107 protein-coding genes, 3 tRNA genes and 1 pseudogene (1 of these 111 running past the window's edge) are annotated in these 112,509 nt (G+C 57.6%); 60 read left to right on the top strand and 51 right to left on the bottom strand.

Features of this window, described 5'->3' with window-relative positions; translation table 11 throughout:
* Positions 1-19 precede the first annotated feature (19 nt).
* Positions 20-96: transfer RNA gene (locus CFBP6623_RS07900), tRNA-Pro, on the top strand.
* A gap of 53 nt (positions 97-149) precedes the next feature.
* Here the strand turns inward: CFBP6623_RS07900 and CFBP6623_RS07895 are convergent.
* On the bottom strand, positions 150-1,292 hold the full coding sequence (locus CFBP6623_RS07895) for a ceramide glucosyltransferase (RefSeq protein WP_046798450.1): 1,143 nt from the start codon (positions 1,290-1,292) through the stop codon (positions 150-152).
* A 217-nt stretch (positions 1,293-1,509) separates the two neighbouring features.
* Positions 1,510-1,779: a DUF982 domain-containing protein gene (locus CFBP6623_RS07890; RefSeq protein WP_035224285.1), complete on the bottom strand. Its 270-nt coding sequence runs from the start codon at positions 1,777-1,779 to the stop codon at positions 1,510-1,512.
* 211 nt (positions 1,780-1,990) lie between these two features.
* On the opposite strand from CFBP6623_RS07890, the gene CFBP6623_RS07885 reads away from it, so the two are divergent.
* Positions 1,991-2,239 (top strand): BON domain-containing protein, encoded by a 249-nt coding sequence (locus CFBP6623_RS07885; protein WP_046798257.1) that lies wholly within the window; start codon positions 1,991-1,993, stop codon positions 2,237-2,239.
* Between the two features lie 61 nt (positions 2,240-2,300).
* Here CFBP6623_RS07885 and CFBP6623_RS07880 read toward each other — a convergent pair whose 3' ends face one another.
* Together CFBP6623_RS07880 and CFBP6623_RS07875 are read right to left on the bottom strand one after the other, a co-directional pair.
* Positions 2,301-2,783 carry a DUF192 domain-containing protein gene (locus CFBP6623_RS07880; protein ID WP_046798258.1) on the bottom strand — a complete coding sequence of 161 codons (483 nt, stop codon included), beginning with the start codon at positions 2,781-2,783 and terminating at the stop codon, positions 2,301-2,303.
* Complete coding sequence (locus CFBP6623_RS07875) at positions 2,783-3,361, bottom strand: cold-shock protein (protein WP_046798259.1); 579 nt, start codon at positions 3,359-3,361, stop codon at positions 2,783-2,785. The genes CFBP6623_RS07880 and CFBP6623_RS07875 overlap by 1 nt, the downstream gene beginning before the upstream one ends.
* Before the next feature lie 192 nt (positions 3,362-3,553).
* Between CFBP6623_RS07875 and CFBP6623_RS07870 the strand changes: the two genes are divergently transcribed.
* The 3 genes from CFBP6623_RS07870 (at position 3,554) to CFBP6623_RS07860 (ending at position 6,313) form a co-directional block, all read left to right on the top strand.
* Positions 3,554-3,994: a VOC family protein gene (locus CFBP6623_RS07870; RefSeq protein ID WP_046798260.1), complete on the top strand. Its 441-nt coding sequence runs from the start codon at positions 3,554-3,556 to the stop codon at positions 3,992-3,994.
* 158 nt (positions 3,995-4,152) lie between these two features.
* Positions 4,153-5,409 (top strand): YcbK family protein, encoded by a 1,257-nt coding sequence (locus CFBP6623_RS07865; RefSeq protein ID WP_046798261.1) that lies wholly within the window; start codon positions 4,153-4,155, stop codon positions 5,407-5,409.
* A gap of 160 nt (positions 5,410-5,569) precedes the next feature.
* A complete protein-coding gene (locus tag CFBP6623_RS07860) occupies positions 5,570-6,313 on the top strand; it encodes a glycosyltransferase family 25 protein (protein WP_046798262.1) in 744 nt (247 codons plus the stop codon).
* A 195-nt stretch (positions 6,314-6,508) separates the two neighbouring features.
* On the opposite strand, the gene CFBP6623_RS07855 is transcribed toward CFBP6623_RS07860, so the two are convergent.
* Positions 6,509-6,584 (bottom strand) — tRNA-Lys (locus CFBP6623_RS07855).
* Between the two features lie 281 nt (positions 6,585-6,865).
* Between CFBP6623_RS07855 and CFBP6623_RS07850 the strand changes: the two genes are divergently transcribed.
* Together CFBP6623_RS07850 and CFBP6623_RS07845 are read left to right on the top strand one after the other, a co-directional pair.
* Positions 6,866-7,612: a cytochrome c biogenesis CcdA family protein gene (locus CFBP6623_RS07850; protein ID WP_062653921.1), complete on the top strand. Its 747-nt coding sequence runs from the start codon at positions 6,866-6,868 to the stop codon at positions 7,610-7,612.
* A gap of 34 nt (positions 7,613-7,646) precedes the next feature.
* On the top strand, positions 7,647-8,585 hold the full coding sequence (locus tag CFBP6623_RS07845; protein WP_046798263.1) for an AEC family transporter: 939 nt from the start codon (positions 7,647-7,649) through the stop codon (positions 8,583-8,585).
* On the opposite strand, the gene CFBP6623_RS07840 is transcribed toward CFBP6623_RS07845, so the two are convergent.
* Positions 8,569-9,777, bottom strand: coding sequence for a UbiH/UbiF family hydroxylase (locus tag CFBP6623_RS07840; RefSeq protein WP_046798264.1), 1,209 nt, complete (start codon positions 9,775-9,777; stop codon positions 8,569-8,571). The two genes, CFBP6623_RS07845 and CFBP6623_RS07840, sit on opposite strands and share 17 nt — an antisense overlap.
* Before the next feature lie 209 nt (positions 9,778-9,986).
* On the opposite strand from CFBP6623_RS07840, the gene pcsA reads away from it, so the two are divergent.
* The 12 genes and pseudogenes from pcsA to CFBP6623_RS07780 all read left to right on the top strand — a co-directional run bounded on the left by pcsA (position 9,987) and on the right by CFBP6623_RS07780 (position 22,030).
* Positions 9,987-10,712, top strand: coding sequence for a phosphatidylcholine synthase (pcsA, locus tag CFBP6623_RS07835; protein ID WP_046798452.1), 726 nt, complete (start codon positions 9,987-9,989; stop codon positions 10,710-10,712).
* Between the two features lie 211 nt (positions 10,713-10,923).
* On the top strand, positions 10,924-12,483 hold the full coding sequence (locus CFBP6623_RS07830) for an ABC transporter ATP-binding protein (protein WP_046798453.1): 1,560 nt from the start codon (positions 10,924-10,926) through the stop codon (positions 12,481-12,483).
* Positions 12,473-13,564, top strand: coding sequence for an ABC transporter permease (locus tag CFBP6623_RS07825; protein WP_046798265.1), 1,092 nt, complete (start codon positions 12,473-12,475; stop codon positions 13,562-13,564). The genes CFBP6623_RS07830 and CFBP6623_RS07825 overlap by 11 nt, the downstream gene beginning before the upstream one ends.
* Positions 13,564-14,484: an ABC transporter permease gene (locus tag CFBP6623_RS07820; RefSeq protein WP_052819852.1), complete on the top strand. Its 921-nt coding sequence runs from the start codon at positions 13,564-13,566 to the stop codon at positions 14,482-14,484. The genes CFBP6623_RS07825 and CFBP6623_RS07820 overlap by 1 nt, the downstream gene beginning before the upstream one ends.
* An 89-nt stretch (positions 14,485-14,573) precedes the next feature.
* Complete coding sequence (locus tag CFBP6623_RS07815) at positions 14,574-15,647, top strand: BMP family ABC transporter substrate-binding protein (protein WP_046798267.1); 1,074 nt, start codon at positions 14,574-14,576, stop codon at positions 15,645-15,647.
* Positions 15,648-15,958: 311 nt separating this feature from the next.
* Positions 15,959-16,693: a FadR/GntR family transcriptional regulator gene (locus CFBP6623_RS07810; protein WP_046798268.1), complete on the top strand. Its 735-nt coding sequence runs from the start codon at positions 15,959-15,961 to the stop codon at positions 16,691-16,693.
* Between the two features lie 212 nt (positions 16,694-16,905).
* A complete protein-coding gene (gene glmU / locus CFBP6623_RS07805; protein ID WP_046798269.1) occupies positions 16,906-18,267 on the top strand; it encodes a bifunctional UDP-N-acetylglucosamine diphosphorylase/glucosamine-1-phosphate N-acetyltransferase GlmU in 1,362 nt (453 codons plus the stop codon).
* Positions 18,268-18,369: 102 nt separating this feature from the next.
* Complete coding sequence (gene glmS / locus CFBP6623_RS07800; RefSeq protein WP_046798270.1) at positions 18,370-20,196, top strand: glutamine--fructose-6-phosphate transaminase (isomerizing); 1,827 nt, start codon at positions 18,370-18,372, stop codon at positions 20,194-20,196.
* On the top strand, positions 20,193-20,696 hold the full coding sequence (locus tag CFBP6623_RS07795) for a GNAT family N-acetyltransferase (RefSeq protein ID WP_046798271.1): 504 nt from the start codon (positions 20,193-20,195) through the stop codon (positions 20,694-20,696). The genes glmS and CFBP6623_RS07795 overlap by 4 nt, the downstream gene beginning before the upstream one ends.
* Before the next feature lie 13 nt (positions 20,697-20,709).
* Positions 20,710-21,378, top strand: coding sequence for a DUF502 domain-containing protein (locus tag CFBP6623_RS07790; protein WP_046798272.1), 669 nt, complete (start codon positions 20,710-20,712; stop codon positions 21,376-21,378).
* Between the two features lie 117 nt (positions 21,379-21,495).
* Positions 21,496-21,741 (top strand): CopG family ribbon-helix-helix protein, encoded by a 246-nt coding sequence (locus CFBP6623_RS07785; protein WP_046798273.1) that lies wholly within the window; start codon positions 21,496-21,498, stop codon positions 21,739-21,741.
* A pseudogene (locus CFBP6623_RS07780) lies at positions 21,738-22,030 on the top strand (type II toxin-antitoxin system RelE/ParE family toxin). The gene CFBP6623_RS07785 and the pseudogene CFBP6623_RS07780 overlap by 4 nt, the downstream one beginning before the upstream one ends.
* A gap of 25 nt (positions 22,031-22,055) precedes the next feature.
* Here CFBP6623_RS07780 and CFBP6623_RS07775 read toward each other — a convergent pair.
* Positions 22,056-22,328 (bottom strand): hypothetical protein, encoded by a 273-nt coding sequence (locus CFBP6623_RS07775; protein WP_046798274.1) that lies wholly within the window; start codon positions 22,326-22,328, stop codon positions 22,056-22,058.
* Between the two features lie 12 nt (positions 22,329-22,340).
* Positions 22,341-24,446, bottom strand: a complete 2,106-nt coding sequence (gene recG / locus CFBP6623_RS07770; RefSeq protein WP_062653905.1) for an ATP-dependent DNA helicase RecG — start codon at positions 24,444-24,446, stop codon at positions 22,341-22,343.
* Positions 24,447-24,635: 189 nt separating this feature from the next.
* Here recG and CFBP6623_RS07765 point away from each other — a divergent pair, with 189 nt between their 5' ends.
* The 3 genes from CFBP6623_RS07765 (at position 24,636) to CFBP6623_RS07755 (ending at position 29,180) form a co-directional block, all read left to right on the top strand.
* Entirely contained in the window at positions 24,636-24,947 is a 312-nt protein-coding gene (locus CFBP6623_RS07765) for a succinate dehydrogenase assembly factor 2 (protein WP_046798276.1), read from the top strand.
* Positions 24,948-24,950: 3 nt separating this feature from the next.
* A complete protein-coding gene (mfd, locus tag CFBP6623_RS07760) occupies positions 24,951-28,448 on the top strand; it encodes a transcription-repair coupling factor (RefSeq protein ID WP_046798277.1) in 3,498 nt (1,165 codons plus the stop codon).
* A gap of 393 nt (positions 28,449-28,841) precedes the next feature.
* Complete coding sequence (locus tag CFBP6623_RS07755) at positions 28,842-29,180, top strand: hypothetical protein (RefSeq protein ID WP_046798278.1); 339 nt, start codon at positions 28,842-28,844, stop codon at positions 29,178-29,180.
* Between the two features lie 44 nt (positions 29,181-29,224).
* Here CFBP6623_RS07755 and CFBP6623_RS07750 read toward each other — a convergent pair whose 3' ends face one another.
* Genes CFBP6623_RS07750 through CFBP6623_RS07740 form a run of 3 tightly spaced genes read right to left on the bottom strand, consistent with a single transcriptional unit; the run spans position 29,225 to position 32,762 of the window.
* Complete coding sequence (locus CFBP6623_RS07750) at positions 29,225-30,166, bottom strand: DMT family transporter (RefSeq protein ID WP_046798279.1); 942 nt, start codon at positions 30,164-30,166, stop codon at positions 29,225-29,227.
* 52 nt (positions 30,167-30,218) lie between these two features.
* Positions 30,219-30,887 carry a DsbA family oxidoreductase gene (locus CFBP6623_RS07745; RefSeq protein ID WP_046798280.1) on the bottom strand — a complete coding sequence of 223 codons (669 nt, stop codon included), beginning with the start codon at positions 30,885-30,887 and terminating at the stop codon, positions 30,219-30,221.
* A 27-nt stretch (positions 30,888-30,914) separates the two neighbouring features.
* Entirely contained in the window at positions 30,915-32,762 is a 1,848-nt protein-coding gene (locus tag CFBP6623_RS07740) for an extracellular solute-binding protein (RefSeq protein WP_046798281.1), read from the bottom strand.
* A 56-nt stretch (positions 32,763-32,818) separates the two neighbouring features.
* Between CFBP6623_RS07740 and CFBP6623_RS26755 the strand changes: the two genes are divergently transcribed.
* Together CFBP6623_RS26755 and CFBP6623_RS07735 are read left to right on the top strand one after the other, a co-directional pair.
* A complete protein-coding gene (locus CFBP6623_RS26755) occupies positions 32,819-32,971 on the top strand; it encodes a hypothetical protein (RefSeq protein WP_156316070.1) in 153 nt (50 codons plus the stop codon).
* 133 nt (positions 32,972-33,104) lie between these two features.
* The gene (locus CFBP6623_RS07735; protein WP_046798282.1) at positions 33,105-33,761 is read left to right on the top strand and encodes an invasion associated locus B family protein; all 657 of its coding nucleotides are present in this window, start codon (positions 33,105-33,107) and stop codon (positions 33,759-33,761) included.
* A 91-nt stretch (positions 33,762-33,852) separates the two neighbouring features.
* Here the strand turns inward: CFBP6623_RS07735 and hspQ are convergent, their stop codons facing one another.
* From hspQ to CFBP6623_RS07715, 4 genes are all read right to left on the bottom strand, one after another.
* On the bottom strand, positions 33,853-34,182 hold the full coding sequence (gene hspQ, locus CFBP6623_RS07730) for a heat shock protein HspQ (protein WP_046798283.1): 330 nt from the start codon (positions 34,180-34,182) through the stop codon (positions 33,853-33,855).
* Positions 34,183-34,271: 89 nt separating this feature from the next.
* Positions 34,272-35,192 (bottom strand): DMT family transporter, encoded by a 921-nt coding sequence (locus CFBP6623_RS07725; RefSeq protein ID WP_062653903.1) that lies wholly within the window; start codon positions 35,190-35,192, stop codon positions 34,272-34,274.
* Between the two features lie 97 nt (positions 35,193-35,289).
* A complete protein-coding gene (glnA, locus tag CFBP6623_RS07720; RefSeq protein ID WP_046798285.1) occupies positions 35,290-36,699 on the bottom strand; it encodes a type I glutamate--ammonia ligase in 1,410 nt (469 codons plus the stop codon).
* 72 nt (positions 36,700-36,771) lie between these two features.
* Positions 36,772-37,110, bottom strand: coding sequence for a P-II family nitrogen regulator (locus CFBP6623_RS07715; RefSeq protein WP_003508042.1), 339 nt, complete (start codon positions 37,108-37,110; stop codon positions 36,772-36,774).
* 358 nt (positions 37,111-37,468) lie between these two features.
* On the opposite strand from CFBP6623_RS07715, the gene CFBP6623_RS07705 reads away from it, so the two are divergent.
* Positions 37,469-38,944: an NAD(P)H-hydrate dehydratase gene (locus tag CFBP6623_RS07705; protein ID WP_046798286.1), complete on the top strand. Its 1,476-nt coding sequence runs from the start codon at positions 37,469-37,471 to the stop codon at positions 38,942-38,944.
* A gap of 274 nt (positions 38,945-39,218) precedes the next feature.
* On the opposite strand, the gene CFBP6623_RS07700 is transcribed toward CFBP6623_RS07705, so the two are convergent.
* Positions 39,219-40,259 (bottom strand): GlxA family transcriptional regulator, encoded by a 1,041-nt coding sequence (locus CFBP6623_RS07700; protein ID WP_046798287.1) that lies wholly within the window; start codon positions 40,257-40,259, stop codon positions 39,219-39,221.
* A 271-nt stretch (positions 40,260-40,530) separates the two neighbouring features.
* Positions 40,531-40,749, bottom strand: a complete 219-nt coding sequence (locus CFBP6623_RS07695; RefSeq protein WP_046798454.1) for a DUF1127 domain-containing protein — start codon at positions 40,747-40,749, stop codon at positions 40,531-40,533.
* A 242-nt stretch (positions 40,750-40,991) separates the two neighbouring features.
* On the opposite strand from CFBP6623_RS07695, the gene CFBP6623_RS07690 reads away from it, so the two are divergent.
* Positions 40,992-41,930, top strand: coding sequence for a LysR family transcriptional regulator (locus CFBP6623_RS07690; RefSeq protein WP_170979853.1), 939 nt, complete (start codon positions 40,992-40,994; stop codon positions 41,928-41,930).
* Between the two features lie 49 nt (positions 41,931-41,979).
* On the opposite strand, the gene CFBP6623_RS07685 is transcribed toward CFBP6623_RS07690, so the two are convergent.
* Together CFBP6623_RS07685 and CFBP6623_RS07680 are read right to left on the bottom strand one after the other, a co-directional pair.
* A complete protein-coding gene (locus CFBP6623_RS07685; RefSeq protein ID WP_046798288.1) occupies positions 41,980-42,900 on the bottom strand; it encodes a methylenetetrahydrofolate reductase in 921 nt (306 codons plus the stop codon).
* A gap of 88 nt (positions 42,901-42,988) precedes the next feature.
* Complete coding sequence (locus CFBP6623_RS07680) at positions 42,989-43,765, bottom strand: formyl transferase (protein ID WP_046798456.1); 777 nt, start codon at positions 43,763-43,765, stop codon at positions 42,989-42,991.
* 190 nt (positions 43,766-43,955) lie between these two features.
* Here CFBP6623_RS07680 and CFBP6623_RS07675 point away from each other — a divergent pair, with 190 nt between their 5' ends.
* Together CFBP6623_RS07675 and CFBP6623_RS07670 are read left to right on the top strand one after the other, a co-directional pair.
* Positions 43,956-44,117, top strand: a complete 162-nt coding sequence (locus CFBP6623_RS07675) for an entericidin A/B family lipoprotein (protein ID WP_003495552.1) — start codon at positions 43,956-43,958, stop codon at positions 44,115-44,117.
* A 107-nt stretch (positions 44,118-44,224) separates the two neighbouring features.
* Positions 44,225-44,989, top strand: coding sequence for a phosphodiester glycosidase family protein (locus tag CFBP6623_RS07670; protein ID WP_046798289.1), 765 nt, complete (start codon positions 44,225-44,227; stop codon positions 44,987-44,989).
* Positions 44,990-45,310: 321 nt separating this feature from the next.
* Here CFBP6623_RS07670 and CFBP6623_RS07660 read toward each other — a convergent pair whose 3' ends face one another.
* Complete coding sequence (locus CFBP6623_RS07660) at positions 45,311-45,661, bottom strand: hypothetical protein (protein ID WP_046798290.1); 351 nt, start codon at positions 45,659-45,661, stop codon at positions 45,311-45,313.
* A 265-nt stretch (positions 45,662-45,926) separates the two neighbouring features.
* A complete protein-coding gene (locus CFBP6623_RS07655; RefSeq protein ID WP_162249004.1) occupies positions 45,927-46,373 on the bottom strand; it encodes a hypothetical protein in 447 nt (148 codons plus the stop codon).
* Between CFBP6623_RS07655 and CFBP6623_RS07650 the strand changes: the two genes are divergently transcribed.
* Positions 46,372-47,775: an L-serine ammonia-lyase gene (locus CFBP6623_RS07650; protein WP_046798291.1), complete on the top strand. Its 1,404-nt coding sequence runs from the start codon at positions 46,372-46,374 to the stop codon at positions 47,773-47,775. The genes CFBP6623_RS07655 and CFBP6623_RS07650 overlap by 2 nt on opposite strands.
* Positions 47,776-47,840: 65 nt before the next feature.
* A complete protein-coding gene (locus CFBP6623_RS07645) occupies positions 47,841-48,278 on the top strand; it encodes a DUF1489 family protein (protein ID WP_080842030.1) in 438 nt (145 codons plus the stop codon).
* 89 nt (positions 48,279-48,367) lie between these two features.
* Here the strand turns inward: CFBP6623_RS07645 and CFBP6623_RS07640 are convergent, their stop codons facing one another.
* The 3 genes from CFBP6623_RS07640 to CFBP6623_RS07630 all read right to left on the bottom strand — a co-directional run bounded on the left by CFBP6623_RS07640 (position 48,368) and on the right by CFBP6623_RS07630 (position 51,107).
* Positions 48,368-48,973 (bottom strand): transglutaminase-like cysteine peptidase, encoded by a 606-nt coding sequence (locus tag CFBP6623_RS07640; protein WP_046798293.1) that lies wholly within the window; start codon positions 48,971-48,973, stop codon positions 48,368-48,370.
* A gap of 774 nt (positions 48,974-49,747) precedes the next feature.
* A complete protein-coding gene (locus tag CFBP6623_RS07635) occupies positions 49,748-50,365 on the bottom strand; it encodes a PilZ domain-containing protein (RefSeq protein ID WP_046798294.1) in 618 nt (205 codons plus the stop codon).
* Positions 50,366-50,549: 184 nt separating this feature from the next.
* The gene (locus CFBP6623_RS07630; protein WP_080842031.1) at positions 50,550-51,107 is read right to left on the bottom strand and encodes a PAS domain-containing protein; all 558 of its coding nucleotides are present in this window, start codon (positions 51,105-51,107) and stop codon (positions 50,550-50,552) included.
* Positions 51,108-51,464: 357 nt separating this feature from the next.
* On the opposite strand from CFBP6623_RS07630, the gene CFBP6623_RS07625 reads away from it, so the two are divergent.
* Positions 51,465-52,202, top strand: a complete 738-nt coding sequence (locus CFBP6623_RS07625; RefSeq protein ID WP_046798296.1) for a rhomboid family intramembrane serine protease — start codon at positions 51,465-51,467, stop codon at positions 52,200-52,202.
* Between the two features lie 196 nt (positions 52,203-52,398).
* The gene (locus CFBP6623_RS07620) at positions 52,399-52,833 is read left to right on the top strand and encodes a CBS domain-containing protein (protein ID WP_046798297.1); all 435 of its coding nucleotides are present in this window, start codon (positions 52,399-52,401) and stop codon (positions 52,831-52,833) included.
* A 98-nt stretch (positions 52,834-52,931) separates the two neighbouring features.
* Here CFBP6623_RS07620 and CFBP6623_RS07615 read toward each other — a convergent pair whose 3' ends face one another.
* The 4 genes from CFBP6623_RS07615 to folE all read right to left on the bottom strand — a co-directional run bounded on the left by CFBP6623_RS07615 (position 52,932) and on the right by folE (position 55,576).
* Positions 52,932-53,261, bottom strand: coding sequence for a hypothetical protein (locus CFBP6623_RS07615; RefSeq protein WP_046798298.1), 330 nt, complete (start codon positions 53,259-53,261; stop codon positions 52,932-52,934).
* A gap of 79 nt (positions 53,262-53,340) precedes the next feature.
* A complete protein-coding gene (locus CFBP6623_RS07610) occupies positions 53,341-54,276 on the bottom strand; it encodes a patatin-like phospholipase family protein (protein ID WP_046798299.1) in 936 nt (311 codons plus the stop codon).
* A 94-nt stretch (positions 54,277-54,370) separates the two neighbouring features.
* Positions 54,371-54,823, bottom strand: a complete 453-nt coding sequence (hisI, locus tag CFBP6623_RS07605) for a phosphoribosyl-AMP cyclohydrolase (protein ID WP_046798457.1) — start codon at positions 54,821-54,823, stop codon at positions 54,371-54,373.
* A 126-nt stretch (positions 54,824-54,949) separates the two neighbouring features.
* The gene (gene folE, locus CFBP6623_RS07600) at positions 54,950-55,576 is read right to left on the bottom strand and encodes a GTP cyclohydrolase I FolE (protein ID WP_046798300.1); all 627 of its coding nucleotides are present in this window, start codon (positions 55,574-55,576) and stop codon (positions 54,950-54,952) included.
* A gap of 281 nt (positions 55,577-55,857) precedes the next feature.
* Here folE and CFBP6623_RS07595 point away from each other — a divergent pair, with 281 nt between their 5' ends.
* From CFBP6623_RS07595 to thrS, 4 genes are all read left to right on the top strand, one after another.
* On the top strand, positions 55,858-56,304 hold the full coding sequence (locus CFBP6623_RS07595) for an iron-sulfur cluster assembly scaffold protein (RefSeq protein ID WP_046798458.1): 447 nt from the start codon (positions 55,858-55,860) through the stop codon (positions 56,302-56,304).
* Between the two features lie 3 nt (positions 56,305-56,307).
* Entirely contained in the window at positions 56,308-56,667 is a 360-nt protein-coding gene (gene yidD / locus CFBP6623_RS07590) for a membrane protein insertion efficiency factor YidD (RefSeq protein ID WP_046798301.1), read from the top strand.
* On the top strand, positions 56,664-57,188 hold the full coding sequence (locus CFBP6623_RS07585; RefSeq protein ID WP_046798302.1) for a DUF1697 domain-containing protein: 525 nt from the start codon (positions 56,664-56,666) through the stop codon (positions 57,186-57,188). Before yidD ends, CFBP6623_RS07585 begins: the two co-directional genes overlap by 4 nt.
* Positions 57,189-57,314: 126 nt before the next feature.
* The gene (gene thrS, locus CFBP6623_RS07580) at positions 57,315-59,318 is read left to right on the top strand and encodes a threonine--tRNA ligase (protein ID WP_046798303.1); all 2,004 of its coding nucleotides are present in this window, start codon (positions 57,315-57,317) and stop codon (positions 59,316-59,318) included.
* A 194-nt stretch (positions 59,319-59,512) separates the two neighbouring features.
* Here the strand turns inward: thrS and CFBP6623_RS07575 are convergent, their stop codons facing one another.
* Positions 59,513-60,505, bottom strand: coding sequence for a hypothetical protein (locus CFBP6623_RS07575; protein ID WP_046798304.1), 993 nt, complete (start codon positions 60,503-60,505; stop codon positions 59,513-59,515).
* Between the two features lie 109 nt (positions 60,506-60,614).
* Here CFBP6623_RS07575 and CFBP6623_RS07570 point away from each other — a divergent pair, with 109 nt between their 5' ends.
* The 3 genes from CFBP6623_RS07570 to CFBP6623_RS07560 all read left to right on the top strand — a co-directional run bounded on the left by CFBP6623_RS07570 (position 60,615) and on the right by CFBP6623_RS07560 (position 63,074).
* A complete protein-coding gene (locus CFBP6623_RS07570; RefSeq protein ID WP_046798305.1) occupies positions 60,615-61,196 on the top strand; it encodes a nitroreductase family protein in 582 nt (193 codons plus the stop codon).
* On the top strand, positions 61,196-61,807 hold the full coding sequence (locus CFBP6623_RS07565; protein WP_046798306.1) for a flavin reductase family protein: 612 nt from the start codon (positions 61,196-61,198) through the stop codon (positions 61,805-61,807). Before CFBP6623_RS07570 ends, CFBP6623_RS07565 begins: the two co-directional genes overlap by 1 nt.
* 112 nt (positions 61,808-61,919) lie before the next feature.
* The gene (locus CFBP6623_RS07560; protein WP_080842032.1) at positions 61,920-63,074 is read left to right on the top strand and encodes a DUF2336 domain-containing protein; all 1,155 of its coding nucleotides are present in this window, start codon (positions 61,920-61,922) and stop codon (positions 63,072-63,074) included.
* Positions 63,075-63,077: 3 nt separating this feature from the next.
* On the opposite strand, the gene CFBP6623_RS07555 is transcribed toward CFBP6623_RS07560, so the two are convergent.
* Positions 63,078-63,503, bottom strand: coding sequence for a hypothetical protein (locus CFBP6623_RS07555; protein ID WP_046798308.1), 426 nt, complete (start codon positions 63,501-63,503; stop codon positions 63,078-63,080).
* Between the two features lie 106 nt (positions 63,504-63,609).
* On the opposite strand from CFBP6623_RS07555, the gene CFBP6623_RS07550 reads away from it, so the two are divergent.
* Positions 63,610-64,065, top strand: coding sequence for a GNAT family N-acetyltransferase (locus tag CFBP6623_RS07550; protein WP_046798309.1), 456 nt, complete (start codon positions 63,610-63,612; stop codon positions 64,063-64,065).
* 255 nt (positions 64,066-64,320) lie between these two features.
* On the opposite strand, the gene CFBP6623_RS07545 is transcribed toward CFBP6623_RS07550, so the two are convergent.
* On the bottom strand, positions 64,321-65,559 hold the full coding sequence (locus CFBP6623_RS07545; RefSeq protein WP_046798310.1) for an AI-2E family transporter: 1,239 nt from the start codon (positions 65,557-65,559) through the stop codon (positions 64,321-64,323).
* A 231-nt stretch (positions 65,560-65,790) separates the two neighbouring features.
* On the opposite strand from CFBP6623_RS07545, the gene CFBP6623_RS07540 reads away from it, so the two are divergent.
* Positions 65,791-67,524: an ABC transporter ATP-binding protein gene (locus tag CFBP6623_RS07540; protein ID WP_046798311.1), complete on the top strand. Its 1,734-nt coding sequence runs from the start codon at positions 65,791-65,793 to the stop codon at positions 67,522-67,524.
* A 28-nt stretch (positions 67,525-67,552) separates the two neighbouring features.
* Here the strand turns inward: CFBP6623_RS07540 and CFBP6623_RS07535 are convergent, their stop codons facing one another.
* Together CFBP6623_RS07535 and CFBP6623_RS07530 are read right to left on the bottom strand one after the other, a co-directional pair.
* Positions 67,553-67,780 (bottom strand): hypothetical protein, encoded by a 228-nt coding sequence (locus tag CFBP6623_RS07535; protein ID WP_046798312.1) that lies wholly within the window; start codon positions 67,778-67,780, stop codon positions 67,553-67,555.
* Between the two features lie 198 nt (positions 67,781-67,978).
* Complete coding sequence (locus tag CFBP6623_RS07530; protein WP_046798459.1) at positions 67,979-68,344, bottom strand: VOC family protein; 366 nt, start codon at positions 68,342-68,344, stop codon at positions 67,979-67,981.
* Between the two features lie 324 nt (positions 68,345-68,668).
* Between CFBP6623_RS07530 and CFBP6623_RS07525 the strand changes: the two genes are divergently transcribed.
* Positions 68,669-69,994, top strand: a complete 1,326-nt coding sequence (locus CFBP6623_RS07525) for an Nramp family divalent metal transporter (RefSeq protein ID WP_046798313.1) — start codon at positions 68,669-68,671, stop codon at positions 69,992-69,994.
* Positions 69,995-70,054: 60 nt separating this feature from the next.
* Here CFBP6623_RS07525 and CFBP6623_RS07520 read toward each other — a convergent pair whose 3' ends face one another.
* The 4 genes from CFBP6623_RS07520 to CFBP6623_RS07505 all read right to left on the bottom strand — a co-directional run bounded on the left by CFBP6623_RS07520 (position 70,055) and on the right by CFBP6623_RS07505 (position 73,262).
* On the bottom strand, positions 70,055-70,672 hold the full coding sequence (locus tag CFBP6623_RS07520) for a hypothetical protein (protein ID WP_046798314.1): 618 nt from the start codon (positions 70,670-70,672) through the stop codon (positions 70,055-70,057).
* Positions 70,669-71,592 (bottom strand): hypothetical protein, encoded by a 924-nt coding sequence (locus CFBP6623_RS07515; protein WP_080842035.1) that lies wholly within the window; start codon positions 71,590-71,592, stop codon positions 70,669-70,671. The genes CFBP6623_RS07520 and CFBP6623_RS07515 overlap by 4 nt, the downstream gene beginning before the upstream one ends.
* 266 nt (positions 71,593-71,858) lie before the next feature.
* On the bottom strand, positions 71,859-72,635 hold the full coding sequence (locus CFBP6623_RS07510; protein WP_080842036.1) for a hypothetical protein: 777 nt from the start codon (positions 72,633-72,635) through the stop codon (positions 71,859-71,861).
* Between the two features lie 45 nt (positions 72,636-72,680).
* Positions 72,681-73,262: a type II toxin-antitoxin system VapC family toxin gene (locus CFBP6623_RS07505; protein ID WP_167379144.1), complete on the bottom strand. Its 582-nt coding sequence runs from the start codon at positions 73,260-73,262 to the stop codon at positions 72,681-72,683.
* A 93-nt stretch (positions 73,263-73,355) separates the two neighbouring features.
* Here CFBP6623_RS07505 and CFBP6623_RS07500 point away from each other — a divergent pair, with 93 nt between their 5' ends.
* From CFBP6623_RS07500 to CFBP6623_RS07460, 9 genes are all read left to right on the top strand, one after another.
* Positions 73,356-73,559 carry a hypothetical protein gene (locus tag CFBP6623_RS07500; RefSeq protein WP_080842037.1) on the top strand — a complete coding sequence of 68 codons (204 nt, stop codon included), beginning with the start codon at positions 73,356-73,358 and terminating at the stop codon, positions 73,557-73,559.
* A 741-nt stretch (positions 73,560-74,300) separates the two neighbouring features.
* Positions 74,301-74,927, top strand: a complete 627-nt coding sequence (locus CFBP6623_RS07495; protein ID WP_080842038.1) for a hypothetical protein — start codon at positions 74,301-74,303, stop codon at positions 74,925-74,927.
* A 10-nt stretch (positions 74,928-74,937) separates the two neighbouring features.
* Positions 74,938-76,815 (top strand): AAA family ATPase, encoded by a 1,878-nt coding sequence (locus tag CFBP6623_RS07490; RefSeq protein WP_080842039.1) that lies wholly within the window; start codon positions 74,938-74,940, stop codon positions 76,813-76,815.
* 339 nt (positions 76,816-77,154) lie between these two features.
* Positions 77,155-77,526, top strand: coding sequence for a hypothetical protein (locus CFBP6623_RS07485; protein ID WP_080842040.1), 372 nt, complete (start codon positions 77,155-77,157; stop codon positions 77,524-77,526).
* A 393-nt stretch (positions 77,527-77,919) separates the two neighbouring features.
* Positions 77,920-79,425, top strand: coding sequence for an AAA family ATPase (locus CFBP6623_RS07480; RefSeq protein WP_080842041.1), 1,506 nt, complete (start codon positions 77,920-77,922; stop codon positions 79,423-79,425).
* Entirely contained in the window at positions 79,422-80,258 is an 837-nt protein-coding gene (locus tag CFBP6623_RS07475) for an HNH endonuclease (protein WP_080842042.1), read from the top strand. The genes CFBP6623_RS07480 and CFBP6623_RS07475 overlap by 4 nt, the downstream gene beginning before the upstream one ends.
* Positions 80,259-80,954: 696 nt before the next feature.
* On the top strand, positions 80,955-82,712 hold the full coding sequence (locus CFBP6623_RS07470; protein ID WP_080842043.1) for an ATP-binding protein: 1,758 nt from the start codon (positions 80,955-80,957) through the stop codon (positions 82,710-82,712).
* Between the two features lie 8 nt (positions 82,713-82,720).
* Positions 82,721-83,746 (top strand): SIR2 family protein, encoded by a 1,026-nt coding sequence (locus CFBP6623_RS07465; RefSeq protein ID WP_080842044.1) that lies wholly within the window; start codon positions 82,721-82,723, stop codon positions 83,744-83,746.
* Between the two features lie 12 nt (positions 83,747-83,758).
* Complete coding sequence (locus CFBP6623_RS07460; RefSeq protein ID WP_080842045.1) at positions 83,759-85,504, top strand: ATP-binding protein; 1,746 nt, start codon at positions 83,759-83,761, stop codon at positions 85,502-85,504.
* Positions 85,505-86,187: 683 nt separating this feature from the next.
* Here CFBP6623_RS07460 and CFBP6623_RS07455 read toward each other — a convergent pair.
* From CFBP6623_RS07455 to CFBP6623_RS07400, 11 genes are all read right to left on the bottom strand, one after another.
* Complete coding sequence (locus CFBP6623_RS07455; RefSeq protein ID WP_080842046.1) at positions 86,188-87,816, bottom strand: hypothetical protein; 1,629 nt, start codon at positions 87,814-87,816, stop codon at positions 86,188-86,190.
* Positions 87,817-87,952: 136 nt separating this feature from the next.
* Positions 87,953-88,870, bottom strand: coding sequence for a TIR domain-containing protein (locus CFBP6623_RS07450; RefSeq protein WP_080842047.1), 918 nt, complete (start codon positions 88,868-88,870; stop codon positions 87,953-87,955).
* A gap of 68 nt (positions 88,871-88,938) precedes the next feature.
* Positions 88,939-89,652, bottom strand: coding sequence for an adenylate/guanylate cyclase domain-containing protein (locus CFBP6623_RS07445; protein ID WP_080842048.1), 714 nt, complete (start codon positions 89,650-89,652; stop codon positions 88,939-88,941).
* A 54-nt stretch (positions 89,653-89,706) separates the two neighbouring features.
* Positions 89,707-90,405 (bottom strand): adenylate/guanylate cyclase domain-containing protein, encoded by a 699-nt coding sequence (locus tag CFBP6623_RS07440; RefSeq protein WP_080842049.1) that lies wholly within the window; start codon positions 90,403-90,405, stop codon positions 89,707-89,709.
* Positions 90,406-90,407: 2 nt separating this feature from the next.
* Positions 90,408-90,941, bottom strand: coding sequence for a Pycsar system effector family protein (locus tag CFBP6623_RS07435; protein ID WP_137002516.1), 534 nt, complete (start codon positions 90,939-90,941; stop codon positions 90,408-90,410).
* A gap of 42 nt (positions 90,942-90,983) precedes the next feature.
* Positions 90,984-91,742 (bottom strand): E2 domain-containing protein, encoded by a 759-nt coding sequence (locus CFBP6623_RS07430; RefSeq protein ID WP_080842051.1) that lies wholly within the window; start codon positions 91,740-91,742, stop codon positions 90,984-90,986.
* Positions 91,743-93,158, bottom strand: a complete 1,416-nt coding sequence (locus CFBP6623_RS07425) for an adenylate/guanylate cyclase domain-containing protein (RefSeq protein ID WP_233282615.1) — start codon at positions 93,156-93,158, stop codon at positions 91,743-91,745. It abuts the gene before it with no gap.
* Positions 93,159-93,567: 409 nt separating this feature from the next.
* Positions 93,568-97,386 (bottom strand): vitamin B12-dependent ribonucleotide reductase, encoded by a 3,819-nt coding sequence (locus CFBP6623_RS07420; RefSeq protein WP_046798316.1) that lies wholly within the window; start codon positions 97,384-97,386, stop codon positions 93,568-93,570.
* A 677-nt stretch (positions 97,387-98,063) separates the two neighbouring features.
* A complete protein-coding gene (gene gpt, locus CFBP6623_RS07410; RefSeq protein ID WP_046798460.1) occupies positions 98,064-98,561 on the bottom strand; it encodes a xanthine phosphoribosyltransferase in 498 nt (165 codons plus the stop codon).
* 298 nt (positions 98,562-98,859) lie between these two features.
* Complete coding sequence (locus CFBP6623_RS07405) at positions 98,860-99,705, bottom strand: universal stress protein (RefSeq protein WP_046798317.1); 846 nt, start codon at positions 99,703-99,705, stop codon at positions 98,860-98,862.
* Between the two features lie 204 nt (positions 99,706-99,909).
* On the bottom strand, positions 99,910-100,701 hold the full coding sequence (locus tag CFBP6623_RS07400) for a competence/damage-inducible protein A (protein ID WP_046798318.1): 792 nt from the start codon (positions 100,699-100,701) through the stop codon (positions 99,910-99,912).
* 276 nt (positions 100,702-100,977) lie between these two features.
* Between CFBP6623_RS07400 and wrbA the strand changes: the two genes are divergently transcribed.
* Positions 100,978-101,577 carry an NAD(P)H:quinone oxidoreductase type IV gene (gene wrbA, locus CFBP6623_RS07395; RefSeq protein WP_046798461.1) on the top strand — a complete coding sequence of 200 codons (600 nt, stop codon included), beginning with the start codon at positions 100,978-100,980 and terminating at the stop codon, positions 101,575-101,577.
* A gap of 515 nt (positions 101,578-102,092) precedes the next feature.
* On the opposite strand, the gene CFBP6623_RS07385 is transcribed toward wrbA, so the two are convergent.
* Together CFBP6623_RS07385 and CFBP6623_RS07380 are read right to left on the bottom strand one after the other, a co-directional pair.
* Positions 102,093-102,338 carry a DUF982 domain-containing protein gene (locus tag CFBP6623_RS07385; RefSeq protein WP_046798319.1) on the bottom strand — a complete coding sequence of 82 codons (246 nt, stop codon included), beginning with the start codon at positions 102,336-102,338 and terminating at the stop codon, positions 102,093-102,095.
* 83 nt (positions 102,339-102,421) lie between these two features.
* On the bottom strand, positions 102,422-102,727 hold the full coding sequence (locus tag CFBP6623_RS07380; RefSeq protein ID WP_046798320.1) for a membrane protein: 306 nt from the start codon (positions 102,725-102,727) through the stop codon (positions 102,422-102,424).
* A 718-nt stretch (positions 102,728-103,445) separates the two neighbouring features.
* On the opposite strand from CFBP6623_RS07380, the gene CFBP6623_RS07375 reads away from it, so the two are divergent.
* From CFBP6623_RS07375 to exoR, 8 genes are all read left to right on the top strand, one after another.
* The gene (locus CFBP6623_RS07375) at positions 103,446-103,598 is read left to right on the top strand and encodes a DUF3309 family protein (RefSeq protein WP_003495626.1); all 153 of its coding nucleotides are present in this window, start codon (positions 103,446-103,448) and stop codon (positions 103,596-103,598) included.
* A gap of 240 nt (positions 103,599-103,838) precedes the next feature.
* Positions 103,839-103,912, top strand: a tRNA-Cys gene (locus CFBP6623_RS07370).
* Between the two features lie 244 nt (positions 103,913-104,156).
* The gene (locus tag CFBP6623_RS07365) at positions 104,157-104,828 is read left to right on the top strand and encodes a protein-L-isoaspartate O-methyltransferase family protein (protein ID WP_046798321.1); all 672 of its coding nucleotides are present in this window, start codon (positions 104,157-104,159) and stop codon (positions 104,826-104,828) included.
* Positions 104,829-105,239: 411 nt separating this feature from the next.
* Positions 105,240-106,205, top strand: coding sequence for a cell division protein PopZ (gene popZ / locus CFBP6623_RS07360; RefSeq protein ID WP_046798322.1), 966 nt, complete (start codon positions 105,240-105,242; stop codon positions 106,203-106,205).
* Positions 106,206-106,426: 221 nt separating this feature from the next.
* Positions 106,427-109,270: a valine--tRNA ligase gene (locus CFBP6623_RS07355; protein ID WP_046798323.1), complete on the top strand. Its 2,844-nt coding sequence runs from the start codon at positions 106,427-106,429 to the stop codon at positions 109,268-109,270.
* 453 nt (positions 109,271-109,723) lie between these two features.
* On the top strand, positions 109,724-111,007 hold the full coding sequence (locus tag CFBP6623_RS07350) for an outer membrane protein transport protein (RefSeq protein WP_080842056.1): 1,284 nt from the start codon (positions 109,724-109,726) through the stop codon (positions 111,005-111,007).
* Between the two features lie 273 nt (positions 111,008-111,280).
* Positions 111,281-111,577, top strand: a complete 297-nt coding sequence (locus tag CFBP6623_RS07345) for a hypothetical protein (RefSeq protein WP_225339757.1) — start codon at positions 111,281-111,283, stop codon at positions 111,575-111,577.
* Positions 111,571-112,365 carry an exopolysaccharide production regulator ExoR gene (gene exoR, locus CFBP6623_RS07340; protein ID WP_046798325.1) on the top strand — a complete coding sequence of 265 codons (795 nt, stop codon included), beginning with the start codon at positions 111,571-111,573 and terminating at the stop codon, positions 112,363-112,365. Before CFBP6623_RS07345 ends, exoR begins: the two co-directional genes overlap by 7 nt.
* Positions 112,366-112,409: 44 nt before the next feature.
* On the opposite strand, the gene xth is transcribed toward exoR, so the two are convergent.
* Positions 112,410-112,509: the end of an exodeoxyribonuclease III gene (gene xth, locus CFBP6623_RS07335; protein WP_046798326.1), read on the bottom strand. 698 nt of this gene lie beyond the right edge of the window; only the last 100 of its 798 coding nucleotides appear in the window; its start codon lies off the right edge, out of view; its stop codon occupies positions 112,410-112,412.

Here is a 112,509-nt window from a genome sequence, read left to right as displayed (position 1 = left end):
TCCCCAGCCATCGCCTCGGCGGAGTGTAGCGCAGTCTGGTAGCGCATCTGGTTTGGGACCAGAGGGTCGGGAGTTCGAATCTCTCCACTCCGACCATTTTAAAGCAAAACATCAGCTTTACGGCGTAACCCCTTCAAATAAGCGTCTGTTCATTCTGTGGATGGCCCGGCCAATGTGCTTTCGGCCGTGCCGATTGTCATGACATTGCCGCGCCAGGCCACTGCGCTGCCGATCCAGCTGCGGGCCCAGACGACGGGCATGATCATATCCCGGGCGATCATGGCAGGCAGCGTATGGAGGGATAGCGGCCAGCGGTTGAGGGCTGCGAGCAGCAGTTCCGGGACATACATGATGGCAAGCACGGCAAAAGCGGTGATGGCGAGGTTCATGTCCATCATCGCAGCGGCAGCGAGCGCAAGGAGGAGCGGGGGAAGCGCGCCGGTCAGGATTTCCGGTGCGAAATATTGCGGGAAGGTCACACGCCTCAGTCGCGCCCAGCGGGTCTGGCGCGACCAGATTTCACTGGGGTGGCGCTGGCCGAGCGGCTGTTCGAAAGGCGGCGAGACCAGATGCACCTTGCGGCCGGCGTTTCGGACCAGTTTGGTCGAGGCGGCGTCTTCGGCGATTTCGGCGGCGAGTGCCCGGATGCCGCCGTGGTCTTCCAGGAAGGGCTTGTTCCACAACATCGACTTGCCCTGTGCGAAACCGATGCCGATCGCTTCCGCGGCATATTGCCAACGGCCCTGCGAACCGTTGAGGAAGGCGCATTCCACATGCGCCCAGAAGCCCGCCGGACGTGAGCCGAGGGGCGGCGAGCAGACCAGCCCGCTATCCGGCCGCCAGGCCGACATCATGGTCGCAATATAGGATTTCGGCATCAGCACGTTCGAATCGGCAAGGATGACCCATTCATGCCGGGCGGCGCGCCAGCCCTTGACGCAATTGTTCAGCTTCGGATTGGCGCTGATACGGTCGTCGCCGAGGAGCACCTGCGCCGGGATCGCCGGGAAGGCGGCGCTCGTCCGGCGCACCTCGTCAATCACCGGATCGAATTCATCGGCAACGCAGAACAGCAATTCATAATCCGGCCAGTCGAGTTCAAATGCCCGCGACAGCGTCAGCGACGTGAAGTTTTCCACGCCGCGCAGGGGCACCACGATCGAGACAGGCGGCTTTTGTCGCACAAGCGCGTTTTCCGTGTCGCGCCGCCTCAGGCGCCAGCCGGCGAGAACAATGCCGAGAAGATTGAAGGCAAGCAGCAGAATTGCGCAAAGGGCAAAGACAGTTTCCATGCTGGCCAGTTCCACTCCCTAGCTTCCGGCGGTTCACCCCGCCAACCGATTCCATGGAATTCGTCTTTGCCGATTATAACGTTTAGGTGACAGTTACATGTCATCATCGGCAGTGCGGGCAGGCTATGTGGTGCGGGAAACGGCGCTCAAGCATCTGGCGTGCCGCAAAGAAAAGCCCTTCGCGGAGAAGGGCCCAATCGTCACCATGGCATGAACTTTAGTGGATGTTCAGAATATGTGCGTGACTGCTTGCGACGAGAAACGATTCCCGGGCTTTTTCGATGTCGCACCTGCCGGCGATCGCATCGAGGCAGTTTCTGCGGGCTTCTTCATATTCCGGCCCATGTTCTTCCGGCCAGCGGTACATCAGCATGTCCAGCGCCACCAGCGGGCTGTAGATTTCCACGGCTACGCACAGCGGCAGGTGGATGGCAACGGGCTTCATCCACGAGGCATGGTGACACGGCTCCGTTCTGTTAATCAGCATGTCATTCCTCCCTGTTTTCCGCGCCTTCATGGCGGTTTTCATTCCCATGCGCGTAATGCCCGCCTCACGAAATGGTTCCCGATCACCTAAAATGTGATCGATTGGGGGGTTCCAATTTTCCAAGATGAATGGAAGATGAATGGAATGATGAACCGGAGATGAACAAAACCGCTACTGGCGCGTTGTAATGTCCATAAGAAGGAGAACCCACATGTTCAATTTGTCAGGCATTCAGGAAAGCTTCTTCGGAGACCGCATGGCGGGTGTTTGCCAGGCGATCACCTCGGCTCTGGCCTTCGAATCAGGTCTCGAAAAGTCGCGTATTTCGGCAAGCGTTGAAAACGACGTGATCTATCTGGAAGGCACGGCTGATTCGGTCGAAGCGATCGATATTGCCATCAACCTTGCCGCTTCGATCTCCAATTGCCGGATTCTGAGCCATATCGAGCCGGTTTACTGAGCATTGCACCAGCCGGGCGAAACATCGTCCGGCACTATTCAGATGCAATAACGCGGCAACATTATTTCCGGTTGCCGATTTGCCCACTGCGGACAACATCGCCCGGCTTGATGCCATAACGTTTTGCGGTGCCGCCATTCAGTTCAAGCACAAATTTAACCGGACCACGGGAGCTGATGATCGCTTCCGAATGCGGAACTGCGTTTTCGTGAATATGGGTGATACGCCCGTCGCGGGCGATGAACAGCATGTCGAGCGGGATGAGCGTGTTGCGCATCCACATGGCCACGTCGCGTTCCTGGCCGAAATCGAACAACATGCCGCTTTCAAGCGGCATGGCTTTGCGGAACATCAGCCCCTGTTCGCGCTGGGCATTGCTAAGGGCCAGCTCCGCCGTGAAATCGTGGTTTTTTCCTGAGGCGGTTTCGATCGTCAGTGGCTCGGACGTGAAGGTCTGTTGCTGAGCCTGAACAATGCCTGCGAGCGAGAAAAAAAGAAGCGCCATAACGGCGCTCTTCATTATTTTAGGCAACAGGCCGGCCATCAGTGCGACATCCCGACTGAGACCGGGTTGTCGGGGTGAATTTCAGCCGCCATCAAACCCTTGTCGCCATCGCCGAAACGCACCAGCACCACCTGGCCCGGGCGCAGTTCCGTCAGGCCGAAACGACGCAGCGTTTCCATATGCACAAAAATGTCTTCCGTTCCTTCGCCACGCGTCAGGAAGCCGAAACCCTTGGTGCGGTTGAACCACTTGACGATGGCGCGCTCCAGCCCGCTTGAGGGTGTGACCTGCACATGGGTGCGCACCGGCGGCAGCTGCGAGGGGTGAACGGCGGTCGATTGATCCATCGACAGGATGCGAAAAGCCTGGAAGCCGCGGTCACGACGCTGGATGAGGGCGACGATGCGGGTGCCTTCGAGAATGGTCTGGTATCCGTCCCGGCGCAGGCAGGAGACGTGCAGCAGCACATCCTGCGTGCCGTTATCGGGCACGATGAAGCCGAAACCCTTGGCGACGTCGAACCATTTCACGACGCCGGTAATTTCGGTCAGGTCCACGGCATCGCCCGAAAGGTCCTCGACATCGACTATCGTTTTCGATGACATCCTATCAGCCATATCCTGCCAACCCCTCGATTACGCGCCATACACCGGTCAACTGATTCCTGTGTACCAGATTAACATCTTGGTAACGGTTCCACGCAAGCCCTAGTTTTTGATTTGCGCAGCTGCTTTTATGTCGCCGTCCTTGTCCGGGGCTTGCGATCATGCGTTTAACGGCTCCGGACCCGTGTATTGGAGAGGAAGAAAATGCGGTATCTGCACACAATGGTTCGTGTCAAAGACCTTGGCGAATCAATGAAATTCTATTGCGACCTCATGGGTCTCGAGGAAATACGCCGAATCGAAAACGAAAAAGGCCGATTCACTCTGGTTTTTCTTGCTGCGCGTGATGACATTGCTGTGGCCAGGGAAAAAAAGGCGCCGAGCCTCGAACTCACGTATAATTGGGATACCGAGGATTACACCGGCGGCCGCAATTTCGGCCATCTGGCTTACGAGGTCGACAATATCTACGACTTCTGCGCCAGGCTCCAGCAGAATGGCATCGTGATCAACCGGCCGCCGCGTGATGGGCACATGGCCTTCGTCCGTTCGCCTGACGGTATTTCTTTCGAGATTCTGCAGAAGGGCGAAAGCCTCGCACCAGCCGAACCGTGGATATCTATGCAGAATACCGGTTCCTGGTAAGGGATTTTCCCGGCCAACAGCGGCGTTTTCGGGCGCTCTTGCCTTATCCTGATGGGATGAGGCATATTCCGCGAATCAAAACGGCCCGTTCCGTTTTGGGAAAGCACACGATTCCGTTCCCGTGCTGCTGTTGGAAATGCAAGATACGGAGGCCACTCATGAAAACTGTCGAGGGCGCGAAAGGACGCGTTTCCTGTCAGCGTCTCGTTATTGCGGTTTCGTTGCTCGGGCTTTCCGGCTGTGTTTCGGCGGTGACGGATGATGAGATGGCCGCCAATACCAAGAAGCCGGAAATTGCCGCGCAACAACCGTCGCAGACGGCCGCAGCGGCCGTCGCCGCGACTGCGGCTGGCGCTCGGCCGGGGCATTATGTGGACCCTGCCGTTGCATCGGCGTCCGGTGGCGCCGTGCCGGCTCAGCCGCAGGCGCCGGGTGGCCCGGCGCAGGGTTATGGTGCCGCCGCCGATATTGGCGGGCTGACGACGCAGCCAACAGCAATTTCCGCCGGCACATCCAGCATCTATTCCACCGCCCGTGCGGCAACCCCTTCCGTAGCGGCAGACGGTTCCGTCGCCGCCCCATCGCAGAAGATCATTCCCGCCGTCAGCAGCGTTTATTCAGCGCCGGCGCAGCCGCAACTCCAGCCGCAGCCTGTTTCCGCGCCAGTTCCGGTGCCGGAACAGCACAGCGAAAACCGCCAGCCTGTTCCCACACCCGCGCCGCAACAGCTTGCAGCCGCCGCCGCTGCGCAACCCGCGACAAACGTGGTGCCCGCAGGTGAGAAACAGGAAGCAGGTGAGAAACAGGAAAGCGAAGGCACAGGCGTAACGCTTGCGGCATTTTTCGCCGGAGCCGCCAAAAAACGGCTGCCGAAAATGATCGAGAATGGTACCGCTGCAAATACCGAGGTTGCGGCGCTATCGGGCGCAACGGACCGAACGATGGGTATTGCGCTTTCGGGTCGCTCGATGATGTCTGAGGAATTCGACGATGCGCATCTCGAAGATGAGGATGACGAACCGACCGGCCTCATGAAGCTGGCGTCGCTTTCCGGCCTGACCCGTGTTTCCCCGAACGGTCTTTTCCTGCAGACGGATCGCGTCGAGGTTGGCTGCTTCAAGCCGGAACTGGTCCGCATGATCAAGGACATCGAGCGGCATTATAACAGCCCGGCGATCGTCACTTCGGGCTATCGTCCGCCAAAGGGCGTGAGGCAGGGTTCCAAGCACTATACCTGCGATGCCGCCGATATTCAGATCAAGGGCGTCTCCAAATGGGAGCTTGCCACCTATCTGCGTTCCCTGCCTGAACGCGGTGGCGTCGGCACCTATTGCCACACCGAATCGGTTCATTTGGACACGGGCGAGCCGAGAGACTGGAACTGGCGCTGCCGTCGCACAGCCGCGCGCAAGTAAAAACCAGCGGCCCCATGTGTTTCGGGTCTGAAACCGCCTGCTGCCGCAAATCCCTGTATTCCACCTGACGAGATCGCGCCTTCTGGGTGTCCGAATGGACGTCGCACGCGCCTTGCTGTAGGAGACGGTCTCCCGTCTTCATGCGCATGGTGTGTTCTGAATGCTGCCGATTTCCACTTTCCCCATCTACATCATTTCCATTGCCCGGGCGCGTGCGCGGCTTGAGAAGATGCTGGAGGGCGCTGCCGGCCTCGGGCTGGATCTGCGCCCGGTGGAAGGCGTCGACGGCAAGACTGTTCCACCCGCCAAATGGACGGATTTCGACCGGCGCGGTTTCGAGCAACGCAACGGCCGCCATGCGCTCGCCGGTGAATATGGCTGCTATGCCAGCCATATAAAGGCACTGGAGATATTCCTTGCCACCGATGCGCCGGTGGCGGTGATCGTTGAGGACGACGTCGCCTTCACCCCCGAGTTTTTGGAACGGGTCAAGGCAACGGTTGCGGTAATGCCGGAAAATGCAATCGTCAAACTGACCAACCACCGCCGCAGCGGTTTCAAGGGCCGGAAAACCAGCGCGCTTGGCGATACACTTGGGCGCTGCATCTACGGTCCGCAGGGATCATCCGCCTGCTACATCATCTCGCGGGGCGGGGCGGCGCGTTTTCTCAAAACGGCAAGGGTGATGACGCTGCCTTTCGACCGCGCCCTGGAATGCGGCTGGGGCTACGGCACTGAGGTTTATGTAACCGATAAGGATTTCCTGCCGTTCGGCGACCCGGACACGCTGGTCGGCACCCGGGCCGAATATCGCGGCAGCAAGTTCGCCCGTATTAAACGGATTCCGGCCTATCTCTCCAGCTTCTATGACAATGTTGCGCGGTATGTGTATGCGTATCGCTAGCGCGGTTGTCATGGCTGTTTGCGCGCAGGCTGCATGATCGGGTTTTGCCGCAGAGGCTGAATTGGAAACGAACGGTGGGGCGAGCGCGGTTACTTCTGCGCCGTGAAACGGCTGGCGGAGATTTCCAAGTCACGACGGCGCTTGGCTATCGGTATCGACAAACTCTTGTAAATTATTGGGAAAATAAATCTGAGGTGGTGAGAGCGCAGGGATTCGAACCCTGGACCTACTGATTAAAAGTCAGTTGCTCTACCGGCTGAGCTACGCTCTCCCATGTCGGGGCTGATTTGCCCTTCGGAAGTGCGCGGAACATATGTAGAGCGATCCGTTCGGTCAACCCAAAAAAAGCGCTTTCGACAATCAATCTGGTTTTTTTTGTCGCACCCCCAAAAAGGTGATTGGAGAGAGGGGGCGGCTGGGGATAAAACCGGCTTCAGGCGTGTCGCGCAAACGGGTGAAATCGTTTTGCAGCAATGACATGCGCGAAAATGAAGCGTGAAGTGCCCGCGAATCTTCAAAATCGTGGCGGCTTTGCGGGATGCGGAGTTCTTCTTGTCGATTGCCGATATTTCCCTGTTCACCGCGCTCCTGGCCGGCGCTCTTTCGTTTCTGTCGCCCTGTGTGCTGCCGCTGGTGCCGCCCTATCTCTGTTATATGGCGGGTGTTTCCGTCGAGCAGTTCAAGACGGAGGAGACCGCGCCGCGGCCGGAGATTCGCAGAGCCGTGATGTTTTCGGCTTTCTTCTTCACCCTCGGTTTCGCCACTGTTTTCGTGGCGCTGGGGGCAGGCGCCTCGACGATCGGCACGTTGCTGCGGCAGAATATCGATATTCTCGCCAAGATCGGCGGTTTCATCATTATCCTCATGGGCCTGAATTTTCTCGGCGTTTTCCGTATCGGCCTGTTTTCGCGTGAGGCGCGGTTTCAGGGGGCGGGCAAACCCGCCACGCTTTCCGGGGCTTATGTCATGGGCCTTGCCTTCGCTTTTGGCTGGACGCCCTGCATCGGCCCGGTTCTGGGCGCCATTCTCGGCGTTGCCGCCGCGCGTGACACGGTGGGTGACGGTGCAATGCTGCTTGCCGTCTATTCACTCGGTCTTGCGGTGCCGTTCTGGATTGCGGCAGCTTTTTCCGGCTCCTTCATGCGTTTCCTTGCGCGTTTCCGCCGCCATCTCGGTCTTGTAGAAAAGGTGATGGGTGTGCTTCTGGTGCTGACCGGTATCGCTTTCATGTCCGGTTTTATCACCAATGTGGCGATCTGGTTCCAGGAGACCTTTCCGATCCTGATGAAAATCGGTTAAGCCTCCCGCGGAGATTATAGGCGGGGGAAAGATCGTGGCCGATATCGTGGGATTGCTGTTGCCGTTTTTCGGCCTGATCTTCATCGGTTACGGCGCGGCGCGCATCACGAAGCAGCCGGTCGAGGCGATGGGCTGGCTGAACACCTTCATTATCTATGCGGCGCTGCCGGCGCTGTTTTTCAAGCTGGTGTCGAAAACCCCGGTGGAGGAACTGGCGCGGATGGATTTTGTCGCCGCCAGCCTTGCCTGCACCTATGGCATTTTTCTGCTGGTGTTCCTGATTGGCCGGTTCATACGCAAGAACAGCTTCGCCGAAACCACGATCCAGAGTTTCGCGGCAAGCTACGGCAATATCGGTTACATGGGGCCGGGGCTTGCGCTGCTGGCGCTTGGCGAAAAGGCGGCAGTGCCGGTGGCGCTGATCGTCTGCCTTGAAAACGCTGCCCATTTCATCGTCGCACCGGCGATGATGGCGGTGGCTGGGGGCGACAAGCGATCGACTGCGAGGCTTGCGCTGGATGTGGCGCGCAAGGTCATCACTCATCCATTCATCGTCTCGGTAATTGCCGGATTTCTTGCCGCTTCGCTGTCATGGCAGCCGCCGGAGGCGGTGCAGCGGCTGGTGGATTATCTGGCGCAATCGGCCGCCCCCTGCGCGCTGTTTGCCATGGGCGTGACGCTGGCGCTTAGGCCAATGAAACGGGTGCCGGTGGAAATCAGCTACATCGTGCCGGCAAAGCTGATCCTGCATCCTCTTGCCGCCTATCTGGTCCTGTCGTCGTTCGGGCGGTTCGAGCCGGTGTGGATCTATTCCGCCGTTCTGCTCGCTGCGCTACCGACCGCAACGAATGTCTTCGTCATCGGTCAGCAATATCATGTCTGGCAGGAGCGGGCGTCGGCGACGATCCTGATCTCCACGGTGCTGTCGGTCTTCACGCTGACCGGCGTGGTGTATTTCATCCAGCCTTTTTGAAGCTGCCGAACAGCAGCGAGGGCAGGGCCTTCAGCCCGCGCCCCGGCTCGATGCCTTCGCGCATGACCATGCTTCTGAGCGTGCCGATGCCGGAGAGCACATGCAGGCCCGCCGCGCGCGCCATCTGCACCGGCAGGAAATCCGAAAGCAGCGAGCGGTTCAGGAGATCGACGCTCAGGGTGCGGCTATAAACATCCGCCCGCCGTTTGCGGTCGAAGCTGCTGCCGGCGTCCGCGGCAATCGGCCGGTCGGAGATGGCGCCCAGCAGTTCCGTCAGCACGATGATGTCGCGCAGGCTGAGGTTCAGTCCCTGCGCGCCGATGGGTGGAAAACCATGCGCCGCCTCGCCGATCAGCGCCACGCGGCCCTTGCCGAAGCGGTGCGCCGTCATGGAAGACAGCGGCCATGCCTGGACGCTGTTTTCGACGGTAACCGCGCCGAGCATGGATTGCATGCGTTCCTCGACCTTCAGGCTCAGGGCTTCCAGCGGCAGCGCCGTCAGTTCCTCGGCCTGCTGTGGCGTGACGACCCAGACGAGGCTGGAACGGTTGCCGGGCAGGGGAACCTGGGTGAAAGGCCCGGTGGGCGTGTGGAATTCCGTCGAGACGTTGCCGTGCGGCCGGCTGTGGCCGAAATTCAGGACGACGGCTGTCTGCGGGTAGGACCAGGATTTGACACCGATACCGGCCGCATCCCGCACCATCGATTTCCTGCCATCCGCGCCGATCAGAAAATCGGCCGATAGTGTTTCGCCATTCGCCAGCGTCACCGTTATGCGGTCGTTACCGATGTCGATCGTTTCCGCCGAGGTATCGAGGCGAGTAATATTGTGTTCCTGCTCGACCGCCTCTGCGAGAACGCCTAGCAGCGCCTCATTGGGAATATTCCAGCCGAAAGCATCAAGCCCGATTTCGGAGGAGCGGAACTGCACCGTCGGCGCGCGCAGCAGGCGGTCGGTGCCGTCGATGATCTGCATGGTGGAAAGGCGCGCGGCGGCAGGCGCGATGCGTGACCAAAGGCCGAGGCGGTCCATGAACCGGATGGACTGATCCATCAGCGCGGTGGTGCGCTGATCCTTCCTGTCGCTTGAAGGAGCAACAAGCGCCACGTGGCGGCCGGCCCGGGCGAGCGCAATAGCGGCAATCTGGCCCGCAAGTCCCGCACCTGTTATGGCGATATCGAAGTGTCTCATGGTCCTGATCCGTTGTTATTTCCACAGCATCATAGAGGCTTTGCGCAGGTAAATCCACTTGGACGCCGGAACATCCGGGCGCAAACATTCGTTGGTTGCGCCACTATATTAGTCTTAGGATAAGCGGATTGAGCCGGTTGCAAAGCGTGGTGAATGGCCGCATACCGGAATGAACAGGGCGGATGAAAAGCGGGGCGCAGACGCTGACCATGAAAATTTTCAACTACAAGCGTGTTCCCTACGCGGAAATCCGCGCCTTTTCCGTGCATATGCTCACGGCATCCGGTTCGTTTCTGGCTTTTCTCGGCGTCGTCGCCGCTGCCGAGCATCGTTTTGTCGATATGTTCTGGTGGCTGGGGCTTGCGCTTCTGGTCGATGGTATCGATGGACCCATCGCCCGCAAGGTGCGGGTGAAGGAAGTTCTGCCCAACTGGTCCGGCGATACGCTCGACAATATCATCGACTACGTCACCTATGTGCTTCTGCCAGCCTTTGCGCTTTACCAGAGCGGCATGATCGGCGAGCCGTTATCCTTCGTGGCGGCTGGCATGATCGTGGTCTCGAGTGCCATCTATTATGCCGATATGGGCATGAAGACGGACGAATATTTCTTCTCGGGATTCCCGGTGGTGTGGAACATGGTTGTTTTCACGCTGTTCGTCATGGATGCAAGCGCAACCACGGCCATGACAGTCGTCACCGTCTCGGTGTTCCTGACATTCCTGCCGATCAACTTCCTGCATCCGGTGCGGGTTAAGAGGTTGCGGCCGCTCAATCTGGCCGTCGTGTTCGTCTGGTGTGCGCTTGGCGGTTATGCGCTGCTGATGCATTTTGAAACGCCGACATGGGCAGTGATCGCATTCGTGGCGAGCGGCATCTATCTTTATTGCATCGGTGGAATCTTGCAGTTCTTCCCCTCGCTCGGCGCGAAGTAAGAAAAATCTAAAGCCGTTTATTGCTTGTGCAAATTGCATTTAAGCAGTTTCTTTTTCGGTTGTGCGCAGCAGCAAAACGGTTATCAATAAATCATGGTCCCGTAGCATTGCATACGCATTGCCACCGGATTGGGAACAATGACCACGGTTGTTGAAATGCTTCAAAGAAAGCATGGACAGCCGGTGAAAGAGGGGATCCGTGACTGGAAATCTGGCGCCAGAGGCCATGCCTCTTCTGTCCGTTCGCAAGCTGACAAAGCTGTTCGGCAATTTCGCCGCCTGCAACGGCATCGATCTCGATATTGCGCCGGGCGAAATCCATGCGCTTCTGGGTGAAAACGGCGCCGGCAAGTCCACGCTCGTCAAGATGCTGTTCGGCGTCCTTGCGCCGACGGAAGGCGACATCATCTGGCAGGGCCAGCCAGTTTCCGTAGGTTCGCCAAGCGAAGCCCGCAGGCTCGGTATCGGCATGGTGTTCCAGCATTTCTCGCTGTTCGAGGCGCTGACGGTTGCTGAAAACATCGCCCTGTCGCTTGACCCGAAAATCTCTCTGAAGGAAATCGCCAAGGAAGCCGAAACGCTGTCGCGCGCCTATGGCCTGCCGCTCGATCCCAATGCGCATGTGGCCGATCTTTCGGTTGGCGAGCGTCAGCGGATCGAGATCGTGCGCGCGCTGTTGCAGAACCCGCGCCTCATCATTCTCGACGAACCGACCTCGGTGCTGACGCCGCAGGAGGCCGACAAGCTGTTCGAGACGCTGGAAAAGCTGAAGGCCGAAGGCCGTTCGGTGCTTTATATCAGCCACCGTCTGGAAGAGGTGCAGCGCATCTGTGATCGCGCCACCGTCCTGCGTCACGGCAAGGTGACGGGTGCGTGCGATCCGCGCAAGGAAACGCCGGCATCTCTGGCGCGCATGATGGTCGGCAGCGATGTCGCAAGCGTTTCGCGGTCAACGGGCGAAGCGCTCGGCGTGCCGCAGATAGAGGTCATGGCGCTTTCGGTCGCGCCGCGCACGCCTTTTGCCGTGGCCTTGAAATCGATTTCCATGAATGTGCGTGCAGGCGAGGTGCTGGCGATTGCCGGTGTGGCCGGCAACGGGCAGGGCGAACTGTTCGATGCGCTTTCGGGCGAATATCCCGTCTATAATAATGACGCCATCCATCTGCGCGGCAAGCCGGTTGGCCGCACCGGTATTAATGGCCGCCGGCTGATGGGCGCGGGTTTCGTGCCGGAAGAGCGCCACGGCCATGCCGCCGTTCCCGGCATGAGCCTTTCCGACAATCTTCTGCTGGCGCGGGCGCGTTCCGATCGCAAGGCGTTTCTGACCGGCGGTTTCCTGCGCATCGTCAGGGGGTCGGCCATCAGGGCGGCGGCGCGGCGCATTTCGGAAACCATGGATGTGCGCAAGAGCGGGGCCGATCCGCTGGCCGGATCGCTTTCCGGCGGCAACCTGCAAAAATTCATCGTCGGGCGCGAGCTTGACCGTCAACCCGCCGTGCTGGTGGTCAACCAGCCGACCTGGGGCGTGGATGCCGGTGCCGCAAGCCGCATTCGCCAGGCGCTGGTCGATCTTGCCAAGGCCGGCTCGGCCGTCATCGTCATCAGCCAGGATCTCGATGAAATCTTCGAGGTCGCCACCAATATCGCGGTCATTTCCGACGGCAAGCTCTCCGAGGCCCATCCGGTGGAAGAGATGACGCTTGAAAAGATCGGTCTGTTGATGGGTGGCATCCATACGTCACATTCGGGAGCCGCCCAGCATGCGCATTGAGCTTGAAAAACGCGCAGGGGTCTCCCGGCTTTTCACCCTGCTGTCGCCGCTTCTGGCGCTGGTGCTGACGCTGCTTGTCGGCGCTGTCATGTTCGCCATGCTCGGCAAAAATCCGGCTCACGCGCTTTACGCCTTTTTCGTCGAGCCGCTGCTGGAGGTCTGGTCGCTGCACGAGCTGGCGATCAAGGCCGCACCGCTGATCCTGATCGGCGTCGGCCTGTCGATCTGTTATCGCTCAAATAACTGGAATATCGGCGCGGAGGGGCAATTCACCATCGGCGCGATCACTGGTTCCATCCTGCCGGTGCTTTATCCGGACTGGCATTCGCCGCTCATCCTGCCGCTGATGATGGTGATGGGCGCAATCGGCGGCGCGCTTTATGCGGGTATTCCGGCGCTGTTGAAAACGAAGTTCAACACCAATGAAATCCTCGTCAGCCTGATGCTGGTCTATGTCGCGCAGCTTTTCCTCGACTGGCTGACGCGCGGTATCTGGCGCGATCCCGGTGGTTACAACTTCCCGCAGACAAAGCCATTCAACGACAGCGCCGTTTTGCCGGAAATGCTGGCCTCGGGTCGGGCGCATTGGGGCTTCGTTTTCGCCATCGTCGCGGCCGTCGCGCTGTGGTTCATGATGCGCTACATGCTGAAAGGCTTTGAAGTTACCGTGCTTGGTCAATCGGCGCGGGCAGGGCGCTTCGCCGGTTTCTCCTCCAGCCGCATGGTGTGGTTTTCTTTGTTGCTCTCCGGTGCGCTGGCGGGGCTTGCGGGTATTTCGGAAGCTTCCGGTTCCATCGGCCATCTCCAGCCCAGCATTTCGCCGGGTTACGGTTTCACCGCCATCATCGTCGCCTTTCTCGGCCGCCTCAATCCGCTTGGCATCATCCTTTCCGGGCTGGTGCTGGCGCTGACCTATCTCGGCGGCGAGGCGGCGCAGCTTTCGATCGGCGTCTCCGACAAGGTGACGCGGGTGTTTCAGGGGTTGATGCTGTTCTTCGTATTGTCCTGCGATACGCTGATCTTCTATCGCATCCGGGTCGTTTTTGCCGGCAAGACACATCGTAAAGAAGGAGCGGCATGATGGATATGCTTCAGGCCATTCTTCTCACCGTCATCACCGCCGCCACCCCGCTCGTCATCGCCGCTTCGGGCGAGCTTGTGGCGGAGCGTTCGGGTGTGCTCAATCTCGGCGTTGAGGGCATGATGATCATGGGCGCGGTCTGCGCCTTCGCCGCCACGCATATGACCGGCTCTCCCTATCTCGGCATTCTGGCTGGTATCGCCTCCGGTGCGGTGTTTTCGCTGCTGTTCGGCTTCCTGACGCTGACGCTTGTCACCAACCAGGTGGCGACGGGTCTTGCCCTCACCATTCTCGGCCTCGGCGTCTCCGGCATGCTGGGTGAGAGTTTCGTCGGCCTGCCGGGCATCAAGCTACAGCCCATCGTCTTTCCGGTTTTGTCGGAGATTCCCTTTTTCGGTCCGCTGCTGTTCCGGCAGGATCTGATCTTCTACATGTCCATCGCGCTGGTCTTCGGCATCAGCTGGTTCCTGTTCAAAAGCCGCACGGGCCTGAAAATCCGCGCCATCGGTGACAATCACGCTTCGGCCCATGCGCTTGGCATCAACGTCATCCGTACGCGGTATCTGGCGGTCATGTTCGGCGGCGCCTGCGCCGGTCTTGCGGGCGCACAGCTGTCGCTGGTCTATACGCCGCAATGGGTGGAAAACATGTCGGCTGGGCGCGGCTGGATTGCCCTGGCGCTTGTTGTCTTCGCCTCCTGGCGTCCATGGCGCCTGCTGGCGGGCGGTTATCTGTTCGGCGCGGTCACCATCGGCCAGTTGCATGCGCAGGCATTCGGTATCGGCGTGCCGTCGCAGCTGCTTTCGGCGATGCCTTATCTCGCAACTATTGTCGTGCTGGTCATCATCTCGCATAATCGCCGCACGACCTTGATCAACACACCGGCATCGCTGGGCAAATCCTTCGTGCCGGACAGGTAGAGCATCGGACCGAAAAGTGTAATGCGGTTTTCGGAAAATCCGATGCTGAGTCAGCCAATCCTCAAGTCTCCAAACCAACAGGGGTAAAAATGAAAAAACTGGTCATCGCACTTGCCGCTTCCGTCGCGGCGCTCGGCGGCGTCGTTTCCTCGGCTGAAGCCGCCGACGCCAAGAAGGTCTGCTTCATCTATGTCGGCAGCCGCACCGATGGCGGCTGGACACAGGCGCATGAAATCGGTCGCGAAGAGCTGCAGAAGCACTTCGGCGACAAGATCGAAACGCCGTTCCTCGAAAGCGTTCCGGAAGGCCCGGATGCCGAACGCGCCATCGAGCGTATGGCCCGTTCCGGCTGCGAACTGGTGTTCACCACCTCCTTCGGCTTCATGGATGCGACCGTGAAGGTTGCCCAGAAGTTCCCCAAGGTGAAGTTCGAGCACGCCACCGGCTTCAAGACCGCTGAAAATGTCGCGACCTACAATTCGCGCTTCTATGAAGGCCGTTACATTCAGGGCCAGATCGCCGCGAAGATGTCGAAGAAGGGTCTTGCCGGTTACATCGCTTCCTTCCCGATCCCGGAAGTGGTGATGGGCATTGATGCCTTCGTGCTCGGCGCACAGTCGGTCAACCCGGACTTCAAGCTCAAGGTCGTATGGGCCAATACCTGGTTCGACCCCGGCAAGGAAGCCGATGCCGCCAAGGCGCTGATCGACCAGGGCGTCGACATCCTGACGCAGCACACCGACACGACAGCGCCGATGCAGGTTGCAGCTGAGCGTGGCATCAAGGCCTTCGGCCAGGCTTCCGACATGATCAAGGCCGGTCCCGAGACGCAGCTCACCGCCATCAAGGACACCTGGGGTGCTTATTACATCAAGCGCACGCAGGCTCTTCTCGATGGAACGTGGAAGTCCGAATCCGTTTGGGACGGCCTGAAGGATGGCATCCTGACCATGGCGCCCTACACCAACATGCCTGACGACGTGAAGAAGATGGCTGAGGAAACCGAAGCCAAGATCAAGTCGGGCGAGCTGCATCCCTTCACCGGCCCGGTGAAGAAGCAGGACGGCTCGGAATGGCTGAAGGCTGGTGAAAAGGCTGAGGACAAGGTTCTGCTCGGCCTCAACTTCTATGTTGCCGGCGTGGACGACAAGCTGCCGCAATAATCGGTGATTTCGCCAAACTGAACGTCATCCTCGGGCTTGACCCGAGGATCCACGCCTTTGACGGTCCATGGATCCTCGCCTCAAGGGCGAGGATGACGCGGGAGAGGCTAACCCTTATCAAGGTTCGGCCGCGCATGAAATTCATGCGCGGTCTTTGTTACTTTCATATGTTTTACGCCGGGGATGCAGTTTGCCTTTGCTTTTCATGCAACTTGATGTTTTTCACTATAATCTGACTTGAGATACACACGTCTGGCGCGATTTTTTAAGGTCGCCAACCGAACGGAAGGACATGGCACTTGCAGCGCGGAATGCTCGATGCGGCGATCGGTTTTCGAAAGCTGCGGACAAATCATGCACAGGTCGTTCACAAGCTCGGGCTCGATATCGTCTCCGGCACCTTCAAGACGGGTGACATCCTGCCGGGCGATGCCGAGCTTATGGAGCGGCTGAAAGTATCGCGCACGGTGCTGCGCGAAGCGATGAAGACGCTGACCGCCAAGGGCATGATTTCCCCCAAGGCACGCATCGGCACCCGGGTGACGGAGCGCGAAAGCTGGAACATGTTCGATAGCGAAGTGCTTCTCTGGCACTTCGAGGCGGGCGTCAGCGACGAGTTCCTGCTGCATCTCTATGATATCCGTCAGGCTTTCGAACCCTATGGCGCGGGGCTTGCCGCTCTCAGGGCAAAAGATGCCGATATCGCCAAGCTCGCCGCTTACGCCAACGAGATGGGCAACACAGCCTATTCCAAGGAAAAACGGGCGCTGGCGGATATGAATTTCCATGTGCTCATCACCGAAATGTCTGGCAACCCGTTCATGCGCACCGTCGGTTCGCTGATCAAGGCGGCGCTGGCGGGCATTTTCCGGATGAGCAACCCGGAAGCCGATCCCAACGAGATTTCCGATGTGTCTGCCTCTCATTTAAGGCTGGTCGAAGCGTTTCGCCTGCGTGATGAGGCCGCGGCGCGCCGCGAAATGGGCAGGCTGATTGAAAATGGTCGCCAGCAAATCTTGCAATTCACTGCCCGTCACCCGCTCTGAATAAATCACCTCATCCCGCCGCTGATCACGTTTGATGAAAATCGGTGCGGAAATTTGGTGCGGGTTTGCATGGTTTCTTAAGTGGGCCGCCGTTATAGCAATGCCGGAACGCAATTACCGAAGCGCCTGTCTGTTCAACCGGCTGGCGTAAAGTCAAGCATATGCCACTGTCCCGGCTGCCCTGCGGCCGGTAACGGGGTGTTGGAGGTCTTATGGAGCGCAGCTCTCTAGCCGTTATTCTCGCTGCGGGCGACAGCACGCGCATGAAGTCGTCGAAATCCAAGGTGCTGCACACGGTTGCCGGGCGACCGATGATTGCGCATGTGGTGGAGGCTGTGGCTGGATCGGGTGTCGGCGCGGTGGCGCTGGTGGTCGGGCGTGATGCGGATAATGTCGCCGCGGCCGCGAACCTTAGGGATGTTCAGGTTGAAGCTTTCCTGCAGACGGAACGTAAGGGCACCGGCCATGCGGTTCTTGCCGCACGCTCAGCCATCGAACGCGGTTTCGACGACCTGATCGTCGCTTATGGCGACGTGCCGCTCATCACTTCCGCGACGCTCGATCGGGCGCGCGAGGCGATTGCCGCCGGTGCCGATGTGGCCGTGATCGGCTTCCACACCGAGCGTCCGACCGGTTATGGCCGGTTGCTGGTCGAGAATGGCGAGCTGGTAGCGATCCGCGAGGAAAAGGACGCAACCGACGAAGAGCGCAAGGTGACCTGGTGCAATAGCGGCCTGATGGCGATCAACGGCCGCAATGCGCTTGATCTGCTTGACCGGATCGGCAACGGCAATGTGAAGGGCGAATATTACCTCACCGACATCGTTGAAATCGCCCGTTCGCTCGGCCGCCGCGCCGTTGCCATCGATGCGCCGGAAACCGAGCTGGTCGGCTGCAACAACCGTGCCGAACTGGCTTTTATCGAGAGGTTGTGGCAGGAGCGCCGCCGCCATGAATTGATGGTGGACGGCGTTTCGATGATCGCGCCCGAGACGGTTTTCCTCTCCTTCGATACGAAGATCGGGCAGGATGCCCTGATCGAGCCGAATGTCGTGTTCGGTCCCGGCGTGACGATCGAGCCGGGTGCTGTCATTCATGCATTCTCGCATCTGGAAGGGGCATATGTCGCTGAAGGTGCGACTGTCGGTCCCTATGCGCGGCTGCGTCCGGGCGCGAACCTGCATGCCAATTCCAAGGTCGGTAATTTCTGCGAGGTCAAGAAGGCCGAGATCGGCGAGGGTGCCAAGGTCAACCATCTGACCTATATCGGTGATGCCTTCATCGGCGCCGGCAGCAATATCGGTGCGGGCACCATCACCTGCAATTACGACGGTTACAACAAGGCTGAAACGCGGATCGGTGCGAACAGCTTCATTGGCTCCAACTCGTCGCTGGTTGCGCCCGTGACGATTGGAGAAGGCGCTTACATCGCATCCGGCAGCGTGATTACCGATGACGTGCCTGATGACGCGCTGGCCTTCGGGCGGGCGCGTCAGGAAGTGAAGCCGGGCCGGGCAACCGTGGTGCGTGAGCGGGCGAAAGCGCTGAAAGAAGCCAAGAAAAAGGCCTCTTGAAAGACGTTACCGAGCGATACCGAAAGTGACCGGCGGGATAATTGCTGATTTCGGGGAAACGGTTAGTAGTTTCGGCGAAGAGATCGCCGTCTGGAGAAATATATGTGCGGAATTGTCGGAATTGTCGGAACCCAGCCTGTTGCTGAACGGCTTGTCGATGCGCTGAAGCGTCTCGAATATCGCGGCTATGATTCGGCTGGTGTCGCCACCATCGACAATGGCGCGATGGACCGCCGCCGGGCGGAAGGCAAGCTCTTCAATCTGGAAAAGCTGGTTTCGGAAAAGCCGTTGCCGGGCGTGGTCGGTATTGCCCACACCCGCTGGGCGACCCATGGCGTGCCGAACGAAACCAATGCCCACCCGCATTTCGTCGAAGGCGTTGCCGTCGTCCATAATGGCATCATCGAAAACTTCGCCGAACTGCGCGAGGAGCTGACCGCCGGGGGTGCGACCTTCACCACCCAGACGGACACCGAAGTGGTGGCGCAGCTTCTGGCGAAATATACCCGCGAAGGCCTTGGTCATCGCGAAGCGATGCTGAAGATGCTGAACCGGGTGACGGGCGCCTATGCGCTGGTGGTGATGTTCCAGGATGATCCCGGCACGCTGCTTTCGGCACGTTCCGGCCCGCCGCTTGCCGTCGGTTATGGCCGGGGCGAAATGTTCCTTGGTTCCGACGCCATCGCGCTGTCGCCCTTCACCAACGAGATCACCTATCTGGTGGATGGCGACTGCGCCATCGTGACCCGGCAGGGTGCTGAGATCATCGATTTCTCCGGCAAGCCGGTGAAGCGTGAGCGACAAATCTCGCAGGCGACGGCTTATGTGGTCGACAAGGGCAACCACCGCCACTTCATGGAAAAGGAAATCTACGAGCAGCCGGAAGTCATTTCCCACGCGCTCAGCCATTATGTGGATTTCGCTTCCAAGACCGTGAAGCAGGCCGACACCGCAATCGACTTCGCCAAGCTTTCCGGCCTTGCCATTTCCGCCTGCGGCACGGCCTATCTGTCCGGCCTGATCGGCAAATACTGGTTCGAGCGTTATGCGCGCCTGCCGGTGGAAATCGATGTCGCCTCGGAATTCCGCTACCGCGAGATCCCGCTTGTTCCCACGCAGGCGGCCCTGTTCATTTCGCAGTCAGGCGAAACCGCCGATACGCTGGCGGCCCTGCGTTATTGCCAGCAGGAGGGGCTGAAGATCGGCGCGGTGGTCAATACGCGTGAATCGACCATGGCGCGCGAATCCGATGCGATCTTCCCGATCCTTGCCGGTCCGGAAATCGGCGTCGCCTCCACCAAGGCCTTCACCTGCCAGCTTGCCGTGCTCGCTTCACTGGCCGTTGCCGCCGGCAAGGCGCGCGGCACGATCACGCCCCAGCAGGAAACCGAACTGGTTCGCCATCTGACCGAGATGCCGCGCATCATGAGCAAGGTTCTCAACAGCATTCAGCCGCAGATCGAGGCGCTGTCGCGCGATCTGTCGCGTTTCAAGGATGTGCTTTATCTCGGCCGCGGCACCAGCTTCCCGCTGGCACTGGAAGGCGCACTGAAGCTCAAGGAAATCTCCTATATCCACGCCGAAGGTTATGCCGCCGGTGAGCTGAAGCATGGGCCAATTGCGCTGATTGACGAGAACATGCCTGTTATCGTCATTGCGCCGCATGACCGCTTCTTCGAAAAGACCGTGTCGAACATGCAGGAAGTCGCAGCTCGCGGCGGTCGTATCATCTTCATCACCGATGAGAAGGGGGCTGCCGCTTCCACGCTCGACACCATGGCGACGATCACGCTGCCTGATGTGGACGAACTGATCGCGCCGATGGTCTTCTCGCTGCCGATCCAGCTGCTTGCCTACCACACGGCCGTCTTCATGGGCACGGATGTGGACCAGCCACGCAATCTGGCGAAATCGGTGACGGTGGAATGATCATCCGGCCGGAACGGCAGGATGATGAAGGTGCGATTGCCCGCGTTACGGAAGATGCCTTCCGTAACGTCGATTACAGCGACAAGACCGAACATTTGATCGTCGAGCGGCTGCGCAAGGCGGGTGCGCTCACCGTTTCCCTGGTGGCCGAGGATAGTGAAGGCATCATCGGCCATGTCGGTTTTTCGCCGGTGACGCTCACCAGCGGCGAGGCCGGCTGGTTCTGCCTCGCGCCGCTTTCCGTGATACCGGAGCGACAGGGGCAGGGTGTCGGTTCAAGGCTGGTGCGGGACGGGCTTGCCGTTCTGGAGCGTCTGAATGCTTCAGGGTGCGTCGTGGCAGGTGATCCGGACTATTATGGCCGCTTCGGTTTTCGCCATGTCGAAGGGGTGAATGCGGAAGGGATTCCTGACGAATATTTCACAGTTCTTCGCTTGCATGGCGGAACTCCATCCGGCATTGTCGGTTTTCATCCGGGTTTCGATGGCGACAACGCTTAATTCCGAACGGTAAATGACTGAAATTCCAGTAAAAATATCCTTCGCAGCCCGTCTGCGCAACAGCTTCCTCACGGGCGTTCTCATTCTCGCGCCCGTCACCATCACCATGTGGCTGGTGTGGAGCTTCCTGCAATGGGCGGATAGTTGGGTTAAACCCTATATTCCCGCCCGTTATGATCCAGAGCAATATTTCGATGTGGCGATCCCCGGCTTCGGGCTGCTGATCGCCGTCGTTGGCATCACACTCATCGGTTTTCTCGGTAATAACCTCATCGGCAAATGGATCGTCGGCGTCGGCGAATCCATTCTCAATCGCATGCCGCTGGTGCGGCCGATCTACAAGAGCATCAAACAGCTGTTCGAATCCGTTCTGAAGGAGCATGCGAACTCCTTCAAGAAGGTCGGCCTGATCGAGTTTCCATCCCCCGGAACCTGGGCGATGGTCTTCGTTGCCTCTGATGCCAAGGGCGAGCTTGCCCACCGGTTCAACGAGATGGGCCAGGAGATGGTCGCCGTCTTCCTGCCGCCGACCCCGGTACCGACGGCGGGTTTCCTGCTGTTCGTGCCGAAAGACAAGATCGTGATGTTGGACATGACGCCGGAAGATGCGGCGAAACTGCTGATATCAGGCGGTCTGGTGGCGCCGGATTTCACGCCGCCGAAGATGATTGCGCCGGTTTGATGATATTCGCGCCTATACGATCCCTTGCTCCATTGTCACTCAGGGGTGAAATGTCGCGCGGTTGACGAACCAATGTGGTTCACCAATAATCACAGTGAACCGAAATAGGCTGCAACCATGACCGCGTTTACAGTACGCCTGCCGGACGAGGTGGCTGTCAAGCTTGATCAGCTGGCAGAAAAGCTCGATCGCTCACGGTCCTACATGGCGGCGCGGGCGATTGAGGACTTTGTCGCCCGCGAAGAGTGGCAGCTTGCCGAGATCGAGGCAGGATTGGCGGAGGCCGATCGCGGCGAGTTCGGGACGCCGGAAGAACTGGCAAACATCGTCGGGAAATACGTCAGGTCTACGCGGTCGTCATGAGCGGTCGAAAAATTCGATGGACGTTGCAGGCGTTGCGACGGCTCGATGAAATCGGTGCGCATATCGAAACGGACAATCCAGCCGCTGCGGCCCGTGTGATTTCCCGCCTTGTCTCGGCAGTCGATATGTTGCTTGATCAGCCTGCTATGGGACGGGTGGGGGGCGGATCAAGGGAACGCGGGAAGCCGTGCTTTCCGACATTTCCTACATCATTGCCTATCGCGTTGGCCGGGATATCGAAGTTTTGACGATTATCCACACATCGCAGCGGTGGCCTTCGGCGCTTTAGCCAAACAGTCCCTCAGACTTCATGGTCAATCCTCGTCATCCAGATCATCAACCTCTGTGCCCGTCGTTGTGGCGTGAAACACGGGAACGAAAAGCCGCATATAGACCAGCCGCACGCTCCAGCCTTCTTCCAGCGCCTGGCTCCACGCTTTCTTGCGGCCGGGTTTCTTGAAGGCCTTGCCGATCGCCTTTTTCTCGCTCTTCGCAAATGTCTCGGGTTGCAGGATATTCTGCGGCGAGCACAGTGCATAACCTTTGCGGAAGGCGGGTGGCGGGCGGCGTGGGTCGATCATGTTCATGGCGGTTCACTTTCAGCCGGCGTGCAGGAAGCGGATCGCTTCGTCGCGGCGGTGCAGATAGAGCAGGGTGCGCAGGCTTTCGCCGCGCGGGCCTGTCAGTTCGGGATCGCGCTCGATGACATAGGCTGCGTCCTTGCGGGCGATTTCCAACAGGTCGGCATGGGCCTCGAGGCTGGCGATACGGAAACCGGGCGTGCCGGACTGGCGGGTGCCGAGCAGCTCGCCTTCACCACGCAGCTTCAGATCCTCTTCCGCGATCAGGAAGCCGTCCTCGCTGTCGCGCAGGATGGAAAGCCGGGCGCGGCCATTTTCGCTGAGCGGTCCTTTATAGAGCAGGATACAGGTGGAGGCCTCGTCGCCGCGTCCAACCCGGCCGCGCAGCTGGTGAAGCTGGGCGAGGCCGAAACGTTCGGCGTGTTCGATGACCATGATTGTCGCATCCGGTACGTCGACGCCGACTTCCACCACCGTCGTTGCCACCAGCAGCCGGGTTTCACCGCTCTTGAAAGCGAGCATGGCGGCGTCTTTTTCCGGGCCGCTCATGCGGCCATGGATAAGACCTATATTGGCGCCGAGCATCTGCGAGAGAACCGCATGGCGCTCTTCCGCCGACATCAGGTCGGATTCTTCCGTTTCCTCCACCAGCGGGCAGATCCAGTAGGCCTTCTTGCCATCCTTCAGCGCTGAACGCAGTCGCTCGACAATATCGCCGATCCGTTCGGTTGGGATCGTAACGGTCTGGATTGGCTTGCGACCGGCGGGTTTTTCTGTGAGTTTCGACACATCCATGTCGCCGAAGGCTGCCAGGACAAGTGTGCGCGGAATGGGCGTGGCGGTCATGACCAGCATGTGCGGCGTGATGCCCTTGGCGGTGAGGCGCAGGCGCTGGTGCACGCCGAAACGGTGCTGTTCATCCACCACGGCAAGCACGAGGTTCTTGTAAGCGACGCTGTCCTGAAACAGTGCATGCGTGCCGATGACGATCTGCGCTTCGCCGGAGGCGACGCGCTCCTCGATCTCGCGACGCTCCTTGCCCTTGGTACGGCCTGTCAGCACTTCGACGGTGATGCCTGCTGCGAGAGCGAGTTTGGAGATGGTGGCATAGTGCTGGCGTGCAAGGATTTCGGTCGGGGCCATCAGCACCGCCTGTCCACCAGCCTCCACCGCCGTTGCCATGGCCATCAGCGCCACCAGCGTCTTGCCCGCGCCGACATCGCCCTGCAGCAGCCGCAGCATACGGTCTTCGCCGGCCATATCGGTCAAAATATCCTTCACCGCAGCACTCTGGCTTGCCGTCAGCGAGAAGGGCAGCTGCGACAGAATTTTTGCGGCAACGTCACCTTTGGCGCGGATCGGCTGGCCCGCCACCTTGCGCAGCCGCTGGCGCACCAGCGCCAAGGACAATTGCCCGGCGAGGAATTCATCATAGGCAAGCCGCCGGCGCGCCGGTGCCTGCGGCTCGATATCGGCGCTGTCGCGCGGATCGTGCAGCTCGCGGAAGCTCGATGCCACATCGCCAAAACCCTGCCGGGTTTTGAGCGTTTCGTCCATCCATTCGGGAAAGGCGGGCAGTTTTGAAAGCCCAGCTTCGATTGCCTTGCGCAGCACCTTGGCAGACAGCCCGGCAGTCATGGGATAGACCGCTTCCACCAGCGGCAGGTTCTCGGCCTCGGACAGCTTCACCATGAAATCCGGATGCACCATGGAGGCGCGGCCGTTGAACCAGTCCACCTTGCCACTGACGAGAACCTCTTCATCGACAGGCAGGGCTTTGGACAGCCAGTCGCCCTTGGCGCGGAAGAAGGTCAGCGCCAGTTCGCCGGTCTCGTCATGCAGGAAAACCCGGTAGGGTGCGGAACGGTTGCCCGATGGCGGTGGCTGGTGGCGGTCGACGCGTCCCTGAATGGTGACAATGACGCCGGGAGCCGCCAGCGCAATGCCGGGGCGGTTGCGGCGGTCGATGACATTTGACGGCGCATGGAACAGAAGATCGATGACACGGGTGTCGTCCGCGCTTTCCCGGTTCAAGAGCTTGGCAAGAAGATCGGCAAGCTTCGGCCCCACACCCGCAAGGGTGGAGACGGAGGCAAACAGCGGATCGAGAATGGCCGGGCGCATGGGTCAGCAAAATCGGGGAAGGGGACGCGTTATGCAAGACTTGGGGGCGGACAAAGGCGGGTTATCACCGGCAGATTTTCACTACTGCGGCATTATTTCGATAAAAACCGGTTCCCAAGCGTTCGCCTCCTGTTCTATAGGAGGTCGCAGTCAACATCCTGTTGAATAGCCAACCGAAAGGTGAATGCGATGACTGGACTGGTGCGCACAAGTGCCGACCTCGATCCGAGACGCCGGCGGATCCTTTACCGCTGCTGGCACCGGGGCATTCGCGAGATGGATCTGGTGCTCGGGCAATTCGCGGAAGACAATATTGCCGGACTTTCCGAAGACCAGCTCGATGAGCTGGAAATCATCATGGATGAAGAGGATAACGACCTCGTCAAGATGGTGACGGGCGCGCTTGCCATACCGGAAAAGTTCCAGACGCCGCTGTTTGAGAAGATCGCTTCCTATCGTCCCGATTTCGATCTCGTCACAGCCGAAACCCTGAAAGCCTGAAACATGATAGCCGGATTCGATGCAAAGCTGGTGACGTCGGCAGATACGCCGCTGACCATCGGAAATGTGCCTTCCGGCATGGAAGCCCTGCTGCTTGCAGATATGGCGCGGGCGGGCACATCGGTGGCTTACGTGATGTCGGATGGCCAGCGGGTCGCCGATCTCGAACAGATCCTCGGTTTCGTCGCGCCGGATATTCCGGTCATGACGCTGCCGGCCTGGGACTGTTTGCCCTATGATCGCGTGTCACCGAGCGCCGACACTTCGGCGCGCAGGTTGGCTGCGCTCTCCGGCCTCATCAGCCATGCGAAGAAGCCGCATCCGGCCATCGTGCTTGTTACCGTCAACGCCATGCTGCAGAAGATGGCGCCGCGCGACATTATCGAAAGCCTCGGCTTTTCGGCCAAGCCCGGCAACCAGATCCGCATGGAAGAGATTGCCGCGCGGCTGGAGCGCAACGGTTTCGACCGGGTGGCGACGGTACGCGAAGTGGGCGAATTTGCCGTGCGCGGCGGCATTCTCGATGTTTTCGTTCCCGGCACGGAAGAGCCGGTGCGGCTCGATTTCTTCGGCGATACGCTGGAAAGCATTCGCACCTTCGATCCGGCCAGCCAGCGCACCATTGCCCAGGCGCGTTCGCTTGATCTCAACCCGATGAGCGAAGTGACGCTGACGCCGGATACGATCGGCCGGTTCCGCAAGAATTACCTGTCGCTGTTTGGCGCTGCGACCCGCGATGATGCGCTTTACCAAGCCGTGTCCGAGGGCCGCCGTTACGCAGGCATGGAGCACTGGCTGCCGCTGTTTTACGAGCAGCTGGAGACCGCCTTCGACTACTTGAAGGGTTTTCGTATCGTCACCGATCACACGGCGAAGGAGGCGGCGAAAGAGCGCTCCAAGCTGGTGCTTGATTATTACGAAGCTCGCCGGGCCTCTGGCGAAACCAAGGGTTCGACGCAGGGCGCGCCCTATAAGCCCGTTTCGCCCGGACAGCTTTATCTCGACGGCAAGAGCTTCGATGCGATGCTTGCCGGCGTCAACGCGGTGCGCCTGACGCCCTTCAACGAACATGACAGCGAAGGCCGCCCGGTCGCGACGCTCGATGCCCATGTCGGCCCCCGCTGGGCGCGGCCATTAAGCGAAGGCGAGAGCGAAGAGCGGGTCAATGTTTTCGATCTGGCGGTGAAGCATATTGCGGATCGCCGCGCCAAGGGCTGGAAGGTGCTGATCACGGGCTGGTCGGAAGGCTCGCTCGACCGGCTGTTGCAGGTGCTCAACGAACACGGGCTTGAAAACATCAAGCCGGTAACATCGCTGAAAGAGGTGGAAAAGCTCGGCAAGGGAGAGGCGGCAGCAGCGGTGCTGAGCCTTGAAGCCGGCTTCGAGACCGGAACGCTGGCCGTCATCGGCGAGCAGGATATTCTCGGCGACCGCATGGTGCGGCGCTCCAAGCGCCGCAAGCGCGGCGCGGATTTCATCTCCGAAGTGGCCGGTCTGGACGAGGGTTCGCTTGTCGTCCACGCCGAACATGGTATCGGCCGCTTCGTCGGCTTGCAGACCATCGAGGCAGCGGGTGCCCCGCGCGCCTGCCTCGAACTGCACTATGCCGATGATGCCAAGCTGTTCCTGCCGGTCGAAAACATCGATCTTCTTTCCCGTTACGGCTCTGACGCAGCGGAAGCGACGCTCGACAAGCTGGGCGGCGGCGCATGGCAGATGCGCAAGGCCAAGCTCAAGAAGCGCCTGCTCGACATGGCCGATGAGCTTATCCGCATTGCGGCGGCTCGGTTGGTGCGCCACGCGCCGGCGCTGGTTGCGCCGGACGGGCTTTACGATGAATTTGCCGCCCGTTTCCCCTATGACGAGACCGAGGACCAGCTGAATGCCATTGAGGCGGTGCGTGAAGATCTCGGTGCTGGCCGGCCGATGGACCGCCTCATCTGCGGCGATGTCGGTTTCGGCAAGACCGAAGTGGCGTTGCGCGCCGCCTTCCTCGCTGCCATGAACGGCGTGCAGGTGGCGGTGGTGGTGCCGACCACGCTGCTTTCCCGCCAGCATTTCCGCACCTTCTCTGAACGTTTCCGTGGGTTGCCTATCCGGGTGCAGCAGGCTTCGCGTCTCGTCGGCTCCAAGGAACTGACGCTGACAAAAAAGGAAGTGGCAGACGGCAAGACGGATATCGTCGTCGGCACGCACGCGCTGCTTGGCGCTGGAATAAGCTTCGCCAATCTCGGCCTGCTCATCATCGATGAGGAGCAGCATTTTGGCGTCAAGCACAAGGAACGGCTGAAGGAGCTGAAAAGCGACGTCCACGTTCTGACGCTGTCGGCCACGCCAATTCCGCGCACGCTGCAACTGGCCATGACGGGTGTGCGTGAACTCTCGCTCATCACCACGCCGCCGGTGGACCGCATGGCGGTGCGCACCTTCATTTCACCTTTCGATCCGCTGGTGATCCGCGAAACGCTGATGCGCGAGCATTATCGCGGCGGTCAGAGTTTCTATGTCTGCCCGCGCCTTGCCGATCTCGCCGATATTCATGCTTTCCTGCAATCGGATGTGCCGGAGCTGAAAGTGGCGGTTGCGCATGGCCAGATGGCAGCGGGCGAACTCGAAGACATCATGAACGCCTTCTATGACGGCAAATACGACGTGCTGCTGTCGACCACCATCGTCGAATCCGGTCTCGATGTGCCGACCGCCAACACGCTGATCGTGCATCGCGCCGATATGTTCGGTCTCGCCCAGCTTTATCAGCTGCGCGGCCGTGTCGGCCGTTCCAAGGTGCGCGCCTTTGCGCTGTTCACCCTGCCGGTCAACAAGGTGCTGACGACGATGGCGGAGCGGCGGCTGAAGGTGCTGCAATCGCTGGATACGCTCGGCGCCGGTTTCCAGCTGGCGAGCCACGATCTGGATATTCGCGGCGCGGGCAATCTGCTTGGCGAGGAACAGTCCGGGCATATCAAGGAAGTCGGTTTTGAACTTTACCAGCAGATGCTGGAAGAAGCTGTCGCCGAGGTGAAGGGTGACGAAGAGGTGCGCGACAGCGGCTGGTCGCCGCAAATCTCTGTTGGCACCTCCGTGATGATCCCGGAAGACTATGTGCCGGATCTGCATCTGCGCATGGGTCTCTACCGCCGTCTCGGCGAGCTTGCCGATATCAGCGAGATCGACGGTTTCGGCGCGGAAATGATCGACCGTTTCGGCCCGCTGCCGAAAGAGGTGCAGCATCTCCTCAAGATCGTTTACATCAAGTCGCTCTGCCGCGTTGCCAATGTCGAGAAGGTGGATGCCGGGCCGAAGGGCGTGGTGCTGCAATTCCGTCATAAGGAATTCCCGAACCCGGCGGCACTCGTCGCCTATATTGGCAAGCAAGGCTCCATGGCGAAAATCCGGCCCGACCACAGCCTGTTCCTGACGCGCGATCTGCCGACGCCGGAAAAGCGTCTGGCGGGTGCGGCGATGATCATGACGCAGCTGGCGGAATTGGCGCGGTCCTAGATGTGAGCCTTCGGCGGGCATTCACAACGGATTGAGGGTGCGTGGGGCTTACCCCCCTCTGTCCTGCCGGGCATCTCCCCCTCAAGGGGGGAGATCGATCTGCGGCAAGGTCTTGCTCATCTCGGCGCTTGAGAATGAAGTGACGGCAGCGCCTCTTGCCGATCTCCCCCCTTGAGGGGGAGATGCCCGGCAGGGCAGAGGGGGTAAGCCCCACACGCCTCGTCCGCTGTCAATCGACAACCTCCCCAAAGCCAACACCTCAAGGCTCTGCAAACATTACCGGGATGTAATGAAACGGACATGCGCCGGTAGCTTCGGCGGGCGTAGTCTTGTTTTCATCTCCTGCACTGCGCCCAATATGATGCGCGAGTGGGAAGACGAAGGAGCAAGACAATGTGGACCAGGATGAACAGGTTCGTCTCCGCAGGTCTGATTGCTTTGACAATTGCGGGCACCACAATTGCCACCACCAGTCAGGCGGAAGCACGCGGCCATTTCGGACACGGACATGGCGGCGCCGGCATTGCCGCAGGTATCGCCGGAGCAATTATCGGCGGCGCCATCATTGCCGGGGCGCGGCATTCTTATGGCGGCCCTTATTATGGCGAGCCTTTTTACGGCCCGCCGGTTTATGGCCCTCCAGTGATCTATCAGCCGGCCTATCCGCGCTGCCACGTCGTCTGGCGGCAGAATGGCTGGGGCGACATGTATCGCGCACGGGTCTGCGACTGAGTTCGCTGCCAACAGTATAATAGCTATGGAAGAACGCGCCGGGACTAAAGCGGTCGCGGTGCTTCTTCCGGCGTGATGCCGACTGCGACGTTCTGGTCGGTGGCCGCGATCGAGGCTGGCATCGGCACTTTTCGCTGCTTTTCACGGATGAGCGTCAGCATTCCGGAACCAACGATGAGGGCGATGCCGACCAGCATCCAGCCATCGATATGGTCACCGAAGATCAGGTATCCGAAGAAGATCGCCCAGAGCATCTGGCTATATTGCGTCGGGCCGATCATGGCGGCGGGCGCATAACGGGCGGCATACATGACCAGCACGTTGCCGACGGCGGCAAACAGGCCGTAACCGGCCAGAAGCAGCCATTGCTGACCGCTGGGCGGCACGAAGGTGGGGATCATGGCAAAGCCACTGATCGCCAGACAGCCCAGCACGCCCGCGCCGTACAGCGACACATTCTTTTCGGAGGGCCCCATGGCGCGGAAGATGACGATGGACAGCGCGCCGCTCAAGCCACCGAGGATGGCGCCCAGATGGCCGATGCCCAGCTCGCGGAAACCTGGTCTGAGAATGATCAGCACGCCGATGAAACCGATAATGACTGCCGACCAGCGCTTGATGCCGACCTGTTCCTTCAAAAATACCACCGACATGATGGTGACGAAGGAAGGAAGCAGGAAGATCAAGGCAAAGGCTTCAGCCATGGAGAGGTGCGTGAAGGCGGTGACGCTGCCGACCGCGCCGATGCCGGAGGCAAAAAAGCGGATGAGCCAGAGCGGGCGGTTCGTCGTCTTGATGACATCCGCCCAGCGGTCGTTACGCTTGCGGATGAAGGGCAGGGCGGCGAGGCCGAAGACGGCGCCGAAGAAGGCCGATTCGATCGGCGAAATCTGGCCTTCTATGAGTTTAACGCTCGCGTCGCTCCATGCGTAGGCAGCGAAGGCGGCAAAGGCAAGCAGAATGCCTTTCAGGGTCTGGTCCGACACGGGAAAACACCAACAGTTTATCGGTTAGGGTAAGCTGCCGGTGGTTCGACCGTCAGTTCATCGACTTATGCTCGTCCGTCTTGATTTTTGCAATATCCCGCAGTGCAGCAATCAATACATCAGGCGTTTGCGCGCCGCTGATGGCATATTTCTGGTCGAGGATGAAAAACGGCACGCCTGCAACGCCCATTTGTTGCGCCGCATCAATTTCAGCGACAACCGTATCCTTGTCCGCGTCGGATGCCAGGAGCCGCGCCACGACCTTGGCGTCCATGCCGGCCTTTTCGGCTATATCGGTCAGCACGGCGTGATCGCCGATATTGCGACCTTCCTCGAAATTTGCCTTGAACAGACCGGTGACGATCTTTTCCTGAATGTCGCGGCCCTCCGAATGGGCCCAGAGCGACAGGCGGTGTGCGTCGAGTGTATTCGGGCCGATCTTGATCGCATCGAAATCATAGTGGATGCCGACTTCCTTGCCGAGCTGCACCAGGCTGGCATGCGCCTGCTCCAGACGCTCCTTGCCGAGCTTTTCCTCGAGAGCGGCTTTCTGGTCGACGCCCTCAGGCGGATAGTCTGGATTGAGGCGATAGGGACGCCAGTTCACGTCGACGCTGATCTCGTCCTGCACCTCGGCAATGGCAAGATCGAGCCTTGCCTTGCCAAGATAACACCAGGGGCAGACCATATCCGATACGACGTCGATAACGATGCGTTCCATGGTTTTATCTTCCCTTGTCTGGACCGGTTATTGCGCCCGCGCATCCCACCAGGTCTGTTTCTGATTGCCTGATATCGGGGTGATATCCGGGCGGTCGATATATTTCCAGCGGGCGATCCACTGCGCACCGATGTAATAGAGCGGAATGACGTAGTGACCGGCAACCAGCAGGCGGTCGTAACCGCGCACGGCTGCCTGGAAATCTTCCGTCGAACGGGCCTGCAGCAGGGCCTCGATCATCCGGTCTATATCGGGATTAGCGGCCCCCGCATAGTTGAAGCTGCCCTGCGCATCCCGCGAGAGCGAACTCCAGCGGTTGAGCTGCTCCGCCCCCGGCGAAAGCGAGGAGGGCAGGGAGCGGATGATCATGTCATAATCGAAGCTGTTTGAGCGGGCCTGATATTGGCCGTCATCAACCGAGCGGATGCCCATGGCGACGCCGATCAGGTTGAGGGAGCGCTGATAGGCAAGCGCTATGCGCTCCTGCGCCGGGTTCTGCGTCATGATCTCGAAGGCGAGCTGACGGCCATTGGCGTCGGACATCCTGCCGTTCTTGATGCTGTATCCGGCCTCTTTCAGCTTATCGACGGCCAGTTTCAGCACCTTGCGGTCCGCACCGGTGCCGTCGGTGGTGGGCATGGCATAGGTTCCCGCCAAAAGCTCCGGCGGCATGGTTTTCGCCGCATCGCCCAGCAGTGCAAGCTCGCGCGCATCGGCGGCATTGCCGAAGGCGCCGAGCGGCGAATTCTGCCAGTAGCTCTGCGTGCGCTTGAAGGCGCCACCGAGAATGTTCCTGTTCATCCACTCGAAATCGAGCACATAGGACAGTCCCTCGCGCACCTTTTCATCGGCAAAGACGGCGCGGCGGGTGTTGAACACCAGGCCGAACATGCCTGAAGGCAGCCGCGGCTGGAACACATCCTTGACGATATCGCCGCGATGAACAGCGGGGAAATTATAAGCCTGCCCCCAATGCGAGGTATCGGAGGTGCCGTTGATGGCGTCGCCTTCGGGGTAAATGTCGATATCGCCCTTCTTGAAGGCCTCGAACATGGTGGTGACCTGAAGGAAATAGGTGACGGTTATCTCGTCGTAATTCTCAAAGCCGACCTTGCTCGGAATATCCTTGCCCCAATAATCCGGGTTCCGCTCCCAGGTGATTCGTTCTCCCGGCCGCAGCGTCTTGATTCGGTATGGACCCGAGCCGACGACAGCGCCGAGGCCCGCCTGTTCGAATTTTTCCGGGTCGATTGCATGTTTCGGCAAAATGGGGGTGGAGGAGGCGAGAATAAGCGGCGTTTCGCGGTTCGCCTTCTCATTGAAGGTGAAACGCACGCCGTGATCGCCGATTTTTTCCATCTTCGCCACGCCGTCGAGACGGCTGTTGAAGGGGGGGCGGCCTTTCTCCTTCAGGAGATTGAATGTGAAGATCACGTCGTCGGGCGTCACCGGCTCGCCATCCGACCATTTCGCCTTCGGATTGATGTTGAACTGGATGAAGCTGCGCTCCTCATCCCACTCAGCCGTTTCGGCCAGCAGGCCATAAAGGCTGAAGGGTTCGTCGCTGGAACGCTGCATCAGCGGTTCGTAGAGCAGGTTGCCGAATTCCGGGTCCCAGACGCCGCGCGCGGTGGTGCGCATTCCCTTGAGAACGAAGGGGTTGAGGCTGTCGAAGGTGCCGACGACGCCATAGGAGATGCGGCCGCCTTTTTTAACGTCCGGATTGACGTAAGGGAAGTGCCGGAAGTCCGCCGGCAGCGACGGTGTGCCGTGCATGGAAATGCCGTGAAGCGGCTGCGCCTGGGCGCTCCCGGCGGGAAGCAGGGATGAACCCAAAAGAAACAATGCGGGGATGAGGGCCGCAAGGTTGCGCATGTTATTATCCTGTCTCAACTGTCCGTCCGATTTGTCATGATGATCGGTTTATCGTCATGATTGGTTTTTTCGTTATGATTGGTTTTCGTTATGATTCTGGCAAATATGTAGCACAGGCCCATGGCTGGACCCATGCGCGGGCGGGAAATCTTGGCCCACCTCAAGAAAAAGTTAAAGAAGTGCTGGATATCGCCGCGATCGGCATGTAACAGGGTGGCCGGAAGAGACGGGTCACGCATTTGCCTCATTTAAACGACAGTTGAACGGGCAGAAGGATACCGCCATCGGCGAACAGGACCTTAGCGGTTCTGTTCTGGCAGACATTCAGGAGACGGAACTCTTATGATGCAAAAGGCAAACACATTCACCCGGACGGCTCTGTCCGCTCTGGTCCTTTCTCTCGGCGCAGTGTCCGCTCCGGCCATCTCGCAGGCACAGGATGCTGCTCCCGCCGCTCAGGGCGCCGGCGCTCCGCCGCTCGGCTGGTTCAAGACCTGCTCCAAGCAGGAAGACAACGATGTCTGCGTCGTGCAGAACGTGGTTCTCGCCCAGAACGGCCAGATGATCACCGCTGTCGGCCTCATCACCGTCGAAGGCAAGGTCAACCGCAAGCTGCTGCAGGTTTCCGTTCCGACCGCGCGTCTCATTCCTCCGGGCGTGATGATGCAGATCGACGGCGGCAAGGGCCAGAAGCTCGATTACGCCGTTTGCCTTCCCGACAAGTGCACGGCTGAAGTTCCGCTGACGGACGCCATGATTGCTTCCTTGAAGAAGGGTAGCGAGGTGGTCTTCACCTCCATCAACTTCCGCCGCGCGCCGAACCCCATCAAGATCGCGCTGACCGGTTTCACCGGTGCTTATGACGGCGCTGCCATCACCCAGTCGCAGCTGGCCGAAAGCCAGCGCAGCCTGCAGGAAGGCATGCAGAAGAAGGCAGAAGAGGCCCGCAAGAAGCTGGAAGCCGCTCAGGACGCCGCCAAGACCGCGCCGAAGCCCTGATCGCTGCACCAGCGTCAAGAATAATAAAACCGGTCTGGCGACAGACCGGTTTTTTTATGCCCTTGGGAGGGGTGGGGATTTCAGACTTGCGTCAATGCGCCGTCGACATCTTCGGACGCCATTCACCATTCGGCGCCTTGTCAAAGATGCGGCCGATATTGGGATTTCTAAGCGGCGTCTCGTTTTCGTCGTGGACGAGGTTCTGCTCGGAAACATAGGCGACATATTCCGTCTCCTCGTTTTCCGCCAGAAGATGATAGAAGGGCTGGTCGCGATCCGGCCTGATATCGGCGGGAATGGCGTTCCACCATTCCTCGGTATTGGCATATTCCGGGTCCACGTCAATGACCACGCCGCGGAACGGAAACACCTTGTGGCGGACGATCTCGCCAAGCGTGAATTTTGCGTCTCTTTGTTTCATGGCATGAACTTCCTTTCCCACTAATAGTTGGGGGTGGAATGCGAAATATCAAGGGCTGGGGGTATCCCGCCCATATTGCCGTCCGCCGCTCAGGCCTTCCGGCCGATTGGCGCGGTGGCGATGACCACACCGCCGGTGACCAGCACGATGCCGATGGCGTGATAGGTCTCGAAGCTCTCCCCAAGGAAAAACGTTGCCATTATGATCGAGACCGGCGGCATCATATAAAGCGTGATGCCGGCCGTTGCCGGGCCGAAAACGCGCACCGTATGGGTGAAGCAATAAAAGGCGAGCAGCGAGGCGAAAAGAATGATGCCGCCGATCTTCGCCCAGGCCATCGGTGTGGCGGGCAGCATTCCGCCCTGCGCCAGTTCGAGGGCCGCTGGCGGCAGAAGCACCAGCGCGCCGGAAAGCGCAATCAGGCCGAAGAGGCTGAAGGAGGCCATCTGCCGGGCCGCCGGGTCGCGCAGCAGCAGCGAATAGATCGCAAAGGCGATGGCTGCCGTGAGGATTGCGAAATCGCCGATGTTGAAATTCATGTGCCATAGAGCGGACATATCGCCCTTGAGCACGATGGCCGCCACGCCGGCAAAGGCGATGATCATGCCCGCCACTTCGAGCTTTCTGATGCGTCGGCCCTGAAAGATGCGCTGAAAGAGGATGATGAACAGCGACGATGTCGTGTAGATCAGCGTGCCGTTGGCAGCCGTCGTCATGGTCAGGCCCCAATAGACCACGCCGCCGCAGATGCCCATGCCGAGAATGCCGAGTACGAGCCACAGCAGCGTTTTGTGGCGCAGGAAAGCCAGGCAGTTGCGCCAGTCGGCGACCATGAACGGCGCGATGATGAGGGTTGATCCGATCCAGCGGATGAAGGCGGCGATGAAGGGTGAGACCTCACCGACGACGCCGCGGCCGAAAATGACGTTGCTGGAGAAAAAGAACGGCACAGCCAGAAAGATGAGCCAGTCCGTGAGGCGGGTTTGCTGAGAGGCTGGCTTGTTTGACATTCTTCGCGATATGGCTGGGCTTCAAAAGAAAACGGCGGCTTTCCGGGGAAAACCGCCGAGATGAATCGAGCGCCCCGGGGAGCGCTCGATAGGCCGATCAGGCCGAGTAGTACATGTCGAATTCGACCGGATGCGGGGTCATTTCAAAACGCATGACTTCCTGCATCTTCAACTCGATGAACGAGTCGATCTGGTCGTCGTCGAACACGCCGCCGGCGGTCAGGAACTTGCGATCCTTGTCGAGGCTTTCGAGCGCTTCGCGCAGCGAGCCGCAGACGGTCGGGATCTTTTTCAGTTCCTTGGCAGGAAGGTCGTAAAGGTCCTTGTCCATCGGCTTGCCGGGGTGGATCTTGTTCTTGATACCGTCGAGGCCGGCCATCAGCATGGCCGCAAAACCGAGATAGGGGTTCTGGGTCGGGTCCGGGAAGCGGACTTCGACGCGCTTTGCCTTCGGGTTGGAGCCGAAGGGAATACGGCAGGATGCCGAACGGTTGCGGGCGGAATAGGCCAGCAGAACCGGCGCTTCATAACCCGGCACCAGACGCTTGTAGGAGTTGGTGGTCGGGTTGGTGAAGGCGTTGATGGCCTTGGCGTGCTTGATGATGCCGCCGATGTAGAAGAGGCAGTTTTCAGACAGGCCGGCATATTCGTCGCCTGCGAAGGTCGGCTTGCCGCCCTTCCAGATCGACTGGTGAACGTGCATGCCCGAGCCGTTATCGCCGAAGATCGGCTTCGGCATGAAGGTTGCCGTCTTGCCATAGGCATTGGCGACCTGGTGCACGACGTACTTGTAGATCTGCATCTTGTCGGCGCTGGAGACTAGCGTGTCGAACTTCACGCCCAGCTCGTGCTGCGCGGCAGCCACTTCGTGGTGGTGCTTTTCGACGACGACGCCCATTTCGGCCAGAACCGTCAGCATTTCGGAGCGCATGTCCTGCAGGCTGTCGATCGGCGGAACCGGGAAATAACCGCCCTTGACGCGCGGACGGTGGCCGAGGTTGCCGGTTTCATAGTCCGTGTCGTCGTTGGACGGCAGTTCGGACGAATCCAGCTTGAAGCCGGTGTTGTAAGGGTCGGCCTTGTACTTCACGTCGTCGAAGACGAAGAATTCAGGCTCTGGGCCGACGAAGACGGTGTCGCCGATGCCAGATGCCTTGAGGTAGGCTTCGGCCTTCTTGGCGGTGCCGCGCGGGTCGCGGTTATAGGCTTCGCCCGAGACCGGGTCGAGAATGTCGCAAAGGACGACCAGGGTGGACTGGGCGAAGAACGGGTCGATATGGGCGGTGGCCGGATCGGGCATCAGCACCATGTCGGACTCGTTGATGGCCTTCCAGCCGGCGATCGAGGAGCCGTCGAACATGACACCATCGGCGAACATGTCTTCGTCCACACAGACAATATCCATGGTGACGTGCTGCAGCTTGCCCTTGGGGTCGGTAAAGCGCAGGTCCACGAACTTGATGTCGTTATCCTTGATCTGCTTCAAGATATCGTTTGCGGTCGTCATTTAAACGTTTTCCTTGAGTGTGATGATGACGAGGTGAAAAGCCTGAGCCTCCCCGGCCCGGGACCTTCTTGATTATATGGCGTCCACGCCTGTTTCACCGGTACGGATGCGGATGACTTCCTCGATATTGGAAACGAAAATCTTTCCGTCGCCGATACGTCCGGTCTGGGCCGCATTGCGGATCGCCTCAATGACGGCTTCCGCATTCTCGTCCGCCAATACGACTTCGACTTTCACTTTCGGCAGAAAGTCCACAACGTACTCCGCACCGCGGTAAAGTTCCGTGTGGCCCTTCTGACGACCAAAGCCTTTTGCTTCCGTGACCGTGATTCCCTGAAGTCCGACTTCCTGAAGGGCTTCCTTCACTTCATCGAGCTTGAAAGGCTTAATGATCGCTTCGATCTTTTTCATGAGAAAATATCTCTCCGCTTCTCCCGTTAAAGCAGGTTCTTCCCGCTCTGCCACAAGAATGCACGTATTGTGCCAGATCGGAAGCGGGCTTGAAGAAAAAACTTCGCCCGCTCGGCTTTCCGGGACAAAATGCATTCGCTTTTGGCGGGTTTCCGGCGAATTTCTCTCGGAAATCCCAAAAATCCATCCGTATTTCTGTTGATTTGTATTATTTTAGTAATCTCTTATATTTTGAGTTTCGACACGGGTGTTTTGCCGGTATGTTTATATTTTATGCATTTGACTATTATTCAGTCACGCGGATCTGCTTATTTTTGTATCGATTGCCTTTCCGGCGTTTTGAAGGGATGATCGGCCCATGACATCCCTTCCACAGCTCTTCCTGATCGACCCTGACGTGATGGCCCGCATCGATGCGGCGGCCGGGCAATCCGGCATTCCGCTGTATGACCTGATGGAGCGGGCGGGGCAGGCGGTTGCCGCCTCGGCCCTGCGCCATTATCCGCAGGCGCTGCGTTTCGTCGTGCTTTGCGGTGGCGGCAATAATGGCGGAGACGGCTATGTCGCGGCGCGGGTGCTTTTGCAGAGCGGCGCGGCCGTTGCGGTTTATCATCTCGGTGATACTGCCGCGCTGAAGGGCGATGCGCGAACGGCATTTGAGCGGAGCGGGGTAACGCCGTTGCCGCTTGGCGATTATGTGCCTCTTGGCGGCGACATGGTGATTGATGCGGTTTTCGGGGCCGGATTGTCGCGTGATATTCCAAGCGAACTTGCCGATGTGATCGAGGCGGTGGCGAAGGCGGGCGTTCCTGTGCTTGCCGTTGATCTGCCTTCGGGCCTTTGCGGCCGCAGGGGTGCGCCTCTCCGTGCCTCATTCAAAGCGCAGCGCACGGTGACGTTCATGGCGCGCAAGCCCGGCCATCTGCTGATGCCGGGGCGGGAGCTGTGCGGGGCGCTGGAAGTCTTCGATATCGGCATTCCCGCCCGCATCCTTGCCGCACATGCGGGATCGGTGGCTGAAAACCATCCGCTTGTCTGGGGGCACGCCTTGCCGCGCGCCGATATGGAGACACACAAGTTCCGGCGTGGGCACCTGACCGTCTTTTCCGGCCCGACCCATGCGACGGGCGCAAGCCGCATGACGGCGCTTGCGGCGCTGAAGGCGGGGGCGGGGATCGTCACTGTCACTGCCCCGAAAGCGGCGCTCGACGTGCTTTCGATGACGCTGACGGCGGTGATGAACGCGCCCATGGACAATAGCGATGATCTTCGGCTTTGGCTGGAGGATCGGCGTCACGGCACTTTCGTTCTCGGCCCGGGTTTTGGTGATCTGGACAAGGCGCGGCAATTCGTGTCCCTGCTCGGAGACAGGGCAGTGGTGCTGGATGCCGATGCGATCACGGCTTTCAAGGATCATACGGAGGCGCTGTTCGAGCGCGTCACGTCCGGCACGGGAAAATTTGTCCTGACGCCGCATGAGGGCGAGTTTGCGCGGCTGTTTCCCGATCTTGCCGCAGATGCCGGATTGAGCAAGATCGAGAAGGCGCAGGTCGCCGCGGCGCGTAGCGGCGCCGCGCTGGTCTACAAGGGCGCGGATACGGTGATCGCCGCGCCGGACGGGCGGGTGCTGGTCAACACCAATGCGCCGGCGAGCCTTGCAACGGCGGGTTCGGGAGATGTGCTGGCCGGTATCATCGGCGCGTTGCTGGCGCAGGGCGCGCCTGCCTTCGAGGCGGCGGCTGCCGGGGTCTGGCTGCATGGTGAGGCGGGCAACAGGGCAGGCGCCGGCATGACGGCGGAGGATCTTGCCCACGCGGTTCGGCCGTTTAGGTGAGTTCCTCTGATGGTGTTGGGGTAAGGATTTGGGTCGGGTTTCTGCGGGCAGCTAGCAGCTCGTTGAACTTGTGTTTTTTGGCACAGTTCCATCATCCGTACTCCGTCACCCCGGACTTGATCCGGTGTCCAACGCGATCAAGTCCTTGATCGCGAGAGACTCTTTCACGGCGCAGACGCGCCGTGGCTGGATGCCGGATCAAGTCCGGCATGACGGAGGTGCTTTGTCTTCGATCTGCCTGCCATCGTGCCCGAGGCTTTTTAAGGCCGGGTCTTCAATGCGCGGCTTTGCCACCCTGGCTCGCCATCGCCATTCGCGAGGCGCTGATCAAGAGCTTGCGTTCGGCGCGTTCCTGCTGCGGCGTGCGATTGTAGATTTCGCGATAACATTTGGAAAAATGCGAGGCCGAGACGAAACCGCAGGCGACGGCGACTTCGACCACCGGCATGGCCGATTGCACGAGCAGGTGGCGGGCGCGGTCGAGGCGGATTTCAAGGTAATAGCGGGCGGGCGAGCGGCCCATTTCCTGACGGAACAGGCGTTCCACCTGCCGGCGTGACAGATCGGCGGCATCGGCTATGTCAAGCAGCGACAGCGGCTCGGCGAGATTGCCTTCCATCAATTCGATGATCGACAGGACCTTGCTGTTCTGCACGCCGAGGCGGGCGCGCAGCGGCAGGCGCTGGCGGTCATTGGGGCTGCGCACCCGGTCGGTCAATTGCTGTTCGCAGACGCGGTTGACGAGGTTTTCGCCGAAATCCTGGCCGATCAGGCTCAGCATCATGTCAAGCGAGGCCGTGCCGCCGGCACAGGTGTAGATGTTGCTGTCGACTTCGAAAAGGTCGGCATAAACTTCCACCTGCGGAAAGGCTTCTGAAAAACCTGGCAGGTTTTCCCAGTGGATTGCGCAGCGCTTGCCGTTCAGCAGGCCAGCCTGCGCAAGGATATGGGCGGCGGTACAGAGGCTGCCGATGGCGATGCCGCGATTATAGGCTTCGCGCAGCCAGGCGTTGACTGACTTGTTGATGTGCTGATCCACATCGATACCCGAACAGATGATTGCCATTTCTGCGCGGTTCTCGCCGGTAACATACCGACGCTCATCAGCGAGACAGGTGTCGACCTCGAGACAGATGCCGCTCGATGACATGACCTTCTGGCCATCGAGTGAGGCGATGCGCCATTCATAGGCTTGATAGCCCAACATTCGGTTGGCGATGCGAAGCGTTTCAACCGCTGCGGCAAAGGGCAGCATGGTAAATTGCGGAATGAGAAAAAAGACGATTGAGCGTTTCTTCTGGGAGTTTTTGCTCATTTGCCCGTGCTCCGTTGCGAATACGCAATTCCTCCCTTGGAATCGGTCTTCTGGATGTCCTGTTTCCGACATCTTTAACGAAAAATACGCCGTGGAATCGGGGCTGTCAAAAAATCGCTTTTGAAATATGCAAAATTTGCGACAAGCCTTTTAAAAAGGCGTCGTGTCGCATGTAAAACAGGCAGGCTTTTTTACGCCGTTGCCGGAGCGTATTGGCACGGGAAGAGATGGCTCGCAAGTCTTAAAATGGCTGCGAGCCACCGGTCAGAGGTCATTTGCGGATGGCGTTTGTGCGGTAATTGTCTGTCGTCGGCCATCCGATATCCTTCAATGTTTCAGGCGGCAATGCCTCAAGTGCGCGCAGCATCCGTGCACGACGCCATGATCTGTAAAGAGCGGAAACGTGGCCTGACAGGCGGTGAAGCCAGCCGCCGGAAGAGGGACGATGCGGAGAGCGGTTCGCCGCCGGGAGATAGTGTATCATGGTCATGTCCTTGATCCTTTCCTGAACCACGATTGATTTGCGCCTTCGATATGCGCCTGCATATTTCATCAAACAAGAGAATGAATTTCATATCATTCATCAATTATCGTAATGACTTACTGGCATGGCCCGCCGGCTGCGCGTCATCACATAAGGGGAGTTCGGCGCTTCATGACAGCAGGGCTTTTTTCGGTCCTGTCATTCGATGTCCCGGATGGTGCGCGCCAGTTGACATTCAATCAAACGAAATGATATCCATCTATAAATCAAAATATTTGAAGGTACGTGCCATGACCGTAACTTTCCGCCAACCGCTGCCGTTGCTGGATAACGACATATTGAGAACCTTCGTCGCGATTGCGGAAACGGGAAATTTCTCCACCGCTGCGGAAGTGGTGTTCAGGACGCCCTCAGCCGTTTCCATGCAGATCAAGAAGCTTGAGGAACAGTTGAAGACGACATTGTTCCTGCGCGATGCCCGCTCGGTAACATTGACCGCGCATGGGGAGACGCTGCTGACCTATGCGCGCCGCATGATCGCGCTCTCCAATGAAGCCGTGTCACGTTTCGTCATGCCCGAGCTATCCGGTGTGGTGCGTCTCGGCGCGCCGGAGGATATCGGGGAGCGTGGCCTGCTGCCGGGCATTCTCAAGCGCTTTGCCGAGGCTTTCCCCGGCATCATGATCGACGTCACCATCGATTCCAGCTCCAATCTCTACAAGCGGATGGACGAGCAACGGCTTGATCTTGCGCTCGTCAACTGTGCCTCGCATCCGCTCAGGGATACGGGCGAGGTTTTGATGCGCGAACGTCTCGTCTGGGCGGGTGCAAAATGCGGCACCGCTTATCTGCGTGACCCTCTACCGATTTCGATCTGGGAAGAAGGCTGCATCTGGCGTTCGGAGGCGATCAATTCGCTGGAGAGGCGCGGGCGCAATTTCCGGGTGGCTTATCTCAGCGGCCATACGATGGCGCAGCGCGCGGCGATTGCCGCCGATCTTGCCATCGCGCCGCTGCCGCGATCCTATGTGTTAAACGACATGGTCATTCTGGGCGACAAGGAAGGCCTGCCGGAACTCGGCTGCTTCGATATTCGCCTGATCATGGGCGACAAGGCGTCGCGTCCGGTGCTTGCGGTGGCGGAGAGCATTCGCAGCGCCTTTGTCGAGGTTGCCAAGGCGGCGTAACATGACCGGGCCTGCGCGGCCTTGAAGCGGGGCGCAGGCGGACATGGTGTCAAACCGCGACGGAATCCGGCGATGCCGAACGGTCGGCGCCGCCCGTTTGCCAGCTTCCGCGATTGACCAGCCAGTCGGCCGAATTCTGCAAGCCGCCAAAGGGAAAGACGTGAATTTGCCGGATCGGCCCTTGCGGATTGGCCTGCCAGTGCCGCTCGATCGGTCCGACGACGCTTTCCGGCGAATGACCCTTTGCCAGCGTTGTGAGGGAGAGCGCGTTTTTCTTCAGATAAGCGATGGAATTGCCGACACCGCAAAGTGCTGCATATTTCAACAGCGTCGTGATCTTGGCCGGGCCGGAAACGCCGATATGCACCGGCAGGTCGATGCCTGATGCAACAAGCCCTTCCGCCCAGGCGATGAAACGGGCTGCATCGAAACCGAACTGGGTGACGATGCGCATCGTCGCATCGCTTCTTTGCGCAAAATCACGCTTCAGCCGCAGCGCGGCAACTGCCGTCTCCTCGCTGAAATCCGGGCTGCCTTCGGGGTGGCCGGCAATGGCGATCTGCTTCATTCCATAGCGGTCGAAAATGCCTGACGACAGCATATCCATGCTGGAAGCGAAGGGACCGGCGGGCCTGTCGACGCCGCCGCCGACAACCAGCACATCCGATACGCCCGCTTCGCCCGCCAGCCGCTTCACCTGTTCCTCAAACTCCACGCGCGACGGGATGCGCCGCGCCGCAAGATGCGGCACGGGCTCATAACCGAGATCGCGCAGATGTCTCGCCGCATCAACGAGCCTGACCTGTGAGGCCGCGCCGGTGTCGGTCAGATAGACACGCACGCCCTGCGGAAAGAGACCGGCAAGGCTTGCCGGGCCAAGCACCTGTGCGGGTGAGGCTTCGATGGAGGCGGGGATGATGGAGGAGGCGGAAATGTCGAGCAATTTGTGCATGATCCTTTTGATTATCATGCACCGTTTTTTCGATGCCGTCTGTGCCTGATGCGGCAAGACAGCCCTGCATCTGCGACGAAGCTTGGCACCGCGGTGCAGCGAAGGATCACCAGATCCGTTTCGTCAGGCCGTTCCATAGCCAGGTCCAGATCGTCGGTGGAAAGCGCAATACCGATTTTCCGGGTGAGGGCGGCTGTGGTGCGAGGCTGCCGGATAATGCATCTTCGACGGCGTTGACGGCAATATCCACCGAGGCGGCGGTGAGAAGCAGCGGGTAGGTGGCAATCGTGTCTGAAGGTGAGGGTTTCAGCCGTTTTTCGTAAAGCGTGGCGCCGGTATCCACGCCCTTGTCAACCAGATGTACGGTTGCACCGAAATTGCCACGGTCCTTTTCCACCAGCGCCCAATACCCGCCCATCTGGCCGCGATAGGCAGGATTGATGCCGGCGTGGAAATTGATAATCGGGCATTGCAGGGCCTGCAGCGTCGCGGGCTTGAGAAGGCGGCAGGAAATGGTGAAGATTGCCGCCGGCTTCAACTGATTGGCGGCCTTGTGGCATTCCTCGTCGTTCAGCGAGGCAAATTGCGTGATGGGAACGGTATGGCCCAGTTCGGCGGAAAGGCCATGCTCGGCGATGATCTCATGGCTTCTTCGAACCGTGAAACGTTTGCCGAGGCGAGAGGCGACCATCGTCGCCATCTGGCCGGCGGCGGCAATCCAGCCCAGCCGACGCGCCCGCCGCCTGAGAATGACGGATTTGCTTTCCGGTTGTTCGACAAAGACGTGAATATCCGGAAAATGGGCGGCAAGCGCATTGATCATGATATTGGGGTTCACGCCGCCTGCCGTCATCACCAGAAGCCGATTGTTGATCTCAGTCATATCACCCACGATATTTTCCTCAGCCATTATCCAGGTGTGGAGTTTCCCTCGTGAACTTCAAAACCCTGTTAATTTTCATCGACTGGATTTTTTGAAATGCCGCTGGAACCGATTTTCGGGACTCACGTTATTGTGACGCATATCACATCGGCGCTTGCCTTGGACGGCAAGTCATAGGGGAGTTATTTCAATGATTACACGCATTCTTTCGACCGTTTTCGTGGCCTTGTTGACCGTCGTGACGCTCAGCTCTTGCGGCAACACCATCCGTGGCATGGGCCGGGATACGGCGAATGCCGTTGATGCAACGCAGGACGCCGGCCGCAATGTGGACCGCGCTGCCCGCCGCTAAAGGCACTCCCCTTAAATGTTCCGGCGTCACCCTGAAGCGTGGGTGACGCCTTTTCTTTGACTGAATTTCCCTGCGAATGTTCCCCTGACGAGAATCACGGGGTGGGCATGAACGGATCGATGAAAAGACTGGCGAAGCTGCTGTTACCATTGTTGTTGCCGTTTTCGGCGCAGGCCGGCGGGCAGGTGGATTTTTGCAAAAGCATGGACCATGCGGGCGGTCGCTACACCGTGTGCAGCTTCGATCCGGCAAAGAATACCATCCGGATCTATGATCGCGATCACGTCTCCGGGCAGGGGTATCGCTCCTTCGCCGACCTGTCCTCCGCGCTCTGGCGGCAGCATATGTTCAGCATCTTCGCCATGAATGGCGGCATGTATCATTCCGACTATTCGCCGGTTGGCCTGTTTGTCGAAAATGGCGTGGAACGTTCGTCGATCAGCACCCGGGGTGGCTGGGGCAATTTTCACCTTCTGCCCAATGGCGTGTTTTATCTGAAAGGCACGACGGCCACCGTGCTGGAGACCGAGGCCTATCTGGCGGCAGACCCAAAGCCGGATTTCGCCACCCAGTCGGGGCCGATGCTGGTTATCGACGGAAAGCTGCATCCGCGATTTTTGCCCGACAGCGACAGCCTGAAGCGACGCAACGGCGTCGGCGTCTCCCGCGATGGCATGGTGCATTTCGCCATTTCGGAAAATACCGTGCGCTTCTACGATTTTGCCACGCTGTTTCGGGATGTGCTCGATGCGCCCAACGCGCTTTATCTCGACGGCACCATATCCAGTGTCGATATTCCCGCAATGAAGCGGCGCGACATGCTGTTTCCCATGGGGCCGATCATCGCCGTTGTTGACCGGGTGCCGGATTAGATGTTCGCTTTCAGGAGGTTGTCCATTGGCAACGGGTCAAGGGTGCGTGGGGCTTACCTCCCTCTGTCCTGCCGGACATCTCCCCCTCAAGGGGGGAGATCGATCTGCGGCAAGGTCTCGCCCATCTCAGCGCCGGCGAATGAAGCGGTGGTAGCGCCGCTTGCCGATCTCCCCCCTTGAGGGGGAGATGCCCGGCAGGGCAGAGGGGGGGAAGCCCCATGCACCCTCGACCCGTTGTCAATGGGCAACCTCGTGAAAGATCACGACCAGAACAGGTTTTCGCCCGAAATCCCGCTCCAATCATCATGCTCCGCCGGAAGATCAGATCGGCGCTTTAGGGTAGGCCTTTTCAAGACCTGCCGATGCTGTCAGCCCCTTGCGGAAGGCCAGATAAGCGGGGTGCTGGCTGGTTCTGGCGGTTTCCGCGAGGCGAATCTGCAGGCGGGCGGGGGCGTTGGCGCCAAGCCATTCACCGGCGGCCTCCAACTTAAGACTGTTGAGGAAGCGGGCATTGGCCTGCTGGTCGAGATAAAGATTGAGGCCGGCCAGCAGGTTTTCATCCTGCAAGGCGTTTTCCATCAGCAACAACACCCATGCCTTGTCCTCGCTTACAAGCGACGTCAGTTTCGAGGCGACCGTTTCGCGATCGGGAAAGGAAGATGCCTGCTGCATGAAGTGAGTCCCGTTGTCGTTATCCGTCGTCGATAAAGCAGAGGTGTTGTGCTTTCAAGGCGCGGTGGCGGCGGAATAAATTCGACTTTACCGTGCCGGCGACAAAGGTTTTCAACAGGTGTTTGTGCAAAAGCTTTAAATAACGGTTACACTTTAGCCTAAATTGAGGCGAAGGCCGAAATGCCGGTTTTGGAAGCCGCGCTCTAACACCTTGTTTTTTCATGTACCTATGCGCGGGGCGAATGGCAGCCCGTCGAAAAAGCCTTCATTTAGCCGCTTTTTGCATTTGCCTTCGTCGCCGGATTTTAATAAATGCTTCTTCCAACGGGCCGGGTCTTGAAGATCCCCCGGAGAGTGAATAGCTGGAGTAATCATGGAAGAAACCGCTCAGAAATCCTGCTGGGGCGTTACCTTGCGCGCACTTGCAGGCTTTGCCGCTTTTCTCGCATTGACGTACATTTTTGGCAGCCCATAAGCACTTCTCCTGAATTGACGGGTTTTGAAACGGCGCGGTTTCCTCTGGAAACCGTGCTGTTTTCGTTTCTGCGACCTGCATGTCGCAGCCGCAAAAGCCGGTGACGCTCTTCGTTCTTGCCGAAGCGCCGGATTTCTCCGAAAATCCCGATAGATTTTGCATCCTATGCTGTGGTGGCGATCCGTCGCGGCTTTGGATATGATGATGGTGGAATCCATCAGTCAGGAAAAACTTCATGTTTCTTTCGGTCTTTGACGTCTTCAAGATCGGTATCGGTCCCTCAAGTTCCCATACGATGGGTCCGATGACGGCGGCCAATCGCTTTCTGGCGCTGATCCTCAGCGATGAGTGGCCGCGCCCTGCCGGTGCCAGCGTTTCGCGGCTGAAGGTCAGCCTGCACGGCTCACTCGCCTTTACCGGCATTGGCCATGGCACCGGGCGTGCCGTCATTCTCGGTTTGACCGGCGAGCGGCCGGACCTTGTTGATCCCGACGCCATGGATGCGATCATCGAGACGGTGGAAAAGGCCGGAACGGTAACGCCGCCCGGACATCCGACCTACGAATTCCGGGCAGCCGAGGATCTGGTGTTCGACAAGAAGAACCCGCTGCCTGGCCATGCCAATGGCATGACCTTCTCCGCCTTCGACAATCAGGGCAGGCTGCTGATCAAGCGCATCTATTATTCGGTCGGCGGCGGTTTCGTCGTAACCGATACGGAACTGGAAGCGATCAAGCAGCGCGGCAAAACCATCGATAATGGTCCGCGTGTGCCCTATCCCTTCGCCTCGGCAAAGGAAATGCTTGATATGGCAACCCGTTCCGGCCGTACCATCGCCCAGATGAAACGGGCGAATGAGGAGACGGTGGTTTCCCGCGACGAGTTGAACGACCGGCTTGACCAGATATGGGAAGCGATGGACGGCTGTATCGAGCGCGGGCTGAAAGTCGACGGCATCATGCCGGGCGGCCTGAAGGTGCGCCGTCGTGCCCGTTCCATTTACGAAAAGCTGAATGCGGAATGGCGCAGCAACCGGTTCAATCCTGTCATGGCGAATGACTGGCTGAGCGTTTACGCCATGGCCGTGAACGAAGAAAATGCCGCCGGTGGCCGGGTGGTCACCGCGCCGACCAATGGTGCGGCGGGCGTCGTTCCGGCCACTGTCCGATATTTCCGGCACTTCCATGAGGATGCAACGGTTGACGACGTGCGTGACTTCCTGCTGACGGCGGCGGCGATTGGCGGCATCATCAAGCACAATGCCTCGATTTCCGGCGCGGAAGTGGGCTGTCAGGGCGAAGTCGGGTCGGCGGCGGCCATGGCGGCAGCGGGTCTTGCGGCCGTCATGGGCGGATCGCCCGAACAAATCGAAAATGCCGCTGAAATCGCGCTCGAACATCATCTCGGCATGACCTGTGACCCGATTGCCGGGCTGGTGCAGGTGCCCTGTATCGAGCGTAATGCGCTGGGCGCCGTGAAAGCGGTGACGGCGGCGTCGCTTGCGCTGAAGGGTGACGGCCAGCATTTCGTGCCGCTTGATGCCTGCATCGAAACCATGCGCCAGACCGGCAACGACATGAGCGATAAATACAAGGAAACCTCCACCGGCGGCCTTGCCGTCAACGTTGTGGAGTGCTGAGCGGGCAGGGCGGCCGGCATCGTCCAGATGCTTGACGCCTGCCGCAAAAAGGCATTGATAGGGATATGCCTTTACATCTCATCAAACTTTGCGTTGGCGCGGATTCACTCCAGGATTTGAGAGACTGGGTCGCGCAGCGCTCGCTGACCGCAATGGCCGCAGGCCTGGAACCGCACAGTGTGCATACCACCCGCATGATCCCGAAAAGGGCCGAGGAATTGCTGGGTGGCGGCTCGCTCTACTGGGTCATCAAGGGGCAGGTGCAGGCGCGGCAGAAGCTTCTTGATCTCCGTTCCTTCAAGGGGGAAGACGGGATTACCCGCTGCGATCTCATTCTCGGCCCCGAAGTGATTGAGACCTCACCTGCGCCGAAGCGGCCGTTTCAGGGCTGGCGTTACCTCAAGGACGAGGAGGCGCCACGCGATCTCGGCGGCGGTGGTTTCGGCGGTGAGGACATGCCATTCGACCTGAGGCGCGAACTTGCCGAGCTTGGCCTGCTCTGACGCTTGTGGGTCTCTACGAAAATGAAAAAGCCGGCCTCCTTGCGGAGCCGGCTTTTTCATTGGGGAGACGGTATTGGGGTTCGCTGGTGTTACCGGATGCCGCCAACCGCATTGGTGGCGCGGCCATCCTGAATTTTCACCCAGCGACCGGGGTTGGCGGTGTCCTGGCGCTTCAGGTAGGTATATTCGGTTTCCGACCAGTTCATGACCTTGTTGCGCATGTTGTCGAGTACGAAATCGCCGCGATCGGTACGAACGGTCAGAACGGCATGGCCTTCACCATTCGGCTGCAGAACGACGGTGATAAGCAGGTTGGAAGCGGAGAAGCCCTTGTTCATCAGCATCTTGCGCTTCAGAAGCACGAAGTCTTCGCAATCACCAACCGTGGTGGGGTAGGCCCAGCGCTCTTCAACACCGTAGATTTCCATGTCGGTCATCGGTGTGATCGTGGTGTTGGCGGTGTAGTTGACGTCGAGCATCGCCTTCCAGCGCTCTTCGGTCAGCTTCATCGGGCCGGTGTCCACCGAGGTCGCCTGGCATTCGCTCTGATAGGTCTGGCAGAACTCATAATGGCCGATCGGCGGGTTGGCCTTGCCGATGACGCGCATGACGGCAGCCGGCGAAGCACTGGCCTGCTGGGCGAAGGCGCTGACGATGAATGCGATCAGGACGAAAACGATACGGTTGTTGTTCATTGCTTGTCTCCCCGTGTTGAGGAGACATTCGCAGGTATATTTTGATCCGGCGGAAATTTGCGAGAGGCAATTTGAGCTTAAATTTCAGCAAATTAGCCGTTGTTTTGAACTGTATTTGAGTCAAATTTTACGGGTATTCGAAGCAAATTTTATTACAATTTTACGGATCGCGGCCTTAGGCTTTTGGTAGCCATTTATACCGCTGTATTGACAGCGATTTTCTGTGCGGGGTGATTTTCACAGCCGCGTGAAGTCTTCCGGAGAAGCCGGGCAGGGAACGGATTTCCCGTTTTGGGATGGATGTTTCAGCTTGGGACGCCCTGAAAAAGCGGCGAAAAAAACTTCAAAAAAACTGCTTTTTCTGGGAAAAAATGTTTGAGCGGGCGCTTTCCGTCTCGATGTGCGGCCCTTGCCGACCCGGAAATTGAAGAGTTTGGCATGCCACGCCGCGCATCCGGAGGGATGGAAAGTGAAGGCTGGGACGGTATCCCGCGCTGAGGTGTTTCAATCTCGCCGTTTCACCCCTGCATCGGAAGCCCGTGGAAACGGGGCGACGCGACAGGGAGACTTCCGCGAGGTCAAGGGCTTGGCTGGCTGGATTCTGGCTAAAGGCCGGGCGACGAAAAAGACAAGCCGCAACAGATGCCCGTCAATACCGGGGGCACAGCCGTCGCACATTCAGCGTGACGGAAGTCGGGGCGCCAGGAATGTTGCCCATTCCTGATATTATGGATTTGCGGCTGTTAGTGGCTGCGCACGTTTCGAGGCGGTGCTTTAGAGAAATTCGATCAGCGCGTCCGGTGACTGGACGCGGTCGAATTCGACCGCGACGCCTTCCATGAAGTGGCGCACGATCTTGCCGCTCATGTTCTTGCCGAGCTGGACCCGGCTGCCGAGCGGCGGACGGTTTTCGACTTCGATGGCCGCGCCGGACAGGGAAAGGTCGATCAGCCGGCAGGAGACGAGTACGCCATCTTCCAGAACCAGATGCGCCTTGGCATTGCGCGGCGTCAATCGGTCGTGGCGGCGGTCTTCCGGCAGGCCGAGCAATTGGCGTTTGGCGATCCATGCCAGCTGCGCGGCGAGCTTCTCCCGCTTGCGCTCCGGTGCATTGATGGTGATGACGAAGCCGGAGGCGGTAAGCGACGTCACCGAGCCTTCGATCCGGCCGATATGCTGGAGATAAGCGATGACGCGGTCACCATTGCGAGCCATGCCGGAGCAGGTGAACTGCGCTCTTTCGGCGGTCATCTCGGTTGCGGTGCAATCATATTCTTCGTGGTCGGGCAACATGAGGCGGCCGGAAAAGGACACGACGACGGCGGCGTCGAGGGAGACCTCTTCAACCGGACGCAGGATTTGGGCAGTGTTGACCGAACGAGATGAAAACATGGACAGCGCAATTGTAACGGATGATGATGAGAAATCTCTACTCTGCGCGGGTTAACAGACTGTACTTCTTGATATCTACAATTCTTACTATCGGCGATATCGTTACAGTTTTGACCTATTTTTCAGCAAAGATTCCGGGTTGCCGGGCACCGTCCGTCCTTGCATTGAAGGAGGAACGGACCCGTCAACAGCTGCCTGCGAACGGTGTGACAGCAGCATGTGCGTTTGCCGAATATTGCGTCTGCGCGATATCCATTTGCAGCAGGCGGCTGCTCTTCATCCAAAGGCAATGGATGGAGGTTGCGAATTCATGACGTGGATGTGCCGGAAGCAAGGCCCCGAGCAGCCGCGGGGCGGCGCCTTCGTCCGTGCGCAGCGGCAGCAACAGCATCTCGAATGTCAGCGGTGCTGCGCCGAAGTCATCCTCCGCCTCGACATCGAAGACGACGGGCAATTGATGTTGCAGGATACCGCGCGCGACGCGGCAGGGGAAAACGGCTTTTGCCGCCGGCCACAGTTCCGAAAACGGGCGGTCGCGCAATTCCCGGCCAAACAGGTCGCAGATGCGCGTGCCGGCGAGACGGAAGAAGGGCGCTTCCTCTCCCTTTTCCGTCAGGATGAAGAGATCACCGAGATGATGTTTCAACCTTGCGGGATCGATGTCTTCGCGACGGGGGGCGGGCCTGTTGCCGCGCAGCTCGTCCCAATAGTTATATATGTCCAGTCCGGCCATGCTTTTCATAGCACCGTTCTCCATGTTCGCTTTTGGGACATCATGTCCATCCGAACGCCTGTATTGGGAGGTGTAGCGATTTTCGTGCCAGCCAGTTTTGTTAAGGTTAACAAAGGGTTGATATTGCGCGACGACAAAGCCCGTGGCATCGGTGCGGCCATGTCGGGGACAAGCTCCGGTCAGCACAATTGATGGCAGCGCTCGTGGTTTAACGGCGTCGCCGCAAGCCGGACTGCCTTTGGCGGCGGCGCTTGAACCGGCCCCGGTTCTGGCGTCAGTTGCCTGAAAGGCAGGACGGCTTTTTTTTCGTCCGGGCTTCCTATATTGCTCGGAAGATAGAAATTTCGACAAGACAGGGATGCGATCATGTCCTACGGGGACGGCGAACAGCCGCCGGTTTCGGAAACGCCGGAGCCGAAAGACGACACGAACAATCCCGTCTTCAACCTGCCGCCGCTTCTCGTTGGCATATTGGCGGCGCTCCTGGTTGCCTATGTGGTTCCTGCCTATCTGCTGTCGGAGGATGGCAGCAACTGGTTCATCTTCACCTTTGGCTTCATTCCACTGCGGTATGCCGTGCCTTTCTCCCAGCAGGGTCTGGAATGGCTCTGGACGCCGGTAAGTTATTCTTTCCTGCATGGCGGCATCGAACATATTCTGTTTAACGGATTGTGGCTGATGGCCTTTGGTGCACCGGTTCTGCGCCGGATCGGAACATTGCGCTTCGTGCTGTTATGGTGCATTTCCGCCGCCGTTTCGGCCTTCGGCCATGCGGCGTTGAACTGGGGCGATGTCACGGTGCTGATCGGCGCGTCCGGCGTCGTCTCGGCACTGATGGGAGCAGCCTGCCGTTTTGTTTTTCCCGCCCGTGGTGGCTACAACGCCTCTTTCGGCCATCTGATGCCGCGGCAGGGTATTCTGGAGGCGCTTTCCAACCGCACCGTGCTGATCTTCACGCTGATGTGGCTGTTCGGCAATGTGCTTATCGCGGTCGGGATACCATTGTTCGGCGATGTCGGTGGTGAAATCGCCTGGGACGCGCATGTTTTCGGGTTCCTGCTGGGCTTCCTGTTCTTCGGCCTGTTTGATCGCCCACTGCGCTAAAGCCGAGCAGAGGTGTGCCACGGTTTGTGACGGCGCATCGAAGCGATCACGCTCCTTGTCGGCCATGGCGCAAATTTGCTTGGGTGCGTCCCATCCGGGATTGCATTCACACGGGCCTCAGCGCACCATGGTTCATGATTTGCAACCGCCGGGGGAGACTGCGGCGTGCTGTAATCGCTGAAAAGAGGAGGAAGGCATGGCAACATTCGTAAAGGATCTTCTCGACCGCAAGGGCCGGGACGTCGTGACTGTGGGTCCAGAGGTCAGCATCGGCGAAGCAGCGGCAACGCTGCATACGCACAAGATCGGTTCGGTCGTCGTGACGGATGCCGACGGTGTGGTTCTCGGCATTTTCACGGAACGCGATCTGGTGAAAGCCGTGGCGGGCCAGGGCGCCGCTTCCCTGCTGCAATCCGTTTCGGTGGCCATGACCAAAAACGTCATCCGCTGTCATGGTAATTCCACCACCGACCAACTGATGGAAATCATGACCGGCGGGCGGTTCCGCCACGTTCCGGTGGAAGAGAACGGGCGTCTCGCCGGTATCATTTCCATCGGTGACGTGGTGAAGGCGCGGATCGGCGAGATCGAGGCCGAGGCGGAGCATATCAAGGCCTATATTGCAGGATGACCTTGCGTCCCGGTTGGAGGCGGCCGGGAAATGCGCAAACACAAAAAGGTAGAGCGTTTTCGCGTTTCGCAGAAAAGCGGAAATGCTCTAGCCGGAACTCATGCGTCGTCTTGCGTCACAAGCCGCCATTGAAGGAAGTCGGCTATTTTAGTGGATATTTCCACGTAGAACTCTTGCCGCTCATCATCGGTGCAGACAATTTCAACCCGATTGAACTGCGAAATGAATGTGCCATTGCTGGACCAGTTGCTCTCGGCTGTTCCTTTCACAATGGTGATGTCGATCCACGGCTGACCATCTGCCGATCCAAAACTGACGGCGTTTCTGCGTCTGAGTTGAGGCTGCCCTTCCAGAAATCCGATCAGCAGAGCCGTGTCGCATAGTGTGCTTTGCGCGGCTGGAGGCAGGATTGAGATATACCAATACATGGGCTCACGACAGCTCGGCGTTTCATCCGTCCGTTTCGCATGATTTATGAACCTGGAGACGTTTCAGCTGTGGCCGGCGCTAACGCCGGAACGCCTGCTGCATGCGCTCCAGCTCGGGAATACGGGCACGTGTTTCCTGGTATCCCCTGTCGATGGCTTCGCTGGCGCGATGGAATTCCGACAGGCCGATATCGTTGATGCGCGGATGCAGCATGAGGTCGGGCGGATCGCCGGCGAGGCGCGAGCGTGAAATCCGGTCCTGAATGATGTTGAACGCCTGCACCATGACGCCTGGCAGGCCGGGACGCGGCGCGCTCTCCATGGGCGGAGCGGAACCTGCATGTGGCGAGGCTGCATGCTTGACCACGGCGGAACGGCCAAAGAGATCGTAATTGAGATTGACGGCAACCACCAGCGCCTGCTCATAGGCCCGGCAAACCGAAACCGGCACGGGGTTGACCAGCGCGCCGTCGATCAAAGTGCGGCCGTTGCATTGTACCGGTTCGAAAATTCCCGGCAGCGCATAAGACGAGCGAAGCGCCGTGACAAGGTCACCCTGATGGATCCAGACCTCATGGCCGGTGCGCAGTTCGGTGGCGACGGCGATGAAGGGATGGTCCAGGTTTTCGACGCGCAGGCCTTCCAGATGCTCCTGCATACGCTTGGTCAGCCGCATGCCGCCAAACAGGCCGCCGCCGCCGATCGTCAGATCGAGCAGGCCCGCAATGCGGCGCATCGTCAGAGAACGGGCAAATTCTTCCAGCTCGTCGAGCTTGCCGGCGAGATAACAACCGCCCACAAGAGCGCCGATCGAGGTGCCGGCAATCATGCCGATCTTCACGCCTGCCTCGTCCAGCGCCCGCAGGACGCCGATATGGGCCCAGCCGCGCGCGGCGCCGCCGCCAAGCGCCAGAGCGATGCGGCGCGTATCGACGCGCTCGGTGACGATGGGCGGCTCCATGTCTTCGGGGTTTCCAGCCGCGAGCTGATTGCGACGATTTCCCCATCCCAACATGATCGCACTCCCTGCCAGTTCCGTGAGGCTCCGTCCTATCCCCGGAACCTGCTATATTGGTAGCAAATTGGTGCGGCCGATGGAAGCCGGCCGTTTATGTGCCGGAATAGGTGGTTGCCGGATCGAAATGGCGGGTATCGTCGGTGATTTTGGTCACGGCGTTGCCATCAGACATTTCCACGGTGCGATAAAAACAGGAGCGGCGGCCAGTATGGCAGGTCGCATCGTGGCCAGCGACGGAGACTTTCAGCCACACCGCATCCTGATCGCAATCGGTGCGGAATTCCTTCACCGTCTGCAGGTTGCCTGATGTTTCGCCCTTCTTCCAGATCTTGTTGCGTGAGCGGCTGTAATAGTGGGCGATGCCCGTTTCCAGCGTCAACGACAGGGCCTCGGCATTCATATGGGCGACCATCAGCAATTCACCATCGCGAGCGTCGGTGACCACGGCGGTGACGAGGCCGTGGGCATCGAATCTCGGCGAAAAAAGGCCTGCGTTTTCGAGCACTTCCTTATCCGCAGACGCGGATGGAAAGGGAATGGACATGGTAACCCCGGAAACTGAACTGGCGGAACGATCAGAGCGGCGAAAGAACGGAATCGGTTCCGCCACTCCAAGTCTTATCTGATCACCGGATTTTCCGAAAACCGCGCTGGCGATTCGGTCCGATGATTAGCGGTTCCGCACCATGGTCATGAAGCGGACCTGCTCGGCCGGGTCGTTCTTGAACGTACCCGTGAAGCTGGTGGTCAGCGTTGTCGACCCCTGCTTGTTAACGCCGCGCATGGACATGCACATATGTTCGGCGTCGATCATGACGGCCACGCCGCGCGGCTTCAGCGTTTCCTCGATGGATCTGGCGATCTGCGCGGTCATGTTTTCCTGCGTCTGCAGGCGGCGGCCGAAGATTTCGACAACGCGGGCAATCTTCGACAGGCCAAGCACGCGGCCAGCGGGAAGATAGGCGACATGCGCCTTGCCGACGATCGGCACCATATGGTGTTCGCAATGGGAGAAGAACGGGATGTCGCGCACCAGCACCACATCGTCATAACCGCCGACTTCCTCGAAGGTCGTGCCGAGCACGTCCTGAACGTTCAGCTCATAACCGGCGAAGAGTTCGCGATAGGCCTTGGCGACGCGCTTCGGCGTATCCAGAAGTCCTTCACGGGCAGGATTTTCTCCCGCCCAGCGCAGAAGAACGCGTACTGCTTCTTCAGCTTCCGCCTGGCTTGGGCGAGCCTCGGCCACGTCGGGTTTTGTGCCAGCGCCGGGGAAATTCTTCACGATCGCATCCATTTCGTCTCTCCCGATGCGGGTAAAGGCCGCACCTGAACTCGTTTTTCATCGCGAACTTGTGTTCGCAGTTGCTGCTATCTGGTTGTTTTACAGCATTTTGGCAAGGCCGCTGCTAATAATTCGGTATCGAAGCCGTTAATTTCATCATGGCTTGATGTCCAGAAAGCTCGTTAGCATATAATGAGAATGAAGGGCAGGAAAGCTTCACTGCGACAAACGCTGTGTTTGAAAAATATGACCTGTCCCGTTTTGGGCATTTTGAGCGCGCCGGACACCTGACGATGGATGACATCTATAATAACCGCATTCTGGACTTTGCCGGGAATATTCCGCTGATCGGTGTTCTTGAGGATGCCGATGCCAGCGCCGAAAAACACTCGCGGCTATGCGGTTCGAAACTCAAGGTCTATCTGAAGGTAAAAGACGGTGTCGTGACCGGATTTTCGCATGAGGTTCGTGCCTGTGCGCTCGGTCAGGCGTCGGCCTCCATCATGGCCCATCATGTCATCGGCGCTTCCAGCGGTGAAATCCGCCAGGCGCGGGAAGATATGCTGGCCATGCTGAAACAGGGCGGCGAGGGGCCCACGGGCCGCTTTGAGGATATGCGGGTGCTTTCCCCCGTCCGGGACTTCAAGGCACGTCACGCCTCCACCATGCTGACTTTCGAAGCGGTGGTCGATGCGCTTGACCAGATCGAAGGCCGGCCGGTCCTGAATGCTGCGGGTTAGACCATGTGCGGCGAACCGGGCTGCCGGCACCAGCAGACGGCGGCGAAAGCGGGCCGATCCCGCAACTGGACAGGCAGCTTTGCCAAAACGCCGGGACGGCTTTTAGGCGTCGGTCTCATCAGGTTTTATCAGCTCACATTCTCCGGTTTCATCGGCAATTCCTGCCGCCATATCCCCACCTGTTCCGAATACGGCTATGAAGCCATCGCCCGCCACGGGCTTTGGGCAGGCGGGTGGATGACGCTGTTTCGCGTTGCGCGCTGCGGTCCGGGCGGCACCAGCGGGCTGGACCCGGTGCCGGAAACTCTCGGTGAAAAGCGACGCTGGTGGGCACCCTGGCGTTACTGGAGCCTGCGCAAATGAGCGAGTATGTGGCGCTGCTGCACAGCATCGTTCTTGGCGCCGGCAAGCGGCTTGTGATGGCCGATCTGCGGGCGATGGCCGAGGAATTGGGATTTCAGGACTGCAGAACGCTGGTGGCAACAGGAAATCTGGTCTTTCGTGGCGGGGCAGTTGCCGCTTGCGAGATCGAAGGCAGGCTTGAGCGCGCTTTTGAGGCGCGGTTCGGCAAACATGTCGATATACTCGTTCGGGCGGGCGGCGACTGGCTGCGACTGGCGTCGAACAATCCGTTTCCGCATGGCAATTCTCCTGACGTCTGCATTCGGGTGATGCGGGAGCCGCTTGGTGAGGACGTTCTTGGATTACTGGAGAAATATCGCCAGCAGGAAAAGATTGCCGTCGTCGGCGGCGATCTTTGGATCGACTTTCAAGGCAAGCCAAGCGAGAGCCGGTTGCTGTCAGTCCTGACCACGAAGAGGCTCGGCATAGGCACGACCCGCAATGCCAATACCGTCAACGGGCTGGCGAAAATGCTCGGCTGAAATGCCCTTCACCTTTGACTGGAATGGCAAAAGCCTTTATCAGCCTGCCTGTTCGCTTATCGCGGGCAAATCATTATTCCAACACCACCCGCATTCGTTGGCGGGACTGGACAGGAGCGCTAGACGATGTCTGAAGCCATTTCCCTTACATTTCCCGATGGATCCGTGCGCAGCTACCCCGCCGGTACGACCGGTCGCGAGGTCGCCGAATCCATTTCCAAATCGCTTGCCAAGAAGGCTGTCGCCATTGCGCTTGATGGCACCGTGCGCGATTTGTCCGAGACCATCACCGATGGCAAAATCGAGATCGTCACGCGTGAAGACGGCCGTGCGCTGGAGCTCATTCGCCACGATGCCGCGCACGTGATGGCGGAAGCCGTGCAGGAGCTTTGGCCCGGCACGCAGGTGACGATCGGTCCGGTGATCGAAAACGGCTTTTATTACGACTTCGCCAAGAACGAACCTTTCACGCCGGAAGATCTGCCGAAGATCGAAAAGCGGATGAAGGAAATCATCCAGCGCAACAAGTCGTTTACCCGAGAAATCTGGTCGCGCGAAAAGGCCAAGGAAGTTTTTGCCGCCAAAGGCGAGAACTACAAGGTCGAGCTGGTTGATGCCATTCCGGAAGGCCAGGACCTGAAGATCTATTATCAGGGTGACTGGTTCGATCTTTGCCGTGGCCCGCATATGGTCTCCACGGGGCAGATCGGTACGGCCTTCAAGCTGATGAAGGTGGCCGGCGCCTATTGGCGCGGTGACAGCAACAATGCAATGCTGTCGCGCATCTATGGCACCGCCTGGGCGACGCAGGAAGAGCTGGACAATTATCTCCACATTCTCGCCGAAGCTGAAAAGCGCGACCACCGCCGCCTCGGCCGCGAAATGGACCTGTTCCATTTTCAGGAAGAAGGCCCTGGCGTCGTTTTCTGGCACGGCAAGGGCTGGCGCATGTTCCAGACGCTGACGGCCTATATGCGCCGCCGGCTCGCCAATACCTATCAGGAAGTCAACGCGCCGCAGGTGCTGGACAAGTCGCTGTGGGAGACCTCCGGTCACTGGGGCTGGTATCAGGAAAACATGTTTGCGGTGAAATCCGCCCATGCCTTTACCCATCCCGATGACGAGGAAGCCGATCAGCGCGTCTTCGCCTTGAAGCCGATGAACTGCCCGGGTCACGTGCAGATCTTCAAGCATGGCTTGAAGTCTTACCGCGAAATGCCTGTCCGCCTTGCGGAATTCGGCAATGTCCATCGCTACGAAGCATCGGGCGCGCTGCATGGCCTGATGCGCGTGCGTGGCTTCACGCAGGACGATGCGCATGTCTTCTGCACGGAAGAGCAGATGGCGGCGGAATGCCTGCGCATCAATGATCTGATCCTCTCGGTTTACGAGGATTTCGGCTTCAGCGAAGTCGTCGTCAAGCTCTCCACGCGCCCTGAAAAGCGTGTCGGTTCCGACGATCTCTGGGATCGCGCCGAAAGCGTGATGATGGATGTTCTGAAGACCATCGAGGAGCAGTCTGGCGGCCGCATCAAGACCGGCATCCTGCCGGGCGAGGGCGCGTTCTACGGGCCGAAGTTCGAATATACGCTGAAGGACGCCATAGGCCGCGAATGGCAGTGCGGCACGACGCAGGTGGACTTCAACCTGCCGGAACGCTTCGGCGCCTTCTATATCGACCAGAATTCCGAAAAGACGCAGCCGGTGATGATCCATCGCGCCATCTGCGGTTCGATGGAACGCTTCCTCGGTATTCTCATCGAGAACTTCGCCGGCCATATGCCGCTGTGGTTCGCGCCGCTTCAGGTGGTTGTCGCTACCATCACCTCGGATGCCGACGATTACGGCCGCGAAGTGGCCGAAGCGCTGCGCGAGGCGGGCATGGTGGTGGAGACCGATTTCCGCAACGAGAAGATCAACTACAAGGTCCGCGAACATTCGGTGACCAAGGTTCCGGTCATCATCGTCTGCGGCCGCAAGGAAGCGGAAGAGCGCACCGTCAACATCCGCCGCCTCGGTTCGCAGAACCAGACGCCGATGTCGCTGGAAGACGCGATTACCAGCCTCGTGGATGAGGCAACGCCGCCGGATGTGAAGCGCAAGCTTGCGGCGAAGAAGCAGGTTGCCTGATAAATGACGACGGCCCCTTCGGGGGCCGTTTGTTTGTGGGTGAGGGGCGCTAAAAGCTCTCTGCACGTCATCCTCGGGCTTGACCCGAGGATCCATTCTCACACGCCGAACTGTGGATCCTCGGGTCAAGCCCGAGGATGACGCGGAGTGTGATGGGACTTTAAGGCTCTCGGCCTCTGCACAGGCAGCGAAACCTACTCAAAATCCCCGGTCATGTCTTCCGGCGCCTGATCCTTCATCAGCACTTCCACATCGGAATCCCGACCGGACGTGACCTTGAAGTTGCGCTGGAATACCTTGTCCTTGTTGCGGGCGATGGCGGTGTATTCGCCTTCCGCCAGCACCATGGTCGAAAAGGCGCTGACGCTTTCATTCACTACGTCGCCGCCGCCGTTCAGCACCGACCAGGCCGTGTCGGCAATCGCCTCGCCGCCTTCTTCAGAGACGAGCTTGAGGGTAATCTGCGCTGCCTGGTGCTGCAGGGTCGCTTCGGTGAGCTTGCCGGCTTCCACCTGGATATCGGCGCGTACCACCGCATTGACGTTGCCATATTCGGAAACCACGTGATAGGTGCCGGCATTGAGGCGAACGACGGTATTGGGCTTGATGTCGGCCATCACGAGACCGCGCTCACCGTCCGGGCGGGCATCGGAGGAGTAGACGGAGAATTTCAGCTGGTTGCCGGAGATCTGCTTGTCGGACCCCGCAACCGCATTCAGCACGAAACCGCCGGCATCGAGAATCAGTACCTGCTTCTGGACGTTGCCTGATGTCGGGACATTGAGTTTCTTGGTGACGCCGGCGCGGCCGAAGGCGACGTTGACGAAATATTCGCCGGGCACCAGATGGAATTCCGCCGAGCCGCCCTCCGAGCTTGCCAGCATCGGCAATTTGCCATCGGCCCCCGGAATGGGGCTGAAGACGCGCCAGGACAGACCTTCCTTCACCGCTTCGCCCCCGCTCGTCAGCTTGGCTTCCATGGCGATATCGCGGGCGGTGCTTTCCGGGGCATTGGGTGCTGTCGGTGCAGTGAAAGCATTGAGCTTCGGCATTTTCGGCGTGCCGCCCAGCTGCTTGAAGTCTTTAAAGGCGTCCTGCGAAAAAGCGGCTTGTGATAAAACGCCGAGCGTGGCGCATGCAATGGCCAGACGTGTCGCGAATTTCGCCGCGAATTTGATTGCCGACATTTTCGATACCGATTGACTTCTTGATTTTCCCGGATCACTTCAAAACCAATGCCATGGCTATTTCAAGGCCCTAGTTTCGCGATGACAGTAGAATGGAAGATTTTTGATCATGACTAGCGATATCAAGCTCCTCGACTACCTCAAGGTTCGCCGCTCCACGCCCGCTTTGCAGCTTGCCGAGCCGGGGCCTTCGAAGGGGCAAATCGAGGAAATCCTCCGCCTTGCCGTGCGCGTGCCTGACCATGGCAAACTCGCCCCCTGGCGTTTCGTGGTTTATCGCGGTGAAGATCGTGTGCGTCTCGGTGAGACAGCGCTCCGGATCGCGCTTGAGAAAAACCCGGAACTGGACCTGCAGCAGCAGGATGCCGAGCGCACCCGCTTTACCCGCGCGCCTGTCGTCATCGCCGTCATCAGCACCGCCAAGCCGCATTTCAAGATCCCGGAATGGGAACAGGTGATGTCGGCTGGCGCGGTATGCCTCAATGTCATCTTCGCCGCCAATGCCAACGGTTTTGCGGCGAACTGGCTGACGGAATGGCTTGCCTTCGACACGGCCTTCCTGGCGGAAATCGGCGTCAGCGCGGAAGAAAAGGTGGCGGGGTATATCCATATCGGCTCGACCACATTCCCGCCGGTGGAACGGCCTCGGCCGGAGCTTGCCGATGTCGTCACCTGGGTTGGGGACGTCTGATGTTCTACACCACGGACACCAACCGGCATGGCCTGCCGCATGATCCGTTCAAGGCCATCGTTGCACCGCGGCCAATCGGCTGGATCGGCTCGAAGGGCAGGGACGGTTCGCTGAACCTCTCGCCCTATTCCTTCTTCAACGCGATTTCCGACCGGCCGAAGCTTGTCATGTTTTCCTCCAGCGGCAGGAAGGACAGCCTGCGCAATGTCGAGGAGACCGGTGTTTTCACCGCCAACCTCGTCAGCCGCCATTTGATCGACCGGATGAATGCCTCTTCCGCGCCGGTTGCTTACGATGTCGATGAATTCGCCCTTGCCGGCCTGACTGCCGTTGATGGCCGGGTGGTGGATGCGCCCTTTGTGGGCGAGGCGCTGGCGGTGCTTGAATGCCGCGTGACCCAGGTCCAGCAGCTGAACGATATCGACGGAAAGCCATCGGAGTCGTGGATGGTGATCGGTCAGGTCATGGCTATCCATATTGATGATGCGATCATTCGCGATGGCCGCATCGATATGGGGCTTGCGCGTCCCGTGGCGCGCATGGGTTATATGGATTACTGCGATGGCGGCAGCGATGTATTCCAGCTGCAGCGTCCCTCTACTGCGCCGTAAATATATTCCTTCGCCGGCAAGGGTTAAATTTTATGGTGAACCAAACGTAAACTATTTGCGCCTAGAGTTTTATACATGGTGGCGGCGATGATGCCGTCATCCATTGTTGCGAATGTGTTTCGAGGCTCAGGTGATCGTACAGGCATTTCTTCGCTGGTCTGAAAAGGCTGGATCGACCGAGCGGGCGAAGGCCGCCAATGCTCTCGGCCGTGCCTATCTGCATTCCGACATGGCGCGGGAAAACCGCGATGCCGCCTATATGGCAATGACCTATCTGCTCGACGACCCGTCGCCGCGTGTGCGGCTGGCGCTTGCCGAGGCGCTGGCGGATGCCACTGATGCGCCGCGTGCCATTCTCGTTTCACTTGCCGAAGACCAGCCGGAAATCGCCTGTACGGTGATTGCCCGTTCGCCGGTCCTTACCGAAGCCGATCTGGTTGACCTTGCCGGGCGCGGCGAGAGCCTGACGCGTGCCCTCATCGCCGCAAGGCCAGGTCTGCCGCGCGGGGCCTGCGCGGCGCTTGCCGAAGTCGGCGATCTCTCGGAAACCATCATTCTTCTCGAAAATGTCGACGCCTTCATCACGCCGTTCTCGCTGCGGCGCATTGCCGAGCGCCATGGCTCGGACGCCGACATTCGCGATCTCTTGCTTTGCCGTGAGGCGCTGCCGGCTGATGCGCGGCACCTGTTGATGGCGCGTGTCAGCGAAGCTCTGGCCGGTTCGGCGCTGGTTCATGCGCTCATCGCACGCAACCGCGCCGACAGTATTTTCCGCGAAGCGGAGGATTCTGCCACCATCCTCATCGCGGCAGCCGTTTCGTCGCCCGAATTGCCGGCGCTGGTGGAGCATCTGCGCCAGCGGCTGGAACTGACACCGGCGCTGCTCATCCACGCCGTCTGCTCGGGGCGTCTGGAATTCTTTACCGCGGCCATGGTCAATCTCTCCGGTCTCGAAGACCGCAAGGTGCGCGCCATTCTGGCAACCGGGCGGCCGCATGCGTTGAAGGCCCTGTTCCAGTCGATCGGTCTTTTCGGCGACGTTGTCGACGTCTTCATCGAGGCGACGCTGATGTGGCGGCGTGCCGCCCGCTCGCAGCTTTCAGAGGCGGCTGCTTCCGTCTCTGCCGAGTTGCTCGCGCATTTCCGCAACGTCAACGGTTCCGAAACGTTGTTCGAACTGCTGCATGCCGTGCGCAAGCTGGCGATTGCGGAAGAACGGCAGAAGGCCCGGTATTATGCCGAGGCACTGACGGTTGAGGCTGCCTGAGTTTTATTTCTCTAGGCGTTTGGCAATCCACGAATAGCTGTTTTCGACCACTCTGACCGGCGTGCCCAGCAGATGCTTTATGCCTTCGGTAGATGGCAGGATGCGGCTGACGCGGCTGATTGCCTGTTTTGTCAGGCTTTCTTCCTCTTTCTGCGTCACCTCTGCGCTTGCCTGCGGCGCCGTATCAGCCGGTGCCGTTGCGGCAGGGGGCTGTGTGCCGGCCGTCTGCGGCGTCTGTTCGCCAGGTGTCTGGCAAACAGCCACCACGACCGGATAGGAGGCGTTGGCGTAGCGCTCCAGCTCCTTTTCCGACACGGCGTCGCAAAGCTCGATGCTTGTCCAGCGCTGCTGCGAGGTGGCAAGGTAATGGCAGTCGGTGGCGCTGTCGTCGCAACCAAGGAAGGTCATGAGAACGAGGGCTGTTTTCATGGGGTGTGTTGCCTCTGTCGGGAATAATGCTCTAGAAACTCATCTATCCGGATTGCAGTGACATTACGACGAAATACGCATTTTTTGAGAGAAAGCAGGCATTCCATTGGCCATCGAAATCAAGCTTGAAACACCCCGGCAGGAAGCGGTTCTGCGCCTCATCGATCTTTCCAATGCCTATATGGCGTCACTTTATCCCGCCGAGAGCAATCATCTGGTCGATATTGGTCAGCTGGAAAAGGATAATGCCTCGTTTTTTGTGGCGCGCCATGAGGGGCGTGTTGTCGGATGCGGGGCGCTGGTGGAAGCGGGTGACGGCACGGCGGAAGTCAAGCGCATGTTCGTTGACCCTGACGCGCGGGGACTGAGGATCGGCAAGTTAATCATGGATACGCTTGTTGCGCGTGGCGTCGAACTTGGCCTTACCGTCATCCGGCTCGAAACCGGTATCAGCCAGCCGGAAGCGATCGGTCTATACCGCAAGGCGGGGTTTGTGGAAATCGAGGCCTTTGCGCCTTACAGGCCGGATCCGCTCAGCCTGTTCATGGAAAAGGCGCTCTAGGGCGAAGGCATGGATTTTCCGGATGGACTGGCGATGGGGACGTTTAAGACGTTGCCATAGCATTCACCCACGTTACCCCGGAGTAGATCCGGGGTCTATCGCGATCAAGTCCTTGATCGCGATAGATTCTTTTCACGGCGCAGACGCGCCGTGACTGGATGCCGGATCAGGTCCGGCATGACGGATGAGAGGTAAACGATCTTGGTCTGCCATCCGGCGTTTCAGGCAATCGCCCTTCGCCGCAGGCTTCAGCAATCAAAATGCCGCTTTTCGAAACGCCGTCGTTTCATCGCTTTCGTCTTCACGCGAGATGGCATCCGCGACCGGGTCGTCCTGGGTGGGCGGCGAGGGCGGGGTCTCGGCGCTTACGGCGGCGGAGATTTCCACTTCACGCACCCATTCGCGCCAGATTGCCACCAGCAGCGCCATCAGCACTGGGCCGATGAACAGACCGAGGAAACCCATGGTCTTGACGCCGCCGACGAGGCCGAAAAAGGTCGGCAGGAAAGGCAGTTTTATAGGCCCGCCGACGAGCTTCGGGCGGATGGTCTTGTCGACGATGAAAAGCTCGACCGAACCCCAGACGAACAGCGCCAGACCGTAAGCCGGGGAGCCGCTGGCGACCAGATAGATCGACACCAGCGTAAATGAGAGCGGCGCGCCGCCCGGAATGAGCGCCATGACGCCGGTGAGCACGCCGAGCGTGACGGGCGAGGGCACGCCGGCAATCCAGTAGGCGATGCCGAGGATGATGCCTTCGCCGATGGCGATCAGCGTCATGCCTGTGACGGTGGAGCTGATGGTGGCGGGCACGACGCGGGAGATGCGCTCCCAGCGCGTCGGCAGGATGCGCTCACCCACGAGATCGACCTGGCGGGAGAAGCCGGCGCCGTTGCGATACACGAAGAACAGCGCGATCAGCATGAACAGCAGGGTGAGGACAAGGTGGAAAGCGCCGTTGCCGGCGGCCAGGATCGCCCTATAGATATTGCCGATATTGGCGCCGCTGACGAGCTGTATGACTTCACCGATGGCGCCCGGCGTGCCGATATACTTCACCCATTGTTCGCCGAGCCACGGGCCGACGCCGGGCAGCGCGGCGATCCAGTCCGGCACGGGTGCGCCCGCCTTGTTGACGTGCACCGCCCAGCCGAACCATTCGCGGATTTCGCTTGCCGTATAGGAGGCGGCGATAAAGATCGGCACCACGAGAAAGGTAAGGATGAGGACGATGGCGATGGATGCGCCGAGTGTGGTGTTGCCGCCCACCTGTCGCAGAAGCCGCGTATAGACCGGCCAGCTGGCAAAACCGATGACGAGGGCGGCAAGAACCGGAACCAGAAAGCCGTGGAAGAAATAGGTGCCCGCAAGGGCAACGAGAACGAGCAGCCAGCGCGCAGCCGAGATGGGCGGGATCAGGGCGATCCGCGTCGGACTGGCGGGGCCAAGCCATCTCGGTTCGCCACTCTGCTTACGACTGTCATTGTTACTCACGGCAGGCTCTTTCTCGCATTCTCCCCCAAAGGGGTGCATTCACTCTGTCACACCGATACATATAAGTGCAATATAACCCGATCACATTACCGTTGTGTGTTTATTGCCGAAGCTATTGAACGATTTTGGTAAAAATAGAACATCGGTCTTGGCGCACGCATTGAAATATGACAATTGAACTCCCGTTTTCTGCGGTACGAGTTTTGCCGCGCCCGCTCTCCAGGTCATGCCATGCTTCGCCGTTTCTTCGCCTATTATCGTCCCTATCGCGGTCTCTTCATCCTCGACTTTTCCTGCGCGGTCTTGTCGGGCGTGCTTGAACTCGGTTTTCCGATGGCGGTGAAGGCCTTTGTCGATGTGCTTTTGCCGGGCGGCGAATGGGCGATTATCCTTGCTGCGTCTGTCGGTCTGCTGGTCATCTACGTGCTGAATACGGGGCTGATGGCGACGGTCACCTATTGGGGACACATGCTCGGCATCAATATCGAGACCGACATGCGGCGTCTGGCCTTCGATCACCTGCAAAAGCTCTCCTTCCGTTATTTCGACAACCAGAAGACCGGCCATCTGGTCGGGCGGCTGACCAAGGATCTGGAAGAGATCGGCGAGGTGGCCCACCACGGACCCGAGGATCTGTTCATCGCCATCATGACCTTCATCGGCGCGTTCCTGCTGATGATGTCGGTCAATGTGCAGCTGGCGCTCATCACCGCCGCCGTCGTGCCCGTCACCGCCTGGGTGACAAGCCGTTACGGCGGCCGCATGACGCAGAATTTTCGCGCGCTCTACGGCCGTGTCGGTGATTTCAATGCCCGTATCGAGGAAAACGTTGGCGGCATGCGGGTGGTGCAGGCCTTCGCCAACGAAGACCATGAGCGGGCGCTGTTCGAGAAGGACAACCAGAAATACCGCCGCACCAAGCTCGACGCTTACAAGATCATGGCGGCCAGCACCTCGCTGAGCTACATGAGCATGCGGCTGACGCAGATGATCGTGATGATCTGCGGCGCCTGGTTCGTGCTGACGGGCAGTCTGACGGAAGGCGGCTTTGTCGGTTTCCTGCTGCTGGTCGGCGTGTTTTTCCGCCCGGTCGAGAAAATCAATTCGGTCATCGAGACCTATCCGAAGGGTATTGCCGGTTTCCGCCGTTTCACCGAGCTTCTGGACACGGCGCCTGATATCGTCGATGCGCCCGACGCAATCGAGGCGCCGGCACTTTCCGGCAGCATCGAATATCGCCATGTCGGTTTCGCTTATGCCGAGGGCAAGCAGGTTCTGCGCAATATCGACCTCAAGATCAGCGCCGGTGAGACGGTTGCCTTTGTCGGTCCTTCGGGCGCGGGCAAGACGACGCTCTGCTCACTGCTGCCGCGTTTTTATGATGTTACCAGCGGTGCGATCACCATTGACGGCATCGATATCAGAAAAATGAAACTTGCCTCGCTGCGCAACCAGATCGGCATCGTGCAGCAGGATGTATTCCTTTTCGGCGGCACGATCCGCGAGAATATCGAATATGGCCGGCTTGGCGCTTCCGACGAGGAGATCATGGATGCGGCGCGGCGTGCGCGGCTGGATGGCGTGATCGAGGCCATGCCGCTCGGGCTCGACACCGTTATCGGCGAGCGCGGCGTCAAATTGTCCGGTGGGCAGAAGCAGCGTCTTGCCATTGCCCGAATGTTCCTCAAGAACCCGCCGATCCTCATTCTGGACGAAGCGACCTCGGCGCTCGATACGGAAACGGAGCGGGCCATCCAGCAATCGCTGACGGAACTTGCCAAAGGTCGCACGACACTCGTCATCGCCCACCGGCTGGCAACGATCCGTGATGCCTCGCGCATTGTGGTGGTCGACCAGACCGGCATTGCCGAAACCGGCGCCCATGCCGAACTTCTGGCCGCCAAGGGCCATTACAGCCGGCTGCATGAGGCGCAGTTCAGCGGGCATCTTGCGGGCCTCAGCTGATTGGGAGCGGCGCGTCCTGCGCCGCCGCCTATCCGCCGTTTTCCGCAGCCTCTTCCTCGACGATGCCGGGATTGGGTTCCGGCTTGCCGGGATGGCTGGTGACGAGATAACCCATGGCGACTGCGGCGGCGACCACGAACAGCAGCACGATGCCGCTGATTGTCATCAGCCAGTCGCGCGGCCTTCTATGTGCCATGATATATCTGGGCCATCGCTTCGGATGGTTCACCAGGCTGAATTTGCTGCCGTCTCGCATGAACTTCCCCGGAATTGGACTACTTCCTTGGAGATAAACGCAGGCGCATATGCAGCTGTTCCGCAACGGCGGGGGCAGGGGTGATGACAAGGCCGTGAGGGCTGTCACCTGAACGGCCGACCCTTGTCTTCGAAGGCCGGGCATCGAAAACGGAATGATGCGCCGGCCATTCTTCGATTTACAACGCAGACTGCCTGATCAGGCCGATTGCACCGCGATGCGGTTTCCTTCGCTATCGGAAATTTCGGCGACGAAGAGATTGTCATCGACCGGCGTTTTGGGAAACAGGATTTCGCTGCCCTGCTGCACGGCTCTCTCAAGCACATCGTCGATGTTTTTCACGCCGAGATAGATGATTGCTCCGTCTTTCGTCGGAACATAGGTCTCTCCCTCGGCAAGCGCGCCGCTTGCCCCATCCTTGCCTTCCTCGAAGGGGAAATAGGCCATCCTGTTGTCATGGATCGTGACGATTTCCGCAAAGCTAACGTCAAAAACGGCGCTGTAGAAACGCATCGCCCTTTCAATATCAAGCACGGGAATTTCGACATGGGCAATCAGGTTCACGCGGTTGCTCCTTCTGGAATATGTCTGACCTGTATCGGCGACCTGTGTACAGGCTACGACATCGATGCTGTCAATGGCCAGTTGCAGCCCCGGCCACCCGGACGCCGGGCAGCCATCCCTTATGACGCGGCTGATCCTGTCGGTTTTTATGCGGCGCTTTTGCTCCGGTCGATTTGAGGGCATCCAGCGTGGCATCCCCGCGACACAATACAAGGCAATCTTTTTCGATGGCGCAAGCGCCAAAAGCCCGCTTGCAAGCCCATTGTGTTTATGCGAATGATTTGCAATTGCATAAACACAATTTCCGATTTGAAAGTTCTTGGAATGGACAAGCCAGTCTTTGGATGGCGGCGGAATGGCGACGACCTGTCGTTGTCTGACGTGCACGGTTCGATCAAGGTCAAGCCGAATGCCGGCACGTTTCGCCGGGCCATGGCCTTTTTCGGCCCCGGCTATCTCGTTGCTGTCGGTTATATGGATCCCGGAAACTGGGCGACCTCGCTCGCCGGCGGCTCCAAGTTCGGCTATACGCTGCTCACCGTCGCGCTGGTTTCCAACATCATGGCGATTGTCCTGCAATCGCTCTGCGCCCGTCTGGCGATTGCATCCGGCCGCGATCTCGCCCAGGCCTGCCGTGATGCCTATCCGAAGCCGGTGGCGATGTTGCTGTGGGTGCTGGCCGAAATCGCCATTATCGCCACCGATATTGCCGAGGTCATCGGCACGGCGATCGGCCTAAACCTCATCTTCGGCATTCCGCTCGAACTCGGCGTTCTCATCACCGCGCTTGATGTATTCCTCATTCTCTATCTGCAGAAGCTCGGTTTCCGCTGGGTGGAGGCTATGGTCATCACGCTGCTTGGCGTCATCGCCGTGTGTTTCGCCATTCAGGTGGCGCTTGCCGACCCTGACTGGGGGCAGGTGATCCTCGGTTTTGCACCAACGACCGAGATCGTCACCAATCCGGACATGCTGTATCTGGCGCTTGGCATTCTGGGTGCGACGGTGATGCCGCATAATCTTTATCTGCATTCGGGCATCGTGCAGACCCGCGAAATCGGTGAAACAATTGCCGAAAAGCGCGAGGCACTGAAATTCGCGACGCTCGATTCCACCATCGCGCTGATGTTCGCCCTCACCATCAACGCCTCGATCCTCATCCTTGCGGCAGCGACCTTTCACAAGACGGGGCAGACCAATGTCGCCGAACTCGGTGAGGCGCATAATCTTCTCGCGCCGCTGCTGGGTCTTGCGATTGCGCCGACGCTGTTCGGCGTGGCGCTCCTGTGCTGCGGCATCAATTCCACCGTCACGGCAACGCTTGCCGGCCAGATCGTGATGGAGGGTTTCCTGAAGATGCAGCTCGCCCCCTGGCTGCGCCGCCTCATCACCCGCGGCATCGCCATCGTCCCGGCCGCCGGCGTGACCATCTTTTACGGCGACAGTGGCACGGCGGAACTCTTGATCCTGACGCAGGTGGTGCTCAGCCTGCAACTCTCCTTCGCCGTCTTCCCGCTGGTGATGTTCACCTCCGACAAGGCCAAGATGGGTGCACTTCGCGCGCCGCTCTGGCTCTCGGCCTTTGCCTGGCTGATTGCGGTGGTGATTGCGGCGCTGAATGTGAAGTTGCTGGTGGATTTTATGGGGTGAGGCCAAAGAGTGAGCATCGCGGCATCGTGTCTATAATTCACTCATTCTGAATGTGTGGACTTATGGTGCGCGAACTTTAGGTGACTCTTTGGAGTCTGGACCGCCCTCAAGCTCGGGTTCAAATCGGTGAATTCGGTCCGACAAATAGTATAGTGAGAAAAAAGTAACGGATATCAAATTAAATAAAATAAAAAGAATTATGTATAGGGATATCCACGGAAATATGTTTCCTATCTTGATTTCCGTTACTGTGAATTCTTTTATTATCGATATCGGCTTTTTAAGATATGTCGAGAAGAGGCTTACCGTAAAAAGCAATATGCTGGTAAATGCAAGGTATCCAAATTGGAGAGATAGGAACTGACGCCGTGTCGGATTGTTAGTTGTATTTTTGCCTAGGATTTTGATTCTGTCGCCCGGCATTTCTCTGTCGAGTGAAGCTATAGGAAATGCGGACACTGCGGTTAAGGCGGCAATATAAAACCCTGCAAGCGCACCTAATAGAGGAACCAGCAATGAAAGAAGGCCATCGGAACTGAGAAGGCCGGTTGATGGATAATAAAAAAAACGCAGTAAAAATATGGCCGTAGCGGCTGCCAGCGGCATTATGAAGTCAATAAGCAATTTCGTTGGGTGCCATACCCTAAGATAGAGAAGCGGCCCTACTAAATTTTTCATTTGATATACTTCAACATAGCTGAACGAAGTTCAGACTGTATTTTTTCTGAGCATTGAGGCAACGGTGTATTAACACCTATTCTCTCTACGCGCCCAAACAATACGTCTCCAACATCGGCGCGGGCAGTACCAAGTGCAACAGTTTTTGTTTGCTTGTTCGCGTTCACCCATCGAACGCGCATATCGTAGTATTTCTTGTTGTTTGCGAATATTTTTATCTTATTTAATAAATCAGTGGCCATCGTTCCTGTCGGGCGACCATCGATTTTTATAACTGTCGTAGTTTTTTTCTCCTGAAGTCCCTCAATTTGGTCGAAGCCGCCGGTGGCTACGTACTTTGTCACTTCGACTTCAGTTAAATATCCGCCTGATGAGAGAGACTTACTTAACTGCTCACTCTGTTTTACAACGAGAGTTGGAACAGGCCACGTTTTCTGCTCATTTTTATTCTGGTTTTGAAATTTATAGGAACTCGCGTTTTTGAACGCGCTTCGCAGGAATGGCTCTAGCAAAGTCCGCCCAATGCCCGGAACATCTTCTAGTATCGCTGGATATAGCCCGTTTATGGCATTGGGTTTAAGCCCGAACATTAGGTGAGCGGAGATTGCGACGCCTTCTCCATCTACTTTGGGTTCGGATCGAAGTGTTCCTTTTTCCAAGTTGGCGAAAACTGGATCAGCACCCCTTTTGTCAGCGTAAGTTATGAGCAACGTGGCAGTATTGGTCTGAAAATCAACGTTGATGTCACTCAGCCTCACAGCCGCTTGCTCATTGTCTATGAGTTTTACGAAACTCTCTTTTCGATTTTCATCTTCCAGTGATCTCAGGATTCCGTCGAGTGGGATATCCTTTATGCCCTCGTGATGCGGCTTCAAAATTGTATCGAAAAAAAGGATATTTCTAACTGAAGCTTCAAGCATCTATGCGGCATCCTGAAATTGTATCTTGCTTCATTATTGCCATAGGGTTGCGTCTATTCAAACAAAAAAGGGCCGCAACGCGGCTGTGAAACCAAACCAAGTACTGGCCAAAGCGTCGCTAAGTGTTTGATTTTCTGTGTGCGTAACCCGGAAACCCAAGCACGAATGGCCATTTTGGAAGCCAAAACTGGCCATTTGAAATGCTCACAAAAAAGCCGGGCTAAAAAGCCCGGCTCTTAACGATGATCTACCCCGAACGTACGCCGTTATTTTAATTCCGCTTGGCGATAAAACGGCATGCCGGCCGCCTCGAACACCGGTCTGATGAACTCGCTGTCGAGTTGCTTTTTTAGGCACCAGGTTCGCGTTCCTCTATTGGTCGCAAGATTGCCTAACGAGACGAATTCTTCCTTGAATTTCGTTAGTGCCTCACGCTCGACGACGGTCTGCATGTTTCGCTTTACAGGGTTTTTGCGCTGGACCGTTTGCAGCCATCCCCCCTTTAGAAGATCTTTGACGATCCGGCTCGACGCTGGAATTAGTCTCTGTAACTCTGATACGGCGAAGCACCCATGTTCTTCACCCAACGCTAAACGTCGAACCTCTTCCACATCGAGCCTGAAACCTGCGATGCCGACTTCGCGAGTGTCAAAGGCAACATTCTTGAGGGAATGATCAAGTAGCAACGTGATGACCTCCATAAATTGGCAGTTGGTCTTCCGCATGGCGTTTGCGATATCGACCAAGTCAGGGGTCAATTCGGTCGTTACGCAGCTAATGAGACGCTCAAGAAATTTATCAAGATCAGAAGGATCAAAACGACGATCCACGCTGATGAAGTTACTGGCAGCGCGATCTCCGCCAAGCGGTTTAATCAGGGCATGCTTTACCAAGGTCTCGAATTGTACCCTGCCGGTCCCAAGTTTAATTTTTGCTTCGGGAACTTCTAATCCTGCAAGCGCTCCTTCAACAAATTTCTGCATCTCGTCCGACGGCAGGAGGATCCGCTCGAATGTTTTCGTACCGTCTTCTGCCGTGATCAAACGATCCGCCCGAGGCCGTTCCTAAATATTTCATCGCACGAAGGCTTAGACGACCGGGCTGTTGAGTTTAGGCAGGCGTTTTTGATGAGGGTCAGGTTCGTTCGCATCGAAGGAGGGGAGCCGTACTTCAAAATCTGGGGTAACGTACCAACTGCCGTGCATTGGTTGATATAATCCCGGGAGCGTGAAATGCTCATGGATCTTGAGAAAATCATCGACGTTTGCGGTTAGGATCGGCATGCGATGGGCGATCGCGACGGCAGATATCATGAGGTCATGTCCGAGCCTGTTTCCTTTTTGCCCACTTTGCACTGTCCACATGTGTCGCAGTGCTGGAACAGATGTCATTTTCGCGTAGACCGTCGCAACCGAGGCCGTCATTGCTGGGAAAGGGAAGGCCATGGCGATGAGTTCGTCGACCCAGTTGGTGATGAGAAGCGCTCTTTCTGGATCGTCGCGCACACGAAGATGGGCTCCGCGAAGAAGTTCTGCTATCACCGGGTAGCAGAGTGCGAGACGATCTATGCCGACACGCAATAGCCACGGACGCAGTCCCGGTGGCGGCTTTGCCCGCCCCATCAGGCTGACGATATCCGTATCCAGCAAAAGAACGGGTTCGTTCTGCACGGCAGAATCCTGTGGTCAGTCTTGAAAAATTTCGGTCATGATCCAATTCGTTCGATACACTCATTACGCAGTAGGTTGCCCGAGAGAGGCTAGATGACGCATAACTCTGATTGGCAGAGACACGAGGCGGAGGCCCGCATCCAGGAGGTTCTGGAAGCGGCTAAGGCGCGCGGCACTCAGAGATTGATCGACACCGACGGCAGATTTGACGTGACGTTCGTACCAGGAAAGAAGACACTTGAAGAGTTGTTCTCTCGCCCCGGTCCGCTTCCTGACGATAGCGATCCCAATCCCTGATCGAGATTTCTGCAACTACGGTAAAAAAACGTAACCGGCGACGGACAATCAAACAAGATTGATTGTGTCGATTTTCGACACAATCCAGCTACAGCACTGATCGATATAACGGAATCGTTCTGCTCGTTCGAGCCAAGAGAGCCGTTAGTACCCTTTTTTCACATCAAAAAAACGATCTCGAATTCGAGGCCGCAAATCCACGCACAACGCGGCAACGATTTACTATTGACGGCAGCAGCCTTGTTCACTAAATGTTCCGGTATGAGGCAGACGTTTTTGCCTACCTTTCGAATACGCTGACAGATTTTCGGGGCCGTGCACCCGAGGTCGCTGTCCTATTGTTCGGTGAAGAGGCCGTCATGATGACCGGTACCGCTCATTATGCAGATGATATTGGTTGCATCTCTTCATGCTATCGGCCGCGTTCTCCCCATGGCACGCTTCAACGCGTCGTGGGTCCGGTCTGCCGCCCTCGAGTAGCACGGGGCTATGCTTTCTTGCTCGAACTCGAGGCCACCGCCTTTTCATCCCGATGCGTAATGCAGCCGATCCCCATGAGGATCGGCACCGAGGAACATCAAGCTGCAAACCTAGATGACCTCCAATGCCGTAGAAACGCGTCTGCTAGGCCTTCGGTTATGAAACACATCTCCACCCACCGCAGAGATATACGAATAGGTTGACGGATCGCGGGGCCGATCCCGCAGCCAACGTGTTCCCTTCTTGGTTGGAGACATGGTCATGACGACCTCTCGTGCCCGTATCGCAAGTGGTAAGCTCAGCGATTTCCGTAAAATCTATCGTCCTTTTCCTCCGTATTCGACTTTGAAATGCCTCGGAGAACCCTTGTTCCGAGACAAGCACTCCCGTCAATATGCGTGTCTTCTTGACCTCGATCCTGAAGTCATCACATGGAAGTGCATGCCGCAGGCCATCGTCAACGACAGCAATTCCGTTCGGCCGCAATGGTGGCACGTTGATTTTGCAGTCGAGACCTCTGACGAAGCGCTGCTCGTGAACATTTGGCAGACTGCAAAGGGCGGGCCGGGCTGGCTTTCCGGAGTAGCAGACCGAATGGGCTACCGGCTTCAACATGTCTCCATGCTGGACCTAGACCCTGTCCGCTTGCAGAACGCCGTGGATCTCATGCGATACGTTGGATGCGAAGTTCCATTAGGTGACAGAGTTCGCATTCTTGCCGCACTCGACGAAGCAGGCACCCTCACGTTGGCCGAAACTTTGTCCGTGATGCGCGAGAGCAGGCCGATGCATTCGGTCGCATCGCTGATCCTCTCCGGGGTATTGGAAGTCGATCTTTCTGAAGCCCTTCTCGGGCCGGACAGCGTTGTCCGCCGAGCATCTAAGTGAGGGTGCTCTCATGCCCAAGACAGCAGTCCAGCGTTCAGAGACGCTAGAAACGACCACCTATGCCCACGCCATCAAAGTCGCACTTCGGCGGTGTGGTCTCTTTCTAAAAAAGGGTTCTGACCGCGACCGTGTAGTGGCGATCGTATTTCCTCCAGATGCTGTGTTCGAGAGCTACGAAGTTGCTCTAGGCAAGGTTCTGACGCAATCCGGCCTCGCTCAGCGATACGCGATCACTCGGATCGTACTCAATAAGCGCGGCCAAACTTTTGCTGCAGACGCGGTACTTGAAGTATCAAGAGGCGAGGGTGTCATCGTTATCGTCGAGCACGGCGCGGTCATTCCTCAGGAGGTTCTTGTGGCCGTTGACGGTGTAGTTGCGGTTGGTGGGATTAAACCCTTTCATCTCGTCGCTGCTGCGAAAGAAGTGTGGGGTGCGGAAGTTCCGCTGGAAGCTGCTCGGGCACTTTGCGCTCATTCTCCCAAACTGGTTTTTTTAGCGATGAGGCGTGGTCGCCCGATCGATGTAGTTCTCCGTAAGCTCGCTCAACCCGAGGGTCCGGCAAAGGGGAGGTGGGAACCGCACATCGAAGACCTTGAGGGATACGGACCTGCAAAGGCCTGGGCGCTAGACATGGTTCAAGATCTGGCAGCTTGGAAGAAAGGTCAAATCTCTTGGCGGGACGTTGATGCCGGGCTTCTTCTTTCCGGGCCACCGGGGACCGGTAAGACGTTGTTCGCGAGCGCGCTGGCGCGATCATGCGGCGCGACCTTTATTCCAGCATCATGCGCCAAATGGCAGTCGAAAGGGCACCTCGGGGATATGCTCGGTGCTATGCGGGCATCTTTCAAAGATGCGCTCGATCAAGCTCCAACTGTGCTCCTCATTGATGAAATCGACTCAATCGGCGATCGGGCGACATTCCGAGGCGATAATGCCGGCTATTCGATGCAAGTCGTGAATGCTTTGCTGGAACTGCTCGACGGTGCCGAAAGCCGTGAGGGAGTCGTCGTAATCGCAGCAACAAACAATCCTGCGCATGTTGATCCCGCTCTTCGAAGACCTGGCCGCCTCGACCGTCAGATCGTGCTCGAACTCCCTGACAGAGCAGCACGCGCAAAAATTCTAGCAACTCATCTCGGAGATCGCATTCCACGCGAGGAATTGAAGGACATCTCGGTCGCCCTTAGTGGGTATTCTGGAGCGCATATCGAGCAACTTGCCCGAAGTGCCAAACGGATTGCGCGACGGGCGGGTAGGGATGTGCAACTCAAAGATCTGCTTGAGCTCGTTCCGCCGACGCTTCCTTTACAAGGCGATGCACTGCGCTCCGTTTGCGTTCATGAGGCCGGGCACGCGCTGGTGGGTATGGTTCTGGAGGTTGGTACATTAGATATGATCGTCGTGGCCCGAGATTCTGGTCAATATGAGGACTCCTATGGTCACGTACAGTGGACAAGACCGAAAGTTCATAATCGAAACCGTCAATCATATCTCAATGAAATCGCCATGTTGCTCGGGGGAATGGCAGCGGAGCGTGTCCACCTCGGAACTGAATATGATGGGTCCGGAGGAGGCTTAGGCTCCGATCTGCAACAGGCCGTTGATCTCGCGACGCGGATGCTCTCCAACCTCGGACTTGAAGCTCTGCAGTTTCATCACGCGACGACATCTATGGAGCTAGACGAACTGCGGAGGTCCGATTCGGTAATTCGGCGACGTGTCGAGCGGCTTCTGAGGGAGCAGCTCGAGCGTGCTGAGCAAATCGTGAGGGAGCGGCGCAATCTGATGGAGGCCCTCGTGGCCATCCTGAAGGATCGGGAGGTCATTTTAGGAACAGAAGTGATGAAACTATTCCGAGATAATCCAGGTAGTGGATCGGCGGCCTGACTGTGAGTTCTACCGAGTGTGAGAAGAGCATGACATAGCGGCGTTTTTCCTTCCTAAGTCATCTGTATCCCCCTAGGCATTCTTTTTTAGACGCTGACGGTGACGGCTTCGTAAAATGCTTTGTCGGCCGTCGTGCTGAATGGTGCGCCAGCAATCCATCGTTCTTCCGTACGGCTACTTTTGGCCCAAACCGGTCATTAGCTAGAAATGCAGCTCGCTTTTTTGCACCGCCTAAGCTGTTGGAATTGCAAGTTTTAAAATTGGTGAATAAATCTTGATTTCTGCACATTCGGGAGAGGCTCGGTCAAAAAATACCTCAGATGGAATGCGGGGATAATTATGAGATTCTATCATTGGTTGGAGCTTGTTGGTAAGGCGCTTGTGTTGATTGCGGTGGGCGGCCAGCTTAGTATTTTGGCGGCTGCGCAAAGTCTTTCGAACATCGTAGAAGCGGCTGCGGTTCATACAAAGCTAGACAAAATTTGGTATAAACTTAATTACGATCAAGCTTCCGGTTCAGAAGATGTGTATCACCTGAAAAATATACCGTGGAGTTGGTGGGATTTGAAAAGCTGGGGCCATTCCCTTTTTCATGAAGCTTACGGGAATATTTACTTTTGGCTAAGCCTGCTCTTCGTCGTAGGATCGGTCTTAACTCTGATCTCGCGATACTTCGAAATCAAGGCTTCACCGAACAGCCAAAGCTCGTAGCCGGTCAGATTGTATGGGGCCAGTTGTCTGATCGATGACCGCAATTGGCGCGGACCGGAAGACGGCCTACGGCTCGGAGCGGTCATGGGAAGCAGAATGCCAGGATGGCAGCTTGCGCCCTCGCGTCGGTCATTGTGTCGATCGTGTCGACCTCCTATAAGCGGACAACTGCTAGGCTGACCGGCTTTCTCAAACGTTCAATATTTCGCATTTTGGTGCGGCGATTGAACCACCCTAATGAAGCACCAACAATACTGAGTTTTGCAACGGCATCTACCATTTGCGGTCACGTTCCACGACCTGCTCTTTCGAGCGATCACATTGAATCTAGACACCTTTTCCGTTTAAGTCTACCAACACACTATAGAACGGATTGCTCAACAGGATTGTCAGATGGCGACCTCGCCCAAATTGAATTTTATCTCACTGGCGCATGGCGAGGCAATTCCGACGGATTTAAAAGACACATTCGTGATCCGGAGCGACGACTGGGACGACTACGGTAGCAAAGTACGCTTCGATCTTCTCTGGTTTGATGAAGAAGGGAAGCGGACTATATTTGGCAAGACCAAAGTCCTCCAAGGATCCGAGGGGAAGGCCGGTTGGATCGTTGAGAGCCGTACTATCCCTCCGACTCACTTCAGTGCTGATATTGAATCCGGCTTCATCTCATTAGGCCAATCCGCGGCGTACTATGGTCGAATGTATGAAACCTTTGGCGAAGACGCGCAAAAGGTGTTGACCGCGTTGCGCGACATCGCAGTCATGCCCGGCCTTGCGGGCCAGTTCGAAACGTCGACCGTCTTTCGCAATGGCATGATGCGAGAGAATGCAGCGTGGAGAGCGCGGCAGTTTGGTGGCGCATGGTCGCGAGGAGAAGAGCCAGCCGAGACGCCGTCGTTTATTTATAAGTGCAGCATCTCCGACGATGAACAACCATTTCAGATCGAATTCGACTTTTCCGCGAGCGATATCCTTCCTGGCCGGGTTGTTGGCATCATTGGCCGCAATGCCGTGGGAAAGACGCGGTTCTTGGCGCAGCTAAGTACCGACCTTACGCAGGCGCGGAGAGTCTCTGCGGCAAACGTTAAGGAGCGGAAGAGTCGATTTCCGATCAGCCAGCCTCTTTTCACACGAATATTGGCAGTATCATACAGCGCATTCGATCGATTTCGGCGACCAGAAGCCCACGCTGAGAGTAGTTACATTTATTGTGGGATCCGTGACGAAAAAGGTAACCTTTCTCAGACTGGGCTACAACGCACGTTCCGCCTCAACAAAATGCGAGTTCGAGATCTGAACCGGGATGGCGATTGGGTTGAATATATCACCCAAATCCTGGGAGACATGAATGAATTCACCGAAGCGGATTTACGACGCGAGATAGAAAGTAATCTTGAAGAAAGTGAAATGCTTGCGCGACTGAGCTCCGGCCAGGCGATCCTATGTCATTTTGTCACGGCTTTGCTTGCATGGCTACAACCCGAAAGTCTTGTTCTATTCGATGAACCGGAGACACATCTCCACCCAAATGCCGTCGCCAATCTCTTTGTAGTTCTGACCCACATCCTTCGACACCATAAATCCTATGCGGTTGTGGCCACCCACTCGCCCGTTGTGATCCAAGAAATACCCTCGAAGAGGGTCGTGGTGTTTACGCGAGAGAGAGGCGTGACGGATGCGGCGGCGCTTCAATTTGAGAGCTTTGGCGAGAGCGTGGCTGAACTGACCGAGCATGTCTTCAAGACGCAAGAAGCAGAGAGCCTCTATCGAGAAGTCCTCAACAGGATAGCAAAGGCGATGACCTTGGAAGAGGCGCTCGACCTGTTCACCAATCGCCTTAGTATGAACGCCAAGTCTTACCTGCTTGCGCGCTACGCCCGAGATGCCAAGCAATGAAGAGCCTTATACCCGTTAGCACTCCACCGGATTACATCGACATCTTCGAGGATATCAGGGACAATAAAAAAAAGGCGGCAATGGCCGTGCTGGTTGGCGCGCAAGCCGCCATTCGCAGTCGCTTTGTCTATTATGAGATTTGTTTTGCAGCGAACACGCTGCAATCCATGCCCGCATCAACGCTTACGAACATTCGGACGGAATTGCGGTCCTGCTATGGTCCCAACAAAGGGATGAAAGCTCTCAAGCAGGCAATCAAAAACGCGCAGCCAACGAGTCGGCTTCTATGGTGTCCCTATTGTGGTGCGACCACGCCAGGAAGTTACGATCATTACCTGCCAGCGGAGAGATTCCCGGAATTTTCGGCGCATGCTCTCAATTTGGTCCCATCTTGTACCCGATGCAACTCCATTAAGGATGATGATTGGCTTCATGCTGGAGCCAGGCAATATCTCCATTTCTACCGCGATGCGATACCGGCTGTCCCGTTTCTTACAGTCGCCATAACTTCTAACGCAACTGCCCAAGCAATTGGGGCGACCTTCGCCGTTCAGCAGGCGGGAATGACCGCTGAATCGTGGGCTCTCATAGAGGCCCATTTTCGAAGGCTTAAGCTAATCGAACTTTACGACTCCTATTCAAACGACCTGATCAATACGGCGCTTAGAAGCGCCCGCTCACATATCAATGCTGGAGGTCCCTGCGCCGCAGCCTTTCTCACTAATGAGGCAAACGAAAATGCCGTTCTCTACGGAGATTATGGTTGGCGCGCTGTCCTACTGCGCGAGATGAGCATCCATCCGGACCTCAGTCAGTGGATTGCATGGCTCTAAGCCATTCTGTTGCGCCTTGCGCAAGCGAGTACGGTATTTCAGACGGTGATACTGTTTCTATATCCAGTTGGGGAACGTCTTTCCAAGTCGCAAATCAACCATCAGGCCAATACCTTGGAAGGTGACGGTACACGATCTGCAGCAAGAGGGGGAGGTAACATGATCGTCCTTCCGATTGCTTCAGGCCAGAGCGTTGTCTCGTAATCGAACTAAATATGTCCAATACCGGATAAGAGAGTACGGAGTCGAACTATTCCGCTGGCTGGAAGAGGGGGCCTATTTCTACGTTTGTTGTGATGCGAGCCGTATGGCTAAGGATGTCGATTCAGTGCTGCGGGAAGTAATTTCATCCCATGGCAAGATGAGCAACAGTGGAGTTGAGGATTACGTAAAGACACTTTTGGCGACCAAACGATATGTCCGCGATGTCTACTGACGGGAGATGAAAAAAGCATGATCCGGTTGGATTTTGGCCGGTGACTGTCCTAATGGCGATTTGTCCATCTATCCCAACTGTCCAGTCTAAAGTGGGGAGAATTCAGCATGCCATCGATGGAACTCGGCAGTGGAGATCTTACGCTATGACGTGAAACTGGCGGTGCACTTTTAGCTAGTAAAATTTCCGTGTATTCAGTAGAGATTGAATCCAAGTTCTGTTACCCCTTTCCAGCTTGGGGGATTTTTTATCGATGCAGAATGACTGAAAGTGCTCATTTTTCCGTAAATACTAGGCTCACCCGCCTTCTTGGCGAAACCTATCGATCCAGTGAAGCTGCCCTTAAAGAGTTGGTGGATAACGCTTGGGATGCTGATGCGCGCCATGTCTGGGTGACATTGCCAACACTTCTAACCGGAGATGCAATCGTAATCCGCGACGACGGCTCAGGCATGACGGCTTCAGAGATGCGTGGCGAATACCTGAATATCGCCAGCGATAAGCGAACTCGTTCAGGTGAGCGAACTCCTAAGTACAATCGAAAGATCAAAGGACGTAAAGGGATAGGCAAATTTGCGGGCTTGATCTTGGCTGGCCGTATGGAAGTGAGCGCCATTGCGCGAAACCGTGCATGCACCCTTGTCATCGACAAAAAAGAACTGCTCGAAAATCAAAATGACCTTGAAGCCGTACCACTGCCATTCATCGAAGCAGATGCGAACGGCAAGGATGGCGGCACGGAAATTACGTTATCCGAACTGGATTCTCGACTCAATTTTCCAACTCCTGATCGGCTCAGAGAAGTGCTTATTCACGAATATGGCCGGGAGGACAGCTTCAAGGTTTTTGTTGATGGAGTTCAACTGTCCGTAGAGGACGTGCCGGGGGTAACCAAGCGAACGGAAAGCAACCTGCCAGAAGCCGGCAATGTTGCGCTGCACTTTACCATCGCGGACGGTAAGAGGCTTCCTAAAGCACCTGGCATTGTCCTCAAGGTTGACGGAAAGGTTGTCGGGAAGCCGATGATGTTTGGTTTGGACGATGACGAGGAAATCCCGCAGAGCCTGGTGCGGCGGGTATATGGTGAAGTCGAACTTACCGGAGGCGACGATTTCGTTACCGCCGATTGGGGTGGTGTTATTGAAAATAGCAAGGGATTTCAGGCGACAAGAGATTATGTTCAATCTGTCGTCAAAGAAAGCCTCAGAGAAACCCACGCGCGCGACATGACGCTTCAAAAGGCGCGCTTGCAGAGAAAAATTAACCAGAGGCTACAAGGACTTCCAGAATATCGTCGCCGTTTCGCTCAGGAAACGATCTCACGAATCCTTCAGCGTTTCTACGGGGAGAGCGACGAGCGCATTGCCGTAGTGGTCGACGTTACCCTCGATGCTATTGAGCATGATGTTTACTGGACAGTCTTACAGGAGATAAATGCTTCCAGCCACGGTGATGTTGCGACGTTTGCGGAATCCCTCGAGCGGTTCGGGCTCGTAGAACTAGCGGGAATTTCGCAGCAGGCAACACGCCGGCTTGAATTCCTCGAGCATCTTCAGCGCCTTGTGGAAAATCCTAAAACCCTCGAGAAAGACGTTCACACCGCGCTTGAGAAGAATCTCTGGGTTCTTGGACGCCACTATTCGATGATGTCGTCAAACACGACTCTCAAGCGGATGATCGAAACGTATTGTCAGCAAAGCTTTGCTGGCCTCAGATCCGCCCAGCGCCCGGATCTCTTGTTGTCGCAGGACTACCGCGACAGCTTCCTGCTTATTGAATTCAAACGCCCTTCTCATCCGATTTCTCGGGAAGATATTGCACAGGCTGAGCAGTATCGGGATGACCTTTATACGAAGCTCTCGTCGAGCAGTCGTATGGAGATACTTATGGTCGGCAAAGGCCGAGCGACGACGTTGAACACTCAGCATATGAATGAATCCATCGCCATCAAGTCCTACGAGGCTCTTATTTCCGCCGCCCGTACTGAATTGAACTGGCTCATATCGTCTCTTTCCTGATCGAAGACATGGCAGCGAAACTCATTGAACAGATCGCCAAGACAGCCCAGAATTGCGTTCAGCAGAACCCGGTGATTGTCTTGGGAAGCGGAGCGTCCGCATCCTACGGCCTGCGTGGAATGGGTCCGTTGGCCAAGCACCTCCTCGATACTGTCGACGCGTCTCCTGGCGAGGAAGAAGACGCATGGCTCCTTGTGCGAACCGCTCTTTCTCAAGACGAAGGTCTTGAAGAAGCATTGCTGAAGAACTCGGTACCCACGTCCCTCGTGGCGAAGATTATAAACCGTACATGGGAGGCCATTGCCGCTGATGATTTGAGCTTGTTGTACAGAGCAAGCCGTCGGGAAACTGAATTTGCCTTGTCGAGATTGCTACAAGGCCTATTCCGTAGCACGCAAAAGGTCCTCTCGATTGTCACGACGAATTATGACCGCGTGGCAGAATATTCCGTCGATCTTGCGGGCTACATGCATGAAACTGGTTTTTCAACGGGGTTGATACGTTCTCGCCAGCAGAGTGCTTTTGTGCCCTTTCTAGGTACTCAGGAGATCCGCAGAGTCCGAATTTGGAAGGTTCATGGCTCTGTCGACTGGTTTTCAGACAAAGAGGATGTGCCGGTATGTCTCCCTCTGACACCGACGGTCCCCGAAGGATTCAGTCCTTTGATAGTGACACCCGGAATGAGCAAATACGAACGTACGCACGATGAACCATTTCGTTCGGCTATTCAGGGCGCGGATGCCGCGATCGCTGGTGCAAATGCGATTCTTTGCGTTGGATACGGATTCCGAGACAGGCACATTCAGCCAAAAATCATTGAACGTTGCCGTGGCGGCAACGTACCAATCATTGTGCTCGCTCGAACCTTGACTCCGGAAGCCCACGAATTTCTGCACAAGAGCGGCGGGCGTTCGTGGCTTGCCATGCAGATGCACGAGGGGAACACACGCGTGTTTTCTCCAGAGCATCCCGACGGAGCCGACCTCGATGGGGACGTGTGGTCTCTTGATAGTTTCAATCGGTTAGTCTTCTAAAAGGAAAAGAAGATGGCAATTTTCGACTATGCCGACGGCGAAGCGCTTGGCAGGATCATTTCAGTCGATTCCAGCAACGTCGTTGTACGAGTTGACGACTTGGAACGCCTCAAGAGGATACAAGTGAACAGACTGGCTGTTCTGCAAAGCAGCCGACCGGGACAGCACTTGGTAGGGGTGGTTGCCCGGATCACGCGAAAAGCTCCGAGTGTGCCTGTTGCAATCGACGCAGATGAAGATCCCTTTGACTTACCTGAGAATAATCTTGTTCGAGTAAGCCTGATCGGCACCTTGCTTGACCGTGACGGAACGCGCGAAAATGTATTCAGACGCACTCTTGAGACTGTTCCCGAAATAGATGCAAATTGCTTTTCCCTCGAAGGCCCTCGGCTTACATCCTTTATGCAAGTGGTTTCTAACGTTGATGCCGATGGCCCGCGTTTGGAGCTTGGATCTTACACACTTGATGAAGGTGCTGCTGCTTATCTGAACGGAAATAGGCTGTTCCAGCGTCATGCGGTCGTGGTCGGAAGCACGGGTTCGGGCAAGTCTTTCACGACAGCTCGTCTTCTCGATCAAATTGCAGCCTTGCCGCTCGCAAATGCTATCCTTTTCGATATCCATGGTGAGTACGACACTCTGCAGGGCGATGAGTTTCGACATCTACGCATTGCCGGGCCAGCCGATCTGGACCAAGGACGAGGACTAGCGGACGGAGTTCTCTATCTGCCTTACTGGTTACTCGGATATGAGGCTATGGTCTCTTTGTTCGTCGATCGTACGGACCAGAATGCTCCCAACCAGGCAATGGTCATGTCGAGCTCTATAACAACGTCGAAAAGAGCTTTTCTGGAAGAGGGCGCCCATGGTGACATTCTGGCAAATTTCACCGTGGATAGCCCCGTACCATTCGACATAGACAGTGTTCTAGATGAATTGAAGCGCCTGGATACAGAGAGAGTTCCGGGAGCAAAAGTTGGTACAGATAAAGCTGGTGACTTCAATGGAAAACTTAGCCGCTTGATTGCTCGATTTGAAGCGAAGCGTGAAGATCGCCGCTTGGGCTTCCTCTTTCAGCCACACGTCGAGTGTATGGAGATGAATTGGCTTGTCCAAATGGCTCATTCTTTGGTCGGTGGCCGAACCGATCAAGAGGATGGTCTTGGGGGAATCAAGATTATTGATTTCTCCGAGGTACCATCGGACATCTTGCCGTTGATGGTCAGCCTCCTTGCCCGACTAATCTTCAACATCGCTCAATGGACACCTGCCGACCGAAGACATCCTGTCGCACTGTTCTGCGATGAAGCTCATCTTTACATTCCAGAGCATTCAAAACGGGATTCCGTCGATGATATTTCGGTAGGAATATTCGAACGAATTGCGAAGGAAGGCCGAAAGTACGGGGTCGGACTGGTTGTGATCAGTCAGCGTCCTGCCGAGGTGAACAGGACCGTTCTCAGCCAGTGCAATAACGTCATTGCAATGCGGTTGACCAACGGTGACGATCAAGCGGTTATTAGGCGTTTGCTTCCCGACAGTCTCGGTGGTTTCGGTGACTTGCTCCCGGTGCTTGATATTGGCGAAGCTCTTGTGGTCGGAGATGCCAGTCTTTTGCCAAGTCGTGTGAGAGTTGCGCAGCCACGCTTTTGGCCGAACAGCGCGACAGTGGAATTTTGGACGAGGTGGGCACAAGGGCCATCGAATATCGATACCGCAAGTTCAATTTCTGCCTGGAGGCGACAAAGCGCACGGTAGAATACGCCGCACTTCCTACGGCCGACCTATCAAGAAAAGGTTTGGTGGTAACTGTCACATGATGGCGGGAATGCGTATGGTGAAGGGACTGGGGGCCGCGGATGCCACCAGGCAGTGGCCGCCCGCATGAATAGGGACTTTGATAGAGTCGATGCTGCGTGGTGGCTCGGGCGTGCTCGCAGCGGCTCTTGTCCATTTTGCAGAAACGGATGGGTCGCGGTCGGCCTGAAACTCGACCGCCGGGATGCCTAATGGGCAATAAAGTCCCTGCGGGATGGACCTCTCCCATTGTTGGCGGCCGCCCCGAGGTTGAGGAACGGACGATAACCGAATAGCAGGAGCCTGAAGCAGCACTGCGCCAGATGACCGGCCATTTGGGGGATTCGGTCGGGCATCTGGGACTGGCGTTTAAGGGCCTTTTGCTGGCGCCCCTGCCTGTCCCAAGATCGATCAAAGGACCGATTCCGGCACACCCGTTAAGGGCCAAGTAAGGATTGGCTCAAATGCGATCAATCAATGATTTCATGTCGATGAGCGGTTCTCTTAACCGGAATGAAAAAGGATGGCTGTGATATTCGCTGGCAGGACACCGATTTCTCCGCGCAGTACGCCGAAGATAGTGGCCTTGCGGTCGGCCAAGCTAGCGTAATTTATTTACTTGACTCACGTATCGGCAATTCCAGCTAAAAATCCAAGTCTGCTTCCAGTTTCCATTCACCGTCATCGACGATTTGCGCTGAGAGTCTCTGCATGACACATAGCATTTCCACAAGGATTACACCGTCGACAGGCCGGGCATGCATCGTGGGTCGACGCACTGCTACGAGTCGCTGCATATCGAGGTTGAACGTGTCGCGATTGATGAATACATCGCCGAATACATCGTCCCAGTTTCCTTTACTCAGGATAAGAGTGTTCAGTTCTCCAAGATCCGTGAATTCGATCAACGGCAGGAACTTCTCACCACGCTCCATAGCTGCCTTGCGGGCAGCCTTAGCCTTCCCAACGAGGTTCGAAGCTCGATGTTTGAACCATTCTGGTCCAAATTTTCCCTCCATCTTTTGCGCGATGTATGCTCTCATTTTTTGCTCGAACACTGAAATGGCCGCGAAGGCATCACCACGTGTTGTGTGAGATCTAACCGTCATGGAGACTTCACCCACAGAAACAAGCGCGACAGCTTCGTCATCAGAGCGCATACCCGTAGTGAGGCCGCTCTCGATCATGATTTCCAATGCCACACTTGGTGTGGCGTGGATTAGGCCATCATCGACACTGGCTTCTTCGTAGGTCCTAGTCCGCTCTCGTGGGTCGTTCCAAAAACTTCTAGGCAATCCGGCGTGAACGCGCCATTCGCCGAATAGTTGTTTGTAGGCATCGCTACGAAGCGGTGATTGCGGTGTTGAGATTGCTCCGATTCCGGCCAGAACCGACATTTTGATGCGTGTCGAAGCGAACTCGTCAGTGAATGTCGCGCCGAGGCCCAGGAGCGAACTCATTCTGTCATCAATGATTGATGTTTGTAGGGCGCGCAATGAGGTGCGCATCTCTTCAACTGCGTCACTCAAGGAGCTGCGGATCCCGGACCCAATAATGTCTCCAGAGATCGATGTCATCCACTGGTTGGTGCGGGTCACGTTTCCAAGCGTGCTGGAAAGCGCATGAATAATGGAGTTTTGTTGCTTCCTGTTCCGCTCCTCCATTTCTCTTAACGCTGAAACTATTCCCCTTGTGGGTGAAAACGTTTCGTCCATCGCCCGGCGGGCATTGGCTATTGCTTCGGAAAGTGCACTGTTGATCGTCAACGGCTTTAGTCCCGCAAGTGCGGATGCCGTTGCGTGGGAGATTCCGATATGGCTGGCAGACAAACCTGCAAAACCGTTCGCGTAGTTAGTAAGAAGGCCTGCCGTATCCAATCTGTTGTATAGGCCATTCAATGGTTCAAACGATTTGCGAGCCTTTTCTAATTCCTCGAACAAGCCGTGAATTTGAGTGGACGGTCGCAGAGAACCCATTGCCGCAGCTATCGCATGTTGTCGGGCGGCAGTTGCCGCCAATCCACGTGAGATTCGGGCACCAGGAGTTTCTAACTTGCCCTGGAGAAATTCCTCGACCGGAGATTGCGACAGCTCGTAATCGTCCGCAAGCTCGGTCAAATCGAAGCCTTTGGTAGAATCTCGATCGTGGCCAATTGGCGCCGAAGATTCTCTTTCCGCCACTTGTTCCTCAATATTCGTCTCCTCAATGCCCTCTGGCCCAAGACGCGATTCAAGGAAGCCATCCGGAGCTACATTGTTCTGTTCAGCGCTCATCCCAACACCTATTTCGTGCCAAGTAATGACACATGTCCCTTCTAACGAAATGCTCGCGGTCGAGACCCCATTAAAATCCGGAGCTTCTACCGAATGAAATCGCGGCAACGGTACTGATGGGGCTGTGAGAAGTCGATCATGAATTAGCTGTCTTGACACCAAGCTGATGGACGATTTTCCGGATTTGGTGACATACAGGCCCGAGCGACGCAGCTAAGTCCTTCGGTTCACCAGGACGGTATGAGGCTGGGGTAAGACCGTGAAGATCCGACGGAAGCACGAGCCCATCCAGCTTCGGGAAAACCAGAATACTACGTCGCCGTCCCAAGCGGCCCATGAACATACCGAGTTCAAAAAGGACGTTATCACGGATTGTCGGTCTACGATCGCCACGAGCTGTCTCGACAATGTCTTCGAACAAAGCGACCGCTACGCCAAAATCGGATTCCGCTACGGCAGTTTCCAACGATTCAAGTGGGTAACCGCCTGCCCAAAAGACACCGTTAGGCCATACTGTCGCAAGAACGTCATGCTGTAAGCCAGCCTGAATTTCATTGGCGACTGCGAGGCCTTCAACGGAAGACATGATGAACATACGCGGCTTGTCGTTCGGCGTGGCCATGTGCTTGTTGCGGTCATAAAGTCTGCGAGACAATTCTTGTGCGAGCGAGCGCCAAATCAACGGCGGAAACTTGTCCGCCAAGCCCGTGAAATTGCCGCCATTCATTTTAACGGCAACGACAGTTTCGACCGCTATCACTGAAGCCGCGCGACGTTGCGAGGGCTCAATTGCAGCCATCTCGCCAACATGATCACCGCTCTTCAGTTGCCTGACCTCTTGTCCTTTAACAACGACCGATACGTGCCCCGATACCAGGAAATATACGTCGTTGTCTTCGCCGCCTTCTTTGATGAGCACGTCTCCGGCCTTGAATTCAACAAGTTCTCCTCCCGAGGCAATTGCCTCCGCAACGTCGGAATCGCCACTGTCGAACTGGCGTTTTAAATTGCCTATTAAAGCTGCGCGGTTTTCACCCTCAAATCGTTCTTTCATAATGGCTCCCCAGCACTCTTAAATGAATATCTAATATATGGCATGTTCACTGCGCCCGACCGTCGCTGTCATGGTTTTTTCCAACTGCTCGATCTAAAAACCGTCTCGGCTTCATCCGCGAATGTGAAAGTCTTGGCTTCCCATATATCCTTACCGTCGTTATTGTATTTCGCTTCGTCTTTGAGCTTGTTGTACGTGCGGCTAGAGATGTAAGTGCAATATCCCCCGTCTCGAATGTCGGAAAGTTTCGCGGAAAAGCTAGCAGCTTTCCCTATCCAAATAAGATCATTGCTATTTCTAACCCCAGTTCGAACTGCTCGAACGTCGCCAACATCGATACCCGAGCAATTTCGAATCTGAATGCCGTTTTTAGAGATGGATGTGAATCGTTTCTCTGCTGCCGGCTGAATAATTTTCCGAACGCTCCAGTGGATTTCGCGACCGCAGATCGACGCGTTACTGTTTTTGGAGTCGCCGACAAAAACTCCCATCACACGATCTCCGTCGAAACTGCGTACGTTGCCACCGTGTTTGATAATCAGTCTCGTGGAGCAATCCAGGAATGCGCGTATTATCTTGGCTGTTGTTGACCAAGGGCATGTTTTTGACAGCAATGCTGAACCTGCAAGGTCTGAGTAAAGGAAGGCAGCATCGATTTTCACTGCTCCGTTCTTTAGGACAACATCATCTGTGGAAGGGACAATGCGCCCATCGCGTTCGTCAAATGTGGTATCGAACAGAGTATCCACACGATCTTGGAGAAATGCTTCGTCGACGGCCATTTTCAGGTGAATCCCGGTTGGTAGTTCATATGCAGTGTTGGTTGGCGGGCTGTGCTAGGAAAAAGTCTGCCAGTAAACGGTGGACCAAATTTCGTCGTTGTTGTGCTGGGTCCATTGCCATTTCTTCCAGATGTTTTCCCTTTGAGGGCCAAGCATCTGAGGATCTTTCAGACGTTCATAAACACGTTTCGTAATGTAGGTTGGTTGATCGGCACTAAGTGCAGTCAACTTTGCCGCCAAATTTGCAGCATTGCCGATCCAGACGATATCGTTGTCTCCGCGAACACCAGTACGCGCCGCTCTGATTGACGACGTGTCGATCCCGACAACATGACGAATTTTAAAATCGCCAGTCCAATTTTTGGCCAGCACTGGCTGGAGGTAATTTTTGACGGCGTAGTTGATCTTTAAAGCGCAGGAAACCGCGTCGTTTGCCTGAGTGGCCGATATGAAAATTCCCATTACTCTGTCTCCGTCGTAGGAAACGATGGAACCACCCATGGTCCTGATCAGACGAGATGTCGTGTAAAGGAATGACTTGTAGACCTGCCCGGAAAACTCCCATCGCTTGTTTTCGACGAGATCGGTTGAGCCGTCGAGATCTGCGTAGAGAACGGTTGCACGTTCAAAATACACTGCGTCATTTGAATGCTTCAGGTCTTCAGGAGATGGTACCGTTCTGCCATCTCGCACCGCCCACTTCGTCGAAAACGTTGCTTTGGCATTGCCTATTATGTCATCCGCAATTGTCATTTTCAGTTCTCGCAATGCAATTGATCGATTGCCCAATGGATGGATGAAACCAGTGGGGGAACGGCCATGATACCGAAGGCACACAACACCAACGATCCGGCCCAGTTGAACGCCTTGAATTTCCTCTGTGCTATTTTCGCATGAATTGCTGTTTGAACAGCGAGATCATGGAGATAGGTGGCCGTAGCTGATTCATTTTCCATGGGCATATACAGATCGGCTGCCATATCGGGATAGTTCTTGGTGCCAGCCGTTGCTATGTCACCGAAATACAATAGGTTTTTGTAGTCGTCCTCACGCTTGTGCATCTGATCGAGGAATTTTGGCATCAACGATTTCAAATTTATGATGGCGGCCACGAACAAAAGAAGAAGAGCAATCTTGAATGCAGGCGTATATCCATCCGGAAGCACAGAATTCGACCTCAAGATCGTGATGATCGCACCCATCCAAACCGAACAAAATGTAAGAAGAGCAGCGTTCTTTGCTTCACCGAACTTGCTGAATTCGATCATCCGCCCATGGTTTGCGGACATTAGTTTCTCGTACGCTTCCTGCTGATCGTTCCGGGCCATAGATCACCGTGATGCTTGCGAGGATGTGGTCAAAGCGGAATCTCGCAGACTGCAGGTAAGCATTGTGCCGCAGCATTGTTCCTTCAGAAGGAGTCGCCCGATCCTGTAGAATGCCGCAGTCTTTTCCCGTCTCTGTCGTTCTTCGTTTATCAACGTCGCGACGGCCTTGGGCTTGCAACATCCCAACCGAGCGATCGCCTTTCCATTCTTCCGGCATCCAACCGGGCAGGGTAACCAGCTATTGTGGAGTCTGCCTCTTGCATTGACCTTAAGGGTTCCATCCGAGAACCAGGCTCGCTCTCCCGCCAGCATATTCATGTACTCGTTCTCGATGCCCAGTTCTTTCGCCGCCTCGAACGCCGCGATCTGGTGAGGACCTGCGTTTCCGTGAGCCAATTCTTGCTGCGGTGGCCAACGTTTGGTTCTTTCAGCTACTCGTTGGAGCTTGAGGAAACGATTCAACAAACCCCACCAAACTACCGCGTGGTCGAAGGAAATTATTCCTTTGCCCGCGTCGAATCCCAAGCAGAAGTGTTCGTCTGATTGCAGATGGCGCTCATGGCAGGTTTTAGGAAACCGTGTGCCGGGAAGTTGCTCCTGTACAGCAATCTCACCGTTGACTTCGCGGATTCGAAGGTCGACCTCAAAAATCCCAACAGCGTCTTCGATTTCGATGCTAGTTCGCCCAAGTAGTTCGGTGTCACGCGTTTCGCTCGTCCGGAACCAATCCGGCACTGCGCTGTACAAGTGAGAAAGCGGCAATCATGCTTCTCCCATACAATACGGCGCGGCGATTGCGCTGACGGATCCGCTGCTGACTGTTACTGGAGCGTTGAGATGTTCTCCCACCGATGCCGCATCCAATCCCGACGCAACGCCGTTTGTAAAAAGCCGCCTCACGGATACCGGCGCATGCGCAAGCGCGGTTGGTCCAATAGCTGTCTCTTCGCCAGAGCAATCACTCTGGAGGCTTTCGGATCTTGAAACCGCTCGGCTGACCGAACAGCGAACGCTGCGATCACCTCTGATGCCGATACGCGTGATAGGGGTCTCGCCGTACTCCAAACCGATAGCGATGCCCAAATCTTTGATGCCGTCGAGTTCTTGCTGGCAAAGTTCGAAACTTGACCGTATTCCTCCGGCGGCTTTCACCGCGGCAATGACCGTCGCGCTCTCGTTTGTGTCGTAGCTGCTGCCTATCGCTATCAGACCATGGATGCAGTCTCCGATAAACCTGACCTTGCGACCTGTGAAATCTTCGGAAAGTGTCGCTGCCAGTTCGCTCCTGATAACATGGAGGTTCGAGACCATTTCACGGATACGTTGTCCGGCAATACATTCATCGACGTATTTGGTGAAGCCAGAAACATCGCCAAATACCGACATTAAACCCATACGGATCGAGTTCGATGGCATCAACCGAGAGAAGTCGATTGTTGCCAGCGGAGGGGTGTGTCTGTGAAAGACGAAAGTTGCATCCGTTCCGACATCAAGGACAAACCTGTTACGTGCTCTGGATGCAGCTAGAGAAATTGACTCGTTGGACAACCTCTTGTTTTGCATCGCGGCTCGCTCAAACAGGCCGCTGAACTCGCTAGTCTGTTCGGAGTTATTTCGCTCGGTCTGTAGTTCATCGAGACCAAAAAGTGTTTTTAAGCCGAGATCCCTGCGAACCCTGTTCGACATGTAAACCCCGGGTTCTTCACCGTCTGCTAGCTTTGCCGCGTAGTTTGCAGGAGGACCTAGGAAATATGGCTCCCTTTCGTCTGATGTGCCGGAACTGATTGCGACAGCAGAACCACTGTCCACTCCTATTCTGATACGTGTCGAGTAGCGACCGTCCTCAGTCGTTCGGCCAACTTCTTCAATCGCTCGTTTTGTCGCGTCGGCGAAAGCGAGCGCCCGCTCAGCCCTTTCCTTGGCATTCTCTGGCCCTGGGGGCGAGACGATAACGGCATGCATCCGTGATCCATGAAAATCCACTCGCTGCGCCTCAAACTCGTCCGCCACTTGGTCGCAAGCTGCGTAGTTCAGATGAAGCATGGAAAGGACGCGTCGGTGGCTGGCCTCAGTCTCTCGGTCGCGGTCAATCATTGCATCCGCGAAGTCGAGCATCTGGATGTAAACATGAACACCGTCGACTTTGATCGCTTCATTTTGGGGCACGTTGAAAATCAACGGCTCTCTTCTCCCGCCAAGGCTTTTCCTGTGATCAAGAGTTGCGCGACGCGTGTCCAAGTAGTTCTGGTCGAACGTCATCAGGCTAATGGATGTGGCAGGCGCGGTGGAACGAAAATTCCGTATTCGCTCGAGGCTTCTGGCTCGGGACCAACTCATTACAACTTCCTTGTCATCGACTTACGGCTGATAAAGCGGAGATGCATGCTGATGGTGTGTTCGTCGGCGTGGCTACTTACGCGTTTGTTTCACCATTTGTTCCTTTGGGCATTTTCCGGGCACTTTTCAGTGCCCGGTATTCGTCTTTTGAGGGATTGGCCAGTTTTAGGTTCCCGTTTGGCCAATTCTTGGTTCAATTGGCCAGTACTTGGATTGGTTTCTCAGCGGCCCTTTTCAAGTACTTTTTTAGTTAAGAGCACCCACTCGTCGCACCACAAGTATCGCACTTCTCACAAGTGCCGTTCCGCACCATCGTGAAGTTCTGGCATTCCGAGCACATGTTGCCCGTATACCCTTGAGCAATCGAGCGCATGCGGCGTTCGTTTTCCACCTTCTTGGCTTCCGCCTTGGCCGATGCAGCGTCGGCGGCGGCCTTGTCGGAGAAGAGGGCGGTGGCGGTCTGTTTGGCTTCCTGGGCCACGTCGTCGATCACCTCTTCGGCAATCTCTTCGGCCAGTTCCTTGGCGCGCTCTTCATAGTCCCGCTTGAAAGAGACGATTTCGGAGGTTGCGATGGCGACCGTCGGTTCCAGCTTGCGGGCGGCAGAGCCTGCAAAGGAGGTGACGTTGGCCGAGGCGCGGGCGGGGGCTGCCGTTGCCGAGCCCTTGGGTTCGGAAGCGGAGCGTTCGCCTTCGTTGCTGGAAACCAGTGTCGGTTTGTAACCGCGTGTCCAGCCGGTGGAGAGCAGGTTGGTCTTGCCTTCCTGGATACCCTTGCCAAGTGCCGTGTTGGAGAAGTCAGACGTATCGACATGGGCGAGGTCGTGGCGGCCGAGATAGGAGACGGCGAGTTCACGGAACACGTAGTCGAGGATCGACGTGGCGTTCTTGATCGCGTCGTTGCCCTGCACCATGCCGGCCGGTTCGAACTTGGTGAAGGTGAAGGCCTCCACATATTCTTCCAGCGGCACGCCATATTGCAGGCCAAGCGAGATGGCGATGGCGAAGTTGTTCATCATCGCGCGGAAAGCGGCGCCTTCCTTGTGCATGTCGATGAAGATTTCGCCGATGCGGCCGTCACCGAATTCGCCGGTGCGCAGATAGACCTTGTGACCGCCGACGGTTGCCTTCTGGGTATAACCCTGACGGCGGTTCGGCAGCTTTTCACGCTCGCGGGACACGCGCTCGATGACGCGTTCGACGATCTTTTCGGTGATCGTCACGGCCTGCTGGGCAAGCGGCTGCTGGATCAGTTCTTCAACGAAATCTTCTTCGTCGTCATCTTCCACCAGCGAGGCATTGAGCGGCTGGGAAAGCTTGGAGCCATCGCGGTAAAGGGCGTTGGCCTTCAGCGCCAGCTTCCAGGAGAGCATGTAGGCTGCGCCGCAATCTTCCACCGTCGCGTCATTCGGCATGTTGATCGTCTTGGAGATCGCACCCGAGATGAAGGGCTGTGCCGCCGCCATCATGCGGATATGCGATTCCACCGAGAGATAACGCTTGCCGATCTTGCCGCAGGGGTTGGCGCAATCGAACACCGGCAGGTGTTCGTTCTTCAGGAACGGTGCGCCTTCCAGCGTCATCGCGCCGCAGACGTGCACGTTCGCCGCTTCGATATCCTTCTTGCCGAAGCCGAGGTGCTCGAGCAGGTTGAAGCTCATATCGGAAAGCTGCTCGTCGGAGACCTTCAGCGTGTCCTTGAGGAAGTCGGCGCCGAGCGTCCACTGGTTGAAGACGAACTTGATGTCGAAGGCGCTCTTCAGTGCAGCGTTGACGGCTTCGATCTTCTCATCGGTGAAGCCCTTGGCCTTCAGCGTCGAGGGGTTGATGGCCGGCGCCTGATTGAGATTGCCATGGCCGACGGCATAGGCCTCGATCTCGGCGATCTGGCTTTCGGAATACCCAAGCGAACGCAGCGCATCGGGAACCGCGCGGTTGATGATCTTGAAGTAGCCGCCGCCGGCGAGCTTCTTGAACTTCACCAGCGCGAAGTCGGGTTCGATGCCGGTCGTGTCGCAATCCATCACGAGGCCGATCGTGCCTGTTGGCGCGATGACGGTGGTCTGGGCATTGCGATAGCCGTGCTGTTCGCCAAGCGCCAGCGCCTTGTCCCAGGCGGCTGTTGCATGGGCGATGAGGTCCTGATCCGTGCAATCGGCATGGATGAGCGCGACCGGGTTGACCGACAGGCCCTCATAACCATCCGACAGGCCATGGGCGGCACGGCGGTGGTTGCGGATGACGCGCAGCATGTTGTCGCGGTTCGGCGCAAAGCTCGGGAAGGGGCCAAGCTCGCCGGCCATTTCAGCCGAGGTGGCATAGGAAATGCCCGTCATGATCGCGGTCAGCGCACCTGCAATGGCGCGGCCCTCATCGCTGTCATAGGGAATGCCCGACGACATCAAGAGGCCACCGATATTGGCGTAACCGAGGCCGAGCGTGCGGTATTCATAGGAGCGTTCGGCAATCTGGCGCGAGGGGAACTGCGCCATCATCACGGAAACTTCGAGCACGACGGTCCACAGGCGAACGGCATGTTCGTAATCGGCGATATCGATGCGCTTCGTCGCCTGATCCTTGAACTGCAGGAGGTTCAGCGAGGCGAGGTTGCAGGCCGTGTCGTCGAGGAACATATATTCCGAGCACGGGTTCGAAGCGCGGATTGGGCCTTCGGCCGGCGACGTGTGCCAGTCGTTCATGGTGGTGTTGAAGTGCAGGCCGGGGTCGGCGGACGCCCAGGCGGCGTGGGAAATCTTTTCCCAGAGGTCGCGGGCCTTCAGCGTCTTCATCACCTTGCCGTCCTTGCGGGCGGTGAGGTTCCAGTCGCCGTCATTTTCGACAGCGCGCAGGAAGTCATCCTTCAGCGAGACGGAGTTGTTGGAGTTCTGGCCGGATACCGTGAGATAGGCTTCGGAATCCCAGTCCGTGTCGTAGGTCTTGAACTGGATGTCCTTGTAACCCTGCTCGGCGAACTGGATGACGCGCTTGACGTAGTTTTCCGGCACCATGTCCTTCTTGGCAGCGCGGATTTCGCGCTTCAGGGCAGGGTTCTTGGCCGGGTCGAAGCAGTCACCATTGTCTGCCTCGCAATTGACGCAGGCCTTCATGATGGCCTTCAGGTGCTTGGCGACGATCTTGGAGCCGGTGACGAGAGCGGCAACTTTCTGCTCCTCGTTCACCTTCCAGTCGATATAGGCTTCGATATCAGGGTGATCGGCGTCAACGACGACCATCTTCGCTGCACGACGGGTGGTGCCGCCGGACTTGATGGCGCCGGCTGCGCGGTCGCCGATCTTGAGGAAGCTCATCAGGCCGGAGGACTTGCCGCCGCCGGAAAGCTTTTCGCCTTCGCCACGCAGATAGGAGAAGTTGGAGCCGGTGCCGGAACCGTATTTGAACAGGCGCGCTTCACGCACCCACAGGTCCATGATGCCGCCTTCATTGACGAGGTCGTCTTCGACCGACTGGATGAAGCAGGCATGCGGCTGCGGATGTTCGTAAGCGGATTTGGACTTGGTCAGCTTGCCGGTGAAGGGGTCGACATAGAAGTGGCCCTGGCCGGGACCATCGATGCCATAGGCCCAGTGCAGGCCGGTGTTGAACCATTGCGGGGAGTTGGGGGCAACACGCTGGGTGGCGAGCATGTAGGCAAGCTCGTCGCGGAAGGCGAGCGCGTCTTCTTCGGACGAGAAATATTTGCCCTTCCAGCCCCAATAGGCCCAGGTGCCGGCCAGACGGTCGAAAACCTGGCGCGCATCGGTCTCGGAGCCGTAACGCTCGGCTTCCGGCACATCCTTCAGGGCTTTCTCATCGGCAACCGAGCGCCACAGGAAGGAAGGAACGTCGTTTTCCTCAACCTTCTTAAGCACCTTCGGCACGCCGGCCTTGCGGAAATATTTCTGCGCCAGAACGTCGGTCGCCACCTGGCTGAACTGCGCGGGAACGTCGATGTCCGCCAGACGGAACACGATGGAACCATCAGGGTTCTTGATTTCACTGACGGCCTTGCGGAAGTCGATTTCCGCGTAAGGCGATTGGCCGGGCTTCGTGAAGCGACGTTCAATGCGCATGGTTTCCTGTCCTCGTCCATTGGGCGCCCGGCAAAGGGCGCAAAAATCCGGTCCAGCCGTGCGATGCCTTCGCGCAGCCGGTTGTTGCCGATCTGAAAGGGATGTTCATCCTTGGATGTGACCCCTGTATCTCGTGGCTTATTCGGCTGCAAGCATAGTGTGGAATACTAAATATAGTATCAACAGCTTCCTGCCGCCAGTCCCCGCGTCATGTTTTTGGCGGTTCTCCAAGGCACGCAGAAACCCACCGGCAAACCGCCCCCTGATGGCCGGGACGCCGCGTCTGGATTAGCGAGCTGAGATTGAAAGGAGCCGGCCTCGTTACTTTCCGGTCCGTTGCCGCCGCAACATAATTGTCACTTTCCTCTTGCGGCATAGATTCGTCAAGCCATAGATTGAAACGCATTTTTAACCACAAGATATTGTGTGAAGTGCCTGTGGAAAACGGGGAAAGCAAAAGCTTTCAAAAGAATCAGTAACTTGGCGGGGAAATCTCAAGCCTGTGCGGGGCTGGTTTCCGCAGCGGAAAGCCAAAACCGCGCATTTCCGGGGTGAGGCATAAAGGCGACACTGCGGTTTTTCCATGTTTTTCCGCTGTCGTCAAAAAGGCAGTTTCACACAAAAAAGCCGCCCCGGCGGGACGGCTTTTCAGGGGTGCCTTGAGCGGCGGCTGGCAATCAGCCGCGTGATCCCTTGGCGATCGGCTCCTGATAGGTGAAGCCCATGTCCCAGGGAAAATAGATCCAGGTGTCCTGGCTGACTTCAGTGACAAAAGTGTCAATGGTCGGCACGCCCTTCGGCTTGGCGTAAACGCAGGCAAAATGGGCTCTCGGCAGCATTTCGCGCACTTCCAGCGCCGTCTTGCCGGTATCGGTCAGATCATCAAGCACGAGCACGCCTTCGCCGCCATCAGCCGCCAGTTTCGGGTCCACGCCCTTCAGGAGAACCGTATCGCCCTGATTGACGTAGTCATGACGGGTGGCGATGCAGACCGTGTCGATCAGGCGGATGTTCAGCTCGCGGGAAATGATTGCCGCCGGCACAAGGCCGCCACGGGTGATACAGACGATTGCCCGGAACTCTTTATCGAGGCCGGCAAGACGCCAGGCAAGCGCGCGGGCATCGCGGTGGAACTGGTCCCAGGAGACGGGAAAAGCTTTATCGGGAAGGGACATGTCGTCTACCATCTGGTCAAAATTGTCGATGGCTTTGGCTAATAGCCGCAAGACCGGCAAAAAGGCAAGCTTTCCGCTTAAAGGACAGCGCGGGAGATTGCGGCTTGTTTCTTCTCCCCGCCGGGGAGAAGGTGGCCCGAAGGGTCGGATGAGGGGCACTCTCTCCGCATATCTCGACCGTCGCCCCCTCATCCCGCTGCCGCGGACTTCTCCCCGGCGGGGAGAAGAAACAAGCGGCGCTCGCCCGTATAATGCGGGATACGGAGGGCTTGCGGCACTGTTTGCGCCGCATCCATATTTAGCGCGAAAGCAGCGTCAGCGCCGTCATGGAATCGAGCAAGGTGCGCGTCACGCCGCCGAACAGCAGCTCCCACCAGCGGGAATGGCCATAGGCGCCCATGACCAGAAGGTCGATGCTGTTATCCGACAGACGGTTTTCTATGGCCGCCTGCGGCGAGACGCCGGCGATCTTTTCCTGTGAGGTGACCGTGACGTTGACGCCGTGGCGGGCAAGCGTTGCGGCCAATTCCGTGCCGGCGAGACCCGCGGACTGTGTTTCACTCTCTGCCTGATCGACGGAGAAAATCTCGACGCTTTCGGCCGCGATCAGGAAGGGCAGGGCGTCGAAAGTGGCGCGGGTCGCCTCACGGGAGCCGTTCCAGGCGATGAGGACGCGCTTGATCGGTTTGGCGACGGTGAGCACATGCGGCACGAGGAGAACGGGGCGGCCACTTTCATACAGGAAACCGTCAATATCCGAGCGGCTGTCTGACAGTGCCGAAGAGCTGCTCTGGCGGGCGACGATCAAATCGGCGCAACGGGCGCTATCGATGGCGGATGCGGAGGCGTAACCGACCGATGTGACGAAGCTGCGCCATTCATGCGAGATGCCGTTGGCGGACAGCGTGCGTTCGAAAAGGGTTCCGACGTCGGTGGTTTCCTTGTGCGCCACGTCCTGCAGAGCCTGCACGGTGGCGGGATCGGGAATTTCCATCGGTGCGACGAGCGGAACGGCGGCCAGCGTTTCCATGTGCAGGCCGATCACATGCGAGGAAAACTGGTCGGCAAGGCTTACCACGAATTCGCCGAGCTTCTGCGTGTTCGAAACATTGTCGACCACTGTCAGTATCGTTTTGTAACCCATTCTTCTCTCCTCGGTGACATGTCGTTTTCAGATCGCTCTGGCTTTTCTTCGAATCGCCAGAGCGATCTAAGTCTCTGTTTTACGCATTGTCCGGACGGAAAAGCTGTTCCGCTTTTCCTGGAAATGCTCAGGGGGAGAGTGGCCGCCTTTACAGACCGCCACCTTGATTTTGGTCAAACCTTTTCGTTTCAGGCCTTCTCCGTCTCAGGCGGTTGCATCGCCCTTGCTGGCGGCCAGTTGCTTCTCCTGGCCGATGGTTTCGATCATGGCGGCAACCGCCTCGGTTGCCGCCTTCAACACGCCGGCGTCGCGGGCGCGTACGACGATCTCCGTCGAAAAACGCTGCCCGTCATATTTCGGGTAGGAGCCGATGCTCGTTTCGGGATGGGCCTTCTGGATGGCCGTCAGAGGCGTGCCGATATCGCCTTCGCCATAGGGTGAGCGCACCGCCTGCGACATGACCTTCGCGCCGGTGCGCAAGGTCGGCATGACATTGTCGAGCATGGCCTGAAATACCTGCGGCACGCCGGCCATGACATAAACATTGCCGATGACGAAGCCGGGGGCGACGGAAACCGGATTGGCGATGTGCGCAGCCCCTCGCGGCATGCGCGCCATGCGTTTGCGCGCTTCAGTGAATTCCATCTCGCGGACCCGGTACATGTCGCCCAGCAGGCGCAGCGCCTCGGCATCGTGTTCGCAGGGCAGGCCGAACGCCGCTGACACCGCATCCGCGGTGATGTCGTCATGGGTCGGGCCGATGCCGCCTGACGTAAAGACATAATCATAGCGACCGCGCAGCGCGTTCAGCGCCTCGACGATCTGCTCCTCCTCGTCGGCGACGATGCGCACTTCCTTGAGGTCAATCCCGGACATGGTGAGGACATCTGCGAGATGCCCGATATTCTTGTCCTTGGTGCGGCCCGACAGCAATTCGTCGCCAATGGTGAGCATGGCGGCGGTGACAACGGAGGAGGTGGAGGAGGGATTGGACATGGTTGCACTCGTCATCTGTTTCCCCGACGTTAGCCCTGCTCCTGCTGAATGCAAAGCGGTTTTGAAAAAATGTCCTTTTGTAAATAGTTGACATTTCGGTTTTCCGTTCACTCATGGTGAACAGTGCGTATGCCAATCCCCGGCTGGCGGGATGAGGGGCCGTGGGCTAGGTTTTCGTCACACACATTTGACGGGTCAACGCCGATGATCATCGAGTTTTTGAAAAAGCTTCTGGCCGGCACGCCGGAAACAGTTCCAGCAAAGGAAACAAAGAGAATGACGAAGGTTCTGGTACTTTATTACTCTGCTTACGGTCATATCGAGACAATGGCCTATGCCGTCGCCGAAGGCGTCAAATCCACCGGCGCGGAAGCCGTGGTCAAGCGCGTTCCCGAACTGGTTCCGGAAGAGGTCGCCAAGGCCTCCCACTTCAAGCTGGATCAGGCAGCGCCGATTGCAACCGTGGACGAACTCGCTGAATACGACGCCATCATCGTCGGCGCCGGCACGCGCTTCGGCACGGTCGCCTCGCAGATGCGCAATTTCTGGGATCAGACCGGCGGCCTGTGGTTCAACGGCAAGCTGGTTGGCAAGGTCGGCTCGGCCTTCACCTCTTCCGCTACCCAGCATGGCGGCCAGGAATCGACCGTTCTTGGCTTCCTTCCCACCTTCCTGCATCACGGCATGGCCGTTGTCGGCCTTCCCTATGCCTTCCAGGGTCAGATGGGTGTCGATGAAATCAAAGGCGGTTCGCCCTACGGCGCTTCCACCATCACCGATGGTGACGGATCGCGCCAGCCTTCTGAAATCGAACTGGAAGGCGCGCGTTTCCAGGGCGCGCATGTGGCGAAAATTGCCGCCAAGCTCTCGGCCTGAAACCAAGTTTTGTTGAAAAGAAATGCGGCCGAAAGGCCGCATTTTTCTTAACTCCGGCATCATTACGTCACCGGTGCCGTCGGGAAAGGATTTTAAGGCGGGTCAGATCGGCAGGTTGACCATGAAAAGGCAGCTTGCGACCACGAAGCCGAGCATCGAGATTTCTAGAAAACCGTTCAATCCGTCACGCATTTCAATCCTCCTTGTGTCGGGCGAAAAGAGAACGGACAGAGCCTATTGCGGTTCCATAACAGAAGGATGAAATTTAGAGATTTTTAATGCCTTGCCATTCCGCGTGTGGCGAAGGTGCCTTGGGCGCTTCAGCCCGTGACGACGAAGGCGACGACAAGGTGGCCGATGAGGCCGATTGCGAGGCAGGAGAGAAGAAAGATGAACAGGGCTTTTTTCATGTTTCCGGAAGCTTCCATCGGTTTTTATCCATCGAACCTGTTGTCTTGAAATTTCAGCGCCGCAGCGCACGTCCTATCGTCCTGCGGCAGGCGAGCCAGTTGCCGTCAAGCCTTGAAATCAAGGCCTGCTTCAATGGCGGCGGCGAGGAAAGCCTTGCGCGCATCTTCCGGCTTTTTCCGGCCAGCATCGACGGCGGCGCAGATGAGCAGCGCCTTGTCCAGCGCATCGCCATCTTCGATCGGCCAATCTTCGATCAGCGCCCAGGAAGCTGCCTGCGTGGTTTCGATGCTCGTGTATTCGCCCGGCGTTTCAAACGCGATCAGGACGGGTTTTTGCCAGCGCGTGTTCATCGCCTATCCGTATTGTTTGTCGTGCCCGGCTCTAACCGAAGCGGCCTGAATGCGCAATCCGTTTCGGTCCCGGTGCGGTGCGGTCAGTCGTCGCGTCCGAACAGCCAGTCGCGAATGATGCGCCGGTCGATAAGCTCCAGCGAGCGGTCAGGCGCGATCCGGTAGGTTTCCACCGCCCTTGTGCTGCCATCGATACGGAATTCGTGGCTGAAGGTGCTGCCGATAGGCGATTTCGTCAGCTTGGTGCGCGGCTGGCCTCTGTAGGTAATACTGCCGGGGATCGGCGCGACATAGGGCGCCGGTCCAGTATAGGGGGGCGGTCCGACTGTGGTGCATCCCGCCAGCGCCAGTGTGAGCGCGATAGTGGCCGATGATAGGAGCGTTTTCATCCTGTCCTCCGAAGTGCGTCTGCGAAAACGATATGGAGGCGCAGCGGTTCCCGTCAGGCAAGAAGATGAAGGATTATTCTTCCCGTCTATTTGCTTTTCGGATTCTGAATGTCGCGCGCGACCCAGCGGAAGAAAGCGTAGACGAGGAGGCCAAAGATGAAAAGCGGGATGAGGTTCGCAAAACCGGACATATGATTCTCGTTTCTCCCTCCCGGTCCGGGTCTAGCCGGAGTGAAACCGGCAAGGCAAGAGAAGCGCATATCACCGTCAGTCAAATATCCGTGTGCCTTAAGGGGAGATTTGTGGCTTGCCGGGGAGGGCGGGAGAGATCTGGCGCACTGCCAGTGATGCCAGATCTCTCTGTCTCCCGCCAGTTTCAGGGTACGGGGGACTTGTTATAGAGTAACGAACAACCGCCAATGGACATAGACCGAGAAATTACCACGAATAAATCGCTACCATTGCCGGTCATAGACGCTCAGGAATATTTGGCCTCGAGACCCGCCCCGTTTCAATGCCTGCCGTCGAAGCCGTTATCCGGCAAATTATTTTGCTTCACGGGGCGGACGCGGGTCCTCACCGCAGACAGCGCTTTAACCCTTTGAAACGGCTGCTGTGCTTCCAGGGGGGCTGGCTGGAGGGGGAGGAACTGCGGGGAACCTTTTTCGTGCTCCGTCATTGAAACAGACAGACACATGCCAATAGCGGAGGGTTAAACATGCTCGGCACCATCCTCGTCATCCTGCTTATTCTGTTCCTGATCGGCGCGCTACCAAGCTGGGGTTATCATAATTACGGTTATGGCCCGTCGGGCGGTCTCGGACTGGTTCTGGTCATCGTCCTGATCCTGGTTCTGCTTGGGCGCATCTGATCGCTCGCAATCGGCCTGACAACAATCGCCCGCACTGCCGCAAATGCGCCGGATGCGGGCGTTTTTTCCTTTGAAATAAGAGGAAGATACAAAAAAACACGGAATCTTAAGCGCTTAGATGGTGGGCTGACGAGTTGCGCCCATCCGGCCTGAAAAAACACCACATTCGGAACGAACCCTCTTGCGCCCAAAATGGATTCGTTCTAAATGCCCGCCATCGCTCGAATGAAGAGCGTGTGAGGCCTCGTGGCGGAGTGGTGACGCAGAGGACTGCAAATCCTTGTACCCCGGTTCAATTCCGGGCGAGGCCTCCAAAATTTCCACAAACAGCAGATGCCGTCTTGAAGATATCTCCCGCTTTGCGGTGATTGACCGTCTTTGCTGTTTTAAAAAATCCCTGTCATTTCGCTTTTTCCCGCACATCCCACTCACCGCGCTTGAAAGCGCGCGCCTTGGCAATTATGAGATTATCCAAAGGTGAGGGGAAACCTGCGCCGTTTTGAGCTTTTGGAGCCGAGGCTTCCCGACCGGCATCCGTGAAATTGAGGCGATAAGGACATGATGGATTTCGAAACCGCGCGCGCCAATATGGTCGACAGCCAGCTGCGCACGACTGACGTGACTTCGCATTCGGTGCTGAAGGCGTTTTTGAGCGTGCCGCGCGAGGCCTTCGTGCCGGCGGGCGTGCGGCAGATTGCCTATGCGGATGAGGATATGCAGATATGTCCGGCCCGCGACGGCCGCCCGGCGCGCTATGTCATGAAAGCGTCGCCGTTGGCGAAACTGCTGCAGCTTGCCGCCGTATCCAAGGAAGATGTGGTGCTTGAAGTCGGCGGTGGTTCCGGTTACGCGGCCGCCATCCTTTCGCAGCTGGCCGGTTCGGTGGTTTCGCTCGAATGTGACGAAGCGCTGGCGGCGCAGGCAACCGAGACGCTGGCTTCGCTCGGATATGACAATGTCGCTGTCGTGACCGGCGATCTCGAAAAGGGTTATGCGGGCGAAGCGCCCTATGATCTGGTTTTCGTCAACGGTTCGGTCGAGGAAGTGCCGGCGGCGCTGACCGACCAGCTGCGCGACGGCGGACGTCTGGTCGTTGTTGTCGGATATGGCAACGCCGCAAAGGCCACTGTCTATCGCCGTGATGGCAACAGCACATCGGCTGCAAGCTCCTTCAACGCCTCCATCAAGCCTCTGCCCGGTTTTGCCAAGGCGGCAGAATTCGTTTTTTGATCCATAGACATATTATCGCTGTTTACGCCGGGGTGGACCTTCCGCCCCGGCGTTTGTTTTTTGCGGGGCCTGCGTGCTGCGCCCCGCTTGCCCAGTGGCGACGGCTTGACAGCCTGTTCTCACAAAGCTGTGCATCACGGCGAAACTTGTCGAATCAGTGATTTAGTTCCTGACTATGCTGCCCTAGACTAAGGGTGATTCGGGGTGTGCGTATTTCTGCCCCGCATGATCCTGCAACAGGGACGGCAAAAACGCCCGGCGGTTTTGTCCGAACATGTTTCAGAGCATCGGCACGACAGCCGGCTTCGGCTGTCACGGACGCGATGTAAGAATTGAACAGGTGCGAAGCGCCATGTCCGGTATCCAGAGCGATACGGCCTGAGCGCTCAAGAGTGGAAACCGGGGATTGATATGGCTCAGCCAAGCGTAGCGCGTGAACCGTCCATGGAAGAGATTCTGGCGTCGATACGCCGGATCATCGAAAGCAACGAGCCGGGACCTGCCGGTGCGTTTTCCGGACAGTTGCCGCCGGTTTATGACGATGAAGACGATGCCGCCGGTGAAGCGGCCTTCGTGACGGAGCCCGTCAGCCCGCCGGCCCGCGTTCCTCCCGCCGCAAACCAGGCCTATGGCGCTCGGCCCGCACAAGATTATTCGCCGGCTTCCGAAATGCCGATGCCGGAACAGCCGGAAATCTCCGCCGAGAAGACCATGTCGCTGGCCGACGTTGCAGCGCGTGTTCGCGCCGCCGCCGACCGCAACGCCGCGATGGGGCCACAGGCATTTGCAGCGCAGGCGCAGCGTGGCGCAACAGAGCCCGCACCGGCTGCGCCCGCCGCATCTTTCTCAAGCGTAACACCGGCTGAACGTCCGGCGCCGCAGCGTCCGACGGATGTGCGGCCGCTGATGGCGGCAACCGCTGCCGCTGCCGCTGCCGGCGAACAGCCGGTGCCTTTCGCTGCCGAGGATCGCGCCGCCGCCGCCGCCATCGAAAATGCGCCTTTTGTCGAGAGCGCTTTTGATCAGCTTGCCTTGCGTGGCGCGATCGAAACGCCGCTCCCCAAGGAGCATTTCGAAATCGAAGTGCACCAGCCTGCCGTCGAGATGCCTAAATTCGATCTGGCCGAGCCGAAGGCGGAACCGGAGAGCGCTTTGTCGCTCAATCTTATTTCCGCTGCCGCCGGCGCGCAGATCGCCCGTTCCTTCAGCGAACTTGCCGATGTGTTCGATGGCGTCGAGCGGCGCTCGATCGAGGATCTGGCTGCCGAGATGCTGCGGCCGATGTTGCAGGACTGGCTGGAAGACAATCTGCCGACTTTGGTGGAGCGTCTCGTGCGCGAGGAAATCGAGCGCGTCGCGCGCGGTTCGCGCCGTTAAGTTCTCTCAAGCCGCCTGTCGCAAATGCGTCGGGCCATGACGAAACAGGGGCCGCTCCGGCATCGGGGCGGCTTTTTTGTTGAAGATGAAGGCGTTATGGGGGCATAGTCGTGTGCAGGGTCGCTCAATCGGCGGCTTAAGCGGGTCGGTTTCTGTTGACTCTCGACCATCCATCCTTATTTAAAAAATCCACACAAGAACTCTAAAATTCAGGTCAGGAAATGCTCGAGAAGACCTACGATTCCGCAGCCGTCGAACCAAAGATCGCCAAAGCATGGGACGAGGCGAATGCTTTCCGTGCCGGCGCCAATGCCAAGCCGGGCGCGGAAACCTTCACCATCGTCATCCCGCCGCCGAATGTGACGGGCTCCCTGCATATGGGCCATGCGCTCAACAATACGCTGCAGGACATATTGGTTCGCTTCGAGCGTATGCGCGGCAAGGATGTGCTGTGGCAGCCGGGCATGGACCATGCCGGCATCGCCACCCAGATGGTTGTCGAGCGCAAGCTGATGGAACAGCAGCTTCCGGGCCGCCGCGAGATGGGCCGTGAAGCCTTCGTGGAAAAGGTCTGGGAATGGAAAGCTGAGTCCGGTGGTTTGATCTTCAACCAGCTGAAGCGCCTCGGCGCTTCCTGCGACTGGTCGCGTGAGCGCTTCACCATGGATGAGGGTCTCTCCGAGGCTGTTCTCGAAGTCTTCGTCACGCTCTACAAGCAGAACCTGATCTACAAGGACAAGCGTCTCGTCAACTGGGACCCCAAGCTGCAGACTGCGATTTCCGACATGGAAGTCGAACAGATCGAGATGAAGGGCAATCTCTGGCATTTCCGCTTTCCGCTGGAAAAGGGTGTGACCTATGAGTACCCCGTCGCTTTCGATGCCGACGGAACGCCCACCGAGTTCGAAACGCGCGACTACATTGTCGTCGCCACGACACGTCCGGAAACGATGCTCGGCGATACCGGTGTTGCGGTTAACCCGGAGGACGAGCGTTACAAGGGTATCGTCGGCAAGCATGTCATCCTGCCGATCGTTGGCCGCAAGATCCCGATCGTTGCCGACGACTATGCCGATCCGACGGCTGGTACCGGTGCGGTCAAGATCACGCCTGCACATGATTTCAACGATTTCGAAGTCGGCAAGCGCTGCGGCCTTCGCGCCATCAACGTCATGAATATCGACGGCACCATCTCCATCAAGGAGAATGAGGATTTCCTCGAGGGCCTCAATCATCCGGCCGCCCTGCATGGCGCATGGGATCGTCTGGAAGGACAGGACCGCTTTACCGCGCGCAAGATCATCGTCGAAATCTTCGAGGAAGCCGGCCTGCTCGACAAGATCGAGCCGCACAAGCACGTGGTGCCGCATGGTGACCGCGGCGGCGTGCCGATCGAGCCGCGTCTGACCGATCAATGGTGGGTGGATAACAAGACGCTGGCGCAGCCGGCGATTGCCTCGGTTCGAGAAGGCCGCACCAATTTCGTGCCGAAGAACTGGGAAAACACCTATTTCCAGTGGATGGAGAACATCCAGCCCTGGTGTATCTCGCGGCAATTGTGGTGGGGACACCAGATTCCCGCATGGTACGGCCCGGATGGGCAGGTCTTCGTTGAAAAGACCGAGGAAGAGGCGCTGCAGGCGGCCATCCAGCATTACATCGCCCATGAAGGTCCGTGGAAGGCCTGGGTTGAGGAGAAGCTTGAGAACTTCAAGCCGGGCGAAATCCTGACCCGCGACGAAGACGTGCTCGACACCTGGTTCTCGTCGGCGCTCTGGCCGTTCTCGACGCTGGGCTGGCCGGAAGAGACGCCGGAACTGGCGCGTTATTATCCGACCAACGTGCTGGTCACCGGCTTTGACATCATCCCGTTCTGGGTGGTGCGCATGATGCAGATGGGCCTGCATTTCATGAAGGACGATGCCGGCAACCCGGTTGAGCCGTTCAGCACGGTCTATATTCACGCGCTGGTTCGCGACAAGAACGGCCAGAAGATGTCGAAGTCCAAGGGCAACGTCATCGATCCCCTGGAGCTGATCGACGAATATGGTGCGGATGCGCTGCGCTTCACGCTTGCCATCATGGCGGCGCAGGGCCGCGACGTGAAGCTCGATCCCGCGCGTATCGCCGGGTATCGCAACTTCGGCACCAAGCTGTGGAACGCCACACGCTTTGCCGAAATGAACGGCGTGAAGCGCGATCCGCACTTCCTGCCCGAAACCGCCTCGCTGACGATCAACCGCTGGATCCTGACCGAGCTTGCCAATACGGCGCGCGATGTGACGGCCTCGCTTGAGAACTTCCGTTTCAACGATGCTTCCGGCATTCTCTACCGTTTCGTCTGGAACCAGTTCTGCGACTGGTATCTGGAACTGCTGAAGCCCGTCTTCAGTGGCGAGGATGAAAAGGCGAAGACGGAATCGCAGGCCTGCGCGGCCTATGTTCTGGATGAGATCTACAAGCTGCTGCATCCCTTCATGCCGTTCATGACGGAAGAGTTGTGGGCGCATACGGCCGGTGAAGGGGAGGAGCGCGACGATCTGCTCTGCCTCACAGACTGGCCGGTGCCGGAATTCCGCGACGACGCTTCGGCTGCGGAAATCAACTGGCTGATCGATCTCGTTTCCGGCATCCGCTCGACGCGCGCCGAAATGAATGTGCCGCCGGGTGCGACTGCCTCGCTGGTGGTTGTCGGCGCCAACACCTCCACCGAAGCGCGGCTCGACCGCCACGCTGCCGCTATCCGGCGCTTAGCGCGGGCCGATGAAATCCGTGCCGGCGATGTCGCGCCGAAGGGTTCGGCCCAGATCATCATCGGTGAAGCCACGGTCTGCCTGCCGCTCGGCAACCTTGTCGATCTCGCGGCTGAGAAGGCCCGTCTTGAAAAGGCGATCGGCAAGGTGGATGCGGAAATGGAACGTATCGACAAGAAGCTCTCGAACGAAAAATTCGTCGCCAATGCCGATCCGGAGGTTGTGGCCACTGAGCGCGAGCGCAAGGCGGAACTCGAGGTGCAGTTGACAGGCCTGAAGACGGCCATGCAGCGGGTCAACGAGGCGGGATAACCCGCCCGCCTTTCCAACAGCAAAACGCCCCGTCAATGCGGGGCGTTTTTTTTGCCTTTTGTCATGTTTCATTTCTTTTCATTGCTGCGTTGCAGCGGCGAATCATTTCCGGGAAACAGTGCGATTATTTCATCGCGATTTTTGTCCGGACGATCCGGAAAAGCGGAAAAAAACCAATAAAAACGGTCTGATAAGCAGGTTTCTTCGGGAAAATGCGACTGTGGTTATTTGGCGACATTTCTTGTCGGATTTGGCAATTTGTTTCGTTTTGTGTCAATTTCCACGAACGGATTAGAAAAATAGCCTAAAATGATTATATAAGCGGGTAGACATAAAATTCTTACGTAAAAAAATCGCCGCATTTATGCGACAGCCGAAAACTGCGACAGATTGTCATTTGCCCTTTAGCGTTTCACTCTATCCTCGATCACATTGCCTTGATTGGGGAGAGAGATGGCAAAAACTGCAATTTTTCGCGGCGCGGTATGTTTCGTAGCCAGCATCGCGGCGGTCACGCCGTCACTGGCCGGTGGCCTTGAGCGCGGCGGTTACAACATCGACCTGCTGTTCGATCCGTCCGATTATGTTCTCGATAGTTCGGCCACCTTCGTTGCTCCGCAGCGCAAGGTTGAGAATGCGCGCGACAATCCGCTGAAAAGCGGCGGGCCGTTGCCGGCCTCCTGGTCGACCACCGCAGACGATTCCGAAAACTACTGGTCGACACGGGTGGGTGCCAAGGCAGCCATTGGCGACTTCGGCGACTGCATGTTCGATTATTCGCAGCCGTGGGGCGCGGATCTCAATCCCGGCATCTGGCAGGGATCGAGCTACAATATCGAGACCAAGGTCAAATCGCACAATTACGCCACCACCTGCCGGGTGAAGTTCGATCTTGGCAAGGGTGACTTCTCGATCATCGGCGGTGGTGTCTATCAGGAGATCAGCGGTTACAAATACCGTCAGGTGGTTTCCCCGACAGCGCTCGGCCCGGCTTATCCTTCCCTTTACTCCGGCGTCGGCAAGCTGGACATGGAAGGCGACGGCTGGGGATGGCGCGCAGGTATCGCCTATGAAATCCCGGAAATCGCTTTCCGCACCAGCCTTGTCTATAACAGCGCCGTCGATCACGATCTGAACGGTACGGTTGACCTTAGAAGCCTGCCTGCGGCCGGCAGCCCGGCCCTCATCGCTTACGGCGGTAAAGTCACGCCGGTTTATGGTTCGGTTTCCATGCCGGACAGCCTGGAACTGAAGGTGCAGTCGGGCATCGCGCCGGACTGGCTTGCTTTCGGTTCGGTCAAATGGACCGACTGGAGCCAGATTCAGGTCGTGCCATTCTGCCAGGTCGGTGTTCCCTCCTGTATTGCGGGCGTAACCTCGCTCACGACCCTCGATCTTTATTATCGTGACGGCTGGACGGTGACCGGCGGTATCGGCCACAAGTTCAACGACCAGTGGAGCGGTGCCGTCAGCCTGACATGGGATCGCGGCACATCGACGGTTATCGGTACACAGACGGATACGTGGATGATCGGCACTCAGGTCGTCTATTCGCCCACCCCAAACCTCGAATTCAAGATTGCCGGTGCTCTCGGCTTGCTTACCTCGGGTGAATCTTCGATTGCCGGCGGCCGTTGCAGCCCTGGCAGCGCGGCAACCTGCGGCGATGAAGTGGGCTACAGCTTCGGCAGCGATCTCGTAGCCGCCATTTCGACGGGTGTGAAGGTCAAGTTCTGACGCCATACTTCCGCTTATGCTAAAATAAAGGTCCGGTTTACCAACCGGGCCTTTTTTCATGCCCGACTGTGATTCCTCCTCGATAAAATTTCCAGGCCGAAAGTTTTGTGACGATTTGGCAACACTTTTCTGCAAGCGTGGAGCCGCGTTGGAATGTGAGCATATCTGTCCATTTCCCGCCACAAACAGAGTGCTTGGCTTATGTTTATGGGCGCGGCAATGAAAGAACATGCAGGCGTTTGATGTGGATCTCTGGAATTGCAGAAAGTGAAAATGGGTTTGGATTCAGGGTTTAAGCAAGTAATACGGGAATTTGGTCCGGCTTTCTTGTTTGGCGCTGACCGGCAGATGGTGAAACGCCGTTATATTGCCGGAAATTATGCCTATATCTGTTTCACTGAAAATTTGGAGCAATTACCGCAAGAGACCACCGGCGGTGCGCTGGAAAGTGCTGCCGGAAAGACGCAGTGTGTTCGAAAAATCGCGACCCGGCGGGGTTCAGCTTTGCAGTATTCCGCAAGTATTGGCTATATGCCGGGAAGAGTTATGAGAAGTTCGCCGAAATGCTGAAATGTGAAGCCAACGTTTTAAAGCCGCTTCTTATGGGCATGTTGCTTGCGTCGCTCGCAATGCCTGCCGCGGCTTTTGACATCAATGCGGGCGTGACCAAGGAATCCGGCCCCTTCGACCTGTTCAAGTTCGGCTTCAAGGCCTACAAGAACGGCAACAAGGGCGAAGCCGTCGAGGCCTATCGCTACGCGGCTGAAAAGGGCCATACCGGTTCGCGCTGGGCGCTTGCCAATATGTATGCCTTCGGCGATGGCGTCGCCAAGAACGACTTCGAAGCTTTCAAGATTTACAGCGAAATCGCCAGCCAGGGCGTTGAGCCGGGTTCCGAGGATACCGGCTTTTTCGTCAACGCGCTGCTGTCTCTTGCCGATTATTACCGGCACGGCATTCCCGGCAGCCCGGTGAAAATGGACCTTTCGCAGGCCCGCCAGCTTTATTTCCAGGTGGCTTCCACCTTCGGCGTGGCTGAAGCGCAGTTCCGGCTGGCGGAAATGATCCTGGCCGGCGAGGGCGGCCGGGCGGATGTGCAGCAGGCCAAGAAGTGGCTCAATCAGGCGCGCAAGCACGGCCATGCCGGCGCCATGTCGATCTTCGGCAACCTGATCTTCCAGGAGGGTCAGACGGCGCAGGGGTTGGCTTTCATGACGGCGGCGCTGGACAAATGCACGGCGATAGACTGTACGTGGATCCAGAACCTGCAGGAGCAGGCGTTTTCACTGGCGGGCGAAAATGATCGCCGCGCGGCCATCGCGATGGCGCAGAACATGCAGATCGACGATTCCAATTGAAATGATGCCGGTCGAGGCGATTTCGCTCGTCTGACGCGAGCCGGTCAGCCGACCGGCCGGAAATCGAAATAACCGCAGACCGGCACGTGGTCGGACGGTTTTTCCCATGCCCGCACATGTTTTTCGATGTTGACGGATTGCAGC

The sequence above is a fragment of the Agrobacterium tumefaciens genome, from assembly GCF_005221385.1.
Taxonomy (GTDB): domain Bacteria; phylum Pseudomonadota; class Alphaproteobacteria; order Rhizobiales; family Rhizobiaceae; genus Agrobacterium; species Agrobacterium tomkonis.
The sequence above is the reverse complement of the archived record's forward strand: the minus strand, read 5'-3'. Positions and strand labels throughout refer to the sequence as shown.

Coding starts and splice junctions, on each gene's coding strand:
- CFBP6623_RS07895 (WP_046798450.1), bottom strand. CDS start 1,292: ATGGAAACTGTCTTTGCCCTTTGCGCAATTCTGCTGCTTGCCTTCAAT.
- CFBP6623_RS07890 (WP_035224285.1), bottom strand. CDS start 1,779: ATGCTGATTAACAGAACGGAGCCGTGTCACCATGCCTCGTGGATGAAG.
- CFBP6623_RS07885 (WP_046798257.1), top strand. CDS start 1,991: ATGTTCAATTTGTCAGGCATTCAGGAAAGCTTCTTCGGAGACCGCATG.
- CFBP6623_RS07880 (WP_046798258.1), bottom strand. CDS start 2,783: ATGGCCGGCCTGTTGCCTAAAATAATGAAGAGCGCCGTTATGGCGCTT.
- CFBP6623_RS07875 (WP_046798259.1), bottom strand. CDS start 3,361: ATGGCTGATAGGATGTCATCGAAAACGATAGTCGATGTCGAGGACCTT.
- CFBP6623_RS07870 (WP_046798260.1), top strand. CDS start 3,554: ATGCGGTATCTGCACACAATGGTTCGTGTCAAAGACCTTGGCGAATCA.
- CFBP6623_RS07865 (WP_046798261.1), top strand. CDS start 4,153: ATGAAAACTGTCGAGGGCGCGAAAGGACGCGTTTCCTGTCAGCGTCTC.
- CFBP6623_RS07860 (WP_046798262.1), top strand. CDS start 5,570: ATGCTGCCGATTTCCACTTTCCCCATCTACATCATTTCCATTGCCCGG.
- CFBP6623_RS07840 (WP_046798264.1), bottom strand. CDS start 9,777: ATGAGACACTTCGATATCGCCATAACAGGTGCGGGACTTGCGGGCCAG.
- pcsA (WP_046798452.1), top strand. CDS start 9,987: ATGAAAATTTTCAACTACAAGCGTGTTCCCTACGCGGAAATCCGCGCC.
- CFBP6623_RS07825 (WP_046798265.1), top strand. CDS start 12,473: ATGCGCATTGAGCTTGAAAAACGCGCAGGGGTCTCCCGGCTTTTCACC.
- CFBP6623_RS07820 (WP_052819852.1), top strand. CDS start 13,564: ATGGATATGCTTCAGGCCATTCTTCTCACCGTCATCACCGCCGCCACC.
- CFBP6623_RS07815 (WP_046798267.1), top strand. CDS start 14,574: ATGAAAAAACTGGTCATCGCACTTGCCGCTTCCGTCGCGGCGCTCGGC.
- CFBP6623_RS07810 (WP_046798268.1), top strand. CDS start 15,959: ATGCTCGATGCGGCGATCGGTTTTCGAAAGCTGCGGACAAATCATGCA.
- glmU (WP_046798269.1), top strand. CDS start 16,906: ATGGAGCGCAGCTCTCTAGCCGTTATTCTCGCTGCGGGCGACAGCACG.
- glmS (WP_046798270.1), top strand. CDS start 18,370: ATGTGCGGAATTGTCGGAATTGTCGGAACCCAGCCTGTTGCTGAACGG.
- CFBP6623_RS07795 (WP_046798271.1), top strand. CDS start 20,193: ATGATCATCCGGCCGGAACGGCAGGATGATGAAGGTGCGATTGCCCGC.
- CFBP6623_RS07790 (WP_046798272.1), top strand. CDS start 20,710: ATGACTGAAATTCCAGTAAAAATATCCTTCGCAGCCCGTCTGCGCAAC.
- CFBP6623_RS07785 (WP_046798273.1), top strand. CDS start 21,496: ATGACCGCGTTTACAGTACGCCTGCCGGACGAGGTGGCTGTCAAGCTT.
- CFBP6623_RS07775 (WP_046798274.1), bottom strand. CDS start 22,328: ATGAACATGATCGACCCACGCCGCCCGCCACCCGCCTTCCGCAAAGGT.
- recG (WP_062653905.1), bottom strand. CDS start 24,446: ATGCGCCCGGCCATTCTCGATCCGCTGTTTGCCTCCGTCTCCACCCTT.
- CFBP6623_RS07765 (WP_046798276.1), top strand. CDS start 24,636: ATGACTGGACTGGTGCGCACAAGTGCCGACCTCGATCCGAGACGCCGG.
- mfd (WP_046798277.1), top strand. CDS start 24,951: ATGATAGCCGGATTCGATGCAAAGCTGGTGACGTCGGCAGATACGCCG.
- CFBP6623_RS07755 (WP_046798278.1), top strand. CDS start 28,842: ATGTGGACCAGGATGAACAGGTTCGTCTCCGCAGGTCTGATTGCTTTG.
- CFBP6623_RS07745 (WP_046798280.1), bottom strand. CDS start 30,887: ATGGAACGCATCGTTATCGACGTCGTATCGGATATGGTCTGCCCCTGG.
- CFBP6623_RS07740 (WP_046798281.1), bottom strand. CDS start 32,762: ATGCGCAACCTTGCGGCCCTCATCCCCGCATTGTTTCTTTTGGGTTCA.
- CFBP6623_RS26755 (WP_156316070.1), top strand. CDS start 32,819: ATGATTGGTTTTTTCGTTATGATTGGTTTTCGTTATGATTCTGGCAAA.
- CFBP6623_RS07735 (WP_046798282.1), top strand. CDS start 33,105: ATGATGCAAAAGGCAAACACATTCACCCGGACGGCTCTGTCCGCTCTG.
- hspQ (WP_046798283.1), bottom strand. CDS start 34,182: ATGAAACAAAGAGACGCAAAATTCACGCTTGGCGAGATCGTCCGCCAC.
- CFBP6623_RS07725 (WP_062653903.1), bottom strand. CDS start 35,192: ATGTCAAACAAGCCAGCCTCTCAGCAAACCCGCCTCACGGACTGGCTC.
- glnA (WP_046798285.1), bottom strand. CDS start 36,699: ATGACGACCGCAAACGATATCTTGAAGCAGATCAAGGATAACGACATC.
- CFBP6623_RS07715 (WP_003508042.1), bottom strand. CDS start 37,110: ATGAAAAAGATCGAAGCGATCATTAAGCCTTTCAAGCTCGATGAAGTG.
- CFBP6623_RS07705 (WP_046798286.1), top strand. CDS start 37,469: ATGACATCCCTTCCACAGCTCTTCCTGATCGACCCTGACGTGATGGCC.
- CFBP6623_RS07700 (WP_046798287.1), bottom strand. CDS start 40,259: ATGAGCAAAAACTCCCAGAAGAAACGCTCAATCGTCTTTTTTCTCATT.
- CFBP6623_RS07695 (WP_046798454.1), bottom strand. CDS start 40,749: ATGACCATGATACACTATCTCCCGGCGGCGAACCGCTCTCCGCATCGT.
- CFBP6623_RS07690 (WP_170979853.1), top strand. CDS start 40,992: ATGATATCCATCTATAAATCAAAATATTTGAAGGTACGTGCCATGACC.
- CFBP6623_RS07685 (WP_046798288.1), bottom strand. CDS start 42,900: ATGATAATCAAAAGGATCATGCACAAATTGCTCGACATTTCCGCCTCC.
- CFBP6623_RS07680 (WP_046798456.1), bottom strand. CDS start 43,765: ATGACTGAGATCAACAATCGGCTTCTGGTGATGACGGCAGGCGGCGTG.
- CFBP6623_RS07675 (WP_003495552.1), top strand. CDS start 43,956: ATGATTACACGCATTCTTTCGACCGTTTTCGTGGCCTTGTTGACCGTC.
- CFBP6623_RS07670 (WP_046798289.1), top strand. CDS start 44,225: ATGAACGGATCGATGAAAAGACTGGCGAAGCTGCTGTTACCATTGTTG.
- CFBP6623_RS07660 (WP_046798290.1), bottom strand. CDS start 45,661: ATGCAGCAGGCATCTTCCTTTCCCGATCGCGAAACGGTCGCCTCGAAA.
- CFBP6623_RS07650 (WP_046798291.1), top strand. CDS start 46,372: ATGTTTCTTTCGGTCTTTGACGTCTTCAAGATCGGTATCGGTCCCTCA.
- CFBP6623_RS07655 (WP_162249004.1), bottom strand. CDS start 46,373: ATGAAGTTTTTCCTGACTGATGGATTCCACCATCATCATATCCAAAGC.
- CFBP6623_RS07645 (WP_080842030.1), top strand. CDS start 47,841: ATGCCTTTACATCTCATCAAACTTTGCGTTGGCGCGGATTCACTCCAG.
- CFBP6623_RS07640 (WP_046798293.1), bottom strand. CDS start 48,973: ATGAACAACAACCGTATCGTTTTCGTCCTGATCGCATTCATCGTCAGC.
- CFBP6623_RS07635 (WP_046798294.1), bottom strand. CDS start 50,365: ATGTTTTCATCTCGTTCGGTCAACACTGCCCAAATCCTGCGTCCGGTT.
- CFBP6623_RS07630 (WP_080842031.1), bottom strand. CDS start 51,107: ATGAAAAGCATGGCCGGACTGGACATATATAACTATTGGGACGAGCTG.
- CFBP6623_RS07625 (WP_046798296.1), top strand. CDS start 51,465: ATGTCCTACGGGGACGGCGAACAGCCGCCGGTTTCGGAAACGCCGGAG.
- CFBP6623_RS07620 (WP_046798297.1), top strand. CDS start 52,399: ATGGCAACATTCGTAAAGGATCTTCTCGACCGCAAGGGCCGGGACGTC.
- CFBP6623_RS07615 (WP_046798298.1), bottom strand. CDS start 53,261: ATGTATTGGTATATCTCAATCCTGCCTCCAGCCGCGCAAAGCACACTA.
- CFBP6623_RS07610 (WP_046798299.1), bottom strand. CDS start 54,276: ATGTTGGGATGGGGAAATCGTCGCAATCAGCTCGCGGCTGGAAACCCC.
- hisI (WP_046798457.1), bottom strand. CDS start 54,823: ATGTCCATTCCCTTTCCATCCGCGTCTGCGGATAAGGAAGTGCTCGAA.
- folE (WP_046798300.1), bottom strand. CDS start 55,576: ATGGATGCGATCGTGAAGAATTTCCCCGGCGCTGGCACAAAACCCGAC.
- CFBP6623_RS07595 (WP_046798458.1), top strand. CDS start 55,858: ATGGATGACATCTATAATAACCGCATTCTGGACTTTGCCGGGAATATT.
- yidD (WP_046798301.1), top strand. CDS start 56,308: ATGTGCGGCGAACCGGGCTGCCGGCACCAGCAGACGGCGGCGAAAGCG.
- CFBP6623_RS07585 (WP_046798302.1), top strand. CDS start 56,664: ATGAGCGAGTATGTGGCGCTGCTGCACAGCATCGTTCTTGGCGCCGGC.
- thrS (WP_046798303.1), top strand. CDS start 57,315: ATGTCTGAAGCCATTTCCCTTACATTTCCCGATGGATCCGTGCGCAGC.
- CFBP6623_RS07575 (WP_046798304.1), bottom strand. CDS start 60,505: ATGTCGGCAATCAAATTCGCGGCGAAATTCGCGACACGTCTGGCCATT.
- CFBP6623_RS07570 (WP_046798305.1), top strand. CDS start 60,615: ATGACTAGCGATATCAAGCTCCTCGACTACCTCAAGGTTCGCCGCTCC.
- CFBP6623_RS07565 (WP_046798306.1), top strand. CDS start 61,196: ATGTTCTACACCACGGACACCAACCGGCATGGCCTGCCGCATGATCCG.
- CFBP6623_RS07560 (WP_080842032.1), top strand. CDS start 61,920: ATGTGTTTCGAGGCTCAGGTGATCGTACAGGCATTTCTTCGCTGGTCT.
- CFBP6623_RS07555 (WP_046798308.1), bottom strand. CDS start 63,503: ATGAAAACAGCCCTCGTTCTCATGACCTTCCTTGGTTGCGACGACAGC.
- CFBP6623_RS07540 (WP_046798311.1), top strand. CDS start 65,791: ATGCTTCGCCGTTTCTTCGCCTATTATCGTCCCTATCGCGGTCTCTTC.
- CFBP6623_RS07535 (WP_046798312.1), bottom strand. CDS start 67,780: ATGCGAGACGGCAGCAAATTCAGCCTGGTGAACCATCCGAAGCGATGG.
- CFBP6623_RS07525 (WP_046798313.1), top strand. CDS start 68,669: ATGGACAAGCCAGTCTTTGGATGGCGGCGGAATGGCGACGACCTGTCG.
- CFBP6623_RS07520 (WP_046798314.1), bottom strand. CDS start 70,672: ATGAAAAATTTAGTAGGGCCGCTTCTCTATCTTAGGGTATGGCACCCA.
- CFBP6623_RS07515 (WP_080842035.1), bottom strand. CDS start 71,592: ATGCTTGAAGCTTCAGTTAGAAATATCCTTTTTTTCGATACAATTTTG.
- CFBP6623_RS07500 (WP_080842037.1), top strand. CDS start 73,356: ATGACGCATAACTCTGATTGGCAGAGACACGAGGCGGAGGCCCGCATC.
- CFBP6623_RS07495 (WP_080842038.1), top strand. CDS start 74,301: ATGACGACCTCTCGTGCCCGTATCGCAAGTGGTAAGCTCAGCGATTTC.
- CFBP6623_RS07490 (WP_080842039.1), top strand. CDS start 74,938: ATGCCCAAGACAGCAGTCCAGCGTTCAGAGACGCTAGAAACGACCACC.
- CFBP6623_RS07485 (WP_080842040.1), top strand. CDS start 77,155: ATGAGATTCTATCATTGGTTGGAGCTTGTTGGTAAGGCGCTTGTGTTG.
- CFBP6623_RS07480 (WP_080842041.1), top strand. CDS start 77,920: ATGGCGACCTCGCCCAAATTGAATTTTATCTCACTGGCGCATGGCGAG.
- CFBP6623_RS07475 (WP_080842042.1), top strand. CDS start 79,422: ATGAAGAGCCTTATACCCGTTAGCACTCCACCGGATTACATCGACATC.
- CFBP6623_RS07470 (WP_080842043.1), top strand. CDS start 80,955: ATGACTGAAAGTGCTCATTTTTCCGTAAATACTAGGCTCACCCGCCTT.
- CFBP6623_RS07465 (WP_080842044.1), top strand. CDS start 82,721: ATGGCAGCGAAACTCATTGAACAGATCGCCAAGACAGCCCAGAATTGC.
- CFBP6623_RS07460 (WP_080842045.1), top strand. CDS start 83,759: ATGGCAATTTTCGACTATGCCGACGGCGAAGCGCTTGGCAGGATCATT.
- CFBP6623_RS07455 (WP_080842046.1), bottom strand. CDS start 87,816: ATGAGCGCTGAACAGAACAATGTAGCTCCGGATGGCTTCCTTGAATCG.
- CFBP6623_RS07450 (WP_080842047.1), bottom strand. CDS start 88,870: ATGAAAGAACGATTTGAGGGTGAAAACCGCGCAGCTTTAATAGGCAAT.
- CFBP6623_RS07445 (WP_080842048.1), bottom strand. CDS start 89,652: ATGGCCGTCGACGAAGCATTTCTCCAAGATCGTGTGGATACTCTGTTC.
- CFBP6623_RS07440 (WP_080842049.1), bottom strand. CDS start 90,405: ATGACAATTGCGGATGACATAATAGGCAATGCCAAAGCAACGTTTTCG.
- CFBP6623_RS07435 (WP_137002516.1), bottom strand. CDS start 90,941: ATGTCCGCAAACCATGGGCGGATGATCGAATTCAGCAAGTTCGGTGAA.
- CFBP6623_RS07420 (WP_046798316.1), bottom strand. CDS start 97,386: ATGCGCATTGAACGTCGCTTCACGAAGCCCGGCCAATCGCCTTACGCG.
- gpt (WP_046798460.1), bottom strand. CDS start 98,561: ATGTCCCTTCCCGATAAAGCTTTTCCCGTCTCCTGGGACCAGTTCCAC.
- CFBP6623_RS07405 (WP_046798317.1), bottom strand. CDS start 99,705: ATGGGTTACAAAACGATACTGACAGTGGTCGACAATGTTTCGAACACG.
- CFBP6623_RS07400 (WP_046798318.1), bottom strand. CDS start 100,701: ATGTCCAATCCCTCCTCCACCTCCTCCGTTGTCACCGCCGCCATGCTC.
- wrbA (WP_046798461.1), top strand. CDS start 100,978: ATGACGAAGGTTCTGGTACTTTATTACTCTGCTTACGGTCATATCGAG.
- CFBP6623_RS07385 (WP_046798319.1), bottom strand. CDS start 102,338: ATGAACACGCGCTGGCAAAAACCCGTCCTGATCGCGTTTGAAACGCCG.
- CFBP6623_RS07380 (WP_046798320.1), bottom strand. CDS start 102,727: ATGAAAACGCTCCTATCATCGGCCACTATCGCGCTCACACTGGCGCTG.
- CFBP6623_RS07375 (WP_003495626.1), top strand. CDS start 103,446: ATGCTCGGCACCATCCTCGTCATCCTGCTTATTCTGTTCCTGATCGGC.
- CFBP6623_RS07365 (WP_046798321.1), top strand. CDS start 104,157: ATGATGGATTTCGAAACCGCGCGCGCCAATATGGTCGACAGCCAGCTG.
- popZ (WP_046798322.1), top strand. CDS start 105,240: ATGGCTCAGCCAAGCGTAGCGCGTGAACCGTCCATGGAAGAGATTCTG.
- CFBP6623_RS07355 (WP_046798323.1), top strand. CDS start 106,427: ATGCTCGAGAAGACCTACGATTCCGCAGCCGTCGAACCAAAGATCGCC.
- CFBP6623_RS07350 (WP_080842056.1), top strand. CDS start 109,724: ATGGCAAAAACTGCAATTTTTCGCGGCGCGGTATGTTTCGTAGCCAGC.
- CFBP6623_RS07345 (WP_225339757.1), top strand. CDS start 111,281: ATGGGTTTGGATTCAGGGTTTAAGCAAGTAATACGGGAATTTGGTCCG.
- exoR (WP_046798325.1), top strand. CDS start 111,571: ATGCTGAAATGTGAAGCCAACGTTTTAAAGCCGCTTCTTATGGGCATG.